This is a genomic window from Halococcus sediminicola (assembly GCF_000755245.1).
Taxonomy (GTDB): domain Archaea; phylum Halobacteriota; class Halobacteria; order Halobacteriales; family Halococcaceae; genus Halococcus; species Halococcus sediminicola.
On the sequence record NZ_BBMP01000022.1, the window covers coordinates 496,850 to 605,332 of the forward strand.

The following is a 108,483-nucleotide window of genomic DNA, read 5'->3' on the forward strand; positions in this document are numbered from 1 at the left end:
TTCCACGGAGAAAGGTCCGTCCGATTTCGACCGTATCGATTGCTTCGTCGACCGCGGCACGCTCCGCACCAGCCTCGACGCCGAGGGGCGATTCGAGTGCACTTAACCGGAATCGGTAGGTGTGCGGCCCGTCGCCCTCCGGCGGACACGGTCCCGTATAGCCGGTGCCACCGGCCTCGTTCGTTCCCTGCAGCGCGCCGTCGAGCGCTGAAACCGTCCCGTTTTGCGGGACGTTCGCGGGGAGTTCTGTCGTGTCCGGCGGAAGGTTCCAGAGCAGCCAGTGGGTGAACGGCTGCGCCCCGGCGTCCGGGTCGTCGACGACGAGCGCGAGCGCTTCGGTGCTCGCGGGCACGCCATCGATGGCGAGCGGCGGGGAGACGTTCGCCCCCGAACAGGTGAACCGCTGTGGGATGGTCTCGCCGGCATCGAACGCCGTCGAGGTGAGGCCCAACGACGCTCCCGCCGCGGTCGTGGCCGCAGTCCCTCGACCGCCACCGTTTCGGGTGGTTTCGGTGGGGCCGTTCTGACTTTCCGGCTGTCCGCCACTTCGAGTGGTTTCGGTGGATTGGCTACCAGTATTTTCGGATCGATCGCTCCCGTCAGTCCCGGTTTCGCTGTCGTCCGATTGGTTCCCCGCACAACCCGCGAGGGCGGCGAATCCGGTCGCCGTTGCGAGGAGATACCGCCGGCGATGCATATCGACGACAGGGACGCGGCGTATATGATTTGTCGGGTGGCGAACCCCCGTCATTTCCGGACCGCCCAGAAAACCGTTGCGGCGTCGGTGGACGAATCCCGACGGTGTTCGCCGGTCGTCGACGTCCGTCACTTCACGGTTACGTAGGTCAAGAACACGAGCGCCACCGTTTGAAGCACCCGCATGACGGTCACCACCTGCTGTACCGCCGGATCCATCGTGTACAGTGCTTGCATGGTGAGGAAATAATAGAGCGAAACGGCGTTTTCGAGGAGCAACACCGCGCCGAACGCGATGAGACCGAGCAGCAGCCCTGTGCGGAACGTCCGGTAGTTGCGAACCCAGACGGCCGTGAGGGTGACCAGCAGGAACACGCTCACGGCCGAGAAGGCACTCGCAACGAGCATCGTATCGCTCAGCAGTATCGTTTGGGTCATTGCGTATCTATTTCGACGTGTTTCGCTATCCGCTCAAACTCCTCGCCGTGCTGCTCGAAGCGCTCGGTGAGAAAGAACAGCGTGGCGTAGTCGTTTCCGCCCCGTTCGACGACACCGTGGTCCGCGAGCATGTCGAGATAGTGGCGGGCGGTGCTGTAGGCGACGTCGAGGTCCGTTGCGAGCTGGCTCGCGTTCTTCGGGCGCTCGGCCAGCGACCGGACGACACGGACGCGGTTCGCCCCGCCGCGCGTCGCCGTGAACAGATACCACAGCGCCTTTTCCATCGTCGCCCTGCCGTCCACTCACCACCGACGACCATATGTGCTTGGGTGGGAGTCACGAGCATGGCCTTCGTTCGCCGCCGCACGAACCCGAAAAACACCGCAACAGCGTCGGCCGTGGAGTCACTGGGGCGTGACGGTCACCCTGATGACCTCGCTGGCGTCTGGGATGTCGAAGTCTGGATGGCGCTCGGCGGCCAACTGCACGGGTTCGTCCTCCGTTGGACCGACGTCCATCGCCTCGGGATCCTGGACGGGTTTCTGGTCCGGGCCGGTCCCCGGCGCGGTGTCGGCCTCCGTGCCGGCGTCGTAGAGTTCGACCGCGCTCGTGACGTCGCCCGCAATCGGCTGGTCGCCGTCGAATAGGGAAAGTCCGTCGAACGTGTAGAACCAGTCGTTGGACTGGACGAACATCGTTTCGAAGGTGAGATGTTCGCCCGGCACGGCGCTGAACGCGAACTCGACGGACTCGCCCGGACCCAAGGCTGGAGTCTCCAGCGAACCGCCCGGTGAGGGCGCGACGCCGCTCTCGGTGACGTTCTCGGCGTTCGCTAGCGTCCCCGCCAGTTCGTCCGGGAAGCCGTCCTCGGCGACGATTTCGGTGCCCGCGTTCGCGGCCTCGCCCGGCGTGAACGCGGGATTGTCGCCCGTGAAGACCGCCCAGACGGGTGGCGAGAGCGGGACCGCACCCATCGCGCGGTCGGTGTCGAGCGTGCTCGGCCGGGAAACGTTCTCGACGCTGACCGAGAACATCCGCCCGCCACCGCCGTCCGCGCCGACGACGAACTGGTTGGCGATACCGAGCACTTCGTCCATCGTCCGCGCGGGGTTGAACGCGTTCGGCGCGGGCCGCTGGAGGTCGAGCAACCGGAAGTAGGTCGCGTGGTTCGCTTCGACGCTGTGAATGCTGAGCGCCGGCGGAATCAGGTCGGGATTCGAGAGCAGCGGCGCAGCACCCGCGTAAGCCGAGACGCCGACGGCTTCGAGGCGGTCGGCGAGTGCGACGAACTCCTCGATGGTCTCGTAGGGGAACTCGTATTCGGCGGCCTCGACTGGGGTGCCGCCGAGGTCCTCGATGGTTTCGGTGAGCGCGTCGACGTGGGCCTCCTCGTGGTCGCGCACGTCCTCGATCTGCTGGTAGACCGAGTAGCGAAGGGTCGGCCGCGCGAAGTACCGCGCCACTACCGAGCCCTCGACGTCGCTTTCGGAATGGTTGGCGAGGAAGTCGTTGTAGAACGCCGCTTCGAGGTGTTCGAGCGCCAGCGCGTAGTTCAACACGTCGACGTCGCTCACGTCGCCGCCATCGCCGTCCTCACTGCCGCTCCGGGCCGCCGCAGTTCCGCCGAGGGCCGACAGGGCCAGCGCCCCGCCACCCACCGTCGCCGCGTCGGTCATGAACGATCTGCGCGAGCGAACGAACTCGCTTGCCCGCCCGAAGACGGACGGACTGTCGGTACGGTTGGAGTCGTTTCGTTTCGTCATGGTTTTCGTGTGCGGTGACACACGGGTTCGACTGCACTGCCGGCCTAAATAGTAATTTTTCCAAGTATTCACTCCGTCCGGCGTGCGTTCGGGGTCACTCTCTCGTGATTTCGCGTTCGTATCCGTAACAACGTGGCATATAGCGAGACGAAACCGCACGCGGGACGATCACGTCCGGCTGGCCTCACAGCGCGCCGCACAGGACGGCCAGCAGTCCCTTCTGGGCGTGCAGGCGGTTTTCGGCCTGTCGCCAGACGAGCGTGCGGTCGCTTTCGAGGACTTCGTCGGTGATCTCCTCGCCACGGTGGGCGGGCAGGCAGTGCAGCACGCGCGCGTCGGTCTCCCCGAGCAACTGCTCGTTCAGCTGAAAACCACCCTCCTCGAAGGCGGCGCGCTTTTCGTCCCCACCCTCCTCGCCCATGCTCACCCAGACGTCGGTGTAGACCGCGTCGGCATCGGCGACCGCCGCCGTGGGGTCGTTCGTAACTGTGGGCCGCGCGCCGAGTTCCGCTGCTCGCTCCAGCACACTCCCGTCGATGCCGTAGTCGTTAGGTGTCACCACCGTGAGGTCGATGCCGGCGAGCGCACAGCCAAGCACGAACGATTGGGCGACGTTGTTGCCGTCGCCGACCCACGTCACCCGCGAGTCGAACCCGACCGTCTCGCGGATCGTGAGGAGATCGGCGAGCGTCTGGCAGGGGTGGGCGTCGTCGGTCAGGCCGTTGACGATGGGGATGGTGGCGTGGGCAGTGAGCGTTTCGAGGTCCTCGTGATCGAACAGCCGGACCATCGCACAGTCGACGTAGCCCGAGAGCGTGCGCGCGGTGTCCTTCAGCGGTTCGCGCTCGCCGAGCCCGATGTCGTCGGGTCCCAGAAAGATGGCGTGGCCGCCGAGTTGGGTCATCCCGGTCTCGAAGGAGATGCGAGTACGGGTGCTCGGCTTCTCGAAGACCATCCCGAGTGTCTGGCGTTCGAGCAGCGATTCGCGCTCGCCACGGCGTACCTGCGATTTGAGTTCGCTCGCCGTGTCGAGCACCGTCGCCAGCTCGCCCGCCGAGAGGTCGTCGATATCGGTGAAATGGCGGGTCATGCGTCCTCCGTGATCCGATTCGCGACGGTACAGAGCACCTCGATGCTCCTGTCGAACTCGGCGAGCGGGAGGCGCTCGTCGGGCGCGTGATCGAAGTCCGAATCGCCCGGGCCGTAGGTGACCATCGGGCAGTCCCAGGCGCGATAGATGTTCATGTCGCTCGTCCCCGTTTTGCGGAGACTGCGCGGCTCGCCGTCGGCCTCCCGGATCGCCGCCCGGAACCCGCTCGCAAGGCCGGAGCGGGGAGTCGTCATCACGGGGTCGACGCTGTCGTGCCAGCGCACAGTTCCAGTATCGAGTTCGCCGTCGGCCATCTCGCACACTTCGTCGACGGTGAGGTTCGGCGGTACGCGCAGTTGCACGTCCATCGTCGCCTCGACGGAGAGCCCGTCGTCGCTCACGCCGCCCGCGATGGCATTGATTTTCGGCGTGACGCGCTCGAAGACGGGCGTCCACTCCTCGCCGTCGTCGGTCACGGCCGCCTTCACCCGCGCCCACCACTCCATCGCGTCCTCGATGGCGTTGTTCTCGGGTCGGGAGGTGTGGCCGGACTCGCTCGTGGCGACGTAGGTGCCCGCGAGCAGCCCCCGATAGCCGAAGGTGACGCCGTTCCAGCCCGAGGGCTCGCCGTTGACCACGGCTTCGGGAGGCTCGCGTGTCGAAACGAGATGGCGCGCGCCCTCGGAGTCGGTCTCCTCGCCGACGACGCCCGCGAAGCTCACGCCCGTGCACACGGCCGCGACCGCCATCGCCACCAGCGGACCGGTCGCGTCGACGCTGCCGCGTCCCCAGAGGACTTCTTCGCCGCCTTCCTCCTTTTCTTCGACCCGGACCGGGATCTCGCCGGGCACGGTGTCGATGTGGGAGGTCAGTAGTACGGCGTCGTCAGCGGGCGCGCGGACGTTGCCGACCGCGTCGATCGTCGCCTCGCGTCCGTGTGCTTCGAAGAAATCGACGAGGCGCTCCGCACAGGCGCGCTCCTCGCCGGTCGGCGACGGGGTTTCGACGAGCGAGACGAGCAGGTCGCGCGCCTGGCTCGCCGAAACGGTTGCGACGCTCTCGCTCACGACTCCCCTCCGAGCACGGTTTCGAGCGCGTCGACCACCCGATCGGCGTCCGCTTCGTCCATCACCAGCGGCGGGAGCAGCCTGACGACCGATCGGCCGGCCGGCAGCGCCAGGATCGAGTGGTCGAGCGCGAGGTCGCGGAGGATTCCGTTGGCTCCGCGTTTCACCTCGATACCGACCATCAATCCCATGCCCCGGATCTCGCGGACGTCGTCGCCGACCGCGGCTCGGAGTTCGGTTTCGAGGTAGTCGCCCATACGCTCGGCGTGAGTGGGAACTTCCTCCTCGACCAGCGTCGAGAGGGTGGCCTCGATGGCGGCGCTCACGACCGGGCCGCCGCTGAACGTCGAGTTGTGTGAGCCGTGGCTCTCGGCGATCCAGTCGGCACAGAGCGCCGTGCCGGCGGGCAGACCGTTCGCCAGCCCTTTCGCGGTCGTGAGAATATCGGGAACGACGCCCTCGTGCTCGCAGGCCCACAACTCGCCCGTGCGCCCCATTCCGGTCTGCACCTCGTCCAGGATCAGGGCTGCGCCCGCCCGCTCGGTGTGTTCGCGCGCCGCCGCGAGATAGCCCTCGGGCGGGCGATTGATGCCGCCCTCGCCCTGAATGGGTTCGAAGATTAGCGCGGCGGTCTCGTCGTCGACCGCATCCGCGAGCGCCGCTTCGTCGCCGTAGGGGACGAACTCCACGTCGCCGATCAGCGGCTCGTAGGGGTCGCGATACTCGCTGTTCCAGGTGATCGCGAGCGCACCCATCGTCCGCCCGTGAAAGCCCTGCATCGTGGCGACGATCTTCGAGTCGCCGGTGGCGCTCCGGGCGAATTTTAGGGCTGCTTCGTTCGCTTCGGTACCCGAATTGCAGAGCCAGACGTTCTCCAGCCCGTCGGGTGCAGCGGCTTCGAGTGCCGCGTTCGCCCGCTCGCGCGCCGCGACGGGATAGGAGGCCTGGACGAACGTCAGCCGCTCCAACTGTTCGCGAGCCGCCTCGGTCACTGCTGGATGGGTGTGGCCGAGCGGTGTGCAGGCGTAGCTCGCCCCACAGTCGAGGTATTCGTCGCCGCTCTCGCCGTAGAGGTGAACGCCCTCGCCGCGTTCGAGGCGGATCGGTTTTTCACTATGGACGAAGCCGCTCATGCCTCGACCTCCCCGAGCACGCCAGGCAGGAGCTGCGTCCCGCCGCCGTCGAGCGCCGCCCGGATGGGATTCTCGGCATTGGCGTCGGCGACGACGACCGACGCCGCACCGCCCGCGAGCGCCTCTTTGGCCGCCATCACCTTCTTGCCCATGAATCCTTGCGCAGCGCTCTCGACCCGTTCGAGTTCTTGAGGTGTTGCCGCCCGCTCGATGAGCGTCTCCGGGTCGTCCGGGTCGTCGAGCACGCCCGGCACGTCGGTCAGCACCACGAGGGTCGCGTCGAGCGCGCCGGCGACCGCTGCGGCTGCGCGATCGGCGTCGGCGTTCACAGGAGTACCGTCGTCGGCGATCATGGGTACCGTCACGACTGGCGTATAGCCGTTAGCGAGCAGCGATTCGAGCAGGTCGTCGTTGACCGATTCGATCTTCCCCGAGTGTTCGCCGCGGCGGATCTTCGTCTTTCCATCCTCGACGACCTTCACCGCGGACTTCCGCGGGCCGGTGAGCAGGCCGCCGTCGACGCCCGAGAGTCCGAGGGCGTCCACACCGTCCGTCCGCAACTGCGCGGTCAGGTCGGTGTTCAGCTTTCCGGGAAGCACCATCTCGAAGACCTCCATCGTGCGTTCGTCGGTGAACCGCCCGACGACGCCGCGGGGCGTCTCGACGTATTCCGGCTCCTCGCCCAGTTCGCCGAGCGTCTCGTCGACCGCCGTCGACCCGCCGTGGACGACGACGCACTCCTCGCCCTCCTCGACGAGCGCCGCCACGTCCGCGACGGCCCCGGCCGGGTTCACCGCTCGCGCGCCGCCGACCTTCACGACCACTGTCATCAGGGTGCCCCCACTGGATGCAATCCCTGAAAGTCGAGCCCGGCGGTCTCCTCGAATCCATGGGCAACGTTCGCCGCGTGGACGGCCTGACCCGCGGATCCCTTCATCATGTTGTCGATAGCCGAAAACACGACGATCCGCTCGTTGCTCGGATCGAGCTCGAACCCGACCTCCGCGTAGTTGGTGCCCGCCACTGCCTTCGGTTCAGGGTAGCGATACACTCCCGTGCCGCCGGCCACGAGCCTGACGAACGGTTCGTCGTCGTAGGTCTCGCGGAACGCACCCCAGAGATCGCCCTTGGTGACTGGCTCATCGGGGAAGACGTGACAGGTCGCCGCTGCGCCACGGGTCATGTCGACCGCGTGGGCGCTGAAGGCCGTCTCACAGCCGAACTCGGCCTGGATCTCGGCCTCGTGGCGGTGGCCCGTCGGCGCGTACGGTCTGACGACGCCCGAGCGCTCGGCGTGCGAGGAGGCCTTCGAGCTTCCGGCACCGCCCTCTGAGGAGCCGACCTTGACGTCCACCACCAGCTGCTCGCTCCCGTCCAAAATTCCCCCGTCGAACAGCGGCGCGAGGCCGAGGATGGTGGCGGTCGCGTTGCAGCCACCCGCCGCGATCAGCGACGCGCCCAGCAGTTCTTCGCGGTTGCGCTCGGGGAGCGCGTACACCGATTCCTCCAGGAGTTCGGGCCGGCTGTGGCCGTCGTACCACTCGTCGTATTCGGCCTCGCTATCCAGTCTGAAATCGGCGCTCAGATCGATGACCGTGTCAGCCGCTTCCCGGAAGGCGTCGATGTGTTCCATCGACACGCCGTGTGGGGTTGCGGCGAACAGCACGTCGACGCCCTCGAGATCGGTCGGTTCGCTGAAGCGCACGTCGAGTTCTCGGAGGTTGGGATGCACACTACCAAGAGTTTTGTTTGCGTACTCGCGGCTGGTCGCCTGTGCGACCGTGAACTCCGGATGCGCATGGAGAAGGCGCAGCAGTTCGCCGCCGGTGAACCCGCTCGCGCCGACGACGGATGCGGTGTGGCTCATTTCGTCCTCGTGACCGCCGTCATGCGGGGACCTCAGCGGGTTCGGCGCTCTTCGCCCTCGTTTCGAGCCAGTCGACGACTTTTCCGGGGACGTCGACGTCGGCGACACCGTCGAGCGCCTTGAATTCGACCGTGTGATTCACTTCGTGGACCGTGTAGGAATCGCCCGTCTCCATCAGGTCCACACCCAAGAGTCCGCCACCGACGGCTTCGCTCGCGCGGGCGACGAGATCGCGCGCCTCGTTGTCGAGTTCGAATCGTTCCGTTTCGGCACCCTTCGCCGCGTTCGTGAGCCAGTGGTCCGAGGAACGGACCATCGCCGCGACGGGTTCGCCATCGGTCGCCAGCACGCGGATGTCGCGGCCGGGTTTTGCGACGAACTCCTGGATGTAGAACACCTTGTGCTCGTAGTGGCCCAAGGTGGCCTTGTGTTCCAAAATCGCCTCGGCCGCACTTCGCGAATCGATCTTCGCCATCAGGCGGCCCCATGAGCCGATGACGGGCTTGAGGACGCAGGGATAGCCGAACTCCTCGATACACTCCATCGCGCTCTCCTTGGTGAAGGCGACCTCCGTGCGCGGGGTGGGCACCCCGGCTCCCGCGAGCGCGAGGCTGTTCTTGGCCTTGTCGGCACAGATGTCGGCGGTCGCGGGATCGTTGATCACCGGGATCCCGTAGGCCGCGAGGAACTGCGTCGCGTACCGGCTCCGGCTGGTCGCCAGACACCGATCCACCACGAGGTCCACGTCGGCGAGTGCCGCCGGCGGCTCCGAGAGGCCGAAGCGCTGGTCGCGCACGTCGACTTTCACGACCTCGTGGCCGCGCTCGCGGAGTTCGGAGAGCAGGAGCTTCTCGTCCTGCCTGATGCGCGAGTAGAGGACGCCTATCTTCACGCTTACTCCCCCCAGTCTTCCTCGAGCTCGGGGGCCGTTTCGAGCACTACTGGCTCGGTGTCGACCACCTCGAGCTCGCCGCCGCAGGTGCCACAGTCGATAATTTCGCCGGTTTCGACGTCGTCGTGCAGGGACAGTTCGGCCCCACATTCGGGACAGTTCGCCATTGTGTCCCCACCTCACCTGGGAATCCGCTTAAACCCTTCGAACCTGTTCGATATTTTACAAAAAGTGCAGACGACTCTCGACGTCGAAATCGGGCGGTTCGCGCGTTTCGTCGGTATCGACGAAGTGAAATGTTCCCCCTCGCGGGGGCGGTCGTTCAGGCATATTCATCCACCTCCGCTTCGAGTGCGCGCTCGGCCGTGGCGAGTCCCTCGCGACGCTCAGCAAGCAACTCCTGATCGTCTTCGATCCCGTCTTCCATCTCGTCGAGTACCGCCGCGACCGCACTGGGTGCGGGCCCGCCGACCGAATCACGACTCGCCACGCTCGCATCCGGGTCGAGCGCCGCCTCGACGGCCTCGTGCTCGACGTACGCCGAAAGCGAGTCGTCGAGCACTTCTTGGGCTGCTGCCTCGACGGCCGCGTAGTCCGCACCCTCCTCGGCCGCGCGACTCGCGGTTTCACCGCTCGTCCTGTCTGCGGCGCACTGCGCCGCACTGGCGACTATTTCGTGCGCCGTGCGGAACGGCACGCCGTGCATTGCGAGCAGGTCGGCGACGCCGGTCGCGGTCGCGAACCCGTTGCCTGCTGCGGCGGCCAGTTCGGACTCGTTCCAGGATGCGGTCGCGACCGCGCCCGCAGCGACCTCCGTCGCGGGGACGACCCCATCGATGGCGCTCCAGATATGCGGCGTCGCTTCTTGGAGGTCGCGGTTGTACGCCCGGGGAAGGCCTTTGAGCGTCGTCAGCAAACCATTCAATCCGGCGCTCGCGGTCCCGGCGGAGGCCCGAACGAGTTCGAGCGTGTCGGGGTTCTTCTTCTGGGGCATGATGGAGGAGGTCGAGGCGTAGTCGTCGTCGATTTCGACATACTCGTCGGTGGCAAACTCGACGAGATCGGTTGCGAGTCCCGACAGCGTCACCGAGAGGGTCGCCAGCGCGCTCGCTGCCTCGACGAGGAAATTCCGCGTCGAGACCGCGTCCATCGAGTTCCCGAGAACCGCATCGAACCCGAGCAGGTCGGCGGTGCGCTCGCGGTCGATGTCGAACGGTGTGCCCGCGAAGGCCGCCGCGCCGAGCGGCGAGCGGTTCGTTCGATCGTAGGCTTCGAGAAGGCGATCGGTGTCGCGTCCGAGCGCTTGCGCGTACGACGAGAGGAAGTGGCCCACGGTCGTGGGCTGGGCGGGCTGGCGGTGCGTGTAGCCAGGCATCGTCGTTTCGGCGTGTGCGCGCGCCGCCTCGACCAGCGCCTCGCGGAGCACGAGCGTTGTCTCGCTCGCATCGAGAAGGTCCTCGCGCAGGCGATACCGGATGCATGTCGCCACCTCGTCGTTGCGGCTCCGGGCGGTGTGCATCCGCCCGCCCTCGTTCCCTGTCCGCTCGATGACCGCTGTCTCGATGGCGGCGTGGATGTCCTCGCCGTCGAGCGCTGCGTAGCCCGTCGCTTCGACGTCGGCGAGCGCATTCAGGATCGTGCTCGCGCTTTCGTCGTCGACGATTCCTTGCTCCGTGAGCATCACGACGTGTGCACGATCGACTGCGAGGTCCGCTTCGAACAGCCGTTCGTCCGCGTCCATCGAGGAGAGAAAGCCACGGGCGGGGCCGCCGCTGAAGCGCTCGCGGCGTACCACGTCGCCTCCCTCCTCGCTCATTTCAGTTTCCTCCGCTCTCGTCGTTCACGCCGCCGTCGGCGGCCGCTTCCGGCGTTTCGGCCTCGTCGATGACCTGTCCGGCCAGCCGCGACTGGAAGCCGTGGTACTTCGCCACGCCGGTGGCGTCGTTCTGCTTGATGCCGCCGCCGACGTCGGCGGTGTTGAACGAGGCCGCCGACGCCGAATAGACGCCGTAGGGACTCTCGCGGCCCACGGGTCTGGCCTGCCCGCCTTCCAGTTTGATCGTGACGGTGCCGGTGACACGCTCCTGAGTCGAGTCGATGAACCCGTCGAGCGCGTCGACCAGCGGCGCGGCGAGCAAGCCCTCGTAGGCCTTTTCTGCCCACTCGTGGTCGATCTGTGCCTTGAAACTGCGCTCCTCCTTGGTGAGCACGAGCGATTCCAGGGCTTCGTGTGCATTGAGAAGCACCGTGGCCGCGGGATGCTCGTAGTTCTCCCTGACTTTGAGCCCGAGCATCCGATCTTCCATCAGATCGGTGCGCCCGACGCCGCGTGCGCCCGCAACCGCGTTCAACTGTTCGATGAGGTCGATGGCTCCGAGCTCCTCGCCATCCAGCGCGACCGGACGGCCCTCCTGGAACTCGATCTCGAGCAGTTCGCTTCCTCCTTCAGGGGGCTGCGTCCAGTCGTAGATCTCCTCCGGCGGGACGTACGAGGGCTCTTCGAGATCGCTCCCCTCGACTGAGCGGCTCCAGAGGTTGGTGTCGATGCTCCACGCGCCGCCGTCGCCGCCTTCCACAGGCAAATCGCGCTCGGCGGCGTACTCCTGTTCGGCCTCGCGGGTGAGACCGAGTTCGCGCACGGGCGCGATCACGTCGAGATCGGAAGCGCGCCAGACGGTCTCGAAACGGAGCTGGTCGTTGCCCTTGCCCGTGCAGCCGTGGGCGAGCGCGGAACAGTCGTTTTCGAGGGCAGTGTCGAGGATGGCCTGCGCGATGACGGGTCTGGCGAGCGCGGTTCCCAGTGGATAGCCCTGGTAGGTGGCGTTCGCGCGGACGGCATCGAGACAGGTCTCGGCGAAGGCCTCGCGCGCGTCGATCACGTGGTGTTCGAGGTCGAGCGCGGCGGCGGTCGCCTCTGCCTCGTCGAACTCGGCTTCGGGCTGGCCGACGTCGACGGTGACGCCGACGACCTCGTCGAAGCCGTACTCTTCTTCGAGGATCGGGACGCAGACGGTCGTGTCGAGCCCGCCGGAGAAGGCGAGCGCGATGCGGTCGGAATCGGATGTGGGTTGTGTCATTGGTGTGATGTGGCTCGGATGATTCGCCCAGCGAACCCTTCGGGTAGGCTGGAGAGCGTATCGAATCGGCTGGGAGAGAAGTGTATGCGGGCCTAGAGGCCCGGTCGTCGCGGTCGAAGCGCACACGCGCCGGCAGCAGGCGAACCGGCGAGGCGTGTCGTCATGTGAGATTCGTGGACGGGCGGACTATTAAACGCTTCCGGGTCGGCAACGTTTGCAGCCGCCGACCGCTACCGTCATCCCTCCTGCCCGCCATCGGTCGGCGTGTTCAGCCTCAACGTGCCGGTTCCCGGTCGGGTGAAGCGAGTCGCCGCCGACCTTCACCCCCGGCTGGCGGCTTTCGAGCGCGTGCGCGAGCGCCACTCGCTGGTCTGCAAGCGCTTCGAGTCGACGGACTACGACCGCCTCTCCAAGCGCACACGACGGGCGCTCGACGGCGCACCGGCGGTCGCCGCGCGTGTCACGGGCATCGAGAGTTTCGACGATCCGGTTCGTGGCCCCGGACCGGTCGTCTATCTCGCCGTTTCGAGTCCCGGTCTCGTGGCCATCCACGAGCGCCTCGTCGACGAGTTCGGCGCGATAACCGGTCTCGAAGGCGGCGCGTACGTCCCCCACGTCACCCTCGCCCGTGGTGGGAACGCCGACCGGATCGAGGAACTCTGTGCGCTCGTCGACGAGCCGATCGAATGGGCCGTCTCGGAACTCCACTTCTACGACGCGAGACACGACGAGCGCGCCGGTACCCTCCCGCTACCGCTGTCGTACTGAGAAGATCACTGCCAGTCGGCGAGTGTGGCCGCCTCGGCGAGCGGAAGCGAGAGCCACGCGTCGTCCCGTGAGATATCGGCGATGACGAACCGCTCGACGCTGCCGTCGTCGTCGACCGAGGCCATGACGTCCTCCGCGGAGCCGGCTGTCGACACAGCGGCCGTATCTGGCGTCATACTATGTGAGTACATACCACCGATATATAAACTCACCGGACCGCCATCGGTATCCTTCCCGGCGCGGATATAAACTCCGACCGCCGGCGCTCGTGTGGCTCCCGTAACCGTGGGAAACCGCAACATGGAGGTGGTATGGCGGGCCGTAACACAAAACTTATGCGCATACGGCAAAACTCCTCCAATTGGAATGAAAGACGATAACAGACAGACGCGGCGTCGGTTTCTCAAGACCACCGGCGGCGCGGCCGGAGCGCTCGCGCTCGCCGGCTGTACCGGTGGCGGTGACGGTGACGGCGGCAGCGGTGGCGGTAACGGCTCCGGCGGTGGAAACGGCAGCGGTGGCAGCGGTAGCGGCGGCGGTGGAAACGAGAGCGGTGGTCAGCAGACCCAGCGCAACATCGAGGGCGACCCCTCGAAGGTGCTCCAGCGGATCAACAGCACTATCACGACGCTCGACCCGGTCGAGGCGACCGACGAGGCCAGCGGGTACGTCAATCAGCAGCTCTACGACATGCTGATGAACTACCCGGACGGGAAGGCCGACCCGAAGAAGGGTCTCGCCAAGAGCTTCGAACTCTCCGACGACAACACCACCTACACGTTCACACTGAAGGACGCGAAGTTCCACAACGGAAAGGACGTCACCGCACAGGACGTCATCTACTCGTGGGAGCGCCTCGCGGCCTCCGCGAACTCGAACCGGAACTACTTCATCCTCGATTCGCTCGGCGTCAAACACGAGACAACGACCAAGGACGGCGAGGAGGTATACAAACCCGGTTCGCTCGCGCTCAAGGCCAAAGACGAAAAGACCCTCGAAGTCACCCTCTCGGCACCGTTCCACGCGGCCCAAGAGATGATGGCGTACAACTCCTTTGCGGTGCTCCCCGAGGGTATCGTCGGCGACATCGAGGGCTACGACGGCGAGATGCCCCAGCAGAAGTTCTCGACCAGCAACCCCGTCGGCGCGGGTCCGTTCAAGTTCAAAGCCTGGAACTCGGGCACCGAAGCCGAAGTCGAGCGCTTCGACGGCTACCACGGCGGGAAGGCCTCGATCGCCGGCGTCCACTGGCAGATCATCGAGAAGGCGTCGCCATCGTACAACTACGCGATGAACAAGAACGCCGACGTCTTCGGGATCCCGACCTCCCAGTACGACCCGAGCAAGGTCAACGTCCAGCGCGGTCCCGACGACCTCGGACGTGAGTTCGGTACCTACGGCGACGTCCGCAACGGCTCGACGCTGCAGTACCTCGCGGTCCCCGAGATCAACACCTACTACGTCGGGTTCAACATGGCGAAGGTACCGAAGCCGGTGCGACAAGCGTTCGCCTACGCCGCGAACCAACAGCAGTTGACCGACCAAGTGTTCAAGGGCCGCGGCGACCCGGCCTACCACCTCACGCCGAAGTCGATCTATCCGGGCGGCGGCGCGAAAGCCTACGAGAAACACGCCAAACAGAACTATCCCTACGGCTACAACAAGAGCCAGCTCCAGAAGGCCCAGCAGGTCATGAAGGACGCGGGCTACGGGCCGGACAACCGGTTCACCCTCCAGTGGACCCAGTACCAGGACGACACGTGGCTCTCGCTGGGCAAACTGTTCCGTGACCAGCTATCGAGCGCGTTCATCGACATGCAGATCCAGCAGACCCCGTTCTCGACGCTCACCGAACGCGGTCGCAGCGGGAAACTCGAAGTCTACACGCTCGGCTGGATCGCCGACTGGCCCGCCCCGGACAACTTCCTGCAGCTGCTCAACCCACCCCAGACCGATACGTCCTCGGACGCGCCGATCTCGTATCTCAACTGGAAACCGGACAACGGCGACGCGGCACAGAAGGCGACCAAGGCCTACGAGACGGTCACGAACAATCAGGCACCGACGAAGCAGGCCCAGCAGGCCCGCAACGAGGCCTACGTCAAGATGGAGGAGGCCAACTGGGAGGACGTCGGCTTCCTCAACCTCTATCACAGTCTCGGTGAGCGCTTCGCGTACAACTGGGTCGACATCCCGCCGTACGGCGGCATGGGCGACAGCCGCCAGAAGTACAACGACGTGAAGATCGCAAAACAGCGCCAGTAATCACCGCCATTCGGGCGTGTGGTGGCGTTTTCGACGTTCGACGGCGTTCGTTCGCGGCGAGTTTCGCCCGAACCCAAACGAAAGATATAATGAATCCACATCACATACGAGAGCGTAGCATGAGAGCTAGTTTCGCGGGGCCAATCGCTCCATGAGTCGCTGGAACTACTTCCTCAGGCGACTCGTGCTTTCGATTCCGGTCATCGTCTTCGGGACGACCATCGTGTTCATGCTCGTCCGGCTGGGTCCCATCGACCCGGCGGCGGCCATCGTCGGGATGGGCAACCCACAGGGTATCGAACGCATTCGGCAGAACCTCGGGCTGAACGAACCGCTCTGGCAGCAGTACATCGATTTCATGGTCAACATGTTCACCTTCGACCTCGGCCAGTCGTGGGTCATCCAGCCCGGGCGAGACGCCTATAGTCTCGTCGCGAGCTACGCACCCCGAACGATCTGGCTCGGCTTCTGGTCGGTCGTCATCGCGCTGTTCGTCGGCATCCCGCTCGGCTTCTACGCGGGACTCAACCCGAACACCTTCGGGGATTACTTCGCCTCGTTCGGCGGGATCGTCTGGCGGGCGATGCCGAACTTCTGGCTGGCCATCATCCTCGTGAGCGTACTCGTCCAGTCCCAGGACATCCTCTTCGGGTTCAACTGGTCGAACTGGCTCGTCACGACGGACATCCTGACGCCGCCGAACCTGAGTTTCCTCTCGACCCCGATCGAAGCCATCACGAACCCGATCGACTGGTGGCTCTCGACGGGGGCGAACGGCTCGTTCCTCGCGGCGCTGAAACAGATCGCCCCGGCGGCGGTCGTGCTCGGATCGGCCTCGATGGGCAACGAGATGCGCATCGGCCGGACTGCCGTCTTAGAGACGATCAACTCCGACTACGTCGAGACGGCGCGAGCCAAGGGCGTCTCCGGGCGGAGCCTCGTCTGGAAACACGTCTTCCGGAACGCGCTCATTCCCTTGGTTCCGATCATCACCGGCGAGGCGTTCCTCCTGCTCGGTGGGTCGGTGCTCGTCGAGACGGTCTTCGCGATCAACGGCATCGGCTACCTGTTCTATCAGGCGGCGCTCAACGCCGATCTGCCGCTGCTGGGCGCGCTGATGTTCATCTTCATCCTGATCACCGTCTTCACGAACATCCTGCAGGACCTGCTGTACACGCTGATCGACCCGCGCGTCGGCTACGAAAGCGAGTAATCCATGAGTGACACACCTACCGACGAAGAAGTACCGCTCCGACAACGCATCGCGGCGAACCCGCGCCCGGCGCTGCGGTGGCTGGCGGGTGCGGCCGTGCTGCTCGCCGTCGAGTTCGGTGCGTTCGTCGGTGTCATCATCCAGCTCGTGCTGACGGTGGTGCGCCTCCTCCCCTCGAATCCCGGTGCGGCCGCGCTCGCCAGCGCCGGCGAGGCCGCCGAGGCGATCCCGACGCTGCTCACGCGGAACCTCATCCCGAACCAGGGCTATCAGGACGCCGGCGGCGAGTGGATCGGCACGTTCCTCGGGCTTGAGCCGGCGTACGCGTGGCTCCTGCGGGTCGTGCTCATCTACGCCTACGCGTTCGCGTGGCTCGGCTGGTTCTGGGTGGGCTATCGCTGGTTCCGCGACAGCTACCGGTACGCCGACTGGACGCCCCGCGACGACGTGGTCGACCGACTGCGCTCCCATCGCTGGGGTCAGTTCGGATTCCTGCTCGTCCTCACGTTCTTCATCATGGCGCTGTTCGCGCCGGCGCTCGGCCCGACGACTGTCGATTCGAACATTCAGAACCCCTACACCCACTACACGAAGTACTACGACGACGAACTCGAGTCGGTCCAGAACGTGACTGTGGGAACGGCGAACCTCGGTTCGACCTCGCAGGGGGCCGGCGGCGAGAACGTCGGGCCGTGGAGCTACGACGACTACGACCGGTTCCATCCGTTCGGCACGCTGACGGATGGCAAGGACCTCTTTACGTTCATGGCCGCGGGTGCGCGCATCTCGCTGATGATCGGCCTCGTCTCGCTGACGGCTGCTGGCTTCGTCGCCACCGCGCTCGCCATGCTGACGGCCTACTACAAGGGTCTCGCCGACCTCGCGGCGGTCATCACGAGCGACTCGATCCAGGCACTTCCCGTTCTCTTGGTGTTGATCCTCGCCTCGGCGGTCTTCGGAGACACGTGGCTCGCGAACCTCTACAACGGGGCGGTAATGCTGATCCTGATCTTCTCGCTGACGTACTGGCCCTTCTTCTGGCGGGCGCTGCGCGGGCCGGCGCTCCAGATCTCCGAACAGGAGTGGATCGACGCCGCAAAGAGTTTCGGGCAGCGGCCACGAACCATCATGCAGAAACACATGCTTCCCTACGTCGTCGGCTACCTGCTCATCTACGCGTCGCTGACGCTCGGCGGCATCATCATCGCCGTCGCCGGACTGTCGTATCTCGGTCTCGGTATCACGCCCCCGACGCCCGAATGGGGACGGGCGATCTCCTCGGGTCAGCCCTACGTGGCGACCGCCTCGTGGCACATCTCGCTGATCCCCGGCATCATGATCACGCTCATCGTGGTCGGGTTCAACGCCTTCGGTGACGGCATCCGCGACGCGCTCGACCCACAGAGCGAGGGTGGCGAGGAGACCGGTGGCGAGGCCGCCGTCGCCGGAGGTGGTGGCGCGTGAGCACGCAAGTTCCGCGCGAGCGCACCGCCGGGCGGACCGTACTCTCCGTCGAGAACCTCAGAACGGCCTTCTTCACCGACAAGGAGACCATCCGTGCGGTCGACGGCGTGAGCTTCGACGTCCGGGAGGGCGAGACGGTCGGTATCGTCGGCGAGAGCGGGTCGGGAAAGAGCGTCACTGCCCGTTCGATCATGGGCCTCATCAAGTCACCGGGGCGCATCCTCGACGGGAACATTCGCTTTCGCGACCGCGACGTCGTCGACCGGCTGGCTGGCTCCAACCGGAAGCGAACGGCCGACGTCGCCGGTCTCTCCGAGGACGAACGCGACCGCGCCGTCGACGACGATGACTTCGTCTTCGTCGACGAGTGGGACGGCGACGATCCCGCCGACGGCTACGTCGACGTCACGCGGATGCCGAAATCCGCGCTCAGAACGCTCCGTGGCAACGGTATCGCCATGATCTTCCAGGACCCACTGAGTTCGCTCAACCCCGTCTACACCGTGGGCAACCAGATCAAGGAGGCGCTCCGCCTCCATCAGGGGCTCCGAGGGCAGAAAGCGACTGAGGAGGCCATCAACCTGCTCGAAGCCGTCTCGATTCCCGACGCCAAGCGCCGCGTCACGGAGTATCCCCACCAGTTCTCGGGCGGAATGCGCCAGCGCGCGGTGATCGCGATGGCGCTGGCCTGCGAGCCCGAACTGCTCATCTGCGACGAACCGACGACCGCACTCGACGTGACGATTCAGGCTCAGATCCTCGAACTGCTGTCGGATATTCAGGAAGAACGCGGGCTGTCGATCGTCTTCATCACCCACGACATGGGTGTGATGGCCGAGATCGCCGACCGGCTCAACGTGATGTACGCCGGCGAGATCGTCGAGACCGCGCCCGTCGAGGAGGTGTTCGCGGACCCGAAACACCCCTATACGCAGGGGCTGCTCGAATCGATCCCGGGTCGCCATCCTGGCGAGGAGCGTCTGCGAACGATCGAAGGCGACGTCCCGACGCCGAACGAACCTGCGACGTACTGTCGGTTCGCGCCGCGATGTCCCGAGGCCTTCGCCGAGTGCGAGAGCGTCCATCCCGTGTCGGTGCCGGTCGACGAGGGCGCGGCCGATCACACCGCCGCCTGTCTGCTCTATCCCGACGACGAGAGCCGGGAGGGGGCCGTCGAGACCCACCGTCGGCGCGGCGAGGACAGCGAGGAGGCCGTCAATGAGTGAAACCATTCAGCGCCAGGAAGGAAAATCGAGCGGCGAGACGCTGGTCGACGTCGAGAACCTGAAGACCTACTACGAGGGCGGTGGGTTGTTGAACGACGAACCCGTGAAGGCCGTCGACGACGTGAGCCTCAGCATCGAGCGCGGCGAGACGCTCGGCCTCGTGGGTGAATCCGGCTGCGGGAAGACCACGCTCGGCCGGACGCTCGTCCAGTTGGAGACGGCGACCGCCGGCACGGTCGAATTCGATGGGACCGACGTCACACAGCTCTCGGGCAGCGAGCTGAAAAACTGGCGACGGAACGCCCAGATCGTCTTCCAGGACCCCGAATCCAGTCTCAACGACCGGATGACCGTCGGCGAGATCGTCCGCGAACCGCTCGACGTTCACGACTGGAAGAGTCCACCCGAACGCCGCGAGCGCGTGCGCGAACTGCTCGAAACCGTCGGCCTGCGCGAGGAACACTACTACCGCTATCCCCACCAGTTCTCGGGCGGCCAGCGCCAGCGCGTCGGCATCGCGCGGGCGCTCGCGCTCTCGCCGGAGTTCATCGTGCTCGACGAACCGGTGAGCGCGCTTGACGTCTCCGTGCAGGCGAAGATCCTGAATCTCCTGGAAGACCTGCAAAACGAGTTCGGGCTGACCTACCTGTTCATCGCCCACGACCTCTCGGTGGTGCGTCACATCTGTGACCGAGTGGCGGTGATGTACTTGGGGAATATCATGGAGATCGGACCGAGCGAGGAACTGTTCGACGACCCGGCGAACCCCTACACGCACGCGCTGCTGTCGGCGATTCCCGAGGCGAACCCCGGCAGCGACACACAGCGCATCACCCTCAGAGGGACGCCGCCAAGCCCGCGAGACCCGCCGACGGGCTGTCCGTTCAGCACGCGCTGTCCGGCGAAGATCCGGCCCGAGAAGTATCGCGATACCGACGACGAACTCTGGGAGCGCATCGAGGTCTTTCGGGAAGTTCTACGCGAGCGCGACCGTGCCGACCGCTCGCTCTCCGAGCGGGCGCGCGCACTGCTCGGCATGGACACCCGCTTTTCGGACGTCGGCGAGATGCACGAGGAACTGTTCGGCGACGTGCGGGTGCCGGAGGAGGTCCAGCGCCACCTCGACGACGTCGAGGAGCGCCTGCGCGACAACGACGAGGCGGGCGCGATCGACCGCTTGCGCGAGGAGTTCGGCAGCGAGTGTGACACGGAGATGCCCGACCACCACGAAGTGAGCGAAGCCGGGCGGGCGAGTCTCTGTCACCGGCACACGGACGACCACGAGGAGCCGAGTGAGTTCTTCGCCCACACGGTCTTCGGCGAGCAGTGATGGCCGGCCAGCCGCGACCGGCGGCGTTCCGTCTGCGGCAGGCGCTCGACGCGCTGGTGTACGCCATCGCGTTCGTGACCGTCTTCGTCGCGCTCGCGGCGGTCGTGAGCTTTCTCGTGGGTGGTGGCTGGGTCGGCGTGAAGTTCGCGCTGTTTTTCGTCGGCTTCTTCCTGTTCGGGCTGTCGGCGTTCCAGTTGCGGCCGACGCCGCCGTGGAAGAAGGACGAAAACGATACATCGGACGGCGAGCGCGACGAGACGCGCTTTCAGGCGGCCGTCCAGCGACTGCCGCCGCTCGGACGGTACGGTCTCGCGCCCGACGACCGACTCTCGCCGGCGGCGAAACTGTTCGTCGCGAGCGTGGCCGTCCTGCTGGTATCGTTCGTGATGGAGGCGGGCTTCGGCATCGTCGCCTGAGCGGGCAACAGGCTTTACACGCCGCGCTCGAAAGCGCGGGTATGCCAGAGACGAGCGAGACGACCGACCGCGACGACCCACTCGTCGGCCGTGCCGACGGTCTCAAGGAGGCGTGGGCAGCGACGCTCGACGACATGGACGCCCTCGCTGCCGAGTACGACGGAGAGGGCTGGGAGACACTCACCATCCCGGCCGGTCACACCGCGACCGAAGCGCCGGAAAGCGGCGATGAGGGGCGCTTCGGGCTGGTCTACGTGATTCCCGACAACTACGCCGAGGAGTTCTCGGCGGCGTTCGACGGCGGCGAGTTCCCGCGCTACGACGTCTTCCGCAACGAATCGCAGGGACAGGTGTTTCTGGTGACGTTGCTCGCCGACCCCGCAACCGAGACGGCGGTGTTCGTCGCCGGCGGGTTCGAGCGCCGCGGTTCGCGCCCGCTGATGGGGGCCGCTCGCGACGCCGGCGCGATGTACACCCATCTCCAGACGCTCGACGGGACGCGGTTGGGCTCGTTCGAACACGACGACCCCGAGAAATTCTTCCCGGCGACCGATTACGACGCCGTCAGGTAGCCCGCGAAGTGGAAGGACTTTGTAGGTGGGCGGCCCACTGACCCATCATGAACGTCGCCGACGCGATGACGTCGCGCGAGTCGCTCGTTACGGTTTCGCTGCCCGGGACCCGCGACGACGCGCTCGAATACCTCCAGGAGCGCCAGTTCTCCTCGATACCCGTCGTGAAAGGCGAGGGAGACGGCGAGGAGTTCCGGGGACTCGTCTCGCGCCGAACACTCATCGAACGGCCCGACGAGGACCAGCTCGCCCTGCTGGTCGAGGACGGACCGACGACGACGTCGGATACCGCCATCGAGGCGCTCGCCGCGACGATGGTCGCCGAGGGCGCACGCCGTGTCCCCGTGGTCGACGGGCAGCTAGAGGGTATCGTCACCATCACCGACGTGGTGCGGGCGATCGCGGAGGGCAACGTCGCCGGCGACACGCAGGTCGGCGACCTCGCCTCTCGAACCGTGAACGCCGTCTACGCCGGGACGCCGCTGCCGGTCGCCGAGCGCGAACTCTCACACTCGGACGTCCCCTACGCCGTCGTGCTCGACGACGACGGCGAGATGTGTGGCGTACTCACCGAGGCCGACATCCTCGACGTGGCACGGGTCGTCGAGGGCGAGGCACGGACCGGCGACTCCATCGCCGGCCAGGACGACGACTGGATGTGGGAGGGGATCAAGGCCGTCGGCAACCGGTACTTCCCGACGCGAAACGTCGAGATTCCCACCGAACCGGTCCGCGAGTTCATGACCGCGGATGTCGTGAGCGTCGGCACCACACGGACCGCACGGGAGGCCGCGCGGGCGATGATCACGAACGACATCGAACAGATCCCGCTCGTCAGCGGGAGCGAACTCATCGGCGTGGTCCGGGACGTCAACCTGCTGGAGGCGCTCGATGGCTGATGCGACTACCGGTGCGGACGCCGCAACGCTCGCCGAACTCGCCAAACGCCGTGGCTTCTTCTTCCCCGCGAACGACGCCTATGGGGGAGCCAGCGGTTTCTATACCTACGGGCCGGAAGGCGCGGCGCTGAAGCGCAACCTCGAAGCGAGCTGGCGCGAGCGGTTCGTCACCCGCGAGGACAACATGGAGATCTCCTCGCCGACGGTCACGCCGGAACCGGTCTTCGAGGCGTCGGGCCATCTCGACGGCTTCGACGACATGATCCTCGAATGTCCCGAGTGCGGCGCGAACCATCGGGCCGACCACCTCGTCGAGGACAATACGGAAATCGAGGAAGCCGAAAGTCTGGGAACCGAACACATCGCCGAACTCGTCGCCGAACACGAGATCGCCTGCCCGTCGTGTGGGACTGAACTGGCCGGCGAGCCCGTCGAGGCGTTCAACCTGATGTTCGAGACGACGATCGGGCCGGGTTCGTCCTCGCCGGGCTATCTGCGGCCCGAAACGGCTCAAGGGATCTTCGTCGAGTTCCCCCGGCTGGCCGAGTACGCGCGCAACCAGCTCCCGTTCGGCGTCGCCCAGATCGGCCACGGCTACCGCAACGAGATCAGCCCTCGGCGCTCGCTCATCCGCGTCCGTGAGTTCACGATGGCCGAACTCGAACAGTTCGTCGATCCCGAGAGCGACGCACCACCCATCGAGCGCGTCGAAGACGTCACGCTGCCGCTCTACTCGGCGGCCGCACAGGATTCAGGGGGGAGTATCGAGCACATGACCGTCGCCGAGGCCCTCGAGGAAGACGTCGTCGCGAGCGAGTGGATCGCCTACTATCTCGGTATCGCGAGGGTGTGGTACGAGTCGGTCGGCGTCGACATGGACCGGTTCAGATACCGCCAGCACCTGCCCGACGAACTCTCCCATTACGCGAGCGATTGCTGGGACGCCGAGGCCGAACTCGACGGCAACTGGATCGAGATCACCGGCTTCGCGGATCGCGGGGCCTACGACCTCTCGAAACACGACGCCTACTCCGACGAGGCGTTCTCGGTGTTCAAGCCGTACGACGAGCCAAAGACCGTCGAGCGCCCCTCGGTCGAGCCCGACATGAGCTATCTGGGGCCGGAGTTCGGCGCGGACGCTGGCGACGTGGCCGAGGAACTCGCCGCGCTGGCAGAGCGGGAGCCGTCGGCGTTCGACGGCGAGGAAGTGGTGATCGAACTCGATGGCGAGCACTACACTGTGCCGACTGAGGAGACCGGGTTTGCAGTACGAACGGAGACCATCACCGGCGAGCACGTCACGCCGCACGTCATCGAGCCCTCGTTCGGTATGGGTCGGGTGCTCTACACCGTCCTGGTCCACAGCTATCGCGAGGACGAAGTCGAGGGCGAACCCCGGAGCTATCTCGCCCTCCCTTCGGAGCTCGCACCGACGTTCGTCGGCGTGTTCCCGCTGATGGACAAAGATGGACTCGGTGAACGCGCCCACGAAATCGCCGCCGACCTACGCGCGGCCGGCTTCGCGGTGGAGTACGACGATTCGGGCAACATCGGGCGGCGCTACCGCCGTCAGGACGAGGTCGGGACGCCCTACTGCGTCACCGTCGATTACGAATCGCTCGACGAGGGGACGGTGACGGTGCGCGAGCGAGACTCCACAGCACAACGGCGTATCGCGATCGACGAGCTGCCCGCTCGGCTCGCGGCGCTGCGGGCGGGCGAGTCGCTCGTCGACTGATGGGCGAACTCAAGCGCCGGGCCGTCCACGCCAGCGGCACGGCGCTGCCGGCGGCGTATCTCCTCGACCTGATCACCTACGAGCAGCTGCGCTTGCTGCTCGTCGCCGGGTCGGTCGTCGTTTGCTGTCTCGAAGCCGTGCGCCTGTTCGTGGGTCTCGACTGGCGGCTCTACGACGAACTCACCCGCGAGTACGAACAGGACAACCTCGCGGGCTACGCGCTCTACACCTTCAGCGGCACCGCCGTCGCGCTCGTCTTCCGACCGTCGATCGCCATCCCTGCGATCTTGATGTTGACGATCGCCGACCCGCTCAGCGGTCTCTTGGGATCCGGCGAACTCCAAAGCATGAAGGAGCTGTCGGTGCTCGCGGCCACCTTCCTCGTCTGCCTTCTCATTGCGATTCCGTTCGTCGCCCTCGTTCCTGCGGTCTGCGGCGCGCTCGCCGCGACGCTCGCCGACGGCGTCAAACCTGTCGTCCGAGGCTACGTCATCGACGACAACCTCACGATCCCGATTGCGGCGGCGCTCGCGATGGCCCTCGTCCCCGCCGTCGGCCTCTGATGACAGTTTCACTCCGGCATACGAGCGCTTAACACCGAGGACGCACAATCCGGCTCAATGGCGACCACCGGTGAGGAGTACGTCGAGCGCCCGCTCGTCGAACCGGGCGTGCTCGAACGCCGGCGCTACCAGGCCGAACTCGCCGGCGAGGCCGCGAGCGGGCACACGCTCGTCTGTTTGCCGACCGGGCTCGGGAAAACCACGGTGAGCCTGCTCGTGACCGCCAAGCGCCTCCACGAGCAGGGTGGAACGTCGCTGCTGCTCGCACCGACGAAACCCTTGGTCACTCAGCACGCCGAGTTCTATCGCGATGCGCTCACGATCCCCGACGACGAGATCGTGGTGTTCACCGGCGAGGTCAGCCCCGACGACAGACAGGAACTGTTCGAGCGCGCGCGGGTGGTCATCGCCACCCCGCAGGTCGTCGAGAACGACCTCATCGGCGGCCGCATCGACCTCTCCAATACTACGCATCTCACGTTCGACGAGTGCCACCGCGCGTCGGGCAACTACGCCTACAACTACATCGCCGAGCGCTATCACGCCGACGCCGAGCGCCCACTCGTCACGGGGATGAGCGCCTCGCCGGGTGGCGACGAGGAGGCGATCCAGTCCGTCTGTGAGAATCTGGGCCTCTCGAACGTCACGGTGATGACCGAGACGGACGCCGACGTGGTCGACTACACCCACGACACGAGCGTCGAGTGGGAGCGCGTGACGCTGCCCGACGAGATCCTCGCCATCCGGGATTCGCTCGTCGCAGTCATCGAAGAACGACTGGAGAAACTGAAGGAACTCGGCGTGACGCGCGCGACGAGTGCGGACATCTCCCAGCGTGACCTCAATCGGATACGGGGCGAACTCCAGCAGCTCATCGACAACGACCAGTCGGAGGGCTACGAGGGGATGAGCATCCACGCCGAGGTGATGAAGCTCCGGCGGGCGGTGACGCTCGCCGAAACCCAGAGCGTCGAGTCCCTCAGACGGTATTTCGAGCGCCAGCGCAACGCAGCGCGCTCGTCGGGTGCGTCGAAGGCGAGCCAGCGGTTCGTCTCCGAGGCCAAAGTGAGAGAAGCGATGGAGCAGGCGGAGACGTACGACGACCTCCACCCGAAGTTCCGCCGGGCGCGGATCCTGCTCGCCCAGTGTCTCGGTATCGAGGGTGGCGAGCGGGTCATCGTTTTCACCGAGTCGCGGGATACCGCCGAAACCCTCACCGAGTTCCTGGGCGCACACTTCGAGACCCGGAAGTTCGTCGGCCAGGGCGACAAGGAGGGGTCGGATGGGATGACCCAAAACGAACAGCAGGAGACCCTCGACGCGTTTCGCGCCGGGGAGTTCGAGGTGCTGGTCTCGACGTCGGTCGCCGAGGAGGGGCTCGACGTGCCCGAGGTCGATCTGGTGCTCTTTTACGAGCCAGTTCCGACGGCCATCCGCTCGATCCAGCGCAAGGGTCGAACCGGTCGCCAGACCGAGGGCCGAGTGATGGTGCTGCTCGCCGAGGACACCCGTGACGAGGCGTACTTCTGGAAATCGCGCCACGAGCAGTCGAGAATGACCGACGAACTCCAAAGCCTGAAAGGTGCTGCCCAAACCATCGAGTCGGACCTCGCCCAGCAGGGTCTCGATGCGTTCGAGGATGAGGATACGTCCGGGAGCGGTGCGACGGCCGGCGACGGCGGTCAGTCGGGGCTGTCGTCGTTCGCCATGCCCACCGAAACCGACCCGAAGGTCGACACGACCGACGCCGACGAGACCAACACGGACCCCGTCGACGACTCGGACTCCGATGGCGACGAGGCTGAAGAAGGTATCGTGGCGACCGCGGCCAGCGACGAGGGCGTCGAGATCGTCGTCGACCAGCGCGAACTCGATTCGTCCATCGCCCGCGATCTCTCCACACGGGAGAACTGCGAGACGCGCCTCGAAACGCTCGCCGTGGGCGATTACGTGCTCTCGGATCGAGTCGTCGTCGAGCGCAAATCCGTGAGCGACTTCCTCGATACGCTTACCGGGGGTGACCGCTCGATATTCGAGCAGGTCGGCGACGCGGCACGCCACTACGCTCGTCCTGTGGTTCTCATCGAGGGCGACGATCTCTACGGCGAGCGCAACGTCCATCCGAACGCCATCCGGGGCGCGCTCGCCTCGCTGGCCGTGGATTTCGGCGCGAGCGTCCTCAGAACCACCGACGAGTCCGACACGGCCGACCTCCTGCACGTGATCGCGGGCCGCGAGCAGGAGATGGCCGACCGCGAGGTCAGCGTCCACGGCGAGAAGGGGGCCAAAACGCTCGACGAACAGCAGGAGTACGTCGTGAGCGCGATCGCGGACATCGGGCCGGTGACCGCGCGTGCCCTCTTGGAGGCGTTCGGCAGCGTCGAGGGCGTGATGATAGCCAACGAAGAGGACTTACGGGAGGTATCGGGCGTCGGCGAAGTGACTGCCGAGCGCGTTCGTGAGGTCGTCGGCAGCGACTACGATCCCGATTCGTGATCGTCGGCGACAGCTTTTTGGATCGAGGAACCAACCTCTCGATACGGGTATGCGCCGTGGCTCACGCTGGCTCGGCTATTTCATCCTGCTGTTGGGGTTCGGACTGTCCACGCTCGTCGGATTCAGTACGCTCGACGCGCTGGTCTCGGTCGGACTACTGGTTCTCGTCGGGCTGCTGTTCGTTCTCGCCGGTTTCGAGACGCCTCTCACGAAGCGATTCGGCTGGCACCGGATTTTCGGCCTCGGCTTCTTCCTGATGGGGCTGTACCAACTCACGAACCTCTCGTTCGGTACTGACGGGATGCTCTACGCCGCTGCCACCCTCTCGCTGGCCGGACTGTTCGCGTTCATGGGTTTCGACATCGCTCGCGGCGGGTCACATTTCGATGTCGACCCTGACGAGACGGTCTGATCGACCGCTACTTTCGCGCGGTCCGCACGGCGTCGAGCGCCTCGGCGGCCTCGTGGGCGGCGGCGAGGTGTTCGCGCGTCCGCCCGAGGTCGTCGAGTTCCTCGGCCGCACTCGACAGTTCGCGGAGCGTGCGCGCAAGCGACGCTTCGGTCGCTGCGAGGTCGTCCGCTCCGCTCGTGGGGCGGGCCGTCTCCGATTGCGGCTTGCGTGCGTTTTTCGTGTCGCCAGTCCGGGTCGGAGATGCACGCCGGTCCCGTGTCGGCTCCGCGCTCTGACCTTCGACCGTATTCCGTGGGGGCTGTGTGTTCTCGTTCGGTTGTGTGGGTTGCTCGGCGGCGGTTTGCTGGCCCTCGGTGCTCGCAGGCGCTGGTTCGCCACTCGCCGGTGTGTCACCCTCGATGGCCGCTTGCTCTTCGGTCGCGCCGTCGGTTGCGGTCCGCTGGCAGGTCGGGCAGAACGTCTGACCGTCGTAGCGAAAGAGCGGGTTGCCACAGCTATCGCAGTGGGTGTCGGTCATCGTCGCGCCCTGCAAGAGGAGTTCGCTCATCTGCTCGGTGGTCTCGCGCTTTTCCTCGTCCTCGGCGAAGCGCTCGCGGAGTTTCTCGCGTTCGGCTTCCTTGTCGAAGTCGCTCATACGTGGTCAAGACGTCGCGCTTCAAAAAGGACTGTGGGTGTGGCCGTAGCGGTTCCGGTGCGGCCGCGGTCCGGGGTGCAGTAGGCGGTATCGAACAACGGTGACCCTCGTTCCGAACGACCTCTCGCCTCACGGCCTCCATGACGGTATCGACAAATGCCCAACATCGCCTCTGTCGATGCCATCCGTCACCGCCTAGGGAATATCGTCTCCGATCCACTAGCTCGAACGGAGTCTCCTATCACCACCGAGTCAACATATACCACCAATAGATTCGCATTCATCAACATTAACACCCTGCGAGCGGTAGCACCAAACTATGTCGAACCAACGGGATGTTCACATCCCCTGGCAATGCTCGAACACCGCCGTCGAAGGCTTCCCTCGGCCGAAAACCGGACGTGAAATCGCTCGCCAGTCGGGGTCGGCAGTGATCGCCATCCACGTTTCCGGGTGTGTTCTCCGTGGTTGACCTAGTCATCGCCAGCCGGTTGCAGTTCGCGCTCACCACCATCGTCCACATCATCTTCCCGGTGATGAGCATGGGCCTCGCACCCTTTCTCGTCTACTTCACGTGGAAAGAGATCCGTTCTGGAACGGCGATCTACGAGCAACTCCGGCGGTTCTGGACGCGGATCTTCGCCGTGAGCTTCGCCGTCGGCACGGTCACGGGACTCGTCCTCGAATTCGAGTTCGGCACCAACTTCGCGGCCTTCTCGACGGTCGCCGGCGAACTGTTCGGCGGCCCGCTCGCGCTTGAAGGCATGATGGCGTTCATGCTCGAAGCCACCTTCCTCGGCGTTTTCGTCTTCGGCCGCGAGCGCGTCTCGGACCGGCTGTATTTCGTTTCGAGCGTCGCGGTCGGTCTCGGCACGTGGCTGTCGGCGACGTGGATCCTGATCGCCAACGCGTGGATGCAGACCCCGCGCGGGTTCGAGATGGTCACGAAGAACGGCCAGTCCATCGTCAACCTTACCGATCCCATTGCAGCGTACCTCAATCCACGATTTCCGTGGATGTTCGTCCACATGCAGAACGCCGCCGTCGAGTCCGTCGCGCTCTTGATGGCGGGCATCGGGGCGTACTACGTCTTCCGCCATCACGTGTGGGACAACCCCGTCCAACATCCCGAGTTCTGGGAGAAGACGCTCAAGATCGCGCTCGTCGTCCTCATCGTTACGGCCCCGCTGCAGGCGATTCAGGGCGACGCCTACGGCCGCCACGTCGCCGAGACCCAGCCACAGAAGTTCGCCGCGATGGAGGCGGTCTGGGAGACCGAATCCTACGTTCCCGAATACATCGTTGCCGTCCCGACGAACGTCGAGGACCTGTTCAACCCACGAGCGAAGGAGCTGTTCGGCATCGGTATCCCCGGGATGGCGTCGTGGCTCGCCAGCGGCGGCGACGCGGAGGCGACGATACGCGGGCTGGATTCTTTTTCGACGGAAGCGCCGCCCGTCGCCATCGTCTTCTGGGCCTTTCGCATCATGGTCGCGCTCGGCTTCTGGTTCATCCTACTGGCGTTCTGGGGCGGGTATCGCTGGTGGCGCGGGGAACTCCTCGAAGACGACCTGCTCCACAAGGCGCTGATGGCGTCGTCGCTGCTCGGCTTCCTCGCCGTCGAAGTCGGCTGGATCGTCACCGAGGTCGGTCGCCAGCCGTGGGTCATCCAGGGGGTGATGCGGACCAGCGAGAGCGTCTCGCCGGGTCTGACGGGTGCCGAAGCGACCTTCACGCTTGCCGGCTTCGCCACCGGGTACGTGCTACTGCTGGTGCTATACACCTACGTCGTCGTCCGCCTCGTCAGGGCCGGACCGCCGGCACGCGACGAACTCGATGCGGTCGATCAGCCCTCTCCAAATGAGGCGGTGAGCACCGATGATTGAGCCCGCGTCGCTTGCGAGCGAACCGCTGTTCGGATTGCCGCTCGCCGAGCTGTGGTTCGGTCTCGTCTTCTTCATCTTCGCCATGTTCCTCTTTCTTGACGGGTTCGATTTCGGCGTCGGTATCCTGTTTGCGACTCGCGACGATACGGCGGAAAAGGAGCAGTTGTTGAGCGCCATCGGCCCGTTCTGGGACGGCAACGAGGTCTGGTTGGTCGTCTTCGGCGGGGCGCTGTTCGCGGCGTTTCCCTCGGTCTACGCGAACCTGTTCAGCCGGTACTACCTGCTGATGTTTGCGATTCTCGCCGCGCTGGGACTGCGGGGACTCGCCCCCGAGATGTACGAACAGCGCGAGGACGCGACGTGGAAAGTCTGGTGGGGGCGGGCGTTCGTCGTCGGGAGCCTCACGACGCCGTTCTTGCTCGGCCTGTTCGCGGCGAACTGGCTGCTCGGCGCGACGGCGCTCGTCACGCTTCCCGGAATCGTCGTCGGGCTTGCGCTCGTCGCGCTCACCGTCGTCGACGGGGTTGCGTTCCTGCGGCTGAAAACGCGCGGCGAGTTGCGCGAGGACCTCCGTACCGACGGCTACCGCGCCCTCGCCATCTATCTCGCCCTCGTCGTGGTGGCGCTCGGCTATCTTTACGCGACGACGCCAGTGCTGCGGCCGGGGCTGCTCTCGCCGCTCGTCGTCGGATTAGTGGTGGCGACGCTCGTCCTCGCCGGTGGCTACGCGGTGGCGACCGCCCGTGACCGCCACCATCCCGCGTTCGCGGCGGCGGCGGGACTCGTCTTCACGCTGGTGAGCATCGTCGCTGGACTAATGTATCCCGTCATAGACAGGGCGGGCGGTCTCACCGTCGAGGCAGCCATCGTCTCGCCGCTCCCGCTCAACGTCATGTCGATCGGCGCTGCGCTCCTGCTGCCGCTGATTTTCACCTACTTTGGGGTGCTCTATTCGGTGTTCAGTGGGCCAATCGAGACCGGTGAGTCATACTGATGGATCGTGACACGTGGTCGAGCGGCGACAACGATGCTCGACGTGCCGGTTCGACCGACGACTGGGTGCCCGATGGACGAGCCAAACCGGGGCTGCTTTCGCGGGTGCTCGTGACCTGGATCGAACTCACCATCGTGGGGATCACCGGTGGACTGCTCGGAGTGACCGTCGGCGGGCCGTTGGGATTCATTATCTCTCTCGTGACGACGTTGCTTACCGTCGCCATCATCTTCTACAACGTGAACGAACTCGTCAAGAACTGGTTGCGTGCAACGCAGCAAAACCCCTGAGTGAGTGAACGTACCGAGAGTATCGCCCAATGGCTGGTCGACGGCAAAACGACGGAATCGGTCGTGTCCGTCCCACGTATCTATCGGTTTCATAGCGCAGGACGGCGTGACGACGAGCACCGCACCGACGCGATGGGGCCGGTGACGAGGCCCGACGCCGGAAATCCCATCGTCGTACGCGGATCCCAACGGCGGGTATTCGTCCGCTCGCCGAAAGCCCCCGCCAGCCTCCTCGACGATCTCATCGGCACGATGTCCGGAACTAAACAGATGAAGATGCGGGTTTCGAAGCGCTTTAGCCCGCGCCGCGAGTCGGTCATGGTGGTATGACAAAAGTGAGCGTGGTCGGTGCGGCGGGCACGGTGGGGGCGGCCGCAGGCTACAACATCGCGCTGCGTGGCGTGGCCGACGAGATCGTCTTCGTCGACATCCCCGACCAAGAGGACACGACCGTGGGACAGGCCGCCGACGCCAATCACGGCGTGGCCTACGACACGAATACAACTGTGCGACAGGGCACCTACGAGGACACGGCAGGCTCGGACGTGGTGGTCATCACCGCCGGCATCCCGCGCCAACCCGGCCAGAGCCGGCTCGATCTCGGCGAGGACAACGCACCCATCATGGAGGACATCGGCGACTCGCTCGCCGAGCACAACGACGAGTTCGTCTCCATCACGACCTCGAACCCGATGGATCTGCTGAATCGCCACCTCTACGAGATCGGCGACCGCCCGCGCGAGCACGTCATCGGCTTCGGCGGCCGACTCGATTCGGCGCGATTCCGCTACGTGCTCGCCGAACGCTTCGACACGGAGGTCACGAACGTGGAGGCCACGATTTTGGGCGAGCACGGCGACGCCCAGGTGCCCGCGTTCTCGAAGGTCCGCATCGACGGCGAGGACCCCGACTTCTCGGACGACGAGCGCACGGACATCCTCGAAAACCTGCAAGAGAGCGCGATGAACGTCATCGAGCGCAAGGGCGCGACCCAGTGGGGCCCGGCGACCGGCGTCGGTCACATGGTCGAGGCCGTCGTCCGAGACACCGGCACGGTGCTCCCGGCCTCGATCCCGCTCGACGGCGAATACGGCCACGAGGGCGTGAGCATCGGTGTGCCCGTCAAACTCACGAGCGACGGTGCGGAAGTCGTCGACTGGACGCTCTCGGAGTACGAGCGCGAACAGCTCGGGCAGGCCGCCGACAAGCTCGAAGAGCAGTACGACGCGATCCGGTAGTCCGGGCGCTTTTGCTGTCGCGTTGCGTACCGTCGCCGTGGAGCTGCACGTCCGCTACGAGGGCGACGACGACCCCGACAAATGCACCGCCCGCAAGCTCGCCCGATTCGACCTCGCCGCCCTCCATCGCTCGGCCCGCGAGACGCCGCCTGGCGTGGTGTTGAATCCCCACGCCGAGCACGCGCTCTCGCCGGCCGACCGTGATGCGAATGCCAAGCCCGAACGGCTCGTCGCGCTCGATTGCTCGTGGGAGACCGCCGAAGACGAGCAGTTCTCGCTCGACGGGCCACACAGGGCGCTGCCGTTTCTGGTCGCAGCCAACCCCGTGAACTACGGCACGCCGTTTCAGCTGACGACCGTCGAGGCGCTCGCGGGCGCGCTCTGTATCCTCGGCGAGCGCCCGCAGGCCGAGACACTCCTCTCGAAGTTCCGCTGGGGCCATACGTTTCTCGAACTCAACGACGAACCGCTGCGGCGCTACGCCGACTGTGCCGATTCGAGCGGCGTGGTCGCTGTCCAGGAGGAGTATCTCGCCGCCGAATAGTCCTACTCCCACTCACTTCGGAAACGCTTAACCCCGCCGACCCGTTGCGGGCGATATGGCCAGATTCGAGAAAGCGGAAGCGCGCATCCTCGAGAAGACGATCTGTATGCGCTGTAACGCCCGCAACCCCTCCAGAGCGGACAGCTGTCGGAAATGTGGCTACAAGAACCTCCGCCGGAAAGCCCGCGAGCGCCGCAGCGCCTGAGAGGGCTGCCCGGAATCCTTTTGGGTCGCACACGTCTATTCAACCCATCATGAGCATGGGTTCGGACATGTACCGCCAGCAGATCCTCGATCACTACAAGAATCCCCGCAACTACGGCGAACTCGACGACCCCACCTTCAGCCACGTCGGCGAGAACCCGATGTGTGGCGACGAGATCACCGTCGACGTCGAACTCGACGACGACGGCGAAACCATCGAGTACGCGGCCTTCCACGGCGACGGCTGTGCCATCAGTCAGGCGAGCGCGAGCATGCTCACGGGCGAACTCCAGGGCATGACCCTCGACGAACTCGACGAACTGGACCGCGACGACGTCATCGACCTCCTGGGGGTGGACATCAGTCCGATGCGAGTGAAGTGCGCCGTGCTCGTCGAGATGGTCGCCCAGGACGGCGCGGCCATCTATCGTGGCGAGAAGACCAGTATCGAGAAGACTCGAACCGAGTAGGCTTTCGCCACGACGAATCGGCGACGACCGCGACCGCGATCGCATGGCAGCCTGTTTCTCCATCACTAAGCTCGTGGCCAGAACGTTGAAGAGAGTACGGTCGATAGAGGGCCGACACCCAACGGAACGATGCTCGGAAACAATCGGCAGGACCGGGACGAACCGGCGGATGTCGAGCACTCACGGCGACGGCGACTCGTCCGACGGGCGCTCGCCCGTCTCGACGAGCCGATGATCGACTCCTCGTTCGCGCTCTCGCGGACGGGAACACGCTCCTCGCCGTCCGAACGGCGATTAGAGGCCGCCGGAGACGAGCGCATCGAAGACGCCCGGCAGTGACGTCGCCGCCGAGACGATGGCCAGTACCACCAGTGCCGCATTCAGCGCCGAGAGCGTCCGCGTGTTGCGGTGTTCGCCCATCACGTCGGAATCGTTGACCGCCCAGAAGAGGAAGACGGCCGTGATGGGCAGGCCGACGATGGCGTTGTAGGCCGGAAAGAGCAGGATCATGTCGATGATGCCGAGGCCAAAGAACATCGTGATGAGCGGCGAGAGGCCGCTGATCGTGACCAGCACGGCATAGATGGCCTTGAAACTCCGGTTGGCCGAATCAGCCTCCTTCCCGCGGGCGTGCTGGACGAGGTACGAGGGCGTCCACATGATGGGGATGATGCTGTTGAACGCCGCCGCGACCGCACCAACCAGAAAGACGGTGCGTGCCCACTCGCCGAGTACCTCGCCGAGCGCGAGTCCCGGCGTGAGGAACGTTTCGAGTTCGGTGTAGCCCGCCGGTCGGAGCACGGCCGCCGCGAGTACGAGGATGGTGATCGTCGTCACGCCGCCGACGGCGTAGCCGATGGAGAGGTCGCGGCGCATCGGCGCGACGTCCGAAATCCCGGTCCAGCCCTTCTCGGCGACGAGATTGGATTCGAGGAAGAAGTTCGGCCAGAGCGCGGTCGTGCCGAGGATCGACGCCACGAGCGTGAGCGCACCGACGTTCGGCACGCTCGGGACGAACCCGGTGGCGATCGCCGACAGCGGCGGCGCGGTCGTGCCGGTGACGGCGAGATACACCACCAACAGTCCGATCATCATCGCGGTCATTAGCTGCTCGATACCCTCGTAGTTCAGGACGCCGACGACGACGGCCGCCAACCCCGACAGGAAGGCCAGCGGCATCCAGCCGACCGCGCCGCCGAGCAGGAGCGAGAGTCCTTTGCCGACCGCGGCGGTCAGCTCGAACGCCCACAGCAGACAGCCACTCGATAGGACGACCGCGAGCACCATCGCCAGCCGCCCGCCGACCTTCCGCCTGACGAACTCCATCAGCGGCTCGCCGAAGATGCCGAGCCGGGCGCTCATGTCCTGGGCCATGAACCCGAGCAGCGCCGCGCCGACGACCGCCCAGAGGAGTGCGTAGCCGAAGCGGACGCCCGCCGAACTGGCGATGAAGATCGACCCGGAGCCGAAGTAGCTGGCGACCATCACGAACGCCAGCCCGTACTGTTGGAAGAATCCCGATGCCGTGTCACGCAGCCGTTCTCGATACGAAGTGGTGGTCCCTGACATGTGCTATCGATGGAAATTCGCTCTCGACCTCGCGGTTGATCCGTCGTTCTCGGCGTTCGAAACACACGGCCCGCGAGGCATCCCGACAATAATCCGATACACTTGCCGTTCACCTAAGACCATCGCTTGCAGATGCGCCACGTCACCCGTTCTCACGGCATGTGTGACCCGTTTCGAGCCGGTTCGATGCTCATTCGTAACAGGAATCGATCACGTCGATGCGGGTATCAAACGGCCGTCGGCCGACGTCGCGCCGGCTACAGGGCGAGGTAGGGGGCCACGACGAGGAGGACGAGGGCGAGCAGCGCTTTGAGCCGTTCGGGGTCGACGCGGTGGGCGAGCAACCAGCCGACGACGACGCCGGCGAACAGCGGGACGCCGACGACGGCGGCGAGCGAGAGCGAGACTGCACCCTGCGAGAGGTAGCCGAGCGCCGCGAACGCGGCGATGAAGACGGACTGGACCTGTGCGATACCGACCGCGAGCAACATCGGCGTGCCGATGACGACCAGCGCCGGCACCGCGATGACCGGCCCGCCGACGCCGAGCAGGCCGCTGAACGCACCGAGGGCGAATCCAAGGATTGCGTAGCCGACTGCTCCCGAGCGCGTCGTGGGGTCGAGCGTCACTATCGCGTCGAGCGCTCGCCGCTCGCGGTAGAGGATGAGCAGTCCGGTGAACCCGGCGAGCACGCCGAGCAGCAGGCCGAACAGGTCCCGCGAGACGAACCCGTTGAGCCACGCGCCGAACAGCGCCCCGCCGACGCTCCCCAGCGAAAGCAGCCCGGTCGGCCGCGCGCTCGCACGCGTGAGTTCGCCCGAGCGGACGTAGGCCAGCGCGGCGATGAGTCCGGTCGCGATGAACAGTAGCTGAGCCGTTCCGGCGATGGTCGCCGAGGGGAGCGGCGTCAGCGCGTACAGCGCGATCGTCAGGAAGATACCGCCGGGGCCGATGGCGGAGATACCGATACCGGAGCCGAAGGCGACGACGACGAGCGCGGCCACGACTGTGGCGTTCGAGACGACCATCTGGACGACTATCCCGGTAGAACGCGGGCAAGGACGGAGATATACCTGTTCGTTCGCGGTCGCGGGGACTACCGCCCGAAGCGCTGATAGAGCATCGAGAGGGCGAACACGGCCAGGAACCCGACCGCCCAGACCGCAGTCGAGACCGCCGCGAACGCCGGCAGTCCGGCCTCGGCGAGCGCCAGCACGAGCAGGGCGACGATGCCGACCGTCCGATAGTACGTCGCCCACGTGACCTCCTGTTCGGCGGTGACCTCCATGTAGAGGTCGAACTGTTCGGCCGGTTCGAGCAATCGGATCCGCTTGCGGTCGCGGTCGTAGGCGAGCACGCCCAATCTATCGAGTTTCGGGAGATGTGTCTGATGGAGGGAGTTGTAGACGCTTTCGCGGATGTTCCGCGGCGGCGGTGATTCGCCGGTCTCTCGGTGGGCGATCTCCTCGGACAGTTCCCGTAACGATACCGCTCCCTCGAAGTCGTCGAGGTAGTTCAACGTGTGAACACGCCGCTCGTTGCGCAGTACGTCGTGAATCTCGTGTTCGTGTATGGATTCCATCTGTGGCGGTTTCATGGTGCGAGGTAGGGGAATGGCTGTCTCTCGCCACGTGAATGGTGCGTGCGATACCCGATAGCATATGTCCATGACGTCCCAACGCCATTATGTCGGCAGTATTAAATATCTTCGCTACTATCACGAAAACATCCGCGAATTCATCGAAACTAGTCGTTAATCCAACACTCGGTGTCGCGGGTTGACGGACCGACACCGGCCCGAGACGGCGAACCCTGCCCATGATGTTTTCTAACTGATGGATGTTGATATTACGATGTCAGCAAAATTGTCTTACTGACGGTCAGACGAATCGACAGACGGAACGTGTTTCACGAGATTAACTAATGAGATGACAAAAGCATACTGTTATTTCCTTGACTATCCTGTCCGTCTCCGTAGTGAAAACACAACGGTGGTTGGAAATGATACATGTGTTTCACCCAAGAGGGCATGAACGGCGACGAACCGGCACGACGAGCGGTTTTCATCGGTACGTGACGACCGCCGACCGGTTCGGGAGGGGCGGCGAATGAGCATCGTCGCTGAGTATCAGGTCGATCGCCCGGACTACGCGAGCGTGCTCGACGAGTTCCCGGGGATGCGCCTGACCGTCGAAGGAATGACCACGGCCGACTGCGAGACGGTTGCGGTCGTGTTCTGTGCAACGGGGGCAGATTTTGACGCCTTCGAGACCGCACTCGGGCGAACGGACGAACCTACCGACGTCGAGACGTGGGGCGAACCGACCGAGGGTCGGAAGCTCTATCGGATGCACCTGCCGGTCGAAGCGACGGACTACCGTGTCTGGGCCGAGCACGGCGGCGTGTTGCTCGACTGTACGCTCGACGGCGAGGGGATGGTCGTGCGGATGCGCTTTCCCGACCGGGAGGCGCTCGTCGGCTACCGCCGCCACTGTCGGGAGCGCGGCTGCTCGTTCGAACTCCGCGAACTCGTGACCACGGACGGGCAACCGGCGGAGCACGACGCACTCACGCCGCCACAGCGCGCGCTGCTCACCGCGGCGGTCGGGGGCGGCTACTTCGAGATCCCGCGCGAGATGACGATGAACGACCTCGCCACGCAGTTCGGCATCTCCGATCAGGCCGCCTCCGAGCGGCTGCGCCGCGCCCTCTCGAACACGCTCGGCGACGCCACGCTCGACCGCACGCCGGACACCCGCGCCGTGGCCCCCGGTAGCCTGTAACTGCCCCGACAGCCGCCCGCTCTCCGCAAAATCGCTCTCGATTCACTCAGTCGCATCGCTGTCGGACGAGAACGAACGAATGGCACGTGGGGATGGCACGGTGGTTGGAAAGGGCCATCCCGGTGCCACTCAGTCGTTATAACCCACCCTATAAGAGTGTTTGTTACGATTCGAGTGAACCAATCACGAGTCGCCCGTAACCGGCATCCCTCGCCGCAGCCTTAACCGTCTGGGCGCTCAATCCCCGGCGGTGGTTGGATCGTGGCACGTGATGCGGAACAAGACGCTATCGAACTGTTGCAGAACCTCGGTCTCAAAGAGTACGAAGCGCGGTGTTTCGTCGCCCTCACGAGACTCCCCTTCGGGACCGCAAAGGAGATCAGCGACGTCGCGTCGGTCCCCCGGACGCGGGTCTACGACGCGGTTCGGGTGCTCGAATCCGAAGGGCTAGTCGAGATCCAACACACGAATCCACAGCATTTTCGCGCGCTCTCGGTCGGTGAAGCCACGGACATCCTCGCCGACCGCTACGCGACGCGCATCGAGGACCTCGACAAAGCCCTCCACGAGGTCGAGCCACGCGACGACCGCGACGAGGAGCCCTCCCAGGAGGTCTGGTCGCTGTCGGGCCGCGAGGCGGTCGCCGCGCGCACACACCAGCTCATCGAGGAGGCGAGCACGGAACTCATCCTCGTCGTCGGTGCGGAGAGCGCACTCACCGAGGCGCTCTACAAACGGCTCGCCACGGCGGCCGACCACGACGTCGACGTGCTCGTCGGGGCGGCCTCGTCGACAGCGCGCAGCCGGTTGTGCGAGCGCGTCCCCGACGCGGAGATCTTCGAGACGGAACTCGACTGGCTCGACGGATCGGCCGACGAACCGTCGATCGGCGTGTTGGCGATGGCCGACCGGAACGCACTGCTCGTGAGTTCTCGAACCGAGTACACCGACGGCGAGCGGACCGAAAGTGCGGTCTTCGGCAGCGGCTTTACCAACGGTCTCGTGGTCATCGCCAGACGGCTGCTCTCGCGTGGACTGTTGGCCGAGCGCGATCCCGCCGACCGAACCGGGCAGTAGTGACGAACGAATGGCGCGACGGGGTGCGATGTCGCCGTGATTTTCCGACGCGAAAAGAACGGGTCGTTCGAATCAGCCGAACATCTGGCGCATCATCGGATGCATCTCCATCAACTGCTCTTCGGCGATCTCCTCGTAGAGCTTGTAGGTGATCGATACCGTGAGCAGCAAGCCAGTCCCCGAAACCGCACCGATGGTGCCCATCATGTTCGCCCCGACGGCGAGCACGCCGACCAAGGCCCCGCCGATGACGGTGACCTGGGGGATGTACCGCTCGAGCACCTTCTCAATCACGCCCGGATTCTGCCGGAAGCCGGGGATCTGCATGCCCGAGTTCTGGATCTGCTTTGCGGTCGCCTCCGGACCCATATCCGCAGTTTCGACCCAGAAGATGGCGAAGACCGCCCCGCCGAGGACCATGAAGGTGAGGTCGACGCCGATGCGCAGCGCGACCTGCCACGCCGCCTGACTCGCGCCGAGCCACTGCTCGGGCGAGTAGATGGGCGCGAGGTAGTAGAACAGTCCCCCGACCGGCTGGCCGTTCGCATAGACGCCGAGCCACGCCGGCAGCCCGACCTGCGAGTTGAGGATCTGCCCGAGGAACTGGATGTTCGCCTGGAGCGCCCGCACGAGGATCATCGGCAGGACGCTCGCGTAGATGAGTTTGACTGGGAAGCGCCCGCGTGCGCCCTTGACCCGGGCGTGGCTGAGCGGGATCTCGACGCGCACCGACTCGGCGTAGACCACGACCACGAATATCAGCAGGGTAGTAAAGAGCGCGATGAGCTGGCCCTGTCCGAACAGCAGGGTCTGAATGCCCTCGCTGGTGAGCGGCGAGACCTCGATGGCCCCGGTGATGATGGCGAACCAACTGGCGAAGAACTGGTCGCCGCCGAAGAAGCCACCGATGAGCTGCTGGCTCACGCCGGCGATGATGAACAGGCCGATCCCGGAGCCGACGCCCCACTTCGAGATGACCTCGTCCATGAAGAGGACGAGGATCGCCCCGATGAATATCTGGGCGAACAGCAGCCACTTCACGCCGCCGACGCCGATGCCGAGCGACGCCGCGACCTGCTGGCTCGCCGGCAGGTAGTTGCCCGCAAAGACCATCGGTAGCCCCGTGATGCAGATCATCACCAGCACGAGGAACTTCTGGAGCCCCTGATAGAGCACCTGATCGCGCGGGTCGTTCGTATCCAGTCCCAACAGGTTCGCGCCACCGAGCAACTGCAGGACGATGCTCGCGGTGACGATCGGACCGATGCCGAGCTGGAGGACCGACCCCGACTGGCCGGCGAGGATCGAGCGAAACTGCCCGAAGAGGTCGCTTCCCTGTCCGCCCAACCCGTAGAGGTTGACGTTCGTCAGAAAGAAATACAGCACGAGTACGCCGAGCGTCCAGCCGAGCTTTCGCCTGAACGGGATGTGCTCGTCCGGCTGTCGGACGGAGGGCATCCGCGTCAGGACGGGTTCTGCGGTCTCCTTCCAGCCCATTATCGGTCTATTCCGACTCCGCGTTTGTAGCCTCTTCGGCTTCCTCGTCCTCGTCGTCTTCGCGTGCGGCCTGTCGCTCCTCGCCGCGCTCGCTCAGGCTGACCTCGCCGCCGGCCTCGTCGATAAGCTCGCGCGCGCTCTCGGAGAACGCGTCGGCGGTCACCGTGAGACTCTGGCGAACCTGCCCGCCACCGAGCACCTTCACGGCGTCGGCCGCGTGGCCGTCCTCGACGACGTCGCGTGCGTCGAGACGGTAGCCGTCGTCGGTCTCCTCGGCGACCCCGTCGGCCGCGTAGAGGGCGGCGTCCTCGTCGAGTTCGCGCACCTCGATGGTGAGGATTTCCTCTTTTGCCTTTTCCGGGCGGCTGAACCCGTGTTTGCCGAGCGGTCCGTAGTTGTGGAACTCGTGACTGTCGCGTCCCGCGCGCCCGCGCCCGCCCCGATGGCCGGCCCCGCGACGGTTCTTGTGCGAGCCGCCGCTGTGGGTACGCGAACCGCGCTGGCGTCGTTTTTTGCTTGTCATCGTTGGAATCCTGATTACCGCATCGCCGTCAACAGCGCGTCGATCTCCTCCGTACTGTGCCTCCCGAGTTCGCCACCCTCCGGGACGGGATGTTTCACGCCGTCGTGACCGCCTCTCGGCGGATGCAGCCGAAGCGCGGGCGTCAGCCCCGCCTCGCGCAGCGTCGTCTCCTCGGCGAGCAGGGCGTCGGCGAGCGCCGACACGTCGTCGTAGTCGGTGTTCTCGCCCACCCACTCGTCGTCGATGTCGCCGTCGCCCTCGGCGGGTTCGCCACGCGTGCGAAGCACCGTCGCGAGCACGCCGGGACTCGGCTCGCCGAAGGCCACGTAGTCGTTGACCTTCGTTATCATCCCCTCGTAGGTGTCGGTCTCGGGAACGAGCGCGCAGTGGTTCGTGCTGTGGACGTTGAGCATCGAGAGCGTATCGCGCACGCCGCCCTCCATGTTCACCTCGCCGCGCAGTTGAACGAGTGCTTGCATCACTCGATCACCTCGCGCTGCTCGACGGCGCGCTCTGGCACCCGCGCCTCGCTGGTCGCCTTGAGCGCGTTGAACGTCGCCTTGGCGAAGTTCACTGTGGTTCGGGTCTTGCCCGACGAGTGCGTCCAGATGTCCTCGATGCCGGCGAGTTCGAGCACCGACCGGGCGGTCGCGCCCGCTGCGAGGCCCAACCCTCTGGGCGCGGGGCGGAGTTCGACCTCGACGCTGCCGGCCTTTCCATCGGTGCGCAGTGCCACGGTGTGGGGACGGCCGCAGCCACACTCCCACGAGCCACAGCCCCGGGAGACGCGCACGACGTTGAGCTTGGCTATCTCGATCGCCTTCTGGATGGCCGAGCCGACCTGGTCGTCGCGGCCCTCCGCGTAGCCCACGTAGCCGTTGCGGTCGCCGATGGCGACGACACACCGGAACTTCACTCGTCGACCGGAGTCGGTCATCCGCTGGACCATGTTGATGTCCAGAACGTCGTCTTCGAGCGAGAGCAACTGGTCGGTGATCTCCGGCTCCTTGAGCGGGAGGCCCGAGTTCAGTGCCTCGTCCATCGAAGTGATCTCCTCCTCGGCGACCAGTTTGCCGAGCCGCGTGCGCGGCTCCCAGCCGCGTCTACTCATCGCTACCTCCCAGTTCGTGGTCGAATTCGTCCATGATTGTCGTTCTGACTTCCTCGAAGTGGTCGGGCAGGTCGCTCGCGTCGAAGTCGCCCGAATACAGCGGCTCGTCACGACTGTCGGCGTACTCGGCGATGTGCTCTCCCGAAGTACGTTCCCAGTCGGCGAACACCGACTCGTTGTGGGGCACGTCGAGCCCCGCGTCGATAGCGCCCTCCTGTATCGCAAAGAGCTTGCTACCCGGTGTCGCGGTGTTGAGGCCGATGTCGAGGACGGCCTCGTCCACGTTGGTGTCTCGCGCGCGCAGTCCAGCGAGTAGCCCCGTCAGATACGCGCTGGGCAGGTTTCCTGTCGGTGCCTCCCAGCCGTACTCGGCGAGGTCCCCTGAACTCGCGCTCGCGTGCGTTTCGTCGCCGTCGGGACTGGGGCTCACCAGCTGCGCCCTGACGTGGCGGTTGCTCTTGCGGGCAACCAGTCGGGGTTTGCCTGATTTCAGCAGGCGCAACCGCTGATGGTAGTCCGTCCGGACCTCGCGCCGGCGGCGCATCGGTACGTTGTATCGTGGTCCTGTTGCCATGATTAGTCCTCCTCGATGTCGACACCGAATTCGTTCGTGGCGAACGCCTCTAACCTGTCGACGCTGTCGAACTCGCCGCCGCCCGCCTTGTCGTACAGCGTGCGGTACTGGGTTCGGTTCAGCGTTCCGTCCTCCCGTAGCTCCTTCAGCCGGCGACGCTGGGCACGGATCCGTGACACCCACGCGTCCTTGCTGTTCTGTCGTGCGCCGGCGGTCCCCTTCCGGGTCCCCGGACCCTTCCGGTGGCCGGCGGCGCGCTGACGATTGCGCTCGCGTGCGCGACCGCGCGAGTTCGATTTCGCGTCCTGTGCATCGACCGTTCCCTGTGTGACCAGCTCGCGGATGTCCTCGCGGGTGATCGCCTCGGCGATCTCCTCTTGTGCCTCGGGATCGAACCACACCCGATTTTTCCCGACGTCGAGGACGTCGGCCGCGAGCCGTCGCTGTGCGCTCAGGTCACTCATTCTCGTTCACCTCCACTTCGACGTAGGTCGGGTTGAGCACCCGAATCCCGTCGTCTTCGGCCTGCTCCTCGATGCGTTCGCGCTTGCGGCCACCCACGGACGAACCGATCCGCACGGCGTGGGTGTCACCGTCGACACCCTCCAGGTCATCGGTGTTCTCCACGTGGATCTCCTCGAACCCGCTTGGATGTCGGCCGCGCATTTCCTTCGTGGTGCGGTAGCCCGCCTCGACTTTCGCGCCCTTGCCCTTGATGCCGCGGCGCTGTTTCGAGAGCGTCCCCGTGGGTCTGCGCCACGAGGTCGAAACCCGCTTTTTCTTGTGGTGGTCCTGCCGGTTGAACTGCGGCTGGGACCGTCGCCGGCGCTCGCCGAGCAGCCGCCGCTCCTCGTCGTCGAGGTCCGGCGTCTTCTCGGTCAGTCCCCGGGGGCGGAGTTCCGTCTCGACGTCCTCGGCCTCTGCTTCGGGCGTCTCGTCTTCGACCTCGGTGTCGGTCTCCTCGTCGACTTCGAGACCACCGACGTCGGCCTTGATGCGCGCGGCGAGTGCGTTGCCGATGCCCTCGACGTCCGCGAGGTCGGACTGCTCGGCGCGTTCGAGGTCCGCGACCGACTCGAAGCCGGCCTCGCGCAGCGCCTCGGCCTTCCCCTCGCCGACGCCACTGACGTCTTCGAGTTCCTCGGGCGTCTCTTCGTCCGACTCTTCGACGTCGATTTCCTCGACGTCGGCTTTGATGCGCGCGGCGAGGGCAGTACCGATACCCTCGACCTCGCTCAATTCGTCCTGGTCGGCTTCGCGCAGGTCGTCGACCGTCTCGAAGCCCGCGTCTCGAAGCTCCTCGGCGGTCTCCTCGCCGACGCCGTCGATGGCCGTCAGGTCGCGTTCGCTACTGGCCACCGGCGCTCACCTCCCGCTTCGGTTTCTCGCTGATGTAGACGCCGTCCTGGAACACCCGGGCGTCCTTCCCGCTCACACGAGTAAGCTGTTCGATGTCCGCGGCGGTCTGGCCGACGTCCTCCTTGTTCGGTCCCGAGAGCGTGACGCGCTCGTCGTCGACTTCCACAGTCGTATCGCCACGAATCGGCGTCCGGCGCGGGGCCTTCTCCCCGAGGAAGTTCTGGATGACGACGTCGCCGTCCTCGGCACGGACCTGCATCGGGAAGTGTGAGTAGAACACTTCCATCTCGTAGGTCCAGCCCTCGCTGACACCGTGGAAGGCGTTCTCGATGTGGCTGGCGAACGTGTTCATCGTCGCGGTCGTCTTCGCGTCCTCGGCGTCGCTTTCGAGGACGATCTCGTCGTTCTCGACCGTGATGGAGACGTTCGGATACCAGAGTCGTCGCGTGACGCTGCCGTTCTCGCCGGAGATAGTGAGGTCGAAGCGCTCTCCCTCGGCGCTTGCCCCCTCCGGAATCGTGAGTCGTTGTTCTATCATTGTCAGTATACGTAGGCGAGCACCTGCCCGCCGAGACCCTGTTCGCGGGCCTCGTAGTGGCTCATCACGCCGTGGCTCGTCGTGACGATGAGCGTCCCGTAGTCACGGGCCGGGAGGAACCGCTTCTCCCACTTCTCGAACTCGTCGGCCCCGGCCGAATACCGGGGCTTGACGACGCCACAGCGGTTAATCTTGCCTCTGAGTTCGACCTCGAACGTGCCGGCACGGCCGTCGTCGACGAACTCGAAGCCGTCGATGTAGCCGCGGTCGTAGATGACCTCCAGGACGGAGCCGATGGTGTTCGAGGCGGGCTGCACGGTGAAATCGAGCTTGCCGACGCCCTCGGCGTTGTCGAGCCCCGAGAGTGCGTCGGCGAGCGGGTCGTTGTCGGTCATTGGTATTTGTTGAACCCCATGCCGCGGGCGATCTCGCGGAAGCACTGTCGGCAGAGCCAGATGTCGTACTTCCCGACCAGCCCCTGCTTGCGTCCACAGCGCTGGCAGGCCTCCAACTGGCCCGTGCGTTTGCTCGCGTGCTCGCCCGTCGTTTCGCTTTCGCTCATTGTACCTCCATGTCGTATTCGGCTTCGAGGTAGGCAATCGCGTCCTCGGTGTCGAGGCGGTGACGACCCGGAATCTTCCGGGTGACCTTCGTGCGTTTGTTGATGCGGTTTCCGGGTCTGACGAGGTTCACCGTCACGTCCATCCCGTAGATCCCGGTGTTCGGGTCGTACTCCTGGCTCGGGAACTCCGTGTGCTCGGCGACGCCGAAACTGAAGTTCCCGGTATCGTCGAACTGCGACCGCGAAATCGGTGCGAGTTCGAGCGCCGTCGCGAGGAACTCCTCGGCGTCGTCGCCACGGAGCGTGACCTTCGCGCCGATCGGGTCGCCCTGCCGGATGCCGAACTCCGGCTGGGTCGCCTTCGCGCGCGTCCGGACGCTCTCTTGGCCCGTCACCGCTTCGAGGATCTCCTCGGCGTTGGCGAGTTCGCGTCCACCCTGGCCGACGCCCATGTGGACGACGACCTTCTCGACGACGGGTTCGCGCATCGTGTGGAACCCGGCGGTCTCGCTCATTCGTCGTCACCTCCGTCGGCGTCGGTCGACTCCGCGGCCGCGTCCTCGCCGGTGGTCGTGACGGTGTCTTCGTCGTCTTCGACGAAGTTCTCGTCGATGACGACGACGTACTCGGCGATCGTCTCGAAGCCCTCGCCGTCGTCCTGTGACGCACGGACGTTGTTCGGCGAACTTCCTGGTGTCACCTGGATTTCGTCGATCTCGCCGATCTCGCCGGCGTGCTGGCCGCGCACGGCCGTCACGAGCGCTCCCTCCTCGTAGGGAAAGTGTGCGAGGATCTCGTCGTCGTGGTCGATGACGATGGAGTCGCTGCCGGCGTACTCCTCACCCTCGACTTCGAGGGTGTGGCCGTCGTGCAGCGTGAGCTGGGTGTTCCCGCCGGGAACCTGCCCCTTGCCGACGATCTTGCCGAGTTTCGAGTCCGCGTCGGCGGCGTCGATGGGTGCGAGCGCGAGCCGACCGCCCTCGTCGGGAAACACTCGGTAGTGTTCGTCGCGCTGTTCGAAATCGATGATGTCGAACATGCCGATGGGCCGCTCCTCGTCGTCGAGCGATTCGCCGTTGACAAGGACCGTGCCTTGATTCAGCGCGTAGCGCGCTTCCTTCCTGTTGTCGACGTAGCCGAGCACGTCCCGGAGCACGATGAGCAGCGGCACGCCCTGCTCACCGTGGGGGCCGGCTCCCGCCTTCACCGTGAACGTCGCCGTCTTACGCTCGACGGGCCACGAATCGGGCACCGAGAGCCGCTTTTGATGCTTACTCATCGTCGTCCTCCAGCCGGCTCTCGCGGCGGTCGTCGTCCAGATCGAGACCCGTGATACGGAGGTTGCTCGCGTCGAGCGCCCGCGGGACGTCCTCGCCGTCGGCGGTTTCGAGGGTGACGTCCTCGACGTGGACGACCGCATCGCGGAGGTCGACGGTCAGCACTTCGCCCGCCTCGCCGGCGAAGTCCCCTCTGAGAACCTCGACGGTGTCGCCCGCGTTCACTCGCGCGCTGCGCTTGCCGTACTCCTCGCGGAGGTCGCCCGCGAGCGTCGCACGGACCTGTCTGTGCTTCTCGTGGAGCGGCGCGCGCTCCTCGCGTGTCCGTTGTTTGTGTGGTTGTTTACTCATTGTTGTGCGGTAGTAGTCATACGATCATCGTTGCCGCGCTGGCGATCGAGCCAAAGCGCTCGGCGACTTCGCGCGCGACCGGACCCCGGAGTTCGGTCCCACGGGGATCCTCGTTGTCGTCGACCACGACGGCCGCGTTGTCTTCGAATTTGACTCTGGTGCCGTCGGGCCGCCGGATCGGCTTGCGCTGGCGGATGACGACCGCTTCCAGAACCTGGCGGCGCATCTCGGGGGTGCCCTTCGTCACCGAGACGGTGATCTTGTCGCCGAGTCCCGCCTTCGGATGGCGATTTTTCACGCCCGAGTAGCCCGCGACGCTGATGACCTTCAGCTCGCGTGCGCCCGTGTTGTCCGCACACGTCACGAGCGAGCCCTTTTCGAGCCCCTGCGTGACGTCCGCCGAGAGCGCTTCCATCAGCTCTCACCCTCCGCTTCGTCGGACCCGTCGGACGAACCGATGTCGCTCAAGTCGACTTCGCTGTCGGGGTCGGATGGACCAGAGAGACTACTCGCGCCCAGATCGCGCGTCGTATCGAGTTTCCCGACGACGACGTGGGCCTTCGTCTTCGACAGCGGGCGCGTCTCGGCGATGCGCACCGCGTCGCCCACTGTGAGGTCGAGACAGTCCGGCGCGTGGGCCGGCGTGCGCGACCGTCGCTTCATCTGTCGGTCGTATTTCGGTACGGTGACGTCGTACTCGCGTTCGACGACGACCGATCTGTCCATGTCCGTGGAGGCGACCATGCCGTCGACCGTCCCGCCGCGCACGGACAGCGTCCCGTGGAACGGACAGTTCGGGTCGTCGCAGGTCGTCTCGGGTTCCGTTACGTTGAGTCCTAACGCCATTTCGAATCACCTGTCGTTTCCGTCCGCCGGGCCGGATTCGCGACGAGTCGCTCGCCCGCGACCGTCGCGTACTCCGTCTTCTCAGCCCCTTCGAGCGCGAACTCGAAGGTCGCCCCGGCTTTCGGTACTCGTTTCGTTCGTCCGCCCTGTTCGACCACGAGCGTCTTCTCGCTCTCGGAGACGACCGGTCCCTCGATGCCGGTCAGCGAGCCGTTGCTCGCCGCGGCGACTCTCGTGTGGAGACCGCGAAGCTCGTGTCGTGCGACCGTCGCGGGTGTCAGCGCCATCACGACGCCTCCTCGCTCTCGTCGAGGTCGCCCTCTTCCCGGCGAATCGTCTTCAGCCGGGCGATGGTGCGCCGTAGCTCCTTGATGCGACCGGGATTCTCGGGCGCGCCACCGGCGGCCTGCACGGCCCGCGAGTTGAGCAGCTCGGTCTCCAACTCCTCCTGTTCGACCTCGCGCTCTGCGGGCGTCATGTCGCGGATCTCGGCGCTGTGGAGGATGGCCATCAGTTCTCGCCCTCCTCGATCTCGCTCGCACCCTCTTTGATGCGCTCGGCGAAGGCGTCGCCGACGCCCTCGGCTTCGGCGAGGTCGTCCTCACTGGCCTCCTCGATGTCGGCGACGCTCTCGAACCCGGCCTCGCGCAGCGCCTCGGCTTTGGCGTCGCCGACGCCGTCGATGGCTGTCAGCCCCGCATCCTCGTCTGCGGACTCCATCTCGTCGAGGATCGCCTCGGCGTCGGCCTCGGTCTCCTCCGAGAGGTCCTCGTCGATGTCGGTCTCGGCCGACTCCGGCGGCGACGTTTCGGCCGCTCCTTCCTCGGCCTCGACACCCTCTTCGACGATTTCTTCCTCTTCGACCTCGGTCGCTTCGCCTTCTTCTTCGGTGAGTTCGAACTCCTCGTCGGAGTCCGACTCCTCGGGGCCGGCGGCCGGTTCCTCGGCCTCGCCGAGCAACGCCTCGACCTCGTCTTCGTCGATGTCCTCGGGGACGAGCGACTCGGTGTCGACATCCTCGTGGATGCGGAAGTCGTCCGGCAGGTCGGCGTTCGGCGGAATGATCTTCACCGTGACGCCGATGGTCCCGAGTTTCATCACCGCGACGCCGTCGCCGCGGTCGACGATCTCCTGTGAGGGTTCGCCGTTGTGCTTGATGTAGCCGCGGTTGAACTTCTCGTTGCGCGAGCGTGCGCCCGTCACTTTGCCGTTCAGCGTGATCTCGGCACCGCGCGCGCCCGCGTCCATGATGCGGTCGATGGTCGTGTGGCCGGCCTTCCGGAAGTACCACCCACGTTCGAGAGCGTTGCCGAGTCGGTCGGCGACGATCTGGGCGTTCAGGTCGGGTTCGTCCACTTCTTGGACGTCGATCTGTGGGTCGTCGAGGTCGAAACGCGATTCGAGCTCGCTCGTGATCTTCCGGATATTCTTGCCACCCTTGCCGATGACCATCCCCGGTTTCTCCGCTCGGAGCACGATCTGTGTGCCCATCGGGGTTTTTGCGAGGTCCATCCCGCCGTAGCCCGCGCGGGCCAGCTCGTCGGCGAAGAACTCGTCGATCTGGGTGCGTTGCATCCCGTCCTCGATGAACTGCTGTTCGGTCGCCATCAGTTCTCGTCCTCCTCGGCCTCTTCGACGATCATCTCGACGTCGACCTCGGGCGTGTTCCACGCCGTCGCCCGCCCCATCGCGCGGGGCTTGCGACCCTGCACCTCGCCGACCTTGTGGGCGGCGACGTGGGCGATCGTCATCTCGTCGGGTTCGAAACCCGCGTGGTCGGCGTTCGCGCCGACGTTTTCGAGCAGGTCGAGAAAGGCTCCCGAGGCCTTCTCGGGGTAGCGGCCGGCGTCCCAGCCGTCGATGTCGTTGCGGTGGCCCACGCCGGTGTTGTGCGACCGGAACGGTACCGACTGGTCGCCCGCGATGACCGCTTCGAGATACGCACGCGCGTCCTCGACGGTCTTTCCCTTGATCTCTCGGGCGATTTCCTTGCTGTGCTTGTGGCTCATGTGGCGCTCGCGGAGCATGGCTTTCGCCGTTTTCTCCGGGTCCGCGTCCACGCTGTAACTGATTCCCATAGTGTGATCTATTTGAGCGGCACGAACTTCGACGAGCGCGTCGCACCGATGCCCGCCTGTCCGTGCTCGACCGAGGTTCGGGTGAGCTGGAACTCGCCCAGGTAGTGGCCGAGCATCTCCGGCTCGACGCGGACGCGCTCGAAGTCCTGCCCGTTGTGGACGGCGAACGTCTTCCCGACGAACTCGGGCAACACCGGCATGTCGCGCAGGTGCGTCCGGATCGGGTCGTTCGCCGTCTCCTCGTCGTCTTTTTCCCGCGCTTTGGCGATGAGTTTCTCCTTTTCGACCGAGAGGCCGCGCTCGATGCTGCGGCGCTTGCGCGCCGGTAGCAGCTCGGCGACCTCATCGATGTCCATCTCCTGTAGCTCCTCCATCGTGTGGCCGCGGTAGGTGAACTCGCCCTCGCGACCGGTTCTGTAGTCCGAACTCATCTCATTTCCTCCCCGTTCGTTTGGAGGCGATGTCGCCGACCTTCCGTCCCGGCGGGGCGTCCCGCGAGACACTTTTCGGCTGGCCGGGATGCTGACGACCGCCGCCACCGAACGGGTGATCGATGGCGTTCATCGCCACACCGCGCACGCGCGGGTACTTCGAGCCCCGTGCGCGCATCTTGTGGTACTTGTTGCCCGCCTTCACGAACGGCTTCTCGGTGCGACCGCCACCGGCGACCACACCGATCGTGGCGCGACACTGCGGACTGAGCCGCTTGGTCTCGCCGCTCGGCAGCTCGACGATGGCCGCCTGTCGGTCGTGGGTGATCAGCTGGGCGTTCACGCCCGACGACCGGGCGAACTTCCCGCCGTCGCCCGGCTGGCTCTCGACGTTGCAGACCGGCACGCCCTCCGGGATCTCCGCCAGCGGCAGCGTGTTGCCGGCCTTGATCTCGGCCGAGACGCCCACTTGGATCTCCTCGCCGACGCCGATGCCCTCCGGTGCGAGCACGAGGCGTTGGTCGCCGTCTTCGAACTCGACGGCCGCGACCGGGGCACTGCGGGCGGGGTCGTGTTCGATTCCCACGACGGTCCCCGAAATCACGTCGCTCTCCTCGACGGTGCGATGCGAGAGGTTCGCCTTGTACCGATGGGAGGGCGCGCGGAAGGTCGGTGTCCCGCGACCGCGCCGTTGACCCTGGATTCGTCGCCCCATCTCAGAACACCCCGATCCGCGAGGCGACGTCCTGTGCGTCGTCGTCCTCGCCGAGTGTTACTGTGGCTTTCTTCTCGCCCTGTGGCGTGACCTGCGTGCGCACGTTCGTGATCGAGACGTCGAAGCGCTCGGCGATCTCGTCGCGGATGGCCGGCTTCGTCGCGTCGCTGGCCACGATGAACTGGAGCGTGTTGCGGTAATCCATGTCGTTCATCGCCTTCTCGGTCACGTAGGGATATTTCACTTGACTCATCTCTCCGCCACCTCCTCGATGGCGCTCTCGGTCCAAACCGTCAACCGACCGGACTGCGTGCCCGGCGCGAGGTCCTCGGCGTTGACTTCGCTCGCGGTGGCGACGTCGGCACCCGCGAGGTTGCGGGCCGCTCTCGACGGTTCGCCGCTCGTGACGAACAGGATCGAGGTCGGTCGCTTGTACTTCCGTCCGCGCGTCGTCCCGCGACCCGCGCGCACGGTCTTGTCTTCCGCGCGCTCGATGTCCGCGTCGAGACCGAGCGCTTCGAGCAGGCTGACGACGTCCTGCGTTTTCACCAGCTCCTCGAACTCGTCACTCACTACGAGCGGGAGGTCGCCGTCGAACCCCTCGACTGCGTGCCCGCGTTCGGCTACGCGCTCGGCGTCCGCCGTGGCCGCGATGGCACTCCGTGTGGCGAGTTTTCGCTCGTTGTCGTTGAGCTTCAGCGAGCGGTCGTTCTCCTCTTTGGGTGGGTGGGCCGGTCGCCCGCCCACGGTCTGCGGGACGCGCCGGCCCTGTCCATTGGAACGGGGGACGTGAGCCATGCCGCGACCGCTACCGAACGATTCGGCGGGCGTGCGCATCCCGGCGTAATCGTCCGAACCGTAGGGCTGTGCCCGGTTGGCCTGTGCGGTGCGTACTGCTCTCTCGATGAGATCCGGGCGATGGGGCGTTGCGAACACGTCCGGGAGGTCCACCTCGCCCGCCTCCGCGCCGTCGGTGTCGTATACTACTGTCATTGTCCTTGGTTCGATGCCGTCGAGACGTAGCGCACCTCGGGATCGAGGCGCGGCTGGTCTCCGGGTCGGATCGCCGGCCGGAATCTCAATAGTCGCTGATCCGGACCGGGAAGCGAGCCTTTCACGAGCGCGTAGGGACCGTCGACCTCGCCGTACCCGACGAAGCCCCCCTCGGCGCTGGCGTCGTCGCCGTCGCCGACGCTCACGAGGCGCTTGTTCAGTTCCGTGCGCTGATGGTAGCCCGTCTGTCCCTGCTGGGGGACCGTCGAGCGCACTCTGGAGGGATTCCACGGGCCGAGGTTGCCGATTCTTCTCCTGTAACCCTGTCGGGCGTGTTTACCCTTGCGCTTCTGTACGCCCCAGCGCTTGACGGGACCCTGCGTTCCTTTGCCCTTCGTGACGCCCGCTGCGTCCATGTATTCGCCGGGCCGGAACACTTCGGTCAGTTCGTGTTCGCCCCCGCCCGCGACGAGGTCGAGACCGAACTCGATGCGCTCGTCGATACCCGAACCGCCGATGCGCGTCTCCATCACGTCCGGGCGCTTTTTGGGGACGTTCACCATCTCGCCCGGCACGGTGTGGGTGATCGCGCGGACTTCGGTGACGTCGTGGTTTTCGACCGCCTCCTCGAAGGCTCCGGGGTCCGATTCGCCGTCGGGAACGTCGAGCGCTCTATCGAGATCGTCGTGGAACTCGTCGGTCCACGTCTCGGTGAGCGGGCGCAGTCCGTAGGGTGTCTGTTCGTAGGCTCTGAGCGCGACCGCGCGCATCGGGGGCGTCTCGACTACCGTGACGGGAACGGTCTGTTCCATCCCTTCACGGGGCGAGTTGGCCGCGTCGTCGATCATCACGACGTGGCTCATACCGGCCTTGTAGCCGGCGAATCCCTGAAGCCCGGGCTGTCCGTCGTCGTCCGGCCACGAGCCGAAGCGCGGCACTTCACTGTGTGCGCGCGTTCGTGGCCCGTAGCCGAGCGAGCCTTTGCGTGGTCTGGTTGGTTGTACCATGTGTGTGCTACCTCACTGTGGAAGCGTCAGGAGTGCGAGCGACGCGAACACCGCTTCCTCGGTGCGCACGACCTCGCTGCCCTGCTTCGGAACCGTGTTGAGCCAGCAGTCGAACCCCGCGTGGTTCGATTCGGCGCTCGACACCGATTCGTGCTCGATGCCGAGCATGGCCGGCAGCCCTCGCTCGGGCGCGCCGAAGGCGACGGTCAGTCCGTCGTCGGCACGACCGGCCAGCGCCCCGAGTCGCCCCGTCGAGAGCGCCTCACCGTGGCGCGACGTGGCGACCCGAAGCCCGGCGTCCTCACGGCCGAGCGCTGCCGAGAGGCCCGCGCGCTCGACGGCGAACCCCGGTGGGGCTTCGTCCGTGATGCGCGCGCGGACCGGTTCTCTCGAAGATATCCTGACGGTCACGCGCTCCCCCTCGTCGACCTCCATCTCGGGAGGCACGACGAGCGAGATCGGGTGTTGCAGTCCGCAATTGACCCGAACGCGCCCATCAGGGCCGACCTCGGTCACGATTCCCTGTCTTGACGACCCCGAACCGTTCGATCCGGAGCCGGTCCGAGCGGCCGCGCGAAGCGGCGGCAGAACACCGACGTACTCCAGTTCGTCCCGCGTGCCCCACGCCTCCTTTCGGAGGTACGGGGCGGTCGCGGCGTACTTCAGTACCGTGGAGACGAACCCGCCACCCCAGCGCCGGTCGCCGTCCGTGTCGGGAAAGACCACGACGCGGTCGATCCCGAAGACGACGGCCGCACGAGCAACGAGACCGACCTTGTGGGTCGCCTCGCGTTTGTCGGCGGCCTCCCGGCAGAGCGATGACGGCACGAGTACGCTACGTGTCATGCCGACGCTTTCGCGCCGTGCCACTAGACTGTGGCGCTCCTATCGGACTCGATTATAAAAGGATAGCGCTTCCTTTCGGCCGTGTCGGCAGTTCACAGGCGGTGCACGGAGTGACGACCGCTCCGGAACGTTTTTACCCTCGACTGTCCGAGGATGGAGTGCAGGGCGCTGGTAGTGTAGTGGTATCACGTGACCTTGCCATGGTCACAACCCGAGTTCAAATCTCGGCCAGCGCACTTCTCTGAATCAATCTCGTCGATTGACACGTCCTCCTCGCCGTAATCGCTGTCGTCGGACGGTCTCACCTCGATTTCGTTCACCCCATCGAAATTCGCGTCGAACAGAGTATCCCATAGCCAGTCGTCACCGCGACAGCGGGCCAAATCGCGTCTATACATGGCCGTTCGCGATCGCCAAGACGACCGTTGCTCAGTCGTCGTCTTCGTCTTCCTCCTCTTCCTCTTCTTCGTTTTCGTCCTCCTCTTCCTCTTCTTCGTTTTCGTCCTCATCATCGTCGTCCTCGTCGTCATCGCCGGCGATTGCTCTGACGAGCGCGGTCAGGTCGAGATGGCCGTCGCCGTGATAGTCGGGGTCGCCGACGTCGCGTGCGGTCGAGCGGATCAGCGACTCGACCTCGCGGACGCCCATCTCGGGACGCAGCGAGCGCACGAGCGCGACCGCGCCGGTGACCTGCGGGGCGGCCATCGAGGTGCCGGCCTTGAACCCGTAGCTCGGCTCCGTGTCGACGATCTCGCTCGGTTTCGAGCCCGTGTCGTCCTCGTCCGGCCCGTCCTCGTAGGTCGTCGTGACGGTCGTCGAGACGACGAGATCGTAGAACCACTTCGGATTGTCCGCGTCGCCGTCGTCGGCCTCGGCGAGCGCCTCGGGGTCGTAGTTCCCGCCCGCCGCGCTCACGTCGAGCACGCTCTCGCCGTAGGTCGTGTACTTCGCGGGCTGGGTCGTCGGCTCGCGGAGGTCGTCGAGCGCCTCCTCGACGTCGACTTCGTCGTCCTCGCGCTCGTCGTCCCAGACGTAGCCGATGGGTCCCGTCGCGGAGACGGCGAAGATCCCCTCGGCCTCGGTCGGAATCCCGAGGACGTCCTCGGGGTCGAGATCGATGGCGTCGTTGCCGGCGGAGTTGACGACGACCGTTCCCCGCTCGTTGGCGTAGGCGACGGCGCGCTCGTACAGGCGTTTGTACGTCAGCAAGAACGGATACTCCTCGGGGTCGACCTGTAGTTCTCCGTCGACGTAGGCGGGAAAGCCGAGGCTCAGGTTCGCCGCGTCACAGTTTTGATTGGCGGCGTAGACGAGCGCGGCCATGACGTCGCCGCTGGCGGCCTCCCGTCCTGAGAACACCCGCAGGCCGAGCAGTTCCGTCTCGGGAGCGGTGCCGAGGACGCCGCCGCGCTCGCCCTCGTAGTCGTTCGTCGCCGCGACGATGCCCGAGACGTGGGTACCGTGGTCGCCCGCGCCGTTCGGCCGGAAGTCGTACTCGTCGGTCGTGAAGTTCTTCGAGAGGTCGTCGTTGACGACGCCGTCGAGATCGGGGTGGGCGTCGTAGACGCCGGCGTCGACGACCGCGACGCGACTCCCCGCGCCGCGGGTCGTCTCGTGGACCTCCTCTTCGAGTTCTTGGACGTGTTTGTCCCACTGGAGCGCCCGTCGCTCGGGGAGTTCACTCTCTTCGCCATCGTCGTCCTCGTCGTCATCGTCGCGCTCCTTGACCGGGCCGCTCTCGCCATCATCGTCCTCGTCGTCATCGTGCATGTCGAGTGCCACGTCCGGCGCGGTCGCGGCCGGACCGCCGACCGACTCGGGGTCGCCGGCCGCGACGAGGACGTCGATCTCCCCGAGGTCGTGGATGACCTCGACGTCGCTCGAAACCGCCGAGCGCGACACCTCGCGGAGATCGATGAGGAACCGCTCGGATTGGCCTTCGGCGGCGACCGGGAGGGTACCGAACGTGAGTCCGGCACCGGCGATGCCCGTCAGTTTCAGGAACCGTCTGCGGCTGTGGTGTTCCATCCCATCTCGTGGATGACCCGTGGTAGAAAAAACCTTGGTTACGCGGAACACGTCTCCGATTGCAATCTGGCTAACACGTTGTTTTTACTCTCGTATGGCGGGAAAAACGCCGCAAGCGCCACGCGCTGCAATCGGACGAGTGCGGCAGCGGTAGTGTCTCGGACTCTGTCAGCAGCTTCGGGTCGCCCCGCAGGCACAATAGTGATACTCCGACGCGCGGAACCATGTGCATGAATGGCACGACTGTCGTGGTGGGCTGGGACGGTCTCGACCGGACGCTGGCCGAGACCTACGACCTCGCCGAGGCGTTCGGACCTCACTACTCCGCGCTCAAAACGTTCGAGAATCCGGTGCTCGGCAAGCCACACACCTACGAACTGTGGCCTTCGATCATCACCGGCCGGCCGCCGGCCGAACACGGCGTCCACGCTGTCACCGAAGGGAGCGACTCCCACCCGGCACTCGAAACGGCCCGCGAGCGGGCGCGCGACCTCGCGCCACGACGGCTCGGTGCGGCGTTCGACAGACGGTTCGGCAGTCGCGGCGCGGCACTCGGCCTGCTCTCGGCCGAGCACTACCGAAAACGAGGCGTTTCGACGATCTTCGACGGACGCACGGCCCGGCCGATAGCGATCCCGAACTACCGCGTGCCGCGCGATTACGCCCTCGACGTCGTCTTCGACCGGGGCGAGCAGTTCGGGCGCTTTCTCGAAGCGGGCGAGCGCGGGACGGAGAGTACTACTCTCGCGGCGTCGGTCCCGCGGCTCGAAGAGCGGCTGGCCGGCGAGGCCGCCCGCAAACTGGGTATCGTTCGGGCGGCGCTCCAGCGCGAATATGACTTACTTTTCGTCTGGCTCGGCTTCGTCGACACCGTGGGCCATCTCGCGCCCATCGCGGCCGAGGTGGACCCGGGTTGGCAGGAGCGCACGTATCGGATGGCTGCCGACTGGACGCGCGAACTTCGGACAGCGCTCGACGAGGGGGATCGACTGATCTGTGTCTCCGACCACGGCATCCGTGAGGGTCACCACACGCCCGACGCCTTCATCGGTTCGACCATCGAGGGGATTCCCGCAACCACCGACTCCGTACTCGACGTCCGTGCGGCCATCGAACGGGTCACGCCGTCGAGCGGCGAGACCGACGATCCCGACCTCAAGGAGCAGTATCGAACCGCCGAGCAGCCGCGCGTTCGCACGGCTGCAGACGTCGAAGAACAGTTGGACGGTCTCGGTTACCTCTGAGGCGGCCGGTGAGTCGTTTCAGCCGCCCGGCGCGTCCCACTGCGTGCGGACGACGACGCGCTCGCCGTCGGCCGTCTCGCGCACCTCGATTTCGCAGTCGAGCGGCTCGGTCGGGTGGACCGTTACGGCGTCGCTGCCCGCTCTGACCGTTGCATCCCCGTCGCCGTCGAAGGCCGTCCGCAACTCGTCGAAGAAGAGGGCGAGTTCGGCGCGGCTCAGTTGCTCGTGGGCGTGGACGCGACGGCCGTCATCGGGAGCATCAGTATCCGTTTCGACGGCGGCATCGACGTTCCCGGCGGCATCGCCGGCTCGACCGGCGATGACGGCGTTGACGACCGCTCCTAATAGGAGCACCAGCCCCGAGAAGTAGAGCCACGTGAGCAGGATGAGTATCGCGCCGATGACGCCGTAGGCGTCGGTCTTGTCGGCAACGGAGACGTACACCTGAAAAGCGCTTCGAGTGCCGTCCAGCCGACCGCGGCCACGACCACGCCCGGCAACACCTCCCACAACGAGACCTCGATATCGGGAAAGAGGTAGTACATCGGGAAGAAGGCTATCGTGAGACCGACAACGAGGAGAAGGGGACTCAGCAGACCGATGAAGGGCACTTCCCCGAAGGCGGCGAAGGCCGTGCCGGCAGCCCCGGCAGCGACGATGGCGACCCCGAGCGCGAGGAAGACCACGAGGCCGTCGGTGAGCTGGTCGAGAAAGGAGTTCTCGGCTTCAGAATCGTAGATCTCCGAGAAGGCCGTGTCCAGTCCACGAAATATCTTCAGGGTGGCCCACAGCAGCGTGACGAGACCGATTATCGACGCGCCGGCGCTGCCCGCCGAGCCACCAACGGCGTTGCCGAGGAGTTCGCTGGCGTTCTGCGGGAGAAAGGACCGAGTGAGTGCGGTGACGCGCTCAGCGAGCGCCTGGTCGCCGACCAGCGAGATGGCGAAAAAGAGGAGGATCAGAAGCGGAATCAGTGAGGCGAACGCCTGATAGGCGATGCTGCCGGCCATGAACGTCACGTTCTCGGCTTTGAACTCGTCGACGACCGCGCGGGCGAACGGCACTACACCGTCGAAACGACTAGACATGTCCCTCCGAACCGGCAGCGAACGTAAAACCCCGAAGCCGGCACTCGCATGGCCACGGCGTCGCTACCCTTATACTCCCACTCTCGCAATCGGTGGCATGCTCACCGTCCGGGCCCCGGCGACGAGCGCCAACCTCGGCAGCGGCTTCGACGTCTTCGGCGTCGCGCTCTCGCGCCCGGCGGATATCATCCGGGTGTCGAAGGCCGACGAAACCACCATCGAAGTCACGGGCACCGGCAGCCAGTACATCCCCGAAGACCCGGAAAAGAACACCGTTGGGGCAGTCGTGGAGGCGCTCGATGCACCTGCACACATCGAGATCGACAAGGGAATCAGACCCGCCTCGGGACTCGGCTCCTCGGCCGCGAGCGCCGCCGCCGCAGCGGTCGCGCTCGACGAACTCTACGACCGTGGACACACGCGCGAGGAACTCGTCCCGATCGCCGCCGAGGGCGAGGCGGTCGTTTCCGGGGATGCGCACGCCGACAACGTCGCTCCCTCGATCCTGGGCGGGTTCACCGTCGCTACCGACGAGGGGATCACGGGGGTCGATACTGCGATCCCGCTGGTGGCCTGCCTCCCCGAAATCGTGGTCTCGACGCGCGATGCGCGCCGGGTAGTGCCCGAGGAGGTGACGATGGAAGAGCAGGTCGAGACCGTGGGGAAAGCGGCAACTCTGACGGTCGGAATGTGTCGCGGCGACCCGGAACTTGTGGGGCAGGGCATGGACGATTCGGTGGTGACGCCGGCGCGGGCGGCGCTCATCGACGGGTACGAGGCGGTCAGGAGGGAGGCGTTCGCGGCAGGGGCCACGGGCGTGACGGTGAGCGGAGCCGGACCGGCGGTGCTCGCGGCCTGTCGGGCTGGTGAGCGGCGCGCGGTCGGGAGCGCGATGCTCGATGCGTTCGCCGAGCGCGACATCGAGGCGCGCGTCTATCGGGCGCGAGTCGGGCGGGGCGCGACGATTCACTAGGGACCGACTCTCGCGCCCGACCCGCTGGCGGCGTCGAGTGCCTCCGTGAGGCGCTGGTTGACCTCCTGTGGGTTCGGCACGTTTTCGAGCGTGATGTCCATCGTATCCGAGCCGGCGGTGTAGATGGTGATGTCGCCGTACGAGAACAGCCGCTCGGTCGGCGACTGACTGAACGTCGTGTTCTGCACTCGATCCAATCGAATCTGGGCGACGCTCTGATTGAGTATTCCACTCTTTCGATAGACCTCCTCGCTGGTGAGGGCGTACCGGGTGCTCACGAGCGAGACGTACGCCCACGCGACGACGGCGATTCCGAGGGGGACTCCCAGCAGGGGTAGCCACCGAACCGTCGGCTCGGTCAGGACGACGGTGAGAACGACACCACCGAGGGCGAGCACGAGACCGACGACCACGGATGGCGTGATGAGGCGCAGGCTCGGGTGACCCTGCCAGAGCACTTCCTCGCCCTCGGTGAGCGTGACCCAGTCGGCGACGTCGTTCCGTGACATGGTTTTGGCTACCCCGGCCACCCAAATATACTGTCGGTCGGCCGTCGGGAGGCGAAGCGCATAATATACCTCGGACTAAATGGATAGTTAGACATGGCTAATACGAGGACGACCGCCACGACCACGGGGGAGCATCGCCCGTGAGCGGGTTCGTCGAGTCGCTGCGGCAGCTCTCGTTCCGGGAGCTACTCACGTATCTCGGGCCGGGATTCCTCATCAGCGTCGCGTACATGGACCCCGGCAACTGGGCGACGAACATCTCGGGCGGGGCGCAGTTCGGGCCGGCGCTGTTGTGGGTCATCGTCCTCGCCAGCCTCATGGCGATGGCTATCCAGATCCTCGCCGCGAAGTTGGGCATCGCCACCGGGAAGGGCATCGCCCAGCTCTGCCGCGAGCGCCTCCCTCCGCGCGTGGTCTGGTTCCTGTGGGCCGCCGCCGAGTTGGCGATGATCGCAACCGACATGGCTGAAATCATCGGTGCGGCCATCGGCTTCAGCCTCGTCTTCTCGATCCCGCTGCCTGCGGGGGCGGTGCTCGCGGGTGCGGCCTCCTTTGCGCTGCTCGGCGTGCGGACAGCCCACGACCGCGGCTATCGCTGGGTCGAGTTCGTCATCATGGCCTTAGTAGGCATTATCGCGCTCGGATTCGTCTTCGAGATGGTGCTCGCCCGGCCGACGGCCGCCGAGATCGGGAGCGGGCTGATCCCCTCGATCCCCGGTCCGGATGCACTCTACGTCGCCATTGGCATCCTCGGCGCGACGGTGATGCCGCATAGTGTGTATCTCCACCCCTACATCGTCCAGGATCGGCGGACGAAACTGATGGCGACCGAGGGCGATACTGAAGAAGTTCACCGGCGACACTTCCTGTTCGAGTCGGTCGATACGGTGCTCGCGCTCTCGGGGGCGATGTTCGTCAACGCCGCGATGCTCATCGTCGCGGCCGCCGCGCTTCAGGGGACGGGTATCAGCACGTTGCAGGAGGCGTACATCACGTTGCAGAACGTCTTCGGCACGAGTTCGAGCACGGTCTTCGGCGTCGCGCTCATTGCCGCCGGACTTTCGTCATCACTCGTGGCCACGATGGCCGGCCAGACCGTGATGGACGGCTTTCTCGACCTCCAGATCAACGTCTGGCTCCGGCGCTCGGTCACGTTGGTGCCGAGCCTCGCGGTCGTCATCGCCGGGTTCGATCCCACGAGCGTGCTCGTCGCCTCGCAGGTCGCGCTGAGTTTCGAGTTGCCGTTCGTGCTGATCCCGCTGCTGTGGTTCACCCGCGAGGAGGGACTGATGCAATCGTTCCGGAACCGAACGAGCACCACGACAGTGCTCGGCGCGATCATCGCGCTCATCGTCGTGCTCAACGGCTGGCTCATCTACACCGAACTGTTCACCTGACGGGTCCCTCGGGTCGGCTGGTCGTCGTGTACGGGCTGTCGTCGCCCCGCTGACGCGGTGTCGGTGCTGCCCATCCCTTTCGGTCCTCCAGAACGTCGCCGCAAACACGTTCGGCTGGTCCGTACGGGTTCGTCAGGCTTCGAGGACGAGTTTGCCTCGGACGTGTTCCGTTTCGACGATTTCGTGTGCACGGGACGCCTCCGCCAGCGGTATCTCGGCGCTGATCGTGGGTCGCAGCTCCCCCGCATCGATTATCTCGTCGATGGTCGCCAAGAGCGAGGGATGGCTCGAGCGCCCGCTCACCGCTTTCACAGCGATGCTCCGTGTCTCTCCGACACCTTTCGGAGGCTGGCCGACCACCGAAACGAGCACACCATTCTCGTCGAGCACCTCAACCGAGCGCTGTTGGACGTCGCCGCCGACCGTATCGACCACGATATCGACGGGATCGACCACCGACTCGAAGTCCTCCTCGCGGTAGTTCACGAACTCGTCGACGCCCAACTCGCGGAGATACTCTTCGCTGTATCCCGAGGCGGTGGCGACCACCTCCGCGCCCTTCCATTTGGCCAGTTGAACAGCTATATGGCCGACGCCACCGGCGGCTCCGTGGACGAGGATCCGCTTGTCGGTGGTGCAATTGGCGTACTCGAACAGCGCCTGCCAGGCGGTCTGTGCGACGACCGGCACGCCGGCAGCCTCGGTGAAGTCCAGCGTCTCGGGCTTCGGGGCGAGCTGGTCGGCCGTCGTGGTCGCATACTCCGCGTAGGCACCGAATTCCGGGAAGCCGTTGACCCCGAACACCGCGTCGCCGCGCTCGAAGCCCGTGACCGCTGCACCGGTCTCCTCGACGACGCCGGCGACGTCCATGCCGAGCACGAGCGGAAACGGGTTCTCGGATAGCATCGTCGTCATCCGTCCCCGCCGAAGCCGGCAATCGACTGGGTTGACGCCCGCCGCACGGACCCGAACGAGCACCTCGTCGTCGGACGGCTCCGGGCGGGGTGCGCGCTCGTACGTTAGGACTTCCGGAGCGCCGAACTCGTGAACGCGAACGGCCTTCATCGCTTCCATGCTGTCGATCAGTCGGTGCTCGCCCACATACCTCTTCGTTTCGCGGGGGTGGGCGACCGCGGCGAAAGGCGGTCCCGTAAATGTTTAGCCCGGTGGCGCGCTACCGGCCGCATGGCGGACTGTCCACTCGCCGACGAATGCCCCAGTTTTTCAGAGCGCATCGACGGGATGGGCTGTCAGCACTACGGCAACCGCGGCGGCGCGGAGTGGTGTAATCACTACAACCAACCTATCAGAGAACTGAAATCCCAGCCCGTGACCATCGGCGAGGAACTCGTCGTCACGGTAGAGGACATGCACGAGAGCGGTGCGGGCGTCGGTCGCACTGAGGACGGGTTCATCGTCTTCGTCGACGGTGTGTTGCCCGACGCGCGCTCGCGGGTGAAGATAACGAAAGTGCGCTCGAATCACGCTCGGGCGGACGAACTCGAACGGCTGCCGATGGACGAGGAGGGCGACGAGATGGCGGGGAGCGAGGTCGACGAGGGCGAGGACGACGGGACGGGCAGCGACGGGGCCGACGAAGCCGACGAGACGGGTGGCCGCCCGAAGCGCCGCCAGCGACTGGGCAGCCGCGAGAACTTCTGGGGCGGGTAGGCCGGACTGGACAGTCCGATGGCCGATAGCGCGGACGATATCCTCTCTCGAACCGGGTTCGACCCCGCGACCAGCGTGCTCACGCGCCGGCAGGCGGCGGTATTGGCGCTGCGCGAGCGCGGGTTGAAACAGCGCGCCATCGCCGAGCGACTCGACACCTCGCGGGCGAACGTGTCGGGTATCGAGGCGAGCGCCCGCGACAACGTCGAGCGCGCCCGCGAGACGGTGGCGTTCGTCGAGGCGCTCGAAGCGCCGGTTCGCATCCACGTTCCGGCCGATACCGACCTCTACGCGGTCCCGCAACGAGTGTACGACGCCTGTGACGAGGCCGGCGTGAAGGTGAACTACACCGCGCCGGAACTCATGAGCGCCATCGGCGAACGCGCGGGCGGGGCGGTGCGTGGCCGCGAAGTCCGGGACGAGTTGCTCGTGGGCGTCAGCCACGAGGGTGAGGTGCGCGTGCGCGGTGGGGCCGAAACGGAACGGGGAGAGCAGGAGCTATAATCCGGGCGGGCGACGGCCGAGTATGGACTTCGAACTGGATGGAAATACGGCGCTCGTCACCGCGAGCACGAGCGGTCTCGGGCTGGCAAGTGCCGAGGCACTCGCCGAAGAGGGCGCGAACGTGGCCATCTGTGGACGGGACGGCGACCGACTCGACGCGGCACGCGAGACCGTCGCGGGTGCAGGAACGGGCGACGTGCTCGCGGTGCAGGCGGACATCACCGACGGCGACGACATCGAACGACTCGTCGCCGCAACGGTCGACGAACTGGGAGGTCTCGACCATCTCGTCACCTCCACGGGTGGTCCACCGAGTGGTGCCTTCCTCGACATTCCCGAAGACGAGTGGTACGCGGCCTACGACTTGCTCGTGATGAGCGTCGTCCGGACACTGTCGGCGGCCCACCCGCATCTCGCAGCCAGCGACGCGGGCACGTGGGTCGCCATCACCTCGACGAGCGTTCGAGAGCCGATCGAGGGATTGGTCCTCTCGAACGCCGTTCGGCGCGGCGTTACGGGCGTGGTCGAGACCGTCGCGCGCGAGTTCGCGCCCGCCATCCGGGCCAACGCCGTCCTGCCGGGGAGCCATGAGACGCCGCGCATCGAGGAACTCGTCGAGGCAGGCGTCGAGCGCGGCGAGTATAGTAGTTACGACGAAGGGTTGGCCGACTGGTCCGATAGCATTCCGCTCGAACGGGTCGGTGACCCGCGTGAACTCGGTGACGCGGTCGCCTTCCTGTCGAGCGCGCGGGCGAGCTTCATCACCGGGACGGCGCTGCCGGTCGACGGTGGCTCCCTGCGGGGCTGATGCGAACAGTCCTATCGTGGAGCGGCGGCAAGGACGCCGCGTACGCGCTCGCCGAGATGCGGCGGGCCGACTCCGTAACGGTCAAGGGGTTGCTGACGACGGTCGCGGCTGATACCGGCAGGAGCAGCATGCACGGCGTGCGCCGTGAACTGTACGAGCGGCAGGCCGCAGCACTTGACCTCCCCATCGAGTTCGTCGAACTCCCGACCGAGCCGACGAACGAGGCCTACGAGCGGGTGATGGCGGCGGCTATCGAGAGCTATGCGACCAGAGGCATCGACCGCATCGCCTTCGCCGACCTCCTGCTCGACGACGTGCGGGCCTACCGCGAGGCGCGGCTCTCGGACACCGATCTCGACGGCTACTGGCCGCTCTGGGGTCGGGACACGACGACGCTCGCGGCCGATTTCGTCGAGCGGTTCGCTGCGACCGTCGTCTCCGTCGACGGCGACCTGTTCGACCGCTCGTTTGCCGGCCGGGCGTTCGATGCGGAATTCCTCGCGGACCTTCCCGAGGTAGTGGACCCCTGCGGCGAGAACGGCGAATTCCACACGTTCGTGTGGGATGGTCCGATTTTCGAGGACGGAATGCAAGTACGGACGGGCGAGACGGTCACACGGGCGGTCGGCGACGGCGAGTTTCACTATTGTGAGTTGGTGACCGGCTGACTCCAATCCGAAAATGACGAACGTCGCCGAGGGCCGTGCTGATGACTCGGACCGTCGCGTTCCTTCGAGAGCACAGGCGAGCGGTCTGCGAGTGACGACTCCCGCGAGTGGGTCGTCTTAGCGATAACAATCTCGCACTCCGTACAGCCGGTTACGGTTCGTTACGCGGGCAAATTCGCTCGAATCGAGAACCAAGAACAGGGGGTGCTTCCAGTTTCCGGGCCGAATCGACTACCGGCTTGAAAGCCGCGTGAGAAGACTCTCTACTGCGATGACGCCACCGCCGATGACGACCCAGAGACCGACGACACCGACGAGCAACACCACCCAGTGGGGAACGGGCGTGGGTCGCGCACCGGCGTGAGTCACAACCGACGTGAGATCGAGGATTGCCGGGAGAACGGCGTATATCGGATGCATCAGGTTTCGGCAGTGTCGTCGGTTCCGATTGCTGTTCGGTAGATATACGCCCCCGCACCGATGATGAGGAGGCTCACGACCGCCCAGTGGGGGTTGTACTGCCCGCCCATCGACAGCGGCTGGTGGAGGCCGAGGAGGGCGTGATCGACGACCACATCGTAGAGATCGAAGACACCCAAGCCCACGACTGCCGACCCCGCTATCGGGCGGATGGCCAGGGGCTCCCGTGTTCGGCGCTCGGCCCGCCAGACGACCCCCGCTCCGATGCCCGCGATGACGATCATTCCGATCGAGAACCAGCCATCGGCAAGAATGTTGGTCCGGAGTCCGACAAGGGTGCTCATCGGATAAATGCCTGACAGCAGGTGATGCCACTGGAGGATCAGATGGAGGAGGAGCACATCGATCAGGCCGCTGAACCCGAACCCGAACACACCGGCACCCACGAGTGCCCGGCGGGAGACGTCATCGGTCAGCCTCCGCGACCGGTCCGCGGCGTCGCTCATGCAGTCACCTCGACGGTTATCGCGTGTGGGAGATACGCGTTGTTGCCGTAGCCCTTCTCGTTCCACGGGTACTGGTCGTTTTCGATGCCGCGAAGTCCCTCTTCGGGGTCCGAAATCGTGGCGGGCTGGGTCCGTCCTGCTTCGTCGGTCGTGCGCGAACAGAGGCTGTACTCGCCGGGGTCCGGCTCCCAGACATACCTGAACTTCGTGGGTGCGTAGGGTCCGAGGTCCGGTCCCACAAACTCGGCGTCGTCCCACGACTCGCCGCCGTCGGTCGAGATTTCGACACGCTCGACGCGCTCCTCGCCCGACCACGCGACGCCCGCGAGCTCGACCGTCGAGGCAGGAAGCGTGGCATCGTCCGCGGGTGCGATGATGAGCGATTTCACCAACTGGTCGAAGAGGTAGGCGTTCGACAGTTCGTCGTCCTGTAGCTGGTCGTGGGTACTGAAGACGTCGACCGACTCGTGGCGCGTCGGTTCGTCGTCCTGCTGGGGAACGATGCGATACGAGGACTGCTGGTACTGGGTGTAATCTTGTCCATCCCGGTCGGTCCACTCCTCGCCGTTGACCATCTCGTCCATCACGCGAACCTCCTCGACCCATTTCACGCTGTTGTTGCCGAACCAGCCGGGGACGATCAGCCTCACAGGAAAGCCGTGTTCGGCACTCATCGGCGAGCCGTTCATCTCGTAGGCGAGCAGACAGTCGTCGACGACTTTGGCCATCGGTATCGACCGGCAGAACACGTCTTTGTCGGGCGGTGCCTCGCCGCCCATCGCCGAGAGCCAGCGACCGTCGTCGGTCGCACCATCGTATTCGTCGAGGATTGCACGAACGGGCGTGCCGGTCCAGACGGCGTTGCCGACGGCCCCATCGCCCCACTGGTCGCCCTCGGCGTCCGGGTCGAAGTAGGCTCGACTGTTGCCCGAACACTCCATCATGTGGACGACCGACTCGGTGGGAAAGTCACAGCGGAGTTCGTCCATGCCGATTTCGGCTTCGGCTTCGACCAGGCCGGTGAGCGAAACGGTCCAGTCGTCTTCGTCGATGTCGGGCGTGCGGTGGTGGGTGCGGATGTAGTGTTCTTCACGCGAGGTGATGTGGCTCGCGAGGTTCGCCCGCGAGGCAGTCTGGGCGTTCGCCGGGTCAGAAACCAGCACCTCAAGACCCGGATACCGTTGGGTGAGCGCCTCGCGCCCGCCCGTCTCGTCGTCGGGAGTCATACGACGTGATTTGCCGACAGGCTATTCGTGCGCTCTGCTTGCAGACGACAGGTTAGTTCGCCGTCTTGGACCGAATCGAGGCCCAGTCTGGCGAGTCGGCGAGCGCACCCGACGAACGAAGCGAGTCACCATGTCTCTACGCTTCCCTCGCGAACGTCTTCGAGACAGCCCTCGCAGTCGGGATGGCCCGCTTCGAAGCAGTCGGGTTCGTAGCCGTCGAGGACGACAGTTCGTTTCTGGGCGTAGCGCCGGCAGACGATGCGGGCGTGTTCGTCGTAGGGACCCTCGCTGTCGGCGCGCGTTTGGCCGTCGCCGTAGGCGCGTTTCGATTCGGCGTATCGCCGGCCCGCGGCGCGCGCCGTCGAGTGGAGCAAGCGCGCGATTGGACCGTCGTCGCTCATACTCCTGAATCCGGGAGCACGCTACAAAGGCCCGTCGCCATCGGAGACCACTTTCACTCTGCCCGCGCAACTTTTTATACCGTCGGGCACCAACCTATGGATGTCTCCCATCGAAAACAACGTGGAGACAGGACAACCAATGACGGACGTACAACAGCACGCGGCAGAGATACACGAGCAGTTTTCGGATACACTAGACATCAGCGTCGAGGAGGTCGAAGAGCGCCTCGACACGCTGGTCAACGAGTACAGAGTCCCCGCCGAGGAGGCCCGCCGGAGCGTTACCAGTAGTTACCTCGACGAGGCGGGCATGGACCGCGAGGAACTGGGCGGTGAGAGCGAGGAGCGAACAGTCGAAAGCATCGAGATGGCAGAACAGTGGGTCGACCTCACAGTAGAAGTTCTCCAGCTCTGGGAGCCACGGAGCGACTCCATCGCTCAAGTCGGGTTGCTCGGTGACGAGACGGGCACGATAAAGTTCACCGCGTGGGCAACCTCCGACCTGCCAGAACTCGAAGAGGGGAGCGTCTACCGGCTCGAAAACCTCGTGACCGACGAGTACGAGGGCCGGTTTTCGGTCAAGCTCAATCGGACGACGAGCATCGAGGAAGTCGACGAGGAGATCGACGTTCCCGAATCGGGTGGCACGAGCGAAGAACGCGAGATCGCCGAGATCGACGCACCCGAGGAGTGGATCGACCTCACCGCGAAGGTCACCCAGTTGTGGGAACCACGAAGCGAGTCGGTGGGGCAGGTGGGACTGCTCGGCGACCCCACGGGGACGACGAAGTTCACGAAGTGGGCGAAGTCCGACCTGCCCGAACTCGAAGAAGGGGAAGTCTATCGCCTTTCAAATCTCGTGACCGACGAGTACGAAGGTCAGTTCTCGGTTAAGCTGAATCGAACGACCGGCATCGAACAGGTCGACGAAGAGATCGAAGTCGGCGACGACTCCACGACCGTGGAGGGGGCGTTAGTGGACGTCCAGCGCGGGAGCGGGCTGATCAAGCGCTGTCCCGAGGAGGACTGCACGCGCGTGCTCCAGAACGGCCGGTGTTCGGAACACGGCGAGGTCGAGGGTGAGTTCGACCTCCGCGTGAAGGCGGTCATCGACGACGGCAACGAGGTCCACGAGACCATCTTCGACGAGGAGGCCACCGAAGAACTCGCCGGAGTCACCCTCGACGAAGCCAAGGAGATGGCGATGGACGCGCTCGACACCAGCGTGGTGGCCGACGAGATCAGCGGAAAGATCCTCGGAAGTTACTACCGGGTCAAAGGTCCGACGTTCAGGCGCTACGTGCTCGCGAACGAGTTCGAAAGACTGAGTGAGCCGGCGGATGCCGAGGAGACGCTCATCAGAGCGAGGTCCCTCTAATGAGTGGCGCACCCACCCGCGAGGTCGCTCGGCGTGTCTTCGCCCGCGAGTTCAGCGACGGCAGCGACACGTTCAAGGAGAGCGACGAGGAGCGCGCGCCGGTCTATCTCCTCCTGCCGACGGGCGAGCGCGCCAACCGAATCTTCTTCGTCGGGACGCTGACCGAAACCGAGGACGTGGGGTCCGACAGCGAATACTGGCAGGGCCGGGTCGTCGACCCCACTGGCACCTTCTACGTCTACGCCGGTCAGTACCAACCCGAGGCCGCGAGCGCGCTCCGGGAGATCGAACCCCCGGAGTACGTCGCGGTGGCGGGCAAGCCCCGGACCTACGAGACCGACGACGGCGATACGAACGTCGCCGTCCGGCCGGAGTCGATTACGACTGTGGACGCCGCGACGCGCGACCGCTGGGTGGTCGAGACCGCCCAGCGCACCATCGAGCGGATTCGAGATTTCGAGGACGAGACGAACGAGTACGCCAGAATGGCCGAGGAGCGCTACGACCTACCGCTCGAAAACTACCGCCGTGAGGCGGTTTCGGCGCTCGAAAGTTTGGAAGAAGAGGACGAGGAGATCGCGGCCGACTGAACGCGCGATTCTCGTTTTTGCGTACTCACCCCCGAATCCGTAGAACTCGCTTACGGGAAGAACTCCACCGTCGCCTCGACGATGGCCGGTCGGTTGCTGTTGAACGAGTGGTTTTCGCCGGGTATCACCGTCATCTCTCCCTGCCCGAGCGCATTGGCGATCTGCTCGCAGACATCGACCGGAACTCCGGCTTCCTCGTCGCCACAGAGTATCCGCACCGGAACCCCGATCCGGCCGAGTTCGTCCTCCGTGATCGTGAGGTTGTCCGGCGGCGTCGGGACTTTCGTTTCCGGTGTGGATTCTGCCTCGTCGGTGATCTCGATGGCTGGTTCCCAGAGCACGACCCGCTCGATCGCTTCCGGAACGTGCGTGAGCGCGAGTCCGCCACCGAAACTCTTGGCAAGTAGATAAAACGTACGACAACCCTCCGAGCGGAGATGGTCAATGGCGGCATTGATCTCGTCGTGGAGTTCGCCGAAGGTCTTCTGTGCCAACTGTTCGTGGTTTTCCCAACTGTCGTAGCGCACAACGTGCTTGCCGTCGCCCGCGAGTTCGTAGCTGATGACGTCGAAGACGTCTCCAAACGGCCCGTGTCCAGCGCCCGGAAGCACGACGACGCCCGTCTCCGTGTCCTCTCCGGGCACGTTCAATCGTCCTTCGTAGGTCTCAGTGCCGACGGTGAAATCGGTTGGTTGGATCCGCACGTCTCTCCCCAACGGTCCCGGCATGAAATAGCTATCGAAAATACGAAAATTCTTTCCACCGTACTGTTCAAGCGCTATATTAATATGTCTTTGGTCGAGCACCTTGGAGAGCGAAAGTGAGAGCCGTCGGGCCGGACTGGTAGTGCCATCGTCTGACGAAGACCTAAGTTCGCGGGGTCACAAGCTCGTTTCGAGATGGGCAACAAGAACAAGACGATCTCGTTCCGGGTCAACGAGGACGCCTTCGAGACCCTCCGGGAAATCGCCGAGGAGCGCGACATCTCGCTTTCCGCTGTGTTTCGCAACTACGTCGAGATGCTGGTTGCCCACGACGGACAGGTGCAGGTGGTGCCGGAACACGAAGTCGACGACAGCACCGAGACGTCGAGTTTCCCGCCGAAGGTCGAGGTGCCCAAAAGCTACGTCCGCGAGCACGAACGGCTCGAACTCGAAGCTGACCATCTCCGTGACCAACTCGACGAGCATCGTCGGTACGTCACTCAGTTGAGCCAGCGCCTCGAAGAGCAAAACGACGGCGAGGACGTGATACAGCTCGAAGAACTCGACGAGGGCGAAGCGAGCGACGAGCCGTTTCGGCTCGGTTAGAGCAAGTCCCGTTTGCGTTCGCTCACCCGCCGCTCCATCTCTCGATTTTTCTCGACACCTGCGAGGTCCTCCATCGCGTCGAGCGTGCGCACCGAGCTATCGAGAAACGAAAGGACGTCGCCCGGATACGCGGTCACGAGGTAGTCGTCGCTCATGATATCGACGATGGCTTCCGGGCCGAGTCCGCCCGCCCGCAGGTCGAGCAGGTAGGCGATGAACTTCCGTTCGGGGTGGCCACAGTAGGGATTCGACTCGCAGTCACAGTCGAGGAAGTCCTCGGCGAAATCGAGCACGCGTTCTTGGGTGGCGTCGTCGAGTTTCGAGAGGCCCTCACCGGAGTAGAGCAGGTCGAGGGTCGCGCCGCTGAACGCGCTTCTCGGGATGCGCGTTTCGAGCTGCGAGCCGATACGGCGGTGGTTCTTGACGTAGATCTTGTCCGTGATGGCCACGCTTGTCGAAGGTTGGTTCGAGAGGGTCAAAAGCCTCGCGGACCGCTCGGCGGGAGTCGTAACGTACTTGATTCGGGCGCGAATAGGAGCGACTACGTGTCCGGGTTGGGGTAATGGTCATCCTTCAGCCTTGTGGAGGCTGAGACGCGGGTTCGATTCTCGCACCCGGACTTCAGAAATAAGTGTCCTCACAAGAGGTTATGGATGTCTTTGAGATTTGAGGTCACGGTAGTGTCGAACAACTCACCAAGGCTAAGTTGTCCCGAAAGGTTGGTCCAAAACCCCTCTGTGATAACCATATCGCAATAAGGGATTGCTACAGATAGCGCCATTATGTCGTTTAGGTCATTTGCTGCGATATTACGCTGTTTCTGGAGATCTCTTAGAGCGGTAAGGTTTGTATGTACGTAAGATGACGGGAAGCGCTTCATATACTTGACTGCATACTCCAGACTTTCTAGTTCCTTCTTAGAGATATCGTGGTTTATCAGTGGAGATATCCCATTTCGTGTTAGCAACAGTTTTCTTATATTGTCATTCAGCTCCGGCCGAATGACGTTTTCGAAATAGTGAGCAACAGACTTCTTCCGATATTCCGTATTGTTCTGAATTTTGCCTTCGTTTTCATCCCGAGTATTCTCTAGTCTATGTGCGAGTTCTTTCTCATGGTCGCGGTCACCCAGACTTTCACGAAGTTCAGCGTCGTTCAAGAGTTCATTAGCCGCTTCTCTACTTGTACTGAAATCAAGAAGTGTTTCCTTCAGTTCGGGATTTAAATCACCAGACTCAGAGACGATGTCATAATTACGTCCACCATACATGAAAGGAAGTCCTTGGCCGATGACTTTTCCGCTCATAGAAAAATCTAGCCCCATCAATCGATGAGCCTCTTTTAGAATCTCTTCGGACTCGACAGTAGTGTATGGTGCAACACAATTCGTCTGGGATATATTTAACATTAAATCAACCATGTCATCCACCCCGCCATCTCTATCCGCAGACGACGCTGTCTCGGTTGCGTGAACTAAACTAAGAGGAAAGACAGCGTTACCGTTTTCAGAATGTTTCTCAACCACTTTTAATTCCTGAGAATATGCCGTTTCCTGCCCATTCTTCTGCCTCAACAACATGATCCACATGTTTTGATCAAGGTATATTACTGAAGACATTAGGAAATCACGAGGTTGTTGCCTCTGAGTGAGTGATGCAAGCACATAGTTGCATCGGGGTGGTGGCTGGATACAGAATATATTTTATTTCTAATATTTTTATTTTAATTGGTATTCGAATTCGATTCGAGTGCCAACAGCGAAGGGCTATCTGTCCGCCCGTCCTCGTTCCCCGATGGACGTCGCGCTACTCACCATCGGCGACGAACTGCTCTCGGGCGACACCGCGAACACGAACGCGACGTGGTTGGCCAGCCGTCTCACCGACCGCGGAGCGACCGTCGCGCGCGTGCTCGTCGTGCCCGACGATCGAGAACTGATCGCCCGCAAAGTCGATGAGTATGCCGACGCGTTCGACGCAGTCATCGTCACCGGCGGACTGGGTGGCACGCCCGACGACCGCACGATGGACGCCGTCGCCGACGCCTTCGACCGCTCGCTCGCGGTCGACGAGCGCGCACGGGAATCTGTCGAAAAGCGCGTCGCGGCCATCCGCGACCGGTATCCCGACATTGACATCGACGTGGCTGCCGAGGCATCGATTCCAGAGGGCAGTCAGGTACTGCTGAACGACCCCGGTCTCGCGCCCGGCTGTGTGGTCGAGAACGTCTACGTCCTGCCCGGGATTCCCGAGGAGATGGAGGCGATGTTCGAGAGCGTCGTGGAGGCGTTCGGGGGCGATATGCGCTCGCGGGTTTTCTACACTAACACCCCGGAAGCGGACCTGATTCCCGACCTCGTGGCGACCGAGGAGCGTTTCGACGTCACGGTAGGCTGTTATCCCGACCGCGAGGCACGACACAACCGCCTCAAACTCGTCGGCGAGGACAGTGCCGAACTCGACGCGGCCGCCGAGTGGCTCCGCGAGCGCGTCGAGACGGTGCCAGCGCCCGAGAGCTAGAGCGACTCGTCGGGCGAGCGTGGCGCGTCGGGGGCCGTCGAGGGTGCACTCGACTGGAGGATCGTCAGCGCGGTCATCAGGTCCGTCCGGGAGACGAGACCGACGAACTCCCCACGGAGGTCCAGCACCGGGAGCCGGCCGACGCCGTTCGACTGCATCGTCGAGAGCGCGGTCATCGCGTCGCTGTCTTCGGGAATCGTGTAGAGGTCACGACTCATCACCTCGCCGACGCGGTAGGCGTCGCGTTCGACCTCGCGCACGGTTTGCGCATCGGAGAGCGTGACCATCCCCACGAGGTCGCCGTCCTCCATAACGGGATAGCCCGTGTGGCGCTCGGTAAGCATCCGGTCGACGAGGTCGGCGACGCTCGTCTCGGGCGTGACGGCATCGATGTCTTCAGCAGGTGTCATGACCCGTTCGACGAGCACACCTTGGAGAGCGGCCTTCGTGACGGCCTGCTGGGCCTCGCCAGCGGCGCTGATGTAGATGAAGAAGGCGATGGCGATGAAGAAGACGTCGCCGCCGAACAGGCCCGCGAGTCCGAGTAAGAAGGCGAACCCCTTGCCGACCTCGGCAGCGATCTGGGTCGCGCGGGCGTGGGTGCGATTGCGCGCCAGCAGCGCGCGCAGCACGCGCCCGCCGTCCATCGGGAATCCCGGAAGGAGATTGAAGGCCGCGAGCGCGATGTTCAACAGTGCGAGATAGGCGACCACGAAGCGCACGCCCGGCAGGCTTGCGGGCACGACGAGGAAGGCACCGAAGGAGATGATGCCGAGGGCGACACTCACCACCGGTCCGGCGACGGCGACGGCGAACTCCTGCCGCCAGTCTTCGGGCATCTCGGCCATCTGAGCGATGCCGCCGAGGAACCAGAGCGTGATGGCGTCGATGTCGTAGCCGAACCGCATCGCTACCGCCGAGTGGCCGAGTTCGTGAAGGACGACGCCCGCAAACAGTCCGAGCGCGGCGGCGATACCGAGAAAGTAGGGCATCGTGCCAGTCGACAGCGCCGCACCCGGAAGCGCCGTCCCGAACGTGCCGTTCATCAGCGCCACGAGCTGGCCGACCTGCGAGGCGATCAGCCACGCGAGCAGCGGGAGCACGAGCAGAAAGGAGAGACCGAGCTTGATGGGGATGCCCGCAATACTGCCGACGCGAAAGCTAGGCATACCTCGGGTAGGGCTGGCAGTCCCTTAAGCCCATCCCAGTCGCTGGCTTTTAGCCATTGGTACACGTGGAGAACGCATGAGTGACCACGAGGGCGCGCTGTTGCGCCGTGGGGACGACATCGAGTACGAAGCGGTCGATGCGGCCGACGGTCTCGAAAAGGGTGTTCTCATCGACGAAGTCCGCGGCGCGCCGAACTTCGCCATCCGGCGATTCACGCTCGCGGCCGGTGGCGACGTCCCGAAACACACCAACGAGGTCGAACACGAACAGTACGTGCTGAGTGGTGAGTACACCGTCGGTATCGACGACGAGGAACACACCGTGAGCGCCGGCGATTCGTTGTTGATTCCGGCCGGCGTCGTCCACTGGTATCGCAACGAGGGCGACGAGGAGGGTGCGTTCATCTGTGCGGTGCCGAACGGTGACGACGCCATCGAACTCGAAGAGTAGTGCGAGCGACTGAAATAGCCGGCTCGCCTCGTTACCGATAGTGTCACAGCAGGTCGCAGTCGAGACGTTGTTCGTCCACGGCATCGGCGACGGCTATCTCGTCGCCGTCACGAACGACGACGAGCGGACGCTCTCGGCACGGCTCGAACTCGGGACGACCGACGCCGGCCCGCGACCCGCGAAGTTCGCGCGCCGGCACGATTCGGGCGAGGAGCCGCTTCGCCCCGACCGATTTGTCGAACTCGCCCGCCGCGCCGTCCGGATTCGAATTTCCGAGCAGACGGGCCGCACACAGCGCGAGGAACTCCACGAGATGCTCGACGGCTACCAACTCGACGCCAAGACGGTACGGACCTGCCGGTACTGTGCGGGCGTCGGGCGCTACTCGCCGATCACGAGCGAGACGGCCATCGAGGCCGACGGTGAACAGATCTGTCCGGACTGCGCGCGCCGCGAACTCGACGCCGAACTCGCCCACCACGACGTCTCCAGCACCGCGGCCGAGCGGCTCCAGGAACTACTGCTCGACGTGCAGGATCTCGAACGGGTGAAGAACTTGCTCTCGGGCCAGCTCGACCCCGACCTCACGAAGTTCGACGAGATGAGCGCCACGACCGAGGCTGTCGATCCGGTCCCGGTCGACTCGCTCGGTCTCCATTCCGGCATGCAGAGCCTGCTTGACGATCGCTTCGAGACGCTTCTCCCCGTGCAGAGCCTAGCCGTTCAGAACGGCGCGCTCGACGGCGATGACCAACTGGTCGTGAGCGCGACCGCCACCGGCAAGACGCTGATCGGCGAGATGGCGGGTCTCGACAGACTCCTCAACGGCGAGGGGAAGATGCTCTTTCTCGTTCCGTTGGTGGCGCTCGCAAACCAGAAGTACGAGGACTTCGCCGACGAGTACGGCCATCTCGCGGACGTCACGATTCGAGTCGGTGCGAGCCGCGTCCGTGGGGACGGCGAACGGTTCGACCCCGACGCCGACATCGTGGTCGGCACCTACGAGGGCATCGACCACGCGCTCCGGGTCGGCCAGGATCTGGGCGACATCGGCACAGTCGTGATCGACGAGGTCCACACCTTGGAGGACGACGACCGCGGCCACCGCCTCGACGGTCTCATCGCCCGGCTGAAGGGCTACTGTGAGAATCGCAACGGCGGGAGTGCAGGCGGCAACGGAGCCGCCGCAGGAACCCAGTGGCTCTACCTCTCGGCAACGGTGGGTAACCCGAACTGGCTGGCACGGAAACTCCGGGCGAACCTCGTCGAGTTCGAGGAACGGCCCGTGCCGATCGAGCGCCACGTCACCTTCGCCGACGGCCAGGAGAAAGCGCGCGTGGCGAACAAGCTAGTGAGGCGGGAGTTCGACCGCAAATCCTCGAAGGGATTTCGGGGGCAGACCATCGTCTTCACCAACTCCCGGCGGCGGTGTCACGAACTCAGCCGAAAACTGGAGTACGACGCCGCGGCCTACCACGCCGGGTTGGACTACTCGCGCCGGAAGACCGTCGAGCGCCAGTTCGCCAACCAGGACCTCGCCGCAGTGGTGACGACCGCTGCACTCGCCGCCGGCGTGGACTTCCCGGCCTCGCAGGTGATCTTCGACTCGCTGGCGATGGGCATCGAGTGGCTCACCGTCCAGGAGTTCCACCAGATGCTTGGGCGGGCCGGACGACCCGATTACCACGACCGCGGCGTCGTCTACGTCCTCGTCGAACCCGACGGGAGCTACCACTCGAGCATGCCCGGTTCGGAGGACGAGACGGCCTTCCGACTCCTCAAGGGCGAGATGGAACCCGTGGCGATGCGCTACGACGAAACCAGTGCTGTGGAGGAAGTGCTGGCGAACGTCACTGTGGCGGGCGCGGGTGCGAAGGCGCTGACCGAGCGGATGGTCGGCGACGTCCCGATGAAACACGCAGTGGGGAAACTCCTCGAGTACGAGTTCATCGACGGTCTCTCGCCCACTCCGCTCGGCCGGGCGGTGACGCGACACTTTCTGGAACCTGGTGCGGCGTTCACGATGCTCGACGGGATTCGCAAGGGAAGCGACCCCTACGACACGGTGGCCGACATCGAGATGCGTGACGAGGAGAGCTAGACGAGCGGGGCGATGAACTCGGGCGTGAACGCGACGCCGAACACCGACAGGAGCACCACCAGTATTGCGCCCGGCAGGCCGCCGATGGCGACGACCGCGAGCGTGAGCCAGTTGATCTCGACGCCGATGCCGAACCAGCTAGCGGCGAGGAAGACCAGCAGGCCGATGACCGCGTTGACGATGAGCGGGCGGACCGCCTGCAGGATGCGCGCGGCCCCGAGGAGCAAGACGAGCGCGACCGCGAGAACCGCGAGTTCGAGTCCCGTGACCATGCGCGACTCCTCGCACGAGTGGGGTATAGGCCTTCCGTACTCCGTTCGTGGACGCGGGTTCGATGACAACCGCTCTCCGATGGGGAAACGCAAGGGTTTATTCGCCAGGACGTAGTACTCACTCGTGCGGGACCGTGGGTTAGCCTGGTATACTTCGAGCCTTGGGTGCTCGTGACCGCGGTTCAAATCCGCGCGGTCCCACTTTCACGCCGAACCGAACGACGAGCGGACGCGCCACCCGGCTTCACTTTCACCGCACACGTTGCGAAGGTTCTTAGCCGAAAGCGCACTACCCATCGCCAATGGCTCGTGCGGAGAACGCCGAACTGATCGACGACTTCGAGGAGTTCTACCGCAACTACTACCGCAACGACATCGGCGACCTCGCCCAGAAATACCCCAACGAGCGGCGCTCGCTGTTCATCGACTGGGGCGACCTCTACCGGTTCGACTCGGACCTCGCCGACGATTATCGCTCTCAACCTGACCAGTTACAGGAATACGCCGAGGAAGCACTCAGACTCTACGACCTCCCCGTGGACGTTGGTCTCGGGCGCGCACACGTCCGTATCCGTGGCCTCGACGAGGCGACCGAGATCCGCGAGATCCGGGCGCGCCATCGTGGGCAGTTGCTCGCCGTACAGGGCATCGTGCGCAAAGCCACGGACGTCCGCCCGAAGATCACCGAGGCGGCCTTCGAGTGCCAGCGCTGTGGCACACTTACCAGAATACCACAGACCGGCGGCGACTTCCAGGAGCCACACGAGTGCCAGGGCTGTGAACGGCAGGGACCGTTCAACATCAACTTCGACCAGTCGGAGTTCGTCGATGCCCAGAAGCTCAGGGTTCAGGAGAGTCCCGAGGGACTGCGCGGCGGCGAAACCCCCCAAAACATCGACGTGCATATCGAAGACGACATCACGGGCGACGTGACGGCGGGCGACCACGTCCGCGTCACCGGAATCTTGCATCTCGACCAGCAGGAGACGGGGCGAGATGCCTCGCCGATGTTCGACCTGTTCATGGACGGTGTGACAGTCGAAATCGAGGACGAGCAGTTCGAGGACATGGACATCTCGGAGGCCGACAAGCGCGCCATCGTCGAACTCTCGACGGAAGAGGACATCTACGAGCAGATGGTCGGCTCCATCGCACCCTCGATTTACGGCTACGAAGAGGCGAAGCTCGCCATGATTCTCCAGCTCTTTTCGGGCGTCGCCAAACACCTTCCGGACGGTTCGCGCATCCGGGGTGACCTCCACATGCTGCTCATCGGCGACCCCGGTACCGGGAAGTCCGTCATGCTCCAGTACATCAGAAACATCGCGCCACGGTCGGTTTACACCTCAGGGAAAGGCTCGTCGAGTGCGGGGCTGACGGCGGCCGCAGTACGCGACGACTTCGGCGACGGCCAGCAGTGGACGCTCGAAGCCGGTGCGCTCGTGCTCGCCGACCAGGGCATCGCGGCGGTCGACGAGTTGGACAAGATGCGGCCCGAAGACCGCTCGGCGATGCACGAGGCGCTCGAACAGCAGACCATCTCGGTCTCGAAGGCCGGTATCAACGCCACACTCAAATCCAGATGCTCGCTGCTCGGCGCGGCCAACCCCAAATATGGACGATTCGACCAATACGAGTCTATCGGCGAACAGATCGACCTCGAACCCGCACTCATCTCGCGGTTCGACCTCATCTTCACGGTGACCGACGACCCAGACCCCGAGCGCGACAAGGACCTCGCCGAGCACATCCTGCGGACGAATTATGCAGGTGAACTCCATACGCAACGAACTGAACAGACCGCCGCGAACGTCAGCCAGTCGGAAGTCGACGCCGTCACCGACACGGTGGCCCCGGCCATCGAGCCCGATTTGCTCAGGAAGTACATCGCCTACGCCCAGCGCAACTGTTTCCCGACGATGACCGAGGAGGCCAAGGAGGCCATCAGTGACTTCTACGTCGACCTCCGAGCGGAAGGCTCCGACGACGACGCGCCCGTGCCGGTGACCGCGAGAAAACTCGAAGCGCTCGTCAGGTTGGGCGAGGCTTCGGCGCGGGTTCGGCTTGCCGATACTGTCGAACTGGAGGACGCCGAGCGCGTCATCGAGATCGTTCGCTCGTGCCTCAAGGACATCGGCGTCGATCCCGAAACCGGCGAGTTCGACGCCGACATCGTCGAAACCGGCACCTCGAAAACACAGCGCGACAGGATCAAGAACGTCAAGGCGCTCATCGCAGACATCGAGAGCGAGTACGATTCGGGTGCGCCGGTCGAGGAGGTGCTCGACCGCGCCGAGGAGACGGGCATGGAGCGCTCGAAGGCCGAACACGAAATCGAGAAACTCAGGCGACAGGGCGAGGTCTACGAGCCACAGACCGACCACCTGCGGACGACCTAACTGGACTCTCCACAACCTACTCCTGCAGATCGTAGTACGTCGCGCGCAGCGTCACCGGCGTCACGCCGGCAGCGTCGGCGGCGGCCTGCTGGGTCAGCGAGTGCTCGCGTTCGGACGCGGCGGTGTAGAGACAGGCCGCGGCGACACCGCTCGGGTTGCGACCGCTGGTCAGTCCGTTCTCGTGACACCGTTCGACGAGGGTGCGCGCTCGGGTCTCGATGTCAGACGGGAGACCGAGTCGACTCGCGAAGCGAGCGAGATACTCCGCGGGATCGATGGGTCCCGTCGGGAGGCCCAGCTCACGATTGAGGGCATCGTAGGCGGCGGTGAGTTCGTCGCGGGTGGCCTTTGCGACCGCGCTGATTTCGGCGAGCGTGCGCGAGACGGCGTCGGTGCGACAGACCGCATAGACGGCCGCGGCGGCGAATCCTTCGAGCGACCGTCCGCGCAGGAGATCCGAGTCCTGTGCCGACTCGAACAGCACGCAGGCGCGGTCGCGGATCGACTCCGAGAGGCCGAGCGCGCCGACCAGCCGTCGCACTTCGGTGAAGGCGTAGACGCGATTGCGCTCGGCGCGCGAGGAGATCCTGGCGCGATTGTGCTGGCGGCGAAGCCGGGCGAACAGCCGGCGTTTCCGCCCGGTGAGACGTGTCGAACGCCCGATCTCCGTCGAGAGGCCGCGGTCGTGGCGCGAGCGGGTCAGCGGTGCGCCCGTTCGTTTTCTGTTCGGACCGTCGTCGAACGAGCGCCACTCGGGGCCCGGATCGACGCGGTCCTCGGCGACGACGAGTCCACAGCCAGCACAGAACGTCTCCGCGCCGGCATCGTCCAGCCGCCCACTACATTCCGGGCAGGTCCGCTGCGAATCCATCGTACTGACGATGAAATGCGTGTTATTTAAATTTTTTCCGTAGAGCGAAATTATTAACGAACAGTTGCGATAATTCCATAAATATTCACTCGATGTATGGTGACGAAACGGGTGTGGTGATTCGCGGTCGGAACGTTACCGGGCGTCGCGGACGTCCTCGGCGATGGCGTCGAGATCGTCCTCGGTGAGGTCGGGTCGGTCGCCGGCGACGGCGTGGATCGGCGCGCCGCCGTCGTCGTCGAACCGGGGGATGATGTGCCCGTGGAGGTGGGGCACTTCTTGGCCGGCGGCCGGGCCGTCGTTGAACGCCACGTTCGCCCCGTCGGCGTCGGCGGCCGCCTCGACGGCGGGCGTCAGCCGGTGGAGCGCGGCGAACACCTCGCGGGCGAGTTCTTCGGAGAGGTCGTCGAGCCGTTCGTGATGGTCGTTCGGGACCACAAGGGTATGGCCGGGCGCGAGCGGGTTCGCGTCGAGGAAGGCGGTCACGTCGTCGTTCTCGAAGACGATGCGGCCGGGGATCTCGCCGGCGACGATTCCACAGAACGGGCAGTCGTCGTTGTTCGACATAGCCGGCACCTCGCGCGGGCGAGCCAAGAAGGTTTGGCGTCACTCGACCCCGGCGAGCGTCTCGGCGATGGCGTCGAGATAGCCCTCGTGGGTGTAGTCGAGCCGTGAGAGCCAGACCGCCTGATAGGAGGGATGCAGCACCGGCACGAGCGTCGTTTCGAGACTTTCGAGCGCGACCGGTTCGAGGATCGAGTCCAGGAAGCCGTCGATGCTCTTTCCCTCGGTGGCGAGCAGGCTCGTCGTGGCGTGTTTGCCGGTCGCGACGACGGCGCGCGGCTCGATCTCCTCGATCTCGGTTTCGAGATACGGCCGGCAGTTCGTCCGCTCTTCGCTCGTGGGTTCGCGGTTCGATCCGTCCTCGCCCTCTGGAAAGCACTTGACGGCGTTCGTGTAGTATAGGTCGTCGTTGTCGAAGCCGAGGTCGGCAAAGAGATCTCGAATCTTGCGCCCGGAGTGACGTGCGGTGTAGGCCATGCCGGTCCAGTTGCCGCCCTTCCAGCGGTCGGCCTCGGGCGTGCCGGCACCGGGCGCTTCGCCGACGACCACGAGTTCCGCATCGAGCGAGCCGTTGCCCCACGAGATGCACTCACGGGCGTCGGCGAGCGCCGGGCACCGCCCACAGCCGGGCGCGAGGACGTTTTTCGAGTCGGGGTCGGGATAGTCGGGCATGGCGAGTGTGGGGCCGAGCGGTTTGAGTCCGTTCCGGTCCGCGGACTCGCTCCGCTTGGGTCCGACAGATCGGTCTGCACAACCGAGGCTCCTTTAGTCCCCGCACGGGTAGGCGAGCCATGAGCAGGTTCGAGCCGGTCGCGGATCGCTACGACCCCGATGCGGTCGAGGGCCGCGTCTTCGAGCAGTGGGACGAGACCGACGCCTACCGCAAGACGAAGGAACACCGCGCCGACGGCGAGGACTTCTTTTTCGTCGACGGCCCGCCCTACACGTCGGGTGCAGCCCACATGGGCACGACGTGGAACAAGACCCTCAAGGACGCCTATATCCGGTATCACCGAATGCAGGGCTACGACGTTACTGATAGACCTGGCTACGACATGCACGGGCTGCCCATCGAAACCCGCGTCGAGGAGCGACTGGACTTCGAGAACAAGAAGGACATCGAGGCGTTCGGCATGGAGCCGTTCATCGAGGAGTGCAAGCAGTACGCCGACGAACAGCTCGAAGGGCTCCAGTCGGATTTCAAGTCCTTCGGCGTCTGGATGGACTGGGAGAATCCCTACAAAACCGTGAGCCCCGAATACATGGAGGCGGCGTGGTGGGGGTTCGCGGAGGCCGCCGACCGTGGCCTCGTCGAGCAGGGCAAGCGCTCGATCACCCAGTGTCCCCGGTGTGAGACGGCCATCGCCAAGAACGAGGTCGAGTACCACGAGATCGAGGACCCCTCGATCTACGTCGAGTTCCCGCTCCGCGAGCGCGAGGGGAACCTTGTCATCTGGACGACAACGCCGTGGACCGTTCCGGCCAACGAGTTCGTCGCGATCGACGAGGACGTCGAATATCGGAAGATCAGTGCAGAAAAAGACGGCAAGGAGGAGGTGCTCTATCTCGCCGCCGATGTCGTCGAGGAGGTACTGAAGAAGGGCCGTTACGACGACTACGAGGTTCTCGACGAGTTCGATGGTGAGGAACTGCTCGGCTGGGAGTACGAGCATCCGTTGGCCGAGGAAGTACCAGATCGTCCCGACGGTGAGGGCGTCGGCGAAGTCTACCACGCCGATTATGTCGAGGTCGATAGAACTGGTCTGGTCCACTCCGCCCCGGGCCACGGTCAGGAGGACTTCGAGCGCGGCTCGGAACTCGACCTGCCAGTGTTCTGCCCCGTCGGCGGCGACGGCGTCTATCTCGACGAGGCAGGGACATACGCCGGCGAATTCGTCCGCGACGCGAACGAGGGGATCATCGCCGACCTCGACGAGCGTGGACTGCTGCTCGCCGAGGAGACCTACGCCCACGACTACGGGCAGTGCTGGCGCTGTGACACGGACATCGTCTTCCTCGCCACCGACCAGTGGTTCATCACCGTCACGGACGTCAAAGAGGAGATGCTCGACAACATCGAGGACTCCGAGTGGCATCCCCAGGAGGCGCGCGACAACCGGTTCCGGGACTTCATCGAGGGTTCGCCCGACTGGAACGTCTCTCGACAGCGCTATTGGGGCATACCAGTCCCCATCTGGACGCCCGAGGACTGGTCCGGCGAGATGAGTGAGGTAGTCGTGATCGGCACGCGCGAGGAGTTGGCCGAACGTGCCGACCAAACCGTCGACCCCGACGAGGTCGATCTCCACCGCCCGACCGTCGACGATCTCACGATCACCGAGGGCGGGACGACCTACACGCGCGTGCCGGACGTCTTCGACGTGTGGCTCGATTCGTCCGTCGCCTCGTGGGGCACGCTTGACTATCCCCAGGAAGAAGGAGACTTCGAGGAGTTGTGGCCAGCAGACCTCATCATGGAGGCACACGACCAGACCCGGGGCTGGTTCTGGTCCCAATTAGGAATGGGCACGGCGGCGCTCGGACAAATCCCCTACAAGGAGGTGTTGATGCACGGCTACGCCAACATGCCCGACGGCCGAGGGATGTCGAAGTCGAAGGACATCACCGTCGAGCCCCAGGAAGTCATCGACGAGTACGGCGCGGATCCGATGCGGCTGTTCCTCCTGTCGGTGACGCCCCAGGGTGACGACATGCGCTTTTCGTGGGACGAGACCGAGACGATGCAGCGCAACCTCAACATCCTCTGGAACGTCTTCCGCTTTCCCCTTCCCTACATGCGCCTCGACGGGTTCGATCCCGCCGAGGTCACTCTCGACGACGTAACTCTCGAACGGGAGGACGAGTGGGTGCTCTCACGGCTGCAAACCGTCGAGCAGGAGATGACCGACGAGTGGGACGAGTTCCGCCAGGATCGCGCGCTCCACGCCCTGCTCGATTTCGTCGTCGAAGACGTCTCTCGGTTTTACGTCCAAAGCGTGCGCGAGCGGATGTGGGAGGAGGCCGACAGCCCCTCGAAGCGCGCGGCGTACGCGACCTTCTACCGCGTGCTGCGGGAGGTCGTCGCGCTGCTCGCTCCGTACGCACCCTTTGCTGCCGAGGAGATCTATGGGACGCTCACTGGAGATAGCGAGTTCGACACGGTCCACATGTGCGACTGGCCCGAGCCCGACGAAGGGCTCCGCAACGAACGGCTCGAACGCGAGGTCCGGGTCGCCCGCGGCGTCGAAGAGGCCGGTTCGGCCGCCCGCCAGCAGGCAGAACGCAAACTCCGCTGGCCGGTCACGCGCGTCGTCGTCGACGCCGAGAGCGAGGCGGTCGCCGACGCAGTGCAGTCCCAATCGGCGATCGTCGCCGACCGGCTCAATGCCAGAACTGTGGAGCTGATCGACCCCGACGAGCGATGGGACGAACTACGTTACAGTGCCAGCGCGGACATGAGCGTGCTCGGGCCCGCCTTCGGCGATAAGTCGGGCGAGGTGATGACCGCGCTCAACGAGGCACGGGTCGACGAGCCGACGCTGGACGCGCTCGAAACCACCGTTTCGGCTGCGCTCGACGAGTCGGTGGAACTCACGAACGAGATGGTCGATATCGTCACCGAGACGCCCGAGGGGGTTGCCGCCGACACGTTCGCCGCCGAGGGCGGCGGCACGGTCTACGTCGACACGACGCTCACCGAGGACGTCGAAAGCGAGGGCTACGCGCGCGACGTCGTCCGGCGGATCCAGGAGATGCGAAAGGAGCTGGACCTCGACCTGGAGGCCGAGATCAGAGTCGAACTCGACATCGCCGACGAGCGCGTTGCGAGGTTCGTTCGCGAGCACGAGAGCCTCATCGCCGAGGAGGTCAGGGCCGCGTCGTTCGGCGACGTCGCGGACGGCCACCGCCGCGAGTGGTCGGTCGAGGATACGACCGTGGAGATCGCCATCGTGCCGGTCGCCGAGGCGCGCGCGGACTAATCGAGCGCGGCGGCGATGGCGGGCGCGACGCTGACGGCGCTCTCGGCGCGCTCGATGGTGTCGGTTCCGTAGACCGCTTCGACGCCGGCACGGGCGAGACGAATCCGGGCCGTGCCCGCGAGCACCGGATGGACGCAGGTGGCGAACACCCGGGCGGCGTCGTCGCTGAGATGTGAGACGGCCCCGGCCATCGTCGCACCGGTGGCGATGATGTCGTCGACGAGCACGACATCCCGGCCGGTGACGTCGGCTTCGTGCGGCCGGAGTTCGACATCGCTGGCGCTGTGGCGAGTCTTCTCGAAGTGGTCCGTTTCGCCCGTGCCGTAGGCGTCTCTCACGGTGTCCGCGAGGTCGATGGCACCCGCGTCGGGGGCGATGAACACGGGATCGTCGAGGTCCGGCAGAGGGTCGGCGAGTCGTCCGGCCGTGTCCACAGTCGAACAGGGAACGTCGAAGAACTCGCTGACGGATTTCTCGTGGGGATTCACGGTAATCACGCGGTCGGTGCCGGTGCTCAGCGCGCGGGCGACGGCGCGGACGGAGACGGGTTGGCCCGCCGCGAAGGCTCTGTCCTGTCTGGCGTAGCCCAGATATGGGACGACGGTAGTGACCTCGCGCGCGCCGGCCTCGCGGACGGCGTCTTGGAGTTGGAGTGCCTCGATGTGGGCGTCGCTCGTGGGCGTCGCGCAGACGACGATTGCGCGCTCGGCGTCGAAACCGGGTACCGAGACCTGCAACTCGCCGTCGGGAAAGCGCTCGTATTCGGTGGCCGCGAGCGGTTCGTCGAGCGCCGCCGCGAGCGCGCTTGCGAGCGATTGGGAGACCGAGGCGCTGACGATCATGTATGCTCCTGTGACGGCCAGTTAAACGGGTTTTCGGTCCATCGCCACGAGCGCGTGTGGCTCGCCGATGCCGAGCGGGTGGTCGCGCCAGCCGTCGTCGATCCCGATTAGTAGTGTGCCATCCGCCGCGACGGCATAGACCAGTTCCGCGTACGCGACGGCAGCGACCGATCTTTCGATCTCGATGGGTTGCCACTCGTCGTCGTGGGCGTAGAATTCACTCGGGGTCGCGGCGTGCGCTCGCTCGCCGTCGGCGCTCACCATCCTGAAGTCGCCGTCGAGGTCGTCCATCCAGCCGTTGCCGAGGCGATAGAGTCCCGTGGCGGTCGCGGCCCGTGGAACGTCCCCGACGGCGACGTCCCGGACCGCGTCGAGACCGGCGTGGGTGAGACCGTCGTCCGTGAGTCGATGGATCCCGCCATCGGTGGCGAGCAGGTCGCCGTCGATCGCGTTGATCGTTTCGAGGGTGCTCACGTCGTGCCATTCGTCGTCGATTCGGCGCGCGACCCGTCCGTCGGGAGCGGCGGCGACGAGTTCGTCGTCGAAGCCGACCGCCGTCGCCGGGCCGAACCCCGACTCTTCGAGTGCTTCGCCGACCAGCACGTCCTCGTCGGTGGCGACGGCCAGTTTCCCGTCGACGGCGAGGTCGCGGGCCGGGCGGCGGTCGCGGAGTTCGATCTCGCCCACGCGCTCGCCGGCGACCGCGACGCGGGTGAGACCAACGTCGCTGGCGACGAACAGCGCTGTCGGCTCGGTGTTCGCGCCGTGGACGCGCTTTTCGTCGATGCTGCTCATGAACAAACGGGGACGCCGAGCGGCGAAAGCGTTCCGGCGCGGCCGCTGGCGGTTGCGGTCGCGGAGCGGTGGCGATCGTCGTGGTGTGGTTTGTGGTCCCTGGTGGATGAAGGGCGAGGCACGCGAGCGACCGCAGGGAGCGAGTAGCGAACGGAGTGAGTGCGTGCCGAGGGCTTCGGCAGTGCGGTGCTGTGCGGTTTGCGGTTGCGGAGAGTTGGTCTCCGTGCGAACGCAGTGAGCGCGGTTCACCGCTCGCGCGGTTTGCGAGCGGGAGTTTTTAGTCCAGGTTTTTGGACGGGGTTCGAGCGCGAGCGAAGCGAGCGCGAGGACCCCGTCGAAAAAAGTGGGGTTCGGAAACGATTTGTGAGTTGGGGTCACAGCGTCACGCGAATGGAACTGTTCGGGTCGAGCGGGGTTCGGGGAGTCGCAAACCGGGAGGTGACGCCGGCGTTCTGTCTCCGGATGGGGTTGACGGTCGGCACGGTCGTCGATGGACGGGTCGCCGTTGGCCGGGATACGCGCGCGACCGGGGCGATGCTCGCCGACGCGACGGCGAGCGGTCTCGCGAGCGCCGGCCGCGACGTCGATCGGCTGGGCGTATTGCCGACGCCGGCGCTCCAAGCCTACGCCGAGCGCGAGGGCGTCCCGGGGGTGATGATAACCGCCTCGCACAATCCGCCACAGTACAACGGCATCAAACTCGTCGGTTCCGATGGCATCGAGTTCAGCATCGAGCGCTTGGAGCGCGTCGAAGGGATGTTCGACGGGGAATCCTTCGAACGCGCTCGATGGGACGAGACCGGAACTTCCCGGCGGGTGACGAGTGCGCGCCGCGAGTACATCGCGGAGGTCGTCGGGGCCGTCGACCGCGAGCGCATCGGGGATGCGGGTCTCACCGTGGCGCTCGACCCCGGCCACGGCGCGGGCGCGCTGACGAGTCCGGATCTCTTCCGGGAGTTGGGCTGTGAAGTCCACACCGTCAACGCCCAACGCGACGGAACGTTCCCGGGCCGTGACCCGGAGCCGATCCCCGAGAACCTCGCCGCCCTCGGCCGACTGGTGCGGGCGACCGACGCCGACGTCGGTATCGCCCACGACGGCGACGCCGACCGGGCCATCTTCTTCGACGAACGTGGCGAGTACATCGAGGGCGATGCGACGCTCGCGGCGCTCGCGGCCGCGACGCTCGATGCGGGCGACAGGACCGTGTCGGCGGTGACGGTCTCCCAGCGACTCGTCGACGTTGCCGAGCGGGCGGGCGCGGCCCTCGAACTCACGCCGGTCGGGAGCACGCGTATCATCTCGCGGGTGCGCGACCTCCAGAACGAGGACGTTTCGGTGCCCATCGCCGGCGAGGGCAACGGCGGCGTGCTCTTTCCCGGATACCGACTCGCCCGCGACGGCGCGTACACCGCCGCCCGATTCCTCGAACTCCTCACGGAACGACCGGCGAGCGACGTCATCGAGGACGTCGGCGGCTATCACAACGTCCGGACGACTGTCGGCTACGAGGGCGACGGCGAGCGCGAGGCGCTGCTCGCGGCCGCCGCAGCGTACGCCGACGAGAGCGACGGCGAGTTGAACGATATCGACGGATTCCGCCTCGACGTCGGCGACGGCTGGCTACTCGTCCGCGAGAGCGGGACCGAACCGCTCGTGCGCGTCTACACCGAGGCACGCACCGAAGCGCGCGCCCACGAACTCGCCGACGGTATCCGTGACCGACTCGACCGCGCGCTCGACGCCTGATTCAGGGACCCGGATGGGCCGACAGCGCCTCCGTGAGCCGTTCGTGCTCGCGCTTGGCACTTTCGAGGTCCGCTTCGACCGCTCCATTCTTGATGCGCTCGCGGTCGCGTTCGGTGAGTTCCTCGCGCGCCGTTGCGACGCGTCGCAGGCGCTCGTAGCGCTCGTTGCGGGCGAACTCACGGAGATCGTGGAGCCGACTCACCACCTCGTCGGGGGCGAACCGACCGACGACCGCGACGAGTTCGCGCAGCAGGAACCGACACTCCCGAGCGGGTGGCGGTGGCCAGTCGATCTCGAGCGCCGTCGCGTCGAGTCCATCGAGATAGCTTCGGTGGATGGCGACGTTCTTCCGCAGTCGTTCGGGGTCGTCGACGTAGTGGCCGAGTTTCGACGGCGAGTAGTCGGCGTAGTCGAGCAGTTGGGTGAGCGATTCGGTGCCCACGGGACTGGTCTCGACGTACTCGCGGAGGTCGTCTGGTGGCGGGCGAAACGGCACGAGCGGGTACTGTTCGGTGCGCTCGACGAACGCCAAGACCTCGCGCGCGCTCGCCTCCCCACGAAAGCGGCGAAACGCCGCTTCGATCCGGTCGTTGTAACCCTCGACCGTCTCCCGGAGGTCGCCGACCGGCGCGTCGAGATCGACGTCGGCGAGTGCGCCGAGGCGCTCCAGATCGGCGATGTCGTCCGCGAGGTCATTCTGACGGCCGAGGACGCGCCGGCGGGCTTCCCGATAGCGCTCGCGACGGGTTTCGCGTTCGTCGAGCAGTTCGACGCGCTCCCCGACCGGGGCGAGCGCCTCGCGGGCGGCCGCGAAGTCGCTCGACGAAAGGCGGCGCTTGTCGAAACGGTCGTTCGCGTCCCCGAACGCCTCACGCCGGGGCAGGTCGCCGTCGAGACCCTCGACGAGCGCGTCGAAGGACTCCTGAAACTCGATGAACCCCTCGAAATCGCCCGTGCCGGTGGCGCGGTCTTCGTACCTGTCGAGCAGCGTCGTCGCGCGGTCGTGGGCGTCGGCGAGCGCTTCGAGGTCGTCCTCGCCGTGGTCGGCGATCTCGGCTTCGAGCGCTTCGTACTCCTCGTGTGCCGCGGCCAGTTCGGTCGCGAGGTCCTCGGCGCGCTCAGTCATACACGGCGTCGGGGTCGAAGACGCGCTCGCCGACGGTCTCGCCGTCGAGCGTGCGGTAGAAACAGCTCTCGTGGCCCGTGTGACAGGCCCCGCCCTCCTGTGCGACGCGATAGAGGAGGGCGTCGCCGTCGCAGTCGACTCTGACTTCCTCGATGTGCTGGACGTGGCCGCTCGACTGTCCTTTCTGCCAGAGTTCGTCGCGGCTGCGCGAGTGATAGTGGGCGAGACCGGTCTCGCGGGTGCGCTCGACGGCCTCGGGCGAGGCGTGGGCGACCATCAACACCTCCTTGCTGGTGGCGTCCTGTGCGACGACCGTCACCAACCCCGAATCACCGAAATCGAGGTCCGTGGCGGCCGATTCCGTCCGACTCATGGCCCGAACTGGCCGCCACGCGCGCATAGGTCTTTTGCGTTCGCGGGGTCGGACCGGCGACAACGCTTTTTTCCTGCGCGGAAACTGATGGTAATGGACACGACCCCCGAAGGTCGGTCGACGAACGGTGCGTCCGCGCGGAGAGTACGGTTCCGGGAGCACCGTCGGTGACGGTCGTCCTCCAATCGTCCGCACCGCTGCTCGTGGTGGGCGTGGCGGTGCTCGCGAGCCTCGGGATGGCGTGGGCGCTCGGTGCCTCGTCGAACTCGCCACCCTTTGCCCCGGCGGTCGGCGCGAACGCGCTGCCGACGATGCGCGCGGCCTTCTTCATCGGCGTGTTCGCCGCGCTCGGCGCGATCGCCCAAGGGGGAAGCATCTCCGAAACCGTCGGCAAGGACCTCATCGACGGCGTCGCCATCTCTCCCTTGGCGGCCGCGGCCGGCCTGCTCACCTCGGCGGCGTTCATCGCGGTCGGCGTGCGAACCGGCTACCCCATTCCGGCGGCGTTCGCCACCACCGGGGCCATCGTCGGCGCGGGTCTCTCGCTCGGCGGCGCGCCAGCCTTCGATACCTACCAGCGCCTCGGACTGTTCTGGATCGCCGTCCCGTTCGTCTCGGCGACCATCGCCTACGGCACCGCGACCCTGTTACGCCGCGACGACGTCCCCGAGGAGGTCGGCGTGCCGGCGCTCGCGGGTATCGTCGGGGTGATCCTCGCGAACGTCAGGCTCGCCATCTTCCCCGGTCCTGATGGACAGGGGACGCTCGCCGGCTTCGTCTCGCAGCGCGTCGGTCGCATCGACCTCTTCGGCGTCTACGACCTTATCGGCGTGGTCGTGAGCCTCGCCTTCGGCGCGCTCGTCTTCGTCGCCTTGCGCCGCGAGATGCACGCCTCGGTCGACGCGGGCATCAGGAAATTCCTCATCGGTCTCGGTGCGATCGTCGCCTTCTCCTCGGGTGGGAGTCAGGTCGGTCTCGCCACGGGACCCCTCGAACCGCTGTTCGATTCGCTCGGTACGCCAAGCATCCTGTTGCTCGCGCTCGGCGCAATCGGCATCCTGCTCGGCGCGTGGATGGGGTCGCCACGCCTCCTCCAAGCCGTCTCACGCGAATACTCGCAACTCGGGGTACGGCGGTCGATCGCCGCGCTGATTCCGGGGTTCATCATCGCCCAGGCGGCCATCGCGCTCGGCATCCCCATCTCGTTCAACAACATCATCATTTCGAGCGTGATCGGTAGCGGTCTCGTGGTGGGGTCGGCCGGCGTCTCCGCGCGCAAAATCGGGTTCACCGTGTTGGCGTGGCTCGTCTCGCTCGTCGGCGCGGGGCTGGTCGGTTTCGGCTTCTATCGCGTGCTGGCACTCGCCACCGGTGCGTGAATCAGGACGATTCCGTCTCGGTCGTCTCCCACGACTCGCGTGATGCGTCGGCACGGACAGTCGTCATCGCCACTCCGAGGGTCATCGATGCGTAGCCGACACCGACGACCAACAGCCCGAGCGCGAGGCGGAGTTCGGCTGACAGCGGGAGCGACGGACCGACGCCGAAGAACGCACCGAGGGTGACGAGCGCGGCGAACGCGCCGGACCAAACGGACGCACGGCGTGTCTCGCCCCGCATCGAAAGCAGCCATCGGTAGCGAAACGTGAGTCGAACCCCGACCGCCCACGCCAGAGCGATGGTGCTGGCGAGCGCGACGTCGGCGACGAGCCAAACGAACGTCGCGCCGCCGACGAGGCTGCCGGCGGTCGCGGCGAGCACCCGAGAACGAGTCGTGTTCACACGGCGAAATAACGCTTTTGGAGGATAACCGTTCGGCCGGAACACGAACTCAGTCGTCGCTCGGTTCACTGCCGAACGACTCGTCTCACTCGTCTTTCGTCGTTCGAGAACCGCTGGTTCTCTCACCCCCGTCGGCCGCGACCGCCCCACCCTCGCCACGGGCCGCCCGGATATTGCCGTAGCCGATGCGAACGAGCGCCAAAGCGAGTCCGACGAGGACGAGTGCGATGGCGATCTGGACGACCGCCGACGCCATCGACGCGATCGTCGCCTCGGCCATCCACGACGGGTCGAGGAACTTCTGGGCGAAGTTCTGTACCAGAGCGAGATACAGCAACGCGAGGACGGTGACCGCGGACATCAACACCATCGGTACGCCCGTCGAAACGAGCTGTTTGGACTCGTCCCAGTTGGCGAGCCAGACGGTGGCGGTCAGGAGCGCGAGCGCCGCGAGCAGCTGGTTCGCGCCCCCGAAGAGCGGCCAGAGGTCGGCCCAACTCCCGCTCGAAACGAGAACGTAGGCGGGAACGATCTGGATGAGGGCGTTGACGTAGCGGTTCGTCGCGGCCTTCTCGACGTTCGTCTCGGGCGTCTCGACGATCTCCTCGAACATGTATCGCCCGAGGCGCACGGCCGTGTCGGTACTCGTGAGCAGGAAGCTCACCAACACCAGCGCCATGAACGGCGCGCCGTACTCGGTCGGAATGCCGAAACTCGTCAGGATGATGCCGCCACCCGTGGCGAAGTTCGGGAGTGCGAGACCGATACCGCCGCCGGCCGGCGTCTGTGCCGCAACCGCAAGCGTTGCGAGCGAGAGCGTCGCCAGCAGTCCTTCACCGAGCATACCACCATACCCGATGGTGCGGGCGTCGGTCTCCTTGTTGAGTTGTTTTGCGGTCGTCCCCGAGGAGACCAGCGAGTGAAAGCCGCTGATGGTGCCACAGGCGATGGTCACGAACAGCAGCGGAAACAGCGGCAGCGGGCCGAACTCGCCGCCCCAGAAACCCTTGTACGCAGCGAGTTCGATGGTGAGCGGCTGTGATGACGTGCCGAGGAACGTGCCGACGATGATGGCGAGCAGCGCGCCGCCGACGCCCGCATACAGCAAGAACGACGAAAGATAGTCACGCGGCTGGAGCAACATCCACACTGGGAGCGCCGAGGCGAGACCGCCGTAGATCATGATGACTGGCACCCACGCCGCGGTGTTCGCGCCGAGACTCGCCGCACCGGGAATCCACGATCCGCCGCCGAAGAGCACCATCGTGCCCGCCGGATACGAGGCGTCCGCGCCGGCCGGGAACAGCGCGAGCGGGAACTCGATGCCGACGAAGACGCTGGCGAAGACGCCGGCGACGAACACCACGGTACCGAGAATAAAGGGTAGATCGAGCTGGTAGAGATAGACGCCGAAGACGAACGCGAGCGCGATGTAGAGGATGCTCGCGGTCGCCGCGCTCGGATAGGCGTTGAACACGATCGAGACCACCAGCGCGAACACCGCGACGACGAGCACGATGGTCAGGAAGGCGAACCACAGCAGCATGTCCTTGCCGCGGGTGCCGACGTACTCGCCGATGATGTAGCCGATGGATTTCCCCTCGTGGCGCAGGCTGCTCGACAGCGAGACGAAGTCGTGGACGCCGCCGAGGATCGGGTTGCCGATGGCGATCCAGAGCAACGCCGGCACCCACCCCCAGACCACGCCCGCCGTGATGGGCCCCACGATCGGTGCCCCACCCGCGATCGACGAGTAGTGGTGTCCGAGCAGAACGGGTTTTTTCGCCGGAACGTACTCCTGACCGTCCTCGTATTTGTGTGCCGGGGTTTCGGCTTCCTCGTCGAGTTCGACGAACCTGGCGAGATAGCGCGAGTAGCCGATATACCCGATACTGAACGTGACGAGCGAAAGGGCGACCATCCAGATGATCTGAACCATGATAACTGTCCACAACAGCCGACGGAATGGAACATCTTAAACGTTGTTCTAGGTTTCTTCGCTCGCCCGACGAAACGTACTCAGGTGGTCGATTCGGGTGCGATGTCGAGTTCGGCGGCCACGTCCGCGAGCAGGTCGCCTTTGACCTCGGCGACGCGGGTTTCGATGGTTCCGAGCACGGGTGGGGCGAACGTCTCGCGGACCTGTGTGACGCGCTCGCGTTCGGTCGCACACCGGTCGCGGAGGTAGCGTGCGCCGCGACCGGTCTCGTCGTCGTCGGGTTCGGGCGTCAGTCGATTGATGAGAACCCCACCCACGGAGAGTCCGTACTCGTCGAGGTCGTCGAGCGCGCGAGAAGTCTCGCGCAGCGAGAGTTCGTCGGGGTTCATCACGAGGAAGAAGGTCGCCCGCTCGCGGAGGGCGTGGCCGGCGAACTCGAACATCTCCTTTCGCTCGCGCAGGCGTTCGATGATGGGGTCGTTTTCGACTCGGCGGCGGGCCTCGCGGTCGCCAATGGCCGCTCGCTCGTAGAGGTCGATGCTCTCGGTGCGCTTTGCGATGAGGCGGTCGATCCAGTCTTCGAGGAACTCCGGGAGCGAGAGCAAGCGGAGCGCTCCCCCCGTTGGTGCCGTATCGAACACCACGCGGTCGTGATCGCTTTCGCGCATTACGTCGATGAACCGGTCGAACAGCGCGGCCTCGTGTGCACCGGGGGTGCGATGGGCGAGTTCGATCTGTCTGTCGATCTCGTTGACCATCGCCGGACTCACCTGATCGGCGAGCGCGCGCTTGGTCTCCATCAGGTGTTCTGAGACCTCCTCGTCCAGGTCGATCTCCATCGCCGATAGGCCATCGTGACCCTCGACCGGCCGGGGGTCGTCACCGAACTCCTGGTCGAATACGTCCGCAGTGCTGTGGGCCGGATCGGTCGAGACCACAAGCGTGTCGAGCCCTGCACGGGCACACTTGAGCGCGTACGCACACGAGACGGTGGTCTTGCCGACGCCGCCCTTCCCGCCGAAGAAGACGAACTCGTTCATCTAGAAGTGGTACTGCTGACCCTTGCGCTCGATGAGCGTGTCACGGTCCCAGAGCCGGCGCTCCCAGCCCTGGAACTCCTCGGCGAGATACGGCAGAAGTTCAGCGGTATAGTAGGAAACTGGACTCGGGATTCCGAAAGCGTCGGCGAAACACGCGAGCATGAACACGTCGTCGGTGTCCTCGGCCTCCTTTTCGATGAGTTCGAACGCGGGTCCCTCGATCATGCCGTGATAGAGTCCATGAAGCCACTCCTCGACGAGTTCGCGGTAGGATCGAATGCGGTCTGCGAGCGCCATGACACGAGAACGATTCGCACTCACTTAAACGACCGCCGGCCGGTGTCGAGGTTCAGCAGGCACAACCGGTCGAAGCGGGCGAGCGCTCGAAGTCCATCTCGTCGCCACAATCGGGACAGCTCGGCGGGTCGTCGCCCTCGACGTCGACGTCACGAACCCGCTCGGCGCAGTCGTGACACCAGTAGGCTCCCTTCGAGCCGTCACCCTTCCCGCCGCCGCGGTTGGCCGATTCGGTCGATGCCTGCAGCGTCTCCGATACCGTGTCGATGATTCCCATGACACTCGTTCGGACGGCGACGGCATAAATCGAGTGGGGCTGTGCGCGACCGACACAGGAGCGTCACTCCACGTCGGTGGCGAGACGGTCGAGCGCCCGTCGGAGTTCGCCACGGCGCTTCCACGCGGCCACGCGGTCGGTGATGGCTGGAAGGGGGAGCCCGGCGCTCACCGTCGAGCGCATCCACACTCTCGCTCCCTCGTCTTTCGCCTCGTAGGTGATCGTGGTTTCGAGCGTCTCCAGTGGCCCCTCACCGCGCTGTTCGTAGACCAGTCCCGCCTCGCGGGTTTCGAAGGCGAGCGTGAGTTCCATTCCCCGAGAGCCGGCGACGACGAGCCAGCCGTCCTCGGTGTCCTCGACCCCGTGAACGGTAAAACTCCCCTCGTATTCGACGAGGGCGGCGGGCGTGAGCGCCCGCTCGACCGTCGCCGGCGTCGCCCGGACGAACCGCGACGCGCTGACCTCGCGCATAGGTGGATCATATGTCAGGGCACGAAAAACGGCAGCGATAGCAGCGCGAGTAGCGCCACGACGACCGTGACCGCACGGATCAGTCGGCGGAGGCGCTGCTCGGGCGGTATCTCGCCATGGAGTTCCGGGCGCGTGGTCAGCACCATCCGATGGTAGGCCGTGCCCGTAGCGAGCACGAAGAGAATCCCCGACAGGGCGAGCGCCACGGGGAGCGAGAGACCGAGCGCCAGCAGATAGACCGGTCCGTACGAAAAGCTCACGAGGAAGGCGAGTGAACCGACGACGAGGAACGGCACCGAATCGACCGGTGTTCCGTGGCGGTTCGTGGGCTTCATGGTTTCGAGTGTGGCGGCCACGCACGTATATCGTGTCGGCCACGGGTCCGTGTCACTCACTCCTCGACCGACGATATAAGTCGATGTGTCCGGTACTACGAACAAATGGCTTCTGAGGGTGACATCCGCGTGTTGATCGTGCTCGATCTGCTGCTCTCGGCGGCCTTCGGCACGATCGTCGTCTGGGGGCTCTCGCTGCTCGGCGTGCTCGCTTTCTCGATTCGAACGGTGGCGCTCGCGGCACTGGTCGTGGCGGCGATCACCTATCTGGCCGTGTTGCGCTGAGTCGGCGGTTGATGGGTGATTTTATACGCGCGCGGCAATCCGCTCTACCATGCCCATCTCCGAGCGCGATTCGGCCTCGCTCATCACCCACGCACTCGCACGCGACACGCTCTCACGGCTGCGAAGCACCGAGACCGAACAGGTCGCCTTCCGGAAGGGACTCGTCAAACTCGGGCGCATCTGTGGCTACGAGATCATCGACGGCGCGATGGAGACCGAGTACGTCTCGATTCAGACACCGCTGGCCGAGACCACCGGCGAGCGCGTCAAGGGTCTCGACGATGTCGTCATCGTCAACGTCCTCCGCGCGGCGACGCCGTTCGTCGAGGGGCTGCTGAAGGCCTTTCCACGAGCGAAACAGGGCGTCATCAGCGCCGGCCGGGACGAGGAAGCCGGCATGACCGACGGCGAGTTTCCCATCTCGATCGACTACACGAAACTCCCCGAAATCACCGAAAACGACACGGTCATCGTCGCCGATCCGATGCTCGCCACCGGCTCGACGATGTGCACCGTCCTTGAACACGTCCTCGCCGACGCGCCCGAACCCGAGGACCTGTTCGTGCTCTCGGCGGTGAGCGCCCCCGACGGCCTGCTTCGGGTCGGCGAACGGTTCCCCGAGGCCGACCTTCTCACCGTGAGCATCGACGACCGCCTCGACGAGAACGGCTTCATCGTGCCGGGACTCGGTGACGCCGGCGACCGCGCGTTCCGCACGCAGTAATCGACCACTTGCGCCGGGTTCCGACACCGCCAACCCCTTCGTTTCGAGTGGAGATTCTGCAACCGGGACGAACGCCGATTCGACGGGCGTGCGGCCTCAGTCGACGCGCTCGGCGAAGCCAAACCGTGGTTTCACGTCCGCGATGCGAACCCGTACTCGCTCGCCTTCCTCGGCGTCGGAGACGAACACGGTGTAGTCGTCGACTTTGGCGATCCCGTCGCCCTCCTCGCCCGTGGCGGTGATCTCGACTTCCAGTTCGTCGCCGACCTCGACGGGGGCGGTCATGCGGCCCTTGCCGACCAGGTAGAGCTCCGAAGATTCGTCGCGCGAGGCGTCGGGCCGCACGGTTCTGACGTACTCGAATTCCCCTTCGATGTCGGCCTCCAGACCGTCGAGGTCGCGGCCGTCGAACACCTTTACGACGAGGTCGCCGCCCGGTGTGAGTACCTCCCGAGCCACGTCCAGGGCCTGACGGGCGAGATGGACCGAGCGCGCGTGATCGAGGTCGTACTCGCCGCTCATGTTCGGGGCCATATCCGAGAGCACGACGTCCGCCTCGCCGATATCGGCCTTCAGCTCCGCCCTGACGTCCTCGTCGGTGAGATCGCCACGGCGGGTCTCGACGCCGTCGATCGCTTCGATGCGCTGGCGGTCGACGCCGACGATGCGACCCTCCGGTGCGCGCTCGGCCGCGACCTGGAGCCAGCCGCCGGGTGCCGCGCCCAGGTCGATCACGGTGCTGCGATCGGTGAAGAGGTCCGCCGTCTCGTCCAACTGCTGGAGCTTGTAGGCCGACCGCGAGCGGTAGCCCTGCTGTTTTGCCTTGTTGTAGTATTCGTCCCGGCGCGCCATCGGCGAGGCTACTCCACGGGCGCGTAAACGCCCTTCGCTCGACGGATCGAACGCACATCTTTTATAACCCGGCTGTCCGTACCGATGCCATGTTCAACGCCATCGTGAGCGCGGGGACGCTCCGGACGGCCCTCGATTCGGTGAGTGTGCTCGTCGAAGAGTGCAAACTCCACCTCAACGACGACGAGATCGCCATTCGTGCTGTGGACCCCGCCAACGTGGGCATGGTCGACCTGACGCTCTCTGCCGACGCCTTCGAATCCTACGAGGCCGACGGCGGCGTCATCGGCGTCAATCTCTCCCGACTGCAGGACATCGCGGGCATGGCCGGCACTGACGATCTCGTCCACCTCGAACTCGACGAGGAGACTCGCAAGCTCCACATCTCCACCGATGGTCTCGAATACACGCTCGCGCTCATCGACCCCGACTCCATCCGGCAGGAACCCGACATCCCGGACCTCGACCTCCCCGCGAAGATCGTCCTCGAAGGCCGCGACATCAATCGCGCCGTGAAGGCCGCCGACATGGTCTCCGATCATATCGCGCTCGGCGTCGAGGAGGAAGACGAACAGTTCTACGTCGATGCCGAAGGCGATACTGATGATGTGCACTTCGAATTGGACCAAGAGGACCTCATCGACCTCACCGTGGGACCGGCCCACTCGCTGTTCAGCCTCGACTACCTCAAGGACATGAACAAGGCCATCCCCGGCGACGCCGAGGTCACCATCGATCTGGGCGAGGAGTTCCCCGTCAAACTCCACTTCGACGTCGCCGAAGCCGAGGGGAGCGTCACCTACATGCTCGCGCCCCGCATCCAGAGCGACTAGACACAACCCACTTTTTTACTCCTCGGGTCGGCTCACTCCGTTCGCCGACCACTCGTCGCAAAAACCTGGACTAAAAACACCCGCTCGTTCGTCTTCGACTCACTCGCGGTGAACCACGCTTACGTCCGTTCGCACGGACGTATCCACCACCGTAACCACCGAGCCGCACAGCACCGCCGAAGCCCTCGGCGCGCTCCCTGCGGTCGCGTGTTCGCTCCGCTCACACCGGTGCGCCTCACCCTTCACCCGCCAGGACCGCACAGTACCGCTACCGCGGCCGTACCGCCACGCAGCCGCGGCCGCCGCAGCACCGCGACCGACACGTTCACTTTCACTCCGCTTGCCGCGCATTGATGAACGTCGGCCACGGAGGGTGGATGCGTCACACGCTTTGGCGGCTCTCCACCGCCGTTTCCAGCAAGACCTATACCGAAGAGCGACGCACTCGGCGTATGCTCGGTCTCGACGACATCCGCGAGGCACGCGAGCGCGTCGAAAGCGTCGCCCGCCACACACCGCTCGAACACTCTCACTCGTTTTCCGACCTCTCGGGCGCTGCCGTCCACCCCAAACTCGAAGTGTTCCAGCGCACCGGTTCGTTCAAGATCCGTGGCGCGAGCAATCGCATCGCCACCCTCACCGACGACGAGCAGGCCGCGGGTGTCGTGACCGCGAGCGCGGGCAATCACGCCCAAGGTGTCGCACTCGCGGCCACGCGCGCGGACGTCGATAGCGTGGTCGTGATGCCCGAACACGCCCCGATTGCGAAGGTCAAAGCCACCCGGAGCTACGGCGCGGAGGTCGTCCTCCACGGTGAGGACTACGACGCGGCGCAGGCTCGCGCCCACGACATCGAAGCCGACGAAAATCGCACCTACGTCCACGCCTTCGACGACCCACGAGTGATGGCCGGCCAGGGAACCATCGGTCTTGAAATCGTCGAGGACCTTCCAACTGTCGAGACGGTCGTCGTCCCCATCGGTGGCGGCGGCCTCATCGCGGGCATCGCCACCGCCATCAAGGCGACAGCGCCCGATGCGCGGGTCGTGGGCGTCGAGGCCGAGGGCGCATCGAGCGTCGCCCAGTCGCTCGAAAAGGGCGCGGTGCAGGCAATCGACGGGGTCGACACCATCGCCGACGGCATCGCTACCCGTCGCGTGGGTGAGCAGACTTTTCCCATCATCGAAGAGCGCGTCGACGAGGTCGTGACGGTCTCGGACCCCGAGATCGCCGTCGCCATCACGACGCTGCTCGAACGCTCGAAGACACTCATCGAGGGTGCGGGTGCGGTGCCGATGGCCGCCATCCTCGCCGAGGCGTTCGAGTACAGCGACGACGAGGTCATCGTCCCGGTGCTCTGTGGCGGCAACATCGACCTCAACATGCTGCGGACGGTGATCATGCGCGGGCTGGTCGAGTCGGGCCGGTATCTCCGATTCCGGACGACGCTCGCAGACCGTCCGGGGTCGCTCGAACGCTTACTGGAGATCATCGCCGACGAGCGCGCGAACATCTACGCCATCCAGCACGACCGCACCTCGCGAGACAGCGGCATGACCGCGACCGAAGTCGAAATCGACCTCGAAACCCGTGGCGAGGAGCACGTCGCCGACCTGCTCGACGAACTCGAAGCCAACGGCTACGCGCCCGAGGTGCTCGTCTGAGTGGAAAGGGGTTTGAGGACGCCCGCCATCGGGTTGATCGTATGTCCGACATCATCGAGACCGACGACGCGGCCGCGGCGGTCGGCGCGTACAGCCAGGCCGTTGCGACCGACTCGCTCGTCTTTACTGCCGGCCAGATCCCGTTCACGCCCGACGGTGACTCGCGGGCCGACGCCTCGATCGCCGAGCAGACCGAACTCGTCCTCGACAACGTCGAGAACGTGCTCGCCGAGGCCGGTTGCGAGCTGAGCGACGTGGTGAAGACGACGATATTCCTCGCCGACATCGACGACTTCGACGAGATGAACGAGACCTACGCCGACCACTTCGACGAGGAGCCGCCGGCCCGGAGCGCGGTGCAGGCGGGCGCGCTGCCGAAGGGCGTCGGCGTCGAAATCGAGGTCATCGCCGCGAAGTAGTGCGCCCGCGCACGAAATCGGGGCTGCTCTGGGGCGCGATCGGCGCGCTTGCCTTTCTGGTACTCGCACAGGGATACGAACTCCTCTTCGCGCCCGGCATCAGCCTGCTCGTCAAACTCGCCATCGCGGTGGTCGTCTGGACCGTCACCGGCGCGGCGAGCTATCTGCTAGAGGGCTGGCTGGCCCGGAGCGAAAGGTCTTAACCCGCGTCGCGGGTACTCACCCACGGAGCCGGGATGGCCGAGTGGTAAGGCGCACGCCTGGAAAGCGTGTTCCCTTTGGGATCCGGGGTTCAAATCCCCGTCCCGGCGCATTTTGCGACGAACGGACGTGAGGAGCTAAATCGCCAACATGGGGATTTGAGCAGGGAGGTCGCGCGCAACGAGCGAAAGCGAGTGAGTACGTCCGACTGAGTTCAAATCCCCGTCCCGGCGTTCTGCTGAGCGGTGCGAAGCAGGGCAGGGAGCAGTTGTGTCGCGACCGTGTTTCCTTGGTTTCGACTTTCGAGCAGACCGCAGACTTAATCCCGTGACCGTCGAGGGTCGGGTAATGCCCGACACCCGGACGCGCGCGAACTACGCGCTGCTCGATTTTCAAGAACACCTCGGCGAGAGTTCCGACGGACTCGACGTGCCGTGGGCGGAGTTCGTCGGCAATCATCGCTCCTCGACCCAGGAGTTCACCGTGCCCGTCGGGCCGGCCACCGAGGCGTACCTCGAATGCCAACTGTTCGAGGTGGGGAGCTACGGCCACGAGATCGTCGTCAACGGTGACGCACTCACGGGCTTCGACATCCCGCCCGCACCGGGCTGGCAGTACTGGATGGATCCCATCACCGGCGCGGATCTCGAAGCCGGGGAGAACACGGTCCGATTCGTCCGCGACGCCGACACTCGCGACGATTTCGTGGTCGGATCGGTCGTCGTTCATTGGAAAGAACCCGTCGAGTGAACCGTTCGGATATAAACGGGCATCGATGCGACCGATCGTGAACAACAACTCGTGCTAACGTCTTTCACACGTTCGACGAAACGACCTCCGAGGCGGTCGATTTCTCGATCGAAGGGCAGTCACTGATCGCCGACGTGGGATAACCCGAATAGCTGCTTTTATATAGAAGCACATTCAATCGTTCGGTGAATCATGAGTCAGCGAATGCAGGGTCAACCCATGATCATCATGGGCGACGACTCCCAGCGCGTCAAGGACCGCGACGCACAGTCGCACAACATCGACGCGGCACGGGCAGTAGCGGACTCGGTCCGCTCGACACTCGGGCCGAAAGGGATGGACAAGATGCTCGTCTCCTCGATGGGCGACGTCACCGTCACGAACGACGGCGTCACCATCCTCACGGAGATGGACATCAACAACCCGACGGCGGAGATGATCGTCGAGGTCGCAGAAACGCAGGAAGACGAGGCGGGCGACGGCACCACAACCGCCGTGGCGGTCGCGGGCGAACTCCTGAAAAACGCCGAGGACCTCATCGAGCAGGACATCCACCCAACAGCCATCATCCGGGGCTTCCACATGGCTAGCGAGAAGGCCCGGGAAGAGATCGGCAACGTCGCCGAAGAGGTCGATGCCGACGACACGGACAGAATCAAGAAGGTCGCCGAGACCTCGATGACCGGCAAGGGCGCGGAGCTGAACAAGGAACAGCTCGCCCAGCTCATCGTCGACGCCGTGCAGAACGTGACCGTCGAAAACGAGGTGGGCGAGAGCGTCGTCGACCTCGAATTCGTCAACATCGAGACGCAAACAGGGAAGTCCGCGAGCGACTCGGAACTGCTCGACGGCGCGGTTATCTCTAAGGACCCGGTCCACGACACGATGCCGACCGACGTCGAGGACGCCTCGGTGCTCCTGCTCAGTGAGGCCGTCGAGGTCGAGGAGGCGAACGTCGATTCGCAGGTCAGCCTCTCCGATCCCGACCAGCTCCAGCAGTTCCTCGATCAGGAGGACGAACAGCTCAAACAGAAGGTCGAGCAGATCAAGGACACCGGCGCTGACGTCGTCTTCTGCCAGAAAGGCATCGACGACCTCGCCCAGCACTACCTCGCCAAAGAGGGAATCCTGGCCGTTCGCCGCGCGAAGAAATCCGACATCGAATTCCTGAAGGAGGTCCTCGGTGCCTCGATCGTCTCCGACCTCAAGAGCGCTACCAGCGCCGACCTCGGCACCGGCTCGGTGACGCGCGACGACGATGAAGAACTGTTCTACGTCGAGGGCGAGGACTCCCACGGCGTGACGCTTCTTCTGCGAGGGTCGACCGACCACGTGGTCGACGAACTCGAACGCGGCATCACCGACGCGCTCGAAGTCGTCGCGCAAACCGTTTCGGACGGGCGCGTGCTCGCCGGCGGCGGCGCGGTCGAGGTCGAAGTCGCCTCCCGACTCCGTGAGTACGCCGACTCCGTGAGCGGGCGCGAACAGCTCGCCGTCGAGACGTTCGCCGACTCGCTCGAACTCGTGCCCCGAGTGCTCGCCGAGAACGCCGGGCTTGATCCCATCGACACCCTGGTCGACCTGCGCTCGGCCCACGAGTCGGGCGACGAGCAGGCGGGACTGAACGTCTTCACTGGCGACGTCGAGAACACTTTCGAGGCCGGCGTCGTCGAACCGGCTCACGCCAAAGAGCAGGCGCTATCGAGTGCCACCGAGGCCGCGAACCTCGTGCTCAAGATCGACGACATCATCTCCGCCGGCGACCTCACGACCGAGGGCGACGGCGACGAGGGCGGTCCGGGCGGCGCACCCGGCGGTATGGGTGGCATGGGCGGAATGGGCGGTATGGGTGGCATGGGCGGCATGATGTAACCCCACTTTTTGCATCACTCGCGGCCTAACCGGCCGCTCGCTCGCAAAAACTTGGGAAAAAGATCGCAACCGCACCCGCAACGAACCCCAAACTGCTCCGCAACCGTACTGCGACCGCACGAACGCCCGATTTTTATCTCACTTCGATAGCTACGACCATTCGACTTCGGGTGTCGTCCGACCCACGTCCGGCCGTTCAGTTTTGGCTGTCTGCCGGCGGTGTCGTCCGGTTTTTCGCGGTTTCGACCCACGATGGCCGCTCGGGTGCATCTGTCGCACCGACCTTCGTGTATCGACTTTCCCTGATGATTTGGGAGACTTCCTCCCCGTCAAACGGTGCCTCTCGTACCGTCCGATAGCTGTGGATGAACCCTCGGCTATCGACGAGCATTCGGAGACTGATGTTCCCCTGTCCGTATCGCTCGTCGTTCCGTGCGTCCCCTCGAACGAGATACAGCGTGGTCCCGTTGCGTTCCCGTTCGGTCACGGAGCTGTTAGCGATACTGAACGGTTCGAGAAGAGTTCGCAGTCCCGCTCCGCTAACGCCGTATCGTTCCCCGGAATACGCTTCGTATTGACGGTACGTCGTCGTTCCGTTCGGAAACGTTTGCTTCTGAAACGTTCGTCCGCCCTTCGCCCAGATCGAATACGTGGCGGTGCCGTTTCCTTCCGAGACGTAGTGAACGCCCTCACTCGGCGATCCTGCACGGAGTGTCCCCGTCGACCGACCGATGATCGAGCCGTTCTGTGCCACGCCTGTCGAATTCGACCGCAGAGTAAACGATCGATTCCGGAGGACGGACGTGTGAGCACCGACGAGGACGCGGGGATTCTCGATGCCCTCTCCCGTGAGTCCGGGTGCGAATTGTGGCACTGGCGTGGGTGTCGGCTTGTCCGTGGGAACCGCGGCCGGCGTGACCGTTTCGGTCGAGTCATCACCGTCGCCACCGAACACGCCCGAACAGCCGGCGAGAACGACCAGCACGACGACCAGCATCGTCCCGAGCGCGCGTCGCATGGGTTCGATTCACAGCCATTGTGGCAAATACTTTGTCGTCGACGCGCTCGCTCCGGAGGTGGTGGAGTTAAGACGCGGGCGCAGATATCGCCGCTATGGAAACACTCCTGCTCGACCGCGAGGCCGTGGATACGAACGCGCGGATGGACGAGGTCATCGACGCCGTGAGCGAGGCGTTCGCGGCCTACGAGCGCGGCGACGCGCTGATGCCGACGAAATCCTACATCGAACTCGACCAGTACAACGGGGACTTCCGCTCGATGCCCGCCTACATGGACGCCGGCGAGTGGGACGCCGCCGGCATCAAGTGGGTCAACGTCCACCCCGACAACCCCCAGAAGTTCGACCTTCCTACTGTGATCGGGACGATGATCTACTCGGACCCCGAGAACGCCGTCCCGCTGGCCATCATGGACGGCACCGAACTCACGATGAAACGGACTGGGGCTGCGGCGGCCGTCGCCACCGACCACCTCGCCATCCCCGAGGCCCGCAGCATGGGACTCGTCGGCGCTGGCGTCCAGTCGTACACCCAACTCGAAGCCATCGCCGAAGTCCGTCCCATCGAGGAGGTGGTCGTCTCGGATCTCGACGAAAACGCGGTCGATACGTTCGTCGAGACCTTCGACGACCGCTTCGACGTCCGCGCCGGCTCGATAGCCGAAGCCGCCGCCTGTGACGTTCTCTCGACGGTGACGCCCAGCACCGAACCGCTCGTCTCGCGGGCCGACCTCGGCGCGCACACCCACGTCAACGCGATGGGAGCCGACGCCGCCGCAAAGCAGGAACTCGCTTCCGACGTCCTCCGCGAGGCGAAACTCGTCATCGACGACCACGCCCAGACCACCCACTCGGGCGAGATCAGCATCCCCTATTCGGAAGGAATCATCGACGATTCGGACATCCACGGCGCGGTCGGCGAGATCGTCGTCGGCGACCGGTCGGGCCGCACCGAGGAGGACGGTATCACCGTGTTCGATAGTACTGGGTTGGCGATTCAGGACGTGGCGACCGCCCACGTCATCTACGAGCACGCCAGCGAGACCGGCGGCGTCGATTCCTTCGCGTTCGTCAGTCGCTAGGCTACTCGCCCGCGCGGTCGGCGGCGCTACCGAACAGTTTCGTCAGCAGCCAGACCACGACGAGTATCGGCAACAGCGGCAGCGCGACCACGAGCAGGCCGGCGAAGATCGCCCAGCCGATGGCATCCATCTCCACGTTCCGGTGCATCTTCGAGGGCGGCGTGACCGTCCGCAGCGCCTTTTTCACCGCACCCGGGTCGTCGTCTGAGTCGTTTCCGCTCATAGCGGTACTACGGAGGCCATCGAAAAGAACCCAGCGGCCGACCGCCCCAATGACAACATAAAAAACCGACCGTCGTCAACCGTTCGTCATCACTCATGGACCAACAGAGCACCTACGACCACGCCGCCATCGAATCGAAGTGGCAGGAGCGCTGGGCCGACGCCGACGTCTATCGCACGCCCGACGACGCCACCGACCCGAGCTACGTGCTCGCCATGTTCCCCTACCCGTCGGGAGACCTCCACATGGGCCACGTCAGGAACTACACCATCACCGACGCCTACGCGCGCTACCAGCGCATGCAAGGCGAGGACGTGCTCCACCCGATGGGCTGGGATTCCTTTGGACTCCCTGCCGAGAACGCGGCCATCGAGCGCGAGATCGACCCCCGCGAGTGGACGATGGACTGCATCGACACGATGAAGGCCCAGATGAAGTCGATGGGCTTTGGCTACGACTGGCATAGGGAAATAACGACCTGCGAACCCGAGTATTACCGCTGGAACCAGTGGCTATTTAAACAGTTCTACGAGGAAGATCTCGCCGAGCGCAAAGGCGGAGAGGTCAACTGGTGTCCCTCGTGTGAAACCGTCTTGGCCGACGAGCAGGTCGAGGGCGAGGCCGAACTCTGCTGGCGCTGTGACACGCCCGTCGAATCCCGGGTGCTCGATCAATGGTTCTTGACTATCACCGACTACGCCGACGAACTGCTCGACGGCATCGAGGGGCTGGACGACTGGCCCGACAGCGTGCGCGGGATGCAGCGCAACTGGATCGGCCGTCAGGAGGGCGCCACAGTCGAATTCGAGGTGCCCGACTTCGGCGGCATCGAGGTGTTCACCACTCGCTTGGACACCATCCACGGCGCGACCTTCTTCGCGCTCGCACCGGGTCACGAACTCACCCAGTCACTCGTCGCCGACGACCCCGAACTCGAAGCGCAGGTCGCAACGCTCGACCCGGACGCAGAGGGCGACGAAAAGCGTGGCGTGTTCACCGGCGAGCACGCCACGAACCCCGTGACGGGCGAGGAGATCCCCATCTACGTCGCGGATTTCGTCCTCTCGGACGTCGGTACGGGCGCGCTGATGGGCGTGCCGGGCCACGACCAGCGCGACCACGAGTTCGCCACCGAGTACGACATCGAGATCCGGCAGGTCGTCGCCCCCGAGGAGGGTGAGGTCGACATCGGCGAGGAAGCCTACACCGACGAGGGCGTGCTCGTCAACAGCGGCGAGTACGACGGAATGGAAAGTACCGCCGCGCGCGAACAGTTGGTCGAGGACATCGAGACGGCGGCTCACCACACGCAGTACCGCCTGCGCGATTGGCTCATCTCCCGCCAGCGCTACTGGGGCACGCCGATCCCGGTCGTCCACTGCGAGGAGTGCGGCCCAGTATTGGTGCCCGACGAGGAGCTGCCCGTCGAACTCCCGGAGTTCGTCCCGACGCCGACGGGCAACCCCCTCGAAGAGGTCGATACGTTCGTCCACACCGAGTGTCCGGAGTGTGGCGGCCCCGCCGAGCGCGAGACCGACACGATGGACACGTTCATGGACTCGTCGTGGTACTTCCTCAGATTCACTTCGCCCGACCGTGAGGACGTCCCCTTCGACACCGAGCGCGCGAACGACTGGATGCCCGTCGACAAGTACGTCGGCGGCATCGAGCACGCGGTGATGCATCTGCTCTACTCGCGGTTCGTCACGCGCGCCATTTCGGATATGGACATGCTCGACGTCCGCGAGCCGTTCGAGCACTACCTCCCGCAGGGGATGGTCCAACTGGAGGGGACGGCGATGTCGTCGAGTAAGGGTAACGTCGTTTCTCCAGTGGAGATCAGGGACGAGTACGGCGCAGACACCGCCCGACTGTTCATGATGGGTGCGGCCCGCCCGAGCAAGGACTTCGACTGGACCGAGCGCGGCGTCCGGTCGAGCAACGAGTTCGTCGGGCGACTCGTCGAGATGGTCGAAGCGTTCGCCGCCGACGAGAGCGCGACCACCGACGCTGGCGAGCGCCCCATCGACGAGTACGTTGCCCGCGAGATCGACGCGACCATCGCCGAGACGACCGCCGGTTACGAGAGTTTCCGATTCAACGACGCGCTCCGGGAGGCTCGTGGACTGGTCTCGCTGCTTCGGCGCTACCGCGAGCAGGCGACGCCCGATTCTCATACTTTCGAGCGCGGCCTGAAAACGGCGGTGCGGCTGTTCGCGCCCGTCACGCCCCACGTCGCCGAGGAGTGCTGGACGACACTCGGCGAGGAGGGGTTCGTCGCCGCGGCCGACTGGCCCGAGGCAGCACACGACGCCGACCACGCGGCCGAGCGCCGACTGATCGAGAACACCCGCGAGGACGTTCGCCACATCATCGACGTGGCCGACATCAGTAACCCAGAGGAAATCGAGGTCGTCGTCGCGCCCGCGTGGAAACATCGGGCGCTCGATATCGCCATCGGTAGCGATGACGATGTGGTGGGTAGTGTGATGGCCGACGAGGACCTCCGCGAGCGCGGCGAGGCGGCCGCCGACTACGCGAAGGACCTCGCCGAGCGCCGTCAGTCACTCTCCAAATCGCTCGCACCCGACGAGGAGTTCGCGGCGCTGCGCCGTGCCGAGTGGCTGTTCGAACGCGAGTTCGGTTGTCCTGTGCGCCTCGAACGTGCGAGCGACGCACCCGAGGAGATCGCCCGAACGGCGACG

General features: G+C 65.3%; 123 protein-coding genes, 4 tRNA genes and 2 pseudogenes (2 of these 129 only partly in view). 55 read left to right on the forward strand and 74 right to left on the reverse strand.

Going from position 1 to position 108,483, the window contains the following annotated elements; genetic code table 11:
- The 13 genes and pseudogenes from ACP97_RS11695 to ACP97_RS11755 form a co-directional block, all read right to left on the reverse strand.
- Window positions 1-697 carry the 5' portion of a YbhB/YbcL family Raf kinase inhibitor-like protein gene (locus ACP97_RS11695; protein WP_079977636.1) on the reverse strand. 17 nt of this gene lie to the left of the window's left edge, so 697 of the gene's 714 nt are visible here — the first part of the coding sequence; the start codon lies at window positions 695-697; the stop codon falls past the left edge of the window.
- Window positions 698-825: 128 nt separating this feature from the next.
- On the reverse strand, window positions 826-1,134 hold the full coding sequence (locus tag ACP97_RS11700) for a hypothetical protein (RefSeq protein WP_202593603.1): 309 nt from the start codon (window positions 1,132-1,134) through the stop codon (window positions 826-828).
- On the reverse strand, window positions 1,131-1,418 hold the full coding sequence (locus ACP97_RS11705) for a winged helix-turn-helix domain-containing protein (protein ID WP_049997987.1): 288 nt from the start codon (window positions 1,416-1,418) through the stop codon (window positions 1,131-1,133). Before ACP97_RS11705 ends, ACP97_RS11700 begins: the two co-directional genes overlap by 4 nt.
- Window positions 1,419-1,538: 120 nt before the next feature.
- On the reverse strand, window positions 1,539-2,897 hold the full coding sequence (locus ACP97_RS11710; RefSeq protein WP_049997988.1) for a ferritin-like domain-containing protein: 1,359 nt from the start codon (window positions 2,895-2,897) through the stop codon (window positions 1,539-1,541).
- 184 nt (window positions 2,898-3,081) lie between these two features.
- The gene (gene argF, locus ACP97_RS11715; RefSeq protein ID WP_049997989.1) at window positions 3,082-3,987 is read right to left on the reverse strand and encodes an ornithine carbamoyltransferase; all 906 of its coding nucleotides are present in this window, start codon (window positions 3,985-3,987) and stop codon (window positions 3,082-3,084) included.
- Window positions 3,984-5,054, reverse strand: coding sequence for a [LysW]-lysine hydrolase (locus tag ACP97_RS11720; RefSeq protein WP_049997990.1), 1,071 nt, complete (start codon window positions 5,052-5,054; stop codon window positions 3,984-3,986). The genes argF and ACP97_RS11720 overlap by 4 nt, the downstream gene beginning before the upstream one ends.
- Window positions 5,051-6,187 (reverse strand): aspartate aminotransferase family protein, encoded by a 1,137-nt coding sequence (locus ACP97_RS11725; RefSeq protein WP_049997991.1) that lies wholly within the window; start codon window positions 6,185-6,187, stop codon window positions 5,051-5,053. Before ACP97_RS11725 ends, ACP97_RS11720 begins: the two co-directional genes overlap by 4 nt.
- Window positions 6,184-7,020, reverse strand: a pseudogene (locus ACP97_RS11730) (acetylglutamate/acetylaminoadipate kinase); the annotation flags it as partial. The pseudogene ACP97_RS11730 and the gene ACP97_RS11725, both read right to left, overlap by 4 nt.
- Window positions 7,017-8,054, reverse strand: coding sequence for an N-acetyl-gamma-glutamyl-phosphate reductase (argC, locus tag ACP97_RS11735; RefSeq protein ID WP_049997993.1), 1,038 nt, complete (start codon window positions 8,052-8,054; stop codon window positions 7,017-7,019). The gene argC and the pseudogene ACP97_RS11730, both read right to left, overlap by 4 nt.
- 19 nt (window positions 8,055-8,073) lie before the next feature.
- A complete protein-coding gene (lysX, locus tag ACP97_RS11740; RefSeq protein WP_049997994.1) occupies window positions 8,074-8,946 on the reverse strand; it encodes a lysine biosynthesis protein LysX in 873 nt (290 codons plus the stop codon).
- Between the two features lie 2 nt (window positions 8,947-8,948).
- Complete coding sequence (gene lysW, locus ACP97_RS11745; RefSeq protein ID WP_049997995.1) at window positions 8,949-9,113, reverse strand: lysine biosynthesis protein LysW; 165 nt, start codon at window positions 9,111-9,113, stop codon at window positions 8,949-8,951.
- A gap of 155 nt (window positions 9,114-9,268) precedes the next feature.
- Window positions 9,269-10,762: an argininosuccinate lyase gene (gene argH, locus ACP97_RS11750; RefSeq protein WP_049997996.1), complete on the reverse strand. Its 1,494-nt coding sequence runs from the start codon at window positions 10,760-10,762 to the stop codon at window positions 9,269-9,271.
- A 1-nt stretch (window position 10,763) separates the two neighbouring features.
- Window positions 10,764-12,023 (reverse strand): argininosuccinate synthase, encoded by a 1,260-nt coding sequence (locus ACP97_RS11755; protein WP_049997997.1) that lies wholly within the window; start codon window positions 12,021-12,023, stop codon window positions 10,764-10,766.
- A 264-nt stretch (window positions 12,024-12,287) separates the two neighbouring features.
- Between ACP97_RS11755 and ACP97_RS11760 the strand changes: the two genes are divergently transcribed.
- Complete coding sequence (locus tag ACP97_RS11760) at window positions 12,288-12,791, forward strand: 2'-5' RNA ligase family protein (RefSeq protein WP_049997998.1); 504 nt, start codon at window positions 12,288-12,290, stop codon at window positions 12,789-12,791.
- Between the two features lie 5 nt (window positions 12,792-12,796).
- Here ACP97_RS11760 and ACP97_RS20455 read toward each other — a convergent pair whose 3' ends face one another.
- Window positions 12,797-12,967: a DUF7556 family protein gene (locus tag ACP97_RS20455; protein WP_202593604.1), complete on the reverse strand. Its 171-nt coding sequence runs from the start codon at window positions 12,965-12,967 to the stop codon at window positions 12,797-12,799.
- Window positions 12,968-13,157: 190 nt separating this feature from the next.
- On the opposite strand from ACP97_RS20455, the gene ACP97_RS11765 reads away from it, so the two are divergent.
- From ACP97_RS11765 to ACP97_RS11820, 12 genes are all read left to right on the forward strand, one after another.
- On the forward strand, window positions 13,158-15,056 hold the full coding sequence (locus tag ACP97_RS11765) for an ABC transporter substrate-binding protein (protein ID WP_049997999.1): 1,899 nt from the start codon (window positions 13,158-13,160) through the stop codon (window positions 15,054-15,056).
- A 151-nt stretch (window positions 15,057-15,207) separates the two neighbouring features.
- Window positions 15,208-16,269, forward strand: a complete 1,062-nt coding sequence (locus ACP97_RS11770) for an ABC transporter permease (RefSeq protein ID WP_049998000.1) — start codon at window positions 15,208-15,210, stop codon at window positions 16,267-16,269.
- A gap of 3 nt (window positions 16,270-16,272) precedes the next feature.
- On the forward strand, window positions 16,273-17,733 hold the full coding sequence (locus ACP97_RS11775) for an ABC transporter permease (RefSeq protein WP_049998001.1): 1,461 nt from the start codon (window positions 16,273-16,275) through the stop codon (window positions 17,731-17,733).
- Window positions 17,730-18,959 (forward strand): ABC transporter ATP-binding protein, encoded by a 1,230-nt coding sequence (locus ACP97_RS11780; RefSeq protein ID WP_049998002.1) that lies wholly within the window; start codon window positions 17,730-17,732, stop codon window positions 18,957-18,959. The genes ACP97_RS11775 and ACP97_RS11780 overlap by 4 nt, the downstream gene beginning before the upstream one ends.
- Window positions 18,952-20,289, forward strand: coding sequence for an ABC transporter ATP-binding protein (locus ACP97_RS11785; RefSeq protein ID WP_049998003.1), 1,338 nt, complete (start codon window positions 18,952-18,954; stop codon window positions 20,287-20,289). The genes ACP97_RS11780 and ACP97_RS11785 overlap by 8 nt, the downstream gene beginning before the upstream one ends.
- A complete protein-coding gene (locus ACP97_RS11790; protein WP_237561155.1) occupies window positions 20,289-20,705 on the forward strand; it encodes a DUF7555 family protein in 417 nt (138 codons plus the stop codon). The genes ACP97_RS11785 and ACP97_RS11790 overlap by 1 nt, the downstream gene beginning before the upstream one ends.
- A 41-nt stretch (window positions 20,706-20,746) precedes the next feature.
- Complete coding sequence (locus tag ACP97_RS11795) at window positions 20,747-21,277, forward strand: DUF7529 family protein (RefSeq protein ID WP_049998005.1); 531 nt, start codon at window positions 20,747-20,749, stop codon at window positions 21,275-21,277.
- 47 nt (window positions 21,278-21,324) lie between these two features.
- Complete coding sequence (locus ACP97_RS11800) at window positions 21,325-22,176, forward strand: CBS domain-containing protein (RefSeq protein WP_049998006.1); 852 nt, start codon at window positions 21,325-21,327, stop codon at window positions 22,174-22,176.
- Window positions 22,169-23,914 (forward strand): glycine--tRNA ligase, encoded by a 1,746-nt coding sequence (glyS, locus tag ACP97_RS11805; protein WP_049998007.1) that lies wholly within the window; start codon window positions 22,169-22,171, stop codon window positions 23,912-23,914. Before ACP97_RS11800 ends, glyS begins: the two co-directional genes overlap by 8 nt.
- Window positions 23,914-24,477, forward strand: a complete 564-nt coding sequence (locus ACP97_RS11810) for a diacylglycerol/polyprenol kinase family protein (protein WP_049998008.1) — start codon at window positions 23,914-23,916, stop codon at window positions 24,475-24,477. Before glyS ends, ACP97_RS11810 begins: the two co-directional genes overlap by 1 nt.
- A gap of 57 nt (window positions 24,478-24,534) precedes the next feature.
- Window positions 24,535-26,973: a DEAD/DEAH box helicase gene (locus ACP97_RS11815; protein ID WP_049998009.1), complete on the forward strand. Its 2,439-nt coding sequence runs from the start codon at window positions 24,535-24,537 to the stop codon at window positions 26,971-26,973.
- Window positions 26,974-27,022: 49 nt separating this feature from the next.
- Window positions 27,023-27,385, forward strand: coding sequence for a hypothetical protein (locus tag ACP97_RS11820; RefSeq protein WP_049998010.1), 363 nt, complete (start codon window positions 27,023-27,025; stop codon window positions 27,383-27,385).
- Between the two features lie 7 nt (window positions 27,386-27,392).
- Here ACP97_RS11820 and ACP97_RS11825 read toward each other — a convergent pair whose 3' ends face one another.
- Window positions 27,393-28,019 carry an Sjogren's syndrome/scleroderma autoantigen 1 family protein gene (locus ACP97_RS11825; protein WP_049998011.1) on the reverse strand — a complete coding sequence of 209 codons (627 nt, stop codon included), beginning with the start codon at window positions 28,017-28,019 and terminating at the stop codon, window positions 27,393-27,395.
- Window positions 28,020-28,483: 464 nt separating this feature from the next.
- Between ACP97_RS11825 and ACP97_RS11830 the strand changes: the two genes are divergently transcribed.
- The 9 genes from ACP97_RS11830 (at window position 28,484) to ACP97_RS11870 (ending at window position 33,984) form a co-directional block, all read left to right on the forward strand.
- Window positions 28,484-29,905: a cytochrome ubiquinol oxidase subunit I gene (locus tag ACP97_RS11830; protein WP_049998012.1), complete on the forward strand. Its 1,422-nt coding sequence runs from the start codon at window positions 28,484-28,486 to the stop codon at window positions 29,903-29,905.
- Complete coding sequence (gene cydB, locus ACP97_RS11835) at window positions 29,898-30,899, forward strand: cytochrome d ubiquinol oxidase subunit II (protein WP_049998013.1); 1,002 nt, start codon at window positions 29,898-29,900, stop codon at window positions 30,897-30,899. The genes ACP97_RS11830 and cydB overlap by 8 nt, the downstream gene beginning before the upstream one ends.
- A complete protein-coding gene (locus ACP97_RS11840) occupies window positions 30,899-31,189 on the forward strand; it encodes a hypothetical protein (protein WP_049998014.1) in 291 nt (96 codons plus the stop codon). Before cydB ends, ACP97_RS11840 begins: the two co-directional genes overlap by 1 nt.
- On the forward strand, window positions 31,190-31,519 hold the full coding sequence (locus ACP97_RS11845; RefSeq protein WP_049998015.1) for a hypothetical protein: 330 nt from the start codon (window positions 31,190-31,192) through the stop codon (window positions 31,517-31,519).
- On the forward strand, window positions 31,516-32,427 hold the full coding sequence (gene mdh / locus ACP97_RS11850; RefSeq protein WP_049998016.1) for a malate dehydrogenase: 912 nt from the start codon (window positions 31,516-31,518) through the stop codon (window positions 32,425-32,427). Before ACP97_RS11845 ends, mdh begins: the two co-directional genes overlap by 4 nt.
- A gap of 37 nt (window positions 32,428-32,464) precedes the next feature.
- Window positions 32,465-32,971, forward strand: a complete 507-nt coding sequence (locus ACP97_RS11855; protein WP_049998017.1) for a DUF367 family protein — start codon at window positions 32,465-32,467, stop codon at window positions 32,969-32,971.
- A gap of 55 nt (window positions 32,972-33,026) precedes the next feature.
- On the forward strand, window positions 33,027-33,176 hold the full coding sequence (locus ACP97_RS11860) for a 50S ribosomal protein L40e (protein WP_049998018.1): 150 nt from the start codon (window positions 33,027-33,029) through the stop codon (window positions 33,174-33,176).
- A 49-nt stretch (window positions 33,177-33,225) separates the two neighbouring features.
- The gene (locus ACP97_RS11865) at window positions 33,226-33,645 is read left to right on the forward strand and encodes an iron-sulfur cluster assembly scaffold protein (protein WP_049998019.1); all 420 of its coding nucleotides are present in this window, start codon (window positions 33,226-33,228) and stop codon (window positions 33,643-33,645) included.
- 129 nt (window positions 33,646-33,774) lie between these two features.
- Window positions 33,775-33,984: a hypothetical protein gene (locus tag ACP97_RS11870; protein ID WP_049998020.1), complete on the forward strand. Its 210-nt coding sequence runs from the start codon at window positions 33,775-33,777 to the stop codon at window positions 33,982-33,984.
- Here ACP97_RS11870 and ACP97_RS11875 read toward each other — a convergent pair.
- The 3 genes from ACP97_RS11875 to ACP97_RS11885 all read right to left on the reverse strand — a co-directional run bounded on the left by ACP97_RS11875 (window position 33,940) and on the right by ACP97_RS11885 (window position 36,796).
- Complete coding sequence (locus ACP97_RS11875) at window positions 33,940-35,214, reverse strand: NRAMP family divalent metal transporter (RefSeq protein WP_049998021.1); 1,275 nt, start codon at window positions 35,212-35,214, stop codon at window positions 33,940-33,942. The two genes, ACP97_RS11870 and ACP97_RS11875, sit on opposite strands and share 45 nt — an antisense overlap.
- Before the next feature lie 257 nt (window positions 35,215-35,471).
- Window positions 35,472-36,242 carry a sulfite exporter TauE/SafE family protein gene (locus ACP97_RS11880; RefSeq protein WP_049998022.1) on the reverse strand — a complete coding sequence of 257 codons (771 nt, stop codon included), beginning with the start codon at window positions 36,240-36,242 and terminating at the stop codon, window positions 35,472-35,474.
- Between the two features lie 68 nt (window positions 36,243-36,310).
- The gene (locus tag ACP97_RS11885) at window positions 36,311-36,796 is read right to left on the reverse strand and encodes a DUF7344 domain-containing protein (protein WP_237561156.1); all 486 of its coding nucleotides are present in this window, start codon (window positions 36,794-36,796) and stop codon (window positions 36,311-36,313) included.
- Between the two features lie 526 nt (window positions 36,797-37,322).
- On the opposite strand from ACP97_RS11885, the gene ACP97_RS11890 reads away from it, so the two are divergent.
- Together ACP97_RS11890 and ACP97_RS11895 are read left to right on the forward strand one after the other, a co-directional pair.
- On the forward strand, window positions 37,323-37,997 hold the full coding sequence (locus tag ACP97_RS11890) for a helix-turn-helix domain-containing protein (RefSeq protein ID WP_079977622.1): 675 nt from the start codon (window positions 37,323-37,325) through the stop codon (window positions 37,995-37,997).
- 261 nt (window positions 37,998-38,258) lie between these two features.
- Window positions 38,259-39,074, forward strand: coding sequence for a TrmB family transcriptional regulator (locus ACP97_RS11895; RefSeq protein WP_049998024.1), 816 nt, complete (start codon window positions 38,259-38,261; stop codon window positions 39,072-39,074).
- 72 nt (window positions 39,075-39,146) lie between these two features.
- Here the strand turns inward: ACP97_RS11895 and secY are convergent, their stop codons facing one another.
- From secY to ACP97_RS12020, 25 genes are read right to left on the reverse strand one after another with little or no spacing between them, the layout of a single operon-like run.
- On the reverse strand, window positions 39,147-40,571 hold the full coding sequence (secY, locus tag ACP97_RS11900) for a preprotein translocase subunit SecY (RefSeq protein ID WP_049998025.1): 1,425 nt from the start codon (window positions 40,569-40,571) through the stop codon (window positions 39,147-39,149).
- Between the two features lie 7 nt (window positions 40,572-40,578).
- On the reverse strand, window positions 40,579-41,094 hold the full coding sequence (locus tag ACP97_RS11905; RefSeq protein WP_049998026.1) for an uL15m family ribosomal protein: 516 nt from the start codon (window positions 41,092-41,094) through the stop codon (window positions 40,579-40,581).
- Between the two features lie 14 nt (window positions 41,095-41,108).
- Entirely contained in the window at window positions 41,109-41,573 is a 465-nt protein-coding gene (gene rpmD / locus ACP97_RS11910; protein WP_049998027.1) for a 50S ribosomal protein L30, read from the reverse strand.
- Window positions 41,573-42,205, reverse strand: a complete 633-nt coding sequence (locus tag ACP97_RS11915; RefSeq protein ID WP_049998028.1) for a 30S ribosomal protein S5 — start codon at window positions 42,203-42,205, stop codon at window positions 41,573-41,575. The genes rpmD and ACP97_RS11915 overlap by 1 nt, the downstream gene beginning before the upstream one ends.
- Complete coding sequence (locus ACP97_RS11920; protein WP_049998029.1) at window positions 42,198-42,779, reverse strand: 50S ribosomal protein L18; 582 nt, start codon at window positions 42,777-42,779, stop codon at window positions 42,198-42,200. Before ACP97_RS11920 ends, ACP97_RS11915 begins: the two co-directional genes overlap by 8 nt.
- Before the next feature lie 2 nt (window positions 42,780-42,781).
- A complete protein-coding gene (locus ACP97_RS11925) occupies window positions 42,782-43,243 on the reverse strand; it encodes a 50S ribosomal protein L19e (protein ID WP_049998030.1) in 462 nt (153 codons plus the stop codon).
- A complete protein-coding gene (locus ACP97_RS11930; RefSeq protein WP_079977623.1) occupies window positions 43,236-44,138 on the reverse strand; it encodes a 50S ribosomal protein L32e in 903 nt (300 codons plus the stop codon). Before ACP97_RS11930 ends, ACP97_RS11925 begins: the two co-directional genes overlap by 8 nt.
- Complete coding sequence (locus tag ACP97_RS11935) at window positions 44,128-44,676, reverse strand: 50S ribosomal protein L6 (protein WP_049998031.1); 549 nt, start codon at window positions 44,674-44,676, stop codon at window positions 44,128-44,130. Before ACP97_RS11935 ends, ACP97_RS11930 begins: the two co-directional genes overlap by 11 nt.
- Window positions 44,677-44,678: 2 nt before the next feature.
- Window positions 44,679-45,071 carry a 30S ribosomal protein S8 gene (locus ACP97_RS11940; RefSeq protein ID WP_049998032.1) on the reverse strand — a complete coding sequence of 131 codons (393 nt, stop codon included), beginning with the start codon at window positions 45,069-45,071 and terminating at the stop codon, window positions 44,679-44,681.
- Window positions 45,068-45,238 (reverse strand): 30S ribosomal protein S14, encoded by a 171-nt coding sequence (locus ACP97_RS11945; protein WP_049998033.1) that lies wholly within the window; start codon window positions 45,236-45,238, stop codon window positions 45,068-45,070. The genes ACP97_RS11940 and ACP97_RS11945 overlap by 4 nt, the downstream gene beginning before the upstream one ends.
- Window positions 45,235-45,753 (reverse strand): 50S ribosomal protein L5, encoded by a 519-nt coding sequence (locus ACP97_RS11950; protein ID WP_049998034.1) that lies wholly within the window; start codon window positions 45,751-45,753, stop codon window positions 45,235-45,237. The genes ACP97_RS11945 and ACP97_RS11950 overlap by 4 nt, the downstream gene beginning before the upstream one ends.
- A complete protein-coding gene (locus tag ACP97_RS11955) occupies window positions 45,750-46,517 on the reverse strand; it encodes a 30S ribosomal protein S4e (RefSeq protein WP_049998035.1) in 768 nt (255 codons plus the stop codon). Before ACP97_RS11955 ends, ACP97_RS11950 begins: the two co-directional genes overlap by 4 nt.
- Window positions 46,510-46,866 (reverse strand): 50S ribosomal protein L24, encoded by a 357-nt coding sequence (gene rplX / locus ACP97_RS11960; RefSeq protein ID WP_049998036.1) that lies wholly within the window; start codon window positions 46,864-46,866, stop codon window positions 46,510-46,512. Before rplX ends, ACP97_RS11955 begins: the two co-directional genes overlap by 8 nt.
- A 16-nt stretch (window positions 46,867-46,882) precedes the next feature.
- A complete protein-coding gene (locus ACP97_RS11965) occupies window positions 46,883-47,281 on the reverse strand; it encodes a 50S ribosomal protein L14 (protein ID WP_049998037.1) in 399 nt (132 codons plus the stop codon).
- Window positions 47,281-47,712 (reverse strand): 30S ribosomal protein S17, encoded by a 432-nt coding sequence (locus ACP97_RS11970; protein WP_049998038.1) that lies wholly within the window; start codon window positions 47,710-47,712, stop codon window positions 47,281-47,283. Before ACP97_RS11970 ends, ACP97_RS11965 begins: the two co-directional genes overlap by 1 nt.
- Window positions 47,703-47,999 (reverse strand): ribonuclease P protein component 1, encoded by a 297-nt coding sequence (locus ACP97_RS11975; protein WP_049998039.1) that lies wholly within the window; start codon window positions 47,997-47,999, stop codon window positions 47,703-47,705. The genes ACP97_RS11970 and ACP97_RS11975 overlap by 10 nt, the downstream gene beginning before the upstream one ends.
- A complete protein-coding gene (gene rpmC, locus ACP97_RS11980; protein ID WP_049998040.1) occupies window positions 47,999-48,223 on the reverse strand; it encodes a 50S ribosomal protein L29 in 225 nt (74 codons plus the stop codon). Before rpmC ends, ACP97_RS11975 begins: the two co-directional genes overlap by 1 nt.
- Window positions 48,223-49,320 (reverse strand): 30S ribosomal protein S3, encoded by a 1,098-nt coding sequence (locus ACP97_RS11985; RefSeq protein WP_049998041.1) that lies wholly within the window; start codon window positions 49,318-49,320, stop codon window positions 48,223-48,225. Before ACP97_RS11985 ends, rpmC begins: the two co-directional genes overlap by 1 nt.
- Window positions 49,320-49,790, reverse strand: a complete 471-nt coding sequence (locus tag ACP97_RS11990) for a 50S ribosomal protein L22 (protein ID WP_049998042.1) — start codon at window positions 49,788-49,790, stop codon at window positions 49,320-49,322. The genes ACP97_RS11985 and ACP97_RS11990 overlap by 1 nt, the downstream gene beginning before the upstream one ends.
- Before the next feature lie 8 nt (window positions 49,791-49,798).
- The gene (locus ACP97_RS11995; RefSeq protein WP_049998043.1) at window positions 49,799-50,221 is read right to left on the reverse strand and encodes a 30S ribosomal protein S19; all 423 of its coding nucleotides are present in this window, start codon (window positions 50,219-50,221) and stop codon (window positions 49,799-49,801) included.
- 1 nt (window position 50,222) lies between these two features.
- Entirely contained in the window at window positions 50,223-50,936 is a 714-nt protein-coding gene (locus ACP97_RS12000) for a 50S ribosomal protein L2 (protein WP_049998044.1), read from the reverse strand.
- Between the two features lies 1 nt (window position 50,937).
- The gene (locus tag ACP97_RS12005) at window positions 50,938-51,189 is read right to left on the reverse strand and encodes a 50S ribosomal protein L23 (protein ID WP_049998045.1); all 252 of its coding nucleotides are present in this window, start codon (window positions 51,187-51,189) and stop codon (window positions 50,938-50,940) included.
- Complete coding sequence (rpl4p, locus tag ACP97_RS12010) at window positions 51,186-51,929, reverse strand: 50S ribosomal protein L4 (RefSeq protein ID WP_049998046.1); 744 nt, start codon at window positions 51,927-51,929, stop codon at window positions 51,186-51,188. Before rpl4p ends, ACP97_RS12005 begins: the two co-directional genes overlap by 4 nt.
- Window positions 51,926-52,936: a 50S ribosomal protein L3 gene (locus ACP97_RS12015; RefSeq protein ID WP_049998047.1), complete on the reverse strand. Its 1,011-nt coding sequence runs from the start codon at window positions 52,934-52,936 to the stop codon at window positions 51,926-51,928. Before ACP97_RS12015 ends, rpl4p begins: the two co-directional genes overlap by 4 nt.
- A 12-nt stretch (window positions 52,937-52,948) precedes the next feature.
- The gene (locus ACP97_RS12020) at window positions 52,949-53,782 is read right to left on the reverse strand and encodes a putative RNA uridine N3 methyltransferase (protein ID WP_049998500.1); all 834 of its coding nucleotides are present in this window, start codon (window positions 53,780-53,782) and stop codon (window positions 52,949-52,951) included.
- Window positions 53,783-53,947: 165 nt separating this feature from the next.
- On the opposite strand from ACP97_RS12020, the gene ACP97_RS12025 reads away from it, so the two are divergent.
- Window positions 53,948-54,018 (forward strand) — tRNA-Gly (locus ACP97_RS12025).
- Between the two features lie 193 nt (window positions 54,019-54,211).
- Here ACP97_RS12025 and ACP97_RS12030 read toward each other — a convergent pair.
- Window positions 54,212-55,810, reverse strand: coding sequence for a S8 family peptidase (locus tag ACP97_RS12030; protein ID WP_079977624.1), 1,599 nt, complete (start codon window positions 55,808-55,810; stop codon window positions 54,212-54,214).
- Window positions 55,811-56,040: 230 nt separating this feature from the next.
- Here ACP97_RS12030 and ACP97_RS12035 point away from each other — a divergent pair, with 230 nt between their 5' ends.
- Window positions 56,041-57,054 carry an alkaline phosphatase family protein gene (locus ACP97_RS12035; protein ID WP_049998048.1) on the forward strand — a complete coding sequence of 338 codons (1,014 nt, stop codon included), beginning with the start codon at window positions 56,041-56,043 and terminating at the stop codon, window positions 57,052-57,054.
- Between the two features lie 18 nt (window positions 57,055-57,072).
- Here ACP97_RS12035 and ACP97_RS20825 read toward each other — a convergent pair whose 3' ends face one another.
- Both ACP97_RS20825 and ACP97_RS20830 read right to left on the reverse strand, forming a co-directional pair.
- Entirely contained in the window at window positions 57,073-57,408 is a 336-nt protein-coding gene (locus ACP97_RS20825) for an amphi-Trp domain-containing protein (RefSeq protein WP_049998049.1), read from the reverse strand.
- Window positions 57,409-57,429: 21 nt separating this feature from the next.
- Window positions 57,430-58,142: pseudogene (locus ACP97_RS20830) on the reverse strand (YihY/virulence factor BrkB family protein); the annotation flags it as partial.
- Window positions 58,143-58,239: 97 nt separating this feature from the next.
- Between ACP97_RS20830 and ACP97_RS12050 the strand changes: the two are divergent.
- Window positions 58,240-59,115: a homoserine kinase gene (locus ACP97_RS12050; RefSeq protein ID WP_049998051.1), complete on the forward strand. Its 876-nt coding sequence runs from the start codon at window positions 58,240-58,242 to the stop codon at window positions 59,113-59,115.
- On the opposite strand, the gene ACP97_RS12055 is transcribed toward ACP97_RS12050, so the two are convergent.
- A complete protein-coding gene (locus ACP97_RS12055; protein WP_049998052.1) occupies window positions 59,112-59,624 on the reverse strand; it encodes a PH domain-containing protein in 513 nt (170 codons plus the stop codon). The two genes, ACP97_RS12050 and ACP97_RS12055, sit on opposite strands and share 4 nt — an antisense overlap.
- Window positions 59,625-59,764: 140 nt before the next feature.
- Between ACP97_RS12055 and ACP97_RS12060 the strand changes: the two genes are divergently transcribed.
- Entirely contained in the window at window positions 59,765-61,021 is a 1,257-nt protein-coding gene (locus ACP97_RS12060) for an Nramp family divalent metal transporter (protein WP_202593605.1), read from the forward strand.
- A 132-nt stretch (window positions 61,022-61,153) separates the two neighbouring features.
- Here the strand turns inward: ACP97_RS12060 and ACP97_RS12065 are convergent, their stop codons facing one another.
- Window positions 61,154-62,122, reverse strand: a complete 969-nt coding sequence (locus tag ACP97_RS12065) for an NADP-dependent oxidoreductase (protein WP_237561158.1) — start codon at window positions 62,120-62,122, stop codon at window positions 61,154-61,156.
- 84 nt (window positions 62,123-62,206) lie between these two features.
- Here ACP97_RS12065 and ACP97_RS12070 point away from each other — a divergent pair, with 84 nt between their 5' ends.
- The 4 genes from ACP97_RS12070 to ACP97_RS12085 are packed head-to-tail and all read left to right on the forward strand — an operon-like array spanning window position 62,207 to window position 64,672.
- Window positions 62,207-62,692: a TRAM domain-containing protein gene (locus ACP97_RS12070; protein ID WP_049998054.1), complete on the forward strand. Its 486-nt coding sequence runs from the start codon at window positions 62,207-62,209 to the stop codon at window positions 62,690-62,692.
- 18 nt (window positions 62,693-62,710) lie between these two features.
- Complete coding sequence (locus ACP97_RS12075; protein WP_049998055.1) at window positions 62,711-63,196, forward strand: Tfx family DNA-binding protein; 486 nt, start codon at window positions 62,711-62,713, stop codon at window positions 63,194-63,196.
- Window positions 63,197-63,218: 22 nt separating this feature from the next.
- Complete coding sequence (locus ACP97_RS12080; protein WP_049998056.1) at window positions 63,219-64,004, forward strand: SDR family oxidoreductase; 786 nt, start codon at window positions 63,219-63,221, stop codon at window positions 64,002-64,004.
- Window positions 64,004-64,672, forward strand: a complete 669-nt coding sequence (locus tag ACP97_RS12085) for a Dph6-related ATP pyrophosphatase (protein WP_049998057.1) — start codon at window positions 64,004-64,006, stop codon at window positions 64,670-64,672. Before ACP97_RS12080 ends, ACP97_RS12085 begins: the two co-directional genes overlap by 1 nt.
- 231 nt (window positions 64,673-64,903) lie before the next feature.
- On the opposite strand, the gene ACP97_RS12090 is transcribed toward ACP97_RS12085, so the two are convergent.
- The 4 genes from ACP97_RS12090 to ACP97_RS12105 all read right to left on the reverse strand — a co-directional run bounded on the left by ACP97_RS12090 (window position 64,904) and on the right by ACP97_RS12105 (window position 67,225).
- On the reverse strand, window positions 64,904-65,092 hold the full coding sequence (locus tag ACP97_RS12090) for a hypothetical protein (protein ID WP_049998058.1): 189 nt from the start codon (window positions 65,090-65,092) through the stop codon (window positions 64,904-64,906).
- The gene (locus tag ACP97_RS12095) at window positions 65,092-65,598 is read right to left on the reverse strand and encodes a DUF2243 domain-containing protein (protein ID WP_049998059.1); all 507 of its coding nucleotides are present in this window, start codon (window positions 65,596-65,598) and stop codon (window positions 65,092-65,094) included. The genes ACP97_RS12090 and ACP97_RS12095 overlap by 1 nt, the downstream gene beginning before the upstream one ends.
- Complete coding sequence (locus tag ACP97_RS12100; protein ID WP_049998060.1) at window positions 65,595-66,824, reverse strand: sulfite oxidase; 1,230 nt, start codon at window positions 66,822-66,824, stop codon at window positions 65,595-65,597. The genes ACP97_RS12095 and ACP97_RS12100 overlap by 4 nt, the downstream gene beginning before the upstream one ends.
- 125 nt (window positions 66,825-66,949) lie before the next feature.
- Window positions 66,950-67,225, reverse strand: a complete 276-nt coding sequence (locus ACP97_RS12105; protein ID WP_049998061.1) for a DUF7091 family protein — start codon at window positions 67,223-67,225, stop codon at window positions 66,950-66,952.
- 472 nt (window positions 67,226-67,697) lie between these two features.
- Here ACP97_RS12105 and ACP97_RS12110 point away from each other — a divergent pair, with 472 nt between their 5' ends.
- The gene (locus ACP97_RS12110) at window positions 67,698-68,603 is read left to right on the forward strand and encodes a replication protein A (RefSeq protein ID WP_449404924.1); all 906 of its coding nucleotides are present in this window, start codon (window positions 67,698-67,700) and stop codon (window positions 68,601-68,603) included.
- The gene (locus ACP97_RS12115; RefSeq protein WP_049998062.1) at window positions 68,603-69,193 is read left to right on the forward strand and encodes an RPA family protein; all 591 of its coding nucleotides are present in this window, start codon (window positions 68,603-68,605) and stop codon (window positions 69,191-69,193) included. Before ACP97_RS12110 ends, ACP97_RS12115 begins: the two co-directional genes overlap by 1 nt.
- Before the next feature lie 50 nt (window positions 69,194-69,243).
- Here ACP97_RS12115 and ACP97_RS12120 read toward each other — a convergent pair whose 3' ends face one another.
- Entirely contained in the window at window positions 69,244-69,897 is a 654-nt protein-coding gene (locus tag ACP97_RS12120) for an alpha/beta hydrolase (protein WP_049998063.1), read from the reverse strand.
- Window positions 69,898-70,092: 195 nt separating this feature from the next.
- Between ACP97_RS12120 and ACP97_RS12125 the strand changes: the two genes are divergently transcribed.
- Window positions 70,093-70,503, forward strand: a complete 411-nt coding sequence (locus tag ACP97_RS12125; protein WP_049998064.1) for a ribbon-helix-helix protein, CopG family — start codon at window positions 70,093-70,095, stop codon at window positions 70,501-70,503.
- Here ACP97_RS12125 and ACP97_RS12130 read toward each other — a convergent pair.
- The gene (locus ACP97_RS12130; RefSeq protein ID WP_049998065.1) at window positions 70,500-70,952 is read right to left on the reverse strand and encodes a DUF5814 domain-containing protein; all 453 of its coding nucleotides are present in this window, start codon (window positions 70,950-70,952) and stop codon (window positions 70,500-70,502) included. The genes ACP97_RS12125 and ACP97_RS12130 overlap by 4 nt on opposite strands.
- A gap of 99 nt (window positions 70,953-71,051) precedes the next feature.
- Here ACP97_RS12130 and ACP97_RS12135 point away from each other — a divergent pair.
- Window positions 71,052-71,123: transfer RNA gene (locus ACP97_RS12135), tRNA-His, on the forward strand.
- A gap of 17 nt (window positions 71,124-71,140) precedes the next feature.
- On the opposite strand, the gene ACP97_RS12140 is transcribed toward ACP97_RS12135, so the two are convergent.
- Window positions 71,141-72,121, reverse strand: coding sequence for a hypothetical protein (locus ACP97_RS12140; protein WP_161782623.1), 981 nt, complete (start codon window positions 72,119-72,121; stop codon window positions 71,141-71,143).
- A 175-nt stretch (window positions 72,122-72,296) separates the two neighbouring features.
- Here ACP97_RS12140 and ACP97_RS12145 point away from each other — a divergent pair, with 175 nt between their 5' ends.
- Window positions 72,297-73,022 carry a competence/damage-inducible protein A gene (locus ACP97_RS12145; protein WP_049998067.1) on the forward strand — a complete coding sequence of 242 codons (726 nt, stop codon included), beginning with the start codon at window positions 72,297-72,299 and terminating at the stop codon, window positions 73,020-73,022.
- Here ACP97_RS12145 and ACP97_RS12150 read toward each other — a convergent pair.
- Window positions 73,019-74,191: a CBS domain-containing protein gene (locus tag ACP97_RS12150; protein WP_049998068.1), complete on the reverse strand. Its 1,173-nt coding sequence runs from the start codon at window positions 74,189-74,191 to the stop codon at window positions 73,019-73,021. The genes ACP97_RS12145 and ACP97_RS12150 overlap by 4 nt on opposite strands.
- A gap of 76 nt (window positions 74,192-74,267) precedes the next feature.
- Here ACP97_RS12150 and ACP97_RS12155 point away from each other — a divergent pair, with 76 nt between their 5' ends.
- The gene (locus tag ACP97_RS12155) at window positions 74,268-74,642 is read left to right on the forward strand and encodes a cupin domain-containing protein (protein WP_049998069.1); all 375 of its coding nucleotides are present in this window, start codon (window positions 74,268-74,270) and stop codon (window positions 74,640-74,642) included.
- Window positions 74,643-74,682: 40 nt separating this feature from the next.
- Complete coding sequence (locus ACP97_RS12160; RefSeq protein WP_049998070.1) at window positions 74,683-76,743, forward strand: DEAD/DEAH box helicase; 2,061 nt, start codon at window positions 74,683-74,685, stop codon at window positions 76,741-76,743.
- Here the strand turns inward: ACP97_RS12160 and ACP97_RS12165 are convergent.
- Window positions 76,740-77,015 carry a pro-sigmaK processing inhibitor BofA family protein gene (locus ACP97_RS12165; protein ID WP_049998071.1) on the reverse strand — a complete coding sequence of 92 codons (276 nt, stop codon included), beginning with the start codon at window positions 77,013-77,015 and terminating at the stop codon, window positions 76,740-76,742. The genes ACP97_RS12160 and ACP97_RS12165 overlap by 4 nt on opposite strands.
- A gap of 128 nt (window positions 77,016-77,143) precedes the next feature.
- Here ACP97_RS12165 and ACP97_RS12170 point away from each other — a divergent pair.
- Window positions 77,144-77,216: transfer RNA gene (locus tag ACP97_RS12170), tRNA-Pro, on the forward strand.
- Window positions 77,217-77,317: 101 nt separating this feature from the next.
- Complete coding sequence (locus ACP97_RS12175) at window positions 77,318-79,414, forward strand: minichromosome maintenance protein MCM (RefSeq protein ID WP_049998072.1); 2,097 nt, start codon at window positions 77,318-77,320, stop codon at window positions 79,412-79,414.
- Window positions 79,415-79,430: 16 nt separating this feature from the next.
- Here ACP97_RS12175 and ACP97_RS12180 read toward each other — a convergent pair whose 3' ends face one another.
- From ACP97_RS12180 to ACP97_RS12190, 3 genes are all read right to left on the reverse strand, one after another.
- Window positions 79,431-80,285: a transcription initiation factor IIB gene (locus ACP97_RS12180; protein WP_049998073.1), complete on the reverse strand. Its 855-nt coding sequence runs from the start codon at window positions 80,283-80,285 to the stop codon at window positions 79,431-79,433.
- A gap of 135 nt (window positions 80,286-80,420) precedes the next feature.
- On the reverse strand, window positions 80,421-80,852 hold the full coding sequence (locus ACP97_RS12185; RefSeq protein WP_049998074.1) for an HIT family protein: 432 nt from the start codon (window positions 80,850-80,852) through the stop codon (window positions 80,421-80,423).
- A 39-nt stretch (window positions 80,853-80,891) separates the two neighbouring features.
- Window positions 80,892-81,521 (reverse strand): uracil-DNA glycosylase, encoded by a 630-nt coding sequence (locus ACP97_RS12190; RefSeq protein ID WP_049998075.1) that lies wholly within the window; start codon window positions 81,519-81,521, stop codon window positions 80,892-80,894.
- 119 nt (window positions 81,522-81,640) lie between these two features.
- Here ACP97_RS12190 and ileS point away from each other — a divergent pair, with 119 nt between their 5' ends.
- Window positions 81,641-84,829, forward strand: coding sequence for an isoleucine--tRNA ligase (gene ileS / locus ACP97_RS12195; protein WP_049998076.1), 3,189 nt, complete (start codon window positions 81,641-81,643; stop codon window positions 84,827-84,829).
- Here the strand turns inward: ileS and prs are convergent.
- The gene (prs, locus tag ACP97_RS12200) at window positions 84,826-85,671 is read right to left on the reverse strand and encodes a ribose-phosphate diphosphokinase (RefSeq protein ID WP_049998077.1); all 846 of its coding nucleotides are present in this window, start codon (window positions 85,669-85,671) and stop codon (window positions 84,826-84,828) included. The genes ileS and prs overlap by 4 nt on opposite strands.
- A gap of 21 nt (window positions 85,672-85,692) precedes the next feature.
- Window positions 85,693-86,466, reverse strand: coding sequence for an HVO_0234 family beta-propeller protein (locus ACP97_RS12205; RefSeq protein ID WP_049998078.1), 774 nt, complete (start codon window positions 86,464-86,466; stop codon window positions 85,693-85,695).
- A 390-nt stretch (window positions 86,467-86,856) separates the two neighbouring features.
- Between ACP97_RS12205 and glmM the strand changes: the two genes are divergently transcribed.
- Complete coding sequence (gene glmM, locus ACP97_RS12210) at window positions 86,857-88,215, forward strand: phosphoglucosamine mutase (RefSeq protein ID WP_049998079.1); 1,359 nt, start codon at window positions 86,857-86,859, stop codon at window positions 88,213-88,215.
- Window position 88,216: 1 nt separating this feature from the next.
- Here glmM and ACP97_RS12215 read toward each other — a convergent pair whose 3' ends face one another.
- Together ACP97_RS12215 and hisI are read right to left on the reverse strand one after the other, a co-directional pair.
- Window positions 88,217-89,341 (reverse strand): DUF7118 family protein, encoded by a 1,125-nt coding sequence (locus ACP97_RS12215; RefSeq protein ID WP_049998080.1) that lies wholly within the window; start codon window positions 89,339-89,341, stop codon window positions 88,217-88,219.
- A complete protein-coding gene (hisI, locus tag ACP97_RS12220) occupies window positions 89,334-89,714 on the reverse strand; it encodes a phosphoribosyl-AMP cyclohydrolase (RefSeq protein WP_049998081.1) in 381 nt (126 codons plus the stop codon). Before hisI ends, ACP97_RS12215 begins: the two co-directional genes overlap by 8 nt.
- 236 nt (window positions 89,715-89,950) lie before the next feature.
- Here hisI and ACP97_RS12225 point away from each other — a divergent pair, with 236 nt between their 5' ends.
- Window positions 89,951-91,093: an inorganic phosphate transporter gene (locus ACP97_RS12225; protein ID WP_049998504.1), complete on the forward strand. Its 1,143-nt coding sequence runs from the start codon at window positions 89,951-89,953 to the stop codon at window positions 91,091-91,093.
- A gap of 1 nt (window position 91,094) precedes the next feature.
- Here ACP97_RS12225 and ACP97_RS20460 read toward each other — a convergent pair whose 3' ends face one another.
- The 7 genes from ACP97_RS20460 to ACP97_RS12260 form a co-directional block, all read right to left on the reverse strand.
- A complete protein-coding gene (locus ACP97_RS20460; protein WP_202593606.1) occupies window positions 91,095-91,496 on the reverse strand; it encodes a sterol desaturase in 402 nt (133 codons plus the stop codon).
- A gap of 85 nt (window positions 91,497-91,581) precedes the next feature.
- Window positions 91,582-93,435, reverse strand: a complete 1,854-nt coding sequence (locus ACP97_RS12235; protein WP_049998083.1) for a carbon starvation CstA family protein — start codon at window positions 93,433-93,435, stop codon at window positions 91,582-91,584.
- An 80-nt stretch (window positions 93,436-93,515) separates the two neighbouring features.
- The gene (locus tag ACP97_RS12240) at window positions 93,516-94,475 is read right to left on the reverse strand and encodes an ArsA family ATPase (RefSeq protein ID WP_049998084.1); all 960 of its coding nucleotides are present in this window, start codon (window positions 94,473-94,475) and stop codon (window positions 93,516-93,518) included.
- Complete coding sequence (locus tag ACP97_RS12245) at window positions 94,476-94,772, reverse strand: hypothetical protein (protein WP_049998085.1); 297 nt, start codon at window positions 94,770-94,772, stop codon at window positions 94,476-94,478.
- 52 nt (window positions 94,773-94,824) lie between these two features.
- A complete protein-coding gene (locus ACP97_RS12250; RefSeq protein ID WP_049998086.1) occupies window positions 94,825-95,049 on the reverse strand; it encodes a hypothetical protein in 225 nt (74 codons plus the stop codon).
- Between the two features lie 63 nt (window positions 95,050-95,112).
- The gene (locus ACP97_RS12255) at window positions 95,113-95,520 is read right to left on the reverse strand and encodes an SRPBCC family protein (protein ID WP_049998087.1); all 408 of its coding nucleotides are present in this window, start codon (window positions 95,518-95,520) and stop codon (window positions 95,113-95,115) included.
- 14 nt (window positions 95,521-95,534) lie between these two features.
- A complete protein-coding gene (locus tag ACP97_RS12260) occupies window positions 95,535-95,855 on the reverse strand; it encodes a hypothetical protein (RefSeq protein ID WP_049998505.1) in 321 nt (106 codons plus the stop codon).
- A 105-nt stretch (window positions 95,856-95,960) separates the two neighbouring features.
- Here ACP97_RS12260 and ACP97_RS12265 point away from each other — a divergent pair, with 105 nt between their 5' ends.
- Entirely contained in the window at window positions 95,961-96,140 is a 180-nt protein-coding gene (locus tag ACP97_RS12265; protein WP_049998088.1) for a hypothetical protein, read from the forward strand.
- A 49-nt stretch (window positions 96,141-96,189) separates the two neighbouring features.
- Complete coding sequence (upp, locus tag ACP97_RS12270) at window positions 96,190-96,864, forward strand: uracil phosphoribosyltransferase (protein ID WP_049998089.1); 675 nt, start codon at window positions 96,190-96,192, stop codon at window positions 96,862-96,864.
- Between the two features lie 96 nt (window positions 96,865-96,960).
- On the opposite strand, the gene ACP97_RS12275 is transcribed toward upp, so the two are convergent.
- Window positions 96,961-97,716 (reverse strand): 23S rRNA (uridine(2552)-2'-O)-methyltransferase, encoded by a 756-nt coding sequence (locus tag ACP97_RS12275; RefSeq protein WP_049998090.1) that lies wholly within the window; start codon window positions 97,714-97,716, stop codon window positions 96,961-96,963.
- 89 nt (window positions 97,717-97,805) lie between these two features.
- Between ACP97_RS12275 and ACP97_RS12280 the strand changes: the two genes are divergently transcribed.
- The 7 genes from ACP97_RS12280 to thsB all read left to right on the forward strand — a co-directional run bounded on the left by ACP97_RS12280 (window position 97,806) and on the right by thsB (window position 103,455).
- A complete protein-coding gene (locus ACP97_RS12280) occupies window positions 97,806-98,549 on the forward strand; it encodes a DNA polymerase sliding clamp (protein ID WP_049998091.1) in 744 nt (247 codons plus the stop codon).
- 452 nt (window positions 98,550-99,001) lie between these two features.
- Window positions 99,002-100,213 carry a threonine ammonia-lyase gene (gene ilvA / locus ACP97_RS12285; RefSeq protein WP_049998506.1) on the forward strand — a complete coding sequence of 404 codons (1,212 nt, stop codon included), beginning with the start codon at window positions 99,002-99,004 and terminating at the stop codon, window positions 100,211-100,213.
- Between the two features lie 41 nt (window positions 100,214-100,254).
- Window positions 100,255-100,632: a Rid family detoxifying hydrolase gene (locus ACP97_RS12290; RefSeq protein WP_049998092.1), complete on the forward strand. Its 378-nt coding sequence runs from the start codon at window positions 100,255-100,257 to the stop codon at window positions 100,630-100,632.
- Window positions 100,632-100,835 carry a hypothetical protein gene (locus ACP97_RS12295; RefSeq protein WP_049998093.1) on the forward strand — a complete coding sequence of 68 codons (204 nt, stop codon included), beginning with the start codon at window positions 100,632-100,634 and terminating at the stop codon, window positions 100,833-100,835. Before ACP97_RS12290 ends, ACP97_RS12295 begins: the two co-directional genes overlap by 1 nt.
- Before the next feature lie 27 nt (window positions 100,836-100,862).
- A tRNA-Ser gene (locus tag ACP97_RS12300) sits at window positions 100,863-100,943 on the forward strand.
- A 238-nt stretch (window positions 100,944-101,181) separates the two neighbouring features.
- On the forward strand, window positions 101,182-101,583 hold the full coding sequence (locus ACP97_RS12305; RefSeq protein WP_202593607.1) for a DUF7383 domain-containing protein: 402 nt from the start codon (window positions 101,182-101,184) through the stop codon (window positions 101,581-101,583).
- 204 nt (window positions 101,584-101,787) lie between these two features.
- A complete protein-coding gene (gene thsB, locus ACP97_RS12310; RefSeq protein ID WP_049998095.1) occupies window positions 101,788-103,455 on the forward strand; it encodes a thermosome subunit beta in 1,668 nt (555 codons plus the stop codon).
- 196 nt (window positions 103,456-103,651) lie between these two features.
- On the opposite strand, the gene ACP97_RS12315 is transcribed toward thsB, so the two are convergent.
- Window positions 103,652-104,473, reverse strand: a complete 822-nt coding sequence (locus ACP97_RS12315) for a hypothetical protein (RefSeq protein ID WP_049998096.1) — start codon at window positions 104,471-104,473, stop codon at window positions 103,652-103,654.
- A gap of 95 nt (window positions 104,474-104,568) precedes the next feature.
- Between ACP97_RS12315 and ACP97_RS12320 the strand changes: the two genes are divergently transcribed.
- Entirely contained in the window at window positions 104,569-105,555 is a 987-nt protein-coding gene (locus ACP97_RS12320) for an ornithine cyclodeaminase family protein (protein WP_049998097.1), read from the forward strand.
- A gap of 1 nt (window position 105,556) precedes the next feature.
- Here ACP97_RS12320 and ACP97_RS12325 read toward each other — a convergent pair whose 3' ends face one another.
- Window positions 105,557-105,778, reverse strand: coding sequence for a DUF7535 family protein (locus ACP97_RS12325; protein ID WP_049998098.1), 222 nt, complete (start codon window positions 105,776-105,778; stop codon window positions 105,557-105,559).
- Window positions 105,779-105,873: 95 nt separating this feature from the next.
- Here ACP97_RS12325 and leuS point away from each other — a divergent pair, with 95 nt between their 5' ends.
- Window positions 105,874-108,483: the 5' portion of a leucine--tRNA ligase gene (gene leuS / locus ACP97_RS12330; RefSeq protein WP_049998099.1), read on the forward strand. 36 nt of this gene lie beyond the right edge of the window; 2,610 of the gene's 2,646 nt are visible here — the first part of the coding sequence; it begins with the start codon at window positions 105,874-105,876; the stop codon falls past the right edge of the window.

Coding starts and splice junctions, on each gene's coding strand:
- ACP97_RS12030 (WP_079977624.1), bottom strand. CDS start 55,810: ATGGAACACCACAGCCGCAGACGGTTCCTGAAACTGACGGGCATCGCC.
- ACP97_RS12265 (WP_049998088.1), top strand. CDS start 95,961: ATGGCTTCTGAGGGTGACATCCGCGTGTTGATCGTGCTCGATCTGCTG.
- ACP97_RS12000 (WP_049998044.1), bottom strand. CDS start 50,936: ATGGGGCGACGAATCCAGGGTCAACGGCGCGGTCGCGGGACACCGACC.
- ACP97_RS12075 (WP_049998055.1), top strand. CDS start 62,711: ATGGCCGATAGCGCGGACGATATCCTCTCTCGAACCGGGTTCGACCCC.
- hisI (WP_049998081.1), bottom strand. CDS start 89,714: ATGAGTCGGACGGAATCGGCCGCCACGGACCTCGATTTCGGTGATTCG.
- ACP97_RS11990 (WP_049998042.1), bottom strand. CDS start 49,790: ATGGGAATCAGTTACAGCGTGGACGCGGACCCGGAGAAAACGGCGAAA.
- ACP97_RS12205 (WP_049998078.1), bottom strand. CDS start 86,466: ATGAGCAGCATCGACGAAAAGCGCGTCCACGGCGCGAACACCGAGCCG.
- ACP97_RS11870 (WP_049998020.1), top strand. CDS start 33,775: ATGCTCGGAAACAATCGGCAGGACCGGGACGAACCGGCGGATGTCGAG.
- ACP97_RS12185 (WP_049998074.1), bottom strand. CDS start 80,852: ATGTCGAACAACGACGACTGCCCGTTCTGTGGAATCGTCGCCGGCGAG.
- ACP97_RS12280 (WP_049998091.1), top strand. CDS start 97,806: ATGTTCAACGCCATCGTGAGCGCGGGGACGCTCCGGACGGCCCTCGAT.
- ACP97_RS12115 (WP_049998062.1), top strand. CDS start 68,603: ATGAGTGGCGCACCCACCCGCGAGGTCGCTCGGCGTGTCTTCGCCCGC.
- ACP97_RS12245 (WP_049998085.1), bottom strand. CDS start 94,772: ATGGCGCTCGCAGACCGCATTCGATCCTACCGCGAACTCGTCGAGGAG.
- ACP97_RS11875 (WP_049998021.1), bottom strand. CDS start 35,214: ATGTCAGGGACCACCACTTCGTATCGAGAACGGCTGCGTGACACGGCA.
- ACP97_RS11785 (WP_049998003.1), top strand. CDS start 18,952: ATGAGTGAAACCATTCAGCGCCAGGAAGGAAAATCGAGCGGCGAGACG.
- ACP97_RS12100 (WP_049998060.1), bottom strand. CDS start 66,824: ATGACTCCCGACGACGAGACGGGCGGGCGCGAGGCGCTCACCCAACGG.
- ACP97_RS12165 (WP_049998071.1), bottom strand. CDS start 77,015: ATGGTCACGGGACTCGAACTCGCGGTTCTCGCGGTCGCGCTCGTCTTG.
- ACP97_RS12005 (WP_049998045.1), bottom strand. CDS start 51,189: ATGAGTCAAGTGAAATATCCCTACGTGACCGAGAAGGCGATGAACGAC.
- ACP97_RS12260 (WP_049998505.1), bottom strand. CDS start 95,855: ATGAAGCCCACGAACCGCCACGGAACACCGGTCGATTCGGTGCCGTTC.
- ACP97_RS11755 (WP_049997997.1), bottom strand. CDS start 12,023: ATGACACAACCCACATCCGATTCCGACCGCATCGCGCTCGCCTTCTCC.
- ACP97_RS11820 (WP_049998010.1), top strand. CDS start 27,023: ATGCGCCGTGGCTCACGCTGGCTCGGCTATTTCATCCTGCTGTTGGGG.
- ACP97_RS12175 (WP_049998072.1), top strand. CDS start 77,318: ATGGCTCGTGCGGAGAACGCCGAACTGATCGACGACTTCGAGGAGTTC.
- ACP97_RS12215 (WP_049998080.1), bottom strand. CDS start 89,341: ATGACTGAGCGCGCCGAGGACCTCGCGACCGAACTGGCCGCGGCACAC.
- cydB (WP_049998013.1), top strand. CDS start 29,898: ATGATTGAGCCCGCGTCGCTTGCGAGCGAACCGCTGTTCGGATTGCCG.
- mdh (WP_049998016.1), top strand. CDS start 31,516: ATGACAAAAGTGAGCGTGGTCGGTGCGGCGGGCACGGTGGGGGCGGCC.
- ACP97_RS12235 (WP_049998083.1), bottom strand. CDS start 93,435: ATGGTTCAGATCATCTGGATGGTCGCCCTTTCGCTCGTCACGTTCAGT.
- ACP97_RS12240 (WP_049998084.1), bottom strand. CDS start 94,475: ATGAACGAGTTCGTCTTCTTCGGCGGGAAGGGCGGCGTCGGCAAGACC.
- ACP97_RS11985 (WP_049998041.1), bottom strand. CDS start 49,320: ATGGCGACCGAACAGCAGTTCATCGAGGACGGGATGCAACGCACCCAG.
- ACP97_RS12315 (WP_049998096.1), bottom strand. CDS start 104,473: ATGCGACGCGCGCTCGGGACGATGCTGGTCGTCGTGCTGGTCGTTCTC.
- glmM (WP_049998079.1), top strand. CDS start 86,857: ATGGAACTGTTCGGGTCGAGCGGGGTTCGGGGAGTCGCAAACCGGGAG.
- ACP97_RS12305 (WP_202593607.1), top strand. CDS start 101,182: ATGCCCGACACCCGGACGCGCGCGAACTACGCGCTGCTCGATTTTCAA.
- ACP97_RS12050 (WP_049998051.1), top strand. CDS start 58,240: ATGCTCACCGTCCGGGCCCCGGCGACGAGCGCCAACCTCGGCAGCGGC.
- lysW (WP_049997995.1), bottom strand. CDS start 9,113: ATGGCGAACTGTCCCGAATGTGGGGCCGAACTGTCCCTGCACGACGAC.
- ACP97_RS12275 (WP_049998090.1), bottom strand. CDS start 97,716: ATGGCGCGCCGGGACGAATACTACAACAAGGCAAAACAGCAGGGCTAC.
- ACP97_RS12125 (WP_049998064.1), top strand. CDS start 70,093: ATGGGCAACAAGAACAAGACGATCTCGTTCCGGGTCAACGAGGACGCC.
- ACP97_RS11705 (WP_049997987.1), bottom strand. CDS start 1,418: ATGGAAAAGGCGCTGTGGTATCTGTTCACGGCGACGCGCGGCGGGGCG.
- ACP97_RS12255 (WP_049998087.1), bottom strand. CDS start 95,520: ATGCGCGAGGTCAGCGCGTCGCGGTTCGTCCGGGCGACGCCGGCGACG.
- ACP97_RS11810 (WP_049998008.1), top strand. CDS start 23,914: ATGGGCGAACTCAAGCGCCGGGCCGTCCACGCCAGCGGCACGGCGCTG.
- ACP97_RS11885 (WP_237561156.1), bottom strand. CDS start 36,796: ATGGAATCCATACACGAACACGAGATTCACGACGTACTGCGCAACGAG.
- ACP97_RS11975 (WP_049998039.1), bottom strand. CDS start 47,999: ATGGCGCTGACACCCGCGACGGTCGCACGACACGAGCTTCGCGGTCTC.
- ACP97_RS12155 (WP_049998069.1), top strand. CDS start 74,268: ATGAGTGACCACGAGGGCGCGCTGTTGCGCCGTGGGGACGACATCGAG.
- ACP97_RS11795 (WP_049998005.1), top strand. CDS start 20,747: ATGCCAGAGACGAGCGAGACGACCGACCGCGACGACCCACTCGTCGGC.
- ACP97_RS11790 (WP_237561155.1), top strand. CDS start 20,289: ATGGCCGGCCAGCCGCGACCGGCGGCGTTCCGTCTGCGGCAGGCGCTC.
- argF (WP_049997989.1), bottom strand. CDS start 3,987: ATGACCCGCCATTTCACCGATATCGACGACCTCTCGGCGGGCGAGCTG.
- ACP97_RS12190 (WP_049998075.1), bottom strand. CDS start 81,521: ATGCCCGACTATCCCGACCCCGACTCGAAAAACGTCCTCGCGCCCGGC.
- ACP97_RS11770 (WP_049998000.1), top strand. CDS start 15,208: ATGAGTCGCTGGAACTACTTCCTCAGGCGACTCGTGCTTTCGATTCCG.
- ACP97_RS11925 (WP_049998030.1), bottom strand. CDS start 43,243: ATGAGTGACCTGAGCGCACAGCGACGGCTCGCGGCCGACGTCCTCGAC.
- ACP97_RS11915 (WP_049998028.1), bottom strand. CDS start 42,205: ATGAGTAGACGCGGCTGGGAGCCGCGCACGCGGCTCGGCAAACTGGTC.
- ilvA (WP_049998506.1), top strand. CDS start 99,002: ATGCTCGGTCTCGACGACATCCGCGAGGCACGCGAGCGCGTCGAAAGC.
- argC (WP_049997993.1), bottom strand. CDS start 8,054: ATGAGCCACACCGCATCCGTCGTCGGCGCGAGCGGGTTCACCGGCGGC.
- ACP97_RS11710 (WP_049997988.1), bottom strand. CDS start 2,897: ATGACGAAACGAAACGACTCCAACCGTACCGACAGTCCGTCCGTCTTC.
- ACP97_RS11840 (WP_049998014.1), top strand. CDS start 30,899: ATGGATCGTGACACGTGGTCGAGCGGCGACAACGATGCTCGACGTGCC.
- ACP97_RS12225 (WP_049998504.1), top strand. CDS start 89,951: ATGGCGTGGGCGCTCGGTGCCTCGTCGAACTCGCCACCCTTTGCCCCG.
- ACP97_RS11920 (WP_049998029.1), bottom strand. CDS start 42,779: ATGGCAACAGGACCACGATACAACGTACCGATGCGCCGCCGGCGCGAG.
- ACP97_RS12320 (WP_049998097.1), top strand. CDS start 104,569: ATGGAAACACTCCTGCTCGACCGCGAGGCCGTGGATACGAACGCGCGG.
- ACP97_RS12035 (WP_049998048.1), top strand. CDS start 56,041: ATGAATGGCACGACTGTCGTGGTGGGCTGGGACGGTCTCGACCGGACG.
- ACP97_RS12325 (WP_049998098.1), bottom strand. CDS start 105,778: ATGAGCGGAAACGACTCAGACGACGACCCGGGTGCGGTGAAAAAGGCG.
- glyS (WP_049998007.1), top strand. CDS start 22,169: ATGGCTGATGCGACTACCGGTGCGGACGCCGCAACGCTCGCCGAACTC.
- ACP97_RS12140 (WP_161782623.1), bottom strand. CDS start 72,121: ATGTCTTCAGTAATATACCTTGATCAAAACATGTGGATCATGTTGTTG.
- ACP97_RS12090 (WP_049998058.1), bottom strand. CDS start 65,092: ATGCATCCGATATACGCCGTTCTCCCGGCAATCCTCGATCTCACGTCG.
- upp (WP_049998089.1), top strand. CDS start 96,190: ATGCCCATCTCCGAGCGCGATTCGGCCTCGCTCATCACCCACGCACTC.
- ACP97_RS11860 (WP_049998018.1), top strand. CDS start 33,027: ATGGCCAGATTCGAGAAAGCGGAAGCGCGCATCCTCGAGAAGACGATC.
- rplX (WP_049998036.1), bottom strand. CDS start 46,866: ATGAGTAAACAACCACACAAACAACGGACACGCGAGGAGCGCGCGCCG.
- ACP97_RS11865 (WP_049998019.1), top strand. CDS start 33,226: ATGAGCATGGGTTCGGACATGTACCGCCAGCAGATCCTCGATCACTAC.
- ACP97_RS12150 (WP_049998068.1), bottom strand. CDS start 74,191: ATGCCTAGCTTTCGCGTCGGCAGTATTGCGGGCATCCCCATCAAGCTC.
- ACP97_RS11995 (WP_049998043.1), bottom strand. CDS start 50,221: ATGAGTTCGGACTACAGAACCGGTCGCGAGGGCGAGTTCACCTACCGC.
- ACP97_RS12015 (WP_049998047.1), bottom strand. CDS start 52,936: ATGGTACAACCAACCAGACCACGCAAAGGCTCGCTCGGCTACGGGCCA.
- ACP97_RS11765 (WP_049997999.1), top strand. CDS start 13,158: ATGAAAGACGATAACAGACAGACGCGGCGTCGGTTTCTCAAGACCACC.
- ACP97_RS12250 (WP_049998086.1), bottom strand. CDS start 95,049: ATGGGAATCATCGACACGGTATCGGAGACGCTGCAGGCATCGACCGAA.
- ACP97_RS12290 (WP_049998092.1), top strand. CDS start 100,255: ATGTCCGACATCATCGAGACCGACGACGCGGCCGCGGCGGTCGGCGCG.
- ACP97_RS11880 (WP_049998022.1), bottom strand. CDS start 36,242: ATGGTCGTCTCGAACGCCACAGTCGTGGCCGCGCTCGTCGTCGTCGCC.
- ACP97_RS12085 (WP_049998057.1), top strand. CDS start 64,004: ATGCGAACAGTCCTATCGTGGAGCGGCGGCAAGGACGCCGCGTACGCG.
- ACP97_RS12180 (WP_049998073.1), bottom strand. CDS start 80,285: ATGGATTCGCAGCGGACCTGCCCGGAATGTAGTGGGCGGCTGGACGAT.
- ACP97_RS11800 (WP_049998006.1), top strand. CDS start 21,325: ATGAACGTCGCCGACGCGATGACGTCGCGCGAGTCGCTCGTTACGGTT.
- ACP97_RS11965 (WP_049998037.1), bottom strand. CDS start 47,281: ATGGAAGCGCTCTCGGCGGACGTCACGCAGGGGCTCGAAAAGGGCTCG.
- ACP97_RS11815 (WP_049998009.1), top strand. CDS start 24,535: ATGGCGACCACCGGTGAGGAGTACGTCGAGCGCCCGCTCGTCGAACCG.
- argH (WP_049997996.1), bottom strand. CDS start 10,762: ATGAGCGAGGAGGGAGGCGACGTGGTACGCCGCGAGCGCTTCAGCGGC.
- ACP97_RS11955 (WP_049998035.1), bottom strand. CDS start 46,517: ATGAGTAAGCATCAAAAGCGGCTCTCGGTGCCCGATTCGTGGCCCGTC.
- ACP97_RS11775 (WP_049998001.1), top strand. CDS start 16,273: ATGAGTGACACACCTACCGACGAAGAAGTACCGCTCCGACAACGCATC.
- ACP97_RS12070 (WP_049998054.1), top strand. CDS start 62,207: ATGGCGGACTGTCCACTCGCCGACGAATGCCCCAGTTTTTCAGAGCGC.
- rpmD (WP_049998027.1), bottom strand. CDS start 41,573: ATGCAAGCACTCGTTCAACTGCGCGGCGAGGTGAACATGGAGGGCGGC.
- ACP97_RS11905 (WP_049998026.1), bottom strand. CDS start 41,094: ATGACAAGCAAAAAACGACGCCAGCGCGGTTCGCGTACCCACAGCGGC.
- ACP97_RS11970 (WP_049998038.1), bottom strand. CDS start 47,712: ATGGCGTTAGGACTCAACGTAACGGAACCCGAGACGACCTGCGACGAC.
- ACP97_RS12145 (WP_049998067.1), top strand. CDS start 72,297: ATGGACGTCGCGCTACTCACCATCGGCGACGAACTGCTCTCGGGCGAC.
- ACP97_RS12055 (WP_049998052.1), bottom strand. CDS start 59,624: ATGTCACGGAACGACGTCGCCGACTGGGTCACGCTCACCGAGGGCGAG.
- rpl4p (WP_049998046.1), bottom strand. CDS start 51,929: ATGACAGTAGTATACGACACCGACGGCGCGGAGGCGGGCGAGGTGGAC.
- ileS (WP_049998076.1), top strand. CDS start 81,641: ATGAGCAGGTTCGAGCCGGTCGCGGATCGCTACGACCCCGATGCGGTC.
- ACP97_RS20455 (WP_202593604.1), bottom strand. CDS start 12,967: ATGACGCCAGATACGGCCGCTGTGTCGACAGCCGGCTCCGCGGAGGAC.
- ACP97_RS11945 (WP_049998033.1), bottom strand. CDS start 45,238: ATGAGCGAAAGCGAAACGACGGGCGAGCACGCGAGCAAACGCACGGGC.
- ACP97_RS11950 (WP_049998034.1), bottom strand. CDS start 45,753: ATGAGCGAGACCGCCGGGTTCCACACGATGCGCGAACCCGTCGTCGAG.
- ACP97_RS12080 (WP_049998056.1), top strand. CDS start 63,219: ATGGACTTCGAACTGGATGGAAATACGGCGCTCGTCACCGCGAGCACG.
- rpmC (WP_049998040.1), bottom strand. CDS start 48,223: ATGGCCATCCTCCACAGCGCCGAGATCCGCGACATGACGCCCGCAGAG.
- ACP97_RS12105 (WP_049998061.1), bottom strand. CDS start 67,225: ATGAGCGACGACGGTCCAATCGCGCGCTTGCTCCACTCGACGGCGCGC.
- ACP97_RS11890 (WP_079977622.1), top strand. CDS start 37,323: ATGAGCATCGTCGCTGAGTATCAGGTCGATCGCCCGGACTACGCGAGC.
- ACP97_RS11940 (WP_049998032.1), bottom strand. CDS start 45,071: ATGACCGACAACGACCCGCTCGCCGACGCACTCTCGGGGCTCGACAAC.
- prs (WP_049998077.1), bottom strand. CDS start 85,671: ATGATCGTCAGCGCCTCGGTCTCCCAATCGCTCGCAAGCGCGCTCGCG.
- ACP97_RS11700 (WP_202593603.1), bottom strand. CDS start 1,134: ATGACCCAAACGATACTGCTGAGCGATACGATGCTCGTTGCGAGTGCC.
- ACP97_RS11935 (WP_049998031.1), bottom strand. CDS start 44,676: ATGATAGAACAACGACTCACGATTCCGGAGGGGGCAAGCGCCGAGGGA.
- secY (WP_049998025.1), bottom strand. CDS start 40,571: ATGGGCTGGAAGGAGACCGCAGAACCCGTCCTGACGCGGATGCCCTCC.
- thsB (WP_049998095.1), top strand. CDS start 101,788: ATGCAGGGTCAACCCATGATCATCATGGGCGACGACTCCCAGCGCGTC.
- ACP97_RS12095 (WP_049998059.1), bottom strand. CDS start 65,598: ATGAGCGACGCCGCGGACCGGTCGCGGAGGCTGACCGATGACGTCTCC.
- ACP97_RS12020 (WP_049998500.1), bottom strand. CDS start 53,782: ATGACACGTAGCGTACTCGTGCCGTCATCGCTCTGCCGGGAGGCCGCC.
- ACP97_RS11725 (WP_049997991.1), bottom strand. CDS start 6,187: ATGAGCGGCTTCGTCCATAGTGAAAAACCGATCCGCCTCGAACGCGGC.
- ACP97_RS11825 (WP_049998011.1), bottom strand. CDS start 28,019: ATGAGCGACTTCGACAAGGAAGCCGAACGCGAGAAACTCCGCGAGCGC.